The following is a 113253-nucleotide window of genomic DNA, read 5'->3' as shown; positions in this document are numbered from 1 at the left end:
AAATCCAGGCTGATACCCCAGAAATACCCCCAATCACCAGAAAAGCCAAAAACCCCATTGATACCCCCATTAATGCTGCCATCAAATCTATAATTGCCATTATGAAGTTGTTGACACTCGGCATCAATCATCACACAGCGCCGGTCGCCATTCGGGAAAAGGTCGCCTTTGACCCTGAATTTCTTCAAGAAGCGTTGCACGATCTTCGCCAACATTTAGTTGGCGCGAATCAGGCCGGGCTTCCCGAAGCTACGATTTTGTCAACCTGCAACCGCACCGAGGTCTACTGTGCTGCAAATGATGCCAGCGCCGCTGGTCTTTTACATGAAGCCACATTCGATTGGTTAGCAAAAACTCAGCAACTTGCCCCAAGCAGTCTTGAGCCACACATTTATTCACTGCCGCAATCAGATGCAGTGCGACACGCCTTCAGAGTTGCGTGTGGTTTAGATTCCATGGTGATTGGTGAGACGCAAATCTTAGGTCAAATGAAAGATGCGGTTCGCACCGCAAATGATGCTGGCGTATTAGGAACGTATCTCAATCAACTTTTCCAGAAAACATTTTCAGTTGCCAAAGAAGTACGCGGGTCTACTGAAATAGGCGCACACTCGATTTCGATGGCAGCAGCATCTGTTCGCCTCTCCGAGCGCATCTTTGAAAAAATTGCAGATCAAAAGATCTTATTTATTGGTGCTGGTGAAATGATCACCTTGTGCGCAACGCATTTTGTTGCGCGCAAACCAAAAACTGTAGCAATTGCTAACCGCACTATAGAGCGCGGTCAGGAGCTTGCAGATTCCATTTCTGCGCAAGATGTTGAGGCCGAATCCTTCAAGCTCTCAGAGTTACCAGGACGTCTACACGAGTTTGACATTATTGTTTCTAGCACCGCCTCATCCCTACCCATTATTGGACTTGGCATGGTGGAGAGCGCTCTGAAACAGCGTCGCCACAAGCCGATGGTAATGATTGATTTAGCAGTGCCGCGGGATTTTGAACCTGAAATCTCCAGGCTGGATGATATCTACCTCTACACCGTTGATGATTTAGGGGCGATGATTCAGACTGGCGCCAATTTGCGTCAAGCGGCAGTAAGCCAAGCTGAAGCGATCATCGAAGATCGTGTTGGTAACTTTATGCATTGGATGCAAGGTCGTAATGCAGTTCCACTGATTCAGGATATTCAGCAGCAAGGTGAACGTTTGCGTCAGCTTGAACTCGAGCGGGCAATGAAACGCTTGATGCGTGGCGATGATCCACAAGAAGTTCTCAATGCGATGGCACAAGGTCTAACTAATAAATTTCTGCATGGCTCACTCCATGCACTGCAACACTCTAATGGCGCTGAGCGTGACGCCTTGATTAAGTTGTTACCCAAACTATTCGCCTCGCATTCCAAGCCAGAAGACCATTAGATGAAGCCCAGCATGCGGGCTAAGCTAGACCACCTAGACACGCGCTTAGCCGAACTTAACTCCTTATTAACCTCCGAAGAAGCAACCAAAGACATGGATGCTTATCGGAAGCTCACGCGTGAACATTCCGATATCGCTACTGTAGTAGAGCAGTTTGGCCTCTACAAGCAAGCCGAGGCTGATGCCCAAGCGGCAGAGGAAATGCGCAAAGATCCTGAAATGAAGGACTTTGCCGATGATGAGCAGAAGCAGGCTTTGGCTACGATGGAAGCGCTTGCGGGCACATTACAAAAGCTCTTGCTTCCTAAAGATGAAAATGATGATCGCAACGTTTTCTTAGAGATTCGTGCGGGCACTGGCGGTGATGAGAGCGCACTCTTTGCCGGCGATCTACTGCGTATGTATACCCGCTTCGCTGAACGCCAAGACTGGAAAGTAGAAATGGTCAGCGCTGCTGAATCTGACTTAGGTGGATATAAAGAAGTTGTCCTTCGTCTCGTTGGACAGTCTGTTTACTCACGTCTCAAGTTTGAATCTGGTGGTCATCGCGTGCAACGTGTTCCACAAACAGAAACGCAGGGTCGTATTCATACATCAGCCTGCACGGTGGCAGTCATGCCAGAAGCAGATGAACTTGAGGCGGTCAAAATTAATCCCGCAGAATTGCGTATTGATACCTTCCGCGCTTCAGGTGCCGGTGGTCAGCATATTAATAAAACAGATTCTGCAGTCCGCATTACCCACCTGCCAACAGGTACCGTAGTGGAGTGCCAAGACGATCGCAGCCAACACCGCAACCGCGAACAAGCCATGAAGGTATTGGTTTCTCGCATCATGGATGCGCGTGAGCGAGAAAAACATCAGCTTGAGGCTCAAACCCGCAAATCCCTCGTAGGATCAGGCGATCGCAGTGACCGCATTCGTACCTACAACTTCCCACAAGGCCGCATTACTGACCATCGTATCAATCTCACGCTTTATAAAATTGATGCCATGATGGATGGGGATATCGATGATCTTTGTAATGCTCTTGCATCTGAACATCAAGCGGAGCTACTTGCTGCCCTTGGTGACAACTAAGCGATCACGCAAACCGTGAATCAGGATTTGTGTCTACGCTCCCTATTGAGCGATTCAGTACTCGCTCCTGCTGAGGCGAAAATTCTAATGGCTTACATCCTGGAAAAGCATTACCAACTTCCACGCTCTGCTCTGCTGTCGCGCGATGATTTAAAGCTCAGCGTCAAGGCGCTTGAAGAGTGGAAGACTCTTGAATCTAAGAGAATTCAAGGCGAGCCTATTGCCTACCTGATTGGCAAAAGAGGCTTTCACAATATTGAGCTTTATGTTGCTCCTGGAGTACTGATACCGCGTCCCGAAACTGAGCTCTTGGTGGAGATAGGCTTGCGTGAAATTAAACGCTTGAATGCTCCGACCAATATTCTGGATTTAGGGACAGGCTCGGGTGCCATTGCTTTAGCGATTGCGCATGATGCTCAAAATGCGCAACTTACCGCAACCGATCAATCCGAAGAAGCACTAGAAATCGCCAAAATAAATGCCAAGCTCTTGAATATGGAGTCTCGAGTGCAGTTTTTTCAGGGCAGTTGGTATGAGGCGATAGAAGCCAGCACTTCTTTTGACATCATTCTCAGCAATCCGCCATACATAACATCCCAAGATTCCCATCTAAGCCAGGGTGACCTACGCTTTGAGCCAATTTCCGCCCTGACCGATCATGGCAATGGACTCACCTGCTTAGAAAACATTATTTCAGGCGCCAAACACTATCTAAATCCCAATGGCCTACTTGCCGTTGAGCATGGCTTTGACCAATCAGAAGCAGTCGTAGTCCTCATGCAGCAGGCGGGTTTTCAGGATGTGCAAAGACGCCTGGATCTAGGCGGCCATTACCGTGTCGCATCGGGCAGAAAATAGGTTGAAATAACCTTTTTTCACATTAAGTCTTAAAATCAATAAAACCTTATTTTCAAACTATCTTTGCAATAAGACCGCCGCAGTAAAAACTGATTAGAAAGAATGTATGGACTCACAAGCTCAAATTAAAGAAATCGTTACTAGCCACCCAGTGGTATTGTTTATGAAGGGAACTGCGCAGTTTCCACAGTGCGGCTTTTCCGGAAACGCCATTAATATTTTGCGCGCTAGTGGTGTTGAAAACCTCCATACCGTGAACGTATTGGAAGACACTGGAATTCGTCAAGGCATTAAAGAGTTCGCAAATTGGCCAACGATTCCCCAGCTTTACATCAATGGTGAATTTATTGGTGGCTCTGACATCATGACCGAAATGTTCCAGTCCGGCGAACTCCAAAAACTCGTTAAAGCTTAATCAAGAATTTCGTTGAGACTTTGACGCTGTGACTTTTGATTTAAGCTCTCTTCTGTTATTTGGCCTGCCATTTGGAGTTTGTGCAGGCCTTTTAGTTTATGCGCTAAACCTACGCTCTACCCTTGCTCGCGTTGAGCTGCAAGCCCAGACAGAGCTCGCCCTAGGACTCAGCTTGCGTACAGAGCGTGACCAAGCGCTACAAAATGCGATTCGCCTAGAGGCAGAGTTGGATTCTGAACGCAAACAAGGTCTAGGCAGAATTGAATCACTCAATGAAGCTAAAGAGGCTTTGACAAATCAGTTCAAAAATTTAGCCAACGAGATTCTAGAGGACAAATCAAAGCGCTTTACAGAACAAAATGCAGCCAGCCTAGATGCTTTATTAAAACCCCTGCAAACCAAACTCACGGAGTTTAAAGAGCAAGTCAGCACCTCTTATGGCAATGAAGCTCGTGAGCGTCATGCTCTCAAAAGTGAAATCGAGCGTTTAGCTAATCTCAATCTGCGTATGTCAGATGAAACGCGCTCCTTAACTCAGGCATTAAAAGGCGATTCCAAGGTTCAAGGCAATTGGGGTGAGCTGGTATTAGAGTCCATCCTGGAATCCTCTGGCCTTCGCAAGGGTGAAGAGTATCTAGTACAAGACAGCCATACCCAAGTTGATGGCTCGCGCCTACAGCCTGACGTTGTGATTAAACTGCCTGAAGGTAGGAGTCTGGTTGTAGATAGTAAGGTGTCCATAACGGCCTATGCCCGCCATGCTGAAACTACTGACCCTGTAGTTGCTGAGCAAGAGTTGGCTGCGCATATTCAATCTTTGCGCCAACATATCCAAGGTTTATCTGGAAAGAACTATAGCTCGCTTTATGGGGTTGGCTCAGTCGACTTCGTGCTTATGTTTGTTCCCATTGAGCCAGCATTCTTACTCGCATTAAAGACTGCGCCAAACCTGTATCAAGAAGCTCTAGCAAAAAATATTGTGTTGGTATGCCCAAGCACTCTTATGGCCACGCTGCGAACAGTTGCCCACCTATGGCGACAGGATCATCAAAATCGCAATGCATTAGAAATCGCAAAACAGTGTGGCAATCTTTACGATAAGTTTGTAGGCTTTGTAGATGATTTAGAGAAACTTGGTCAACGATTAGATCAAGCGCAAACCAGCTATCACGATGCATTTAGTAAACTCAAAACTGGTAAGGGCAACCTCATACGCTCTGCTGAAAAAGTGCGTGAACTGGGCGTCAAACCCAGCAAGAATCTATCTCCGCCACTGATTGAGTCTTCCTCTGATTTCGAATAAATTTAGACAAACTAAAACCCCGCCTAGTTTTCACCAAGCGGGGTTTTTTAATGCCAACTACTTAATCAATACTCTAAGTCAGCAATCAATTAAGCTGATTTACGGCTACGTGATGCAGGTGTAGCAGCTTTCTTAACTTGAGCGATTTGACCTTGTACAGTTTCGATTGCTTGTTCAGCAGTTTTCTCTGCGGTAGCAAATGCTTCTTTGCTAGCAGCGCGGAACTGTTCAAAACCTTGCAATGCGCTACCGTATACAGTCTTAAATGAAGACAAGAAAGTTTCTGAACCAGCAGGTGCATTAGCAGCAACAGTGTTAATCCAGTCTTGGAAACCATCTTGCAAGTGATCGATGCTTGCATCAACTACGTTTACAAATTCTTTATTGCTATCACGCAATACTTTGCTAACTTTCTTTTGATAAGCAACAGCTTGGTTGCCAACAGATTGCAAAGTTTCAGCATTTAACATCTCAGTCACTTGCTTAGGATCTTTAGCTGTCAACACTTGTTGAATGCCGTCTTGAGCGTTTACCAAAACATCTTTTGAAGCAGCGTAGTTCAGTTCAGCCAATTTTTGAGCATTTTCCAAAGCGGCTTCGCTCAAAGAAAATGTAGCCTCAAGGCCTTTGCTGTTAATTTGGGACAATTTAGCGGTGATTTGATCTTGGTTCATGTATTTCTCCAGAAATTAAGTGGTACAACTAGTCAATTAAGCGCACGATTTAAGAGATGGGAAACTGTCGATACCTTAAATATTGCACTGCACCATGAAACTGTAACTGAAGGAATATGACAAATCAAGCAGTTTTTGCTGCTATGCAACAAATATATTCCAAAAATGAATTAAAATTAATATAATCAATAACTTAATGTCATATTTGCATTCTCACTCCTATCGAAAAGTAGCTGTTGCGGCCTGTTTTGGGACCTTTTTAGAGTGGTATGACTTCCTGACATTTGCGACCCTGGCGGTGGTTTTTGCCCCGCTCTTCTTTCCTTCAACAGACCCCAATACAGCCCTTTTAGCAAGCCTAGCGACTTTTGGCGTTGGAATGATAGTCAGGCCTATTGGAGCAGCCCTATTTGGCTCTATGGGCGATCGGATCGGCCGTAAACCCGTCTTCATGATCACCATTGCGTTAATGGGGCTCGCAACCGTGAGCGTGGGCTTTTTGCCCACTTACGCCCAGGTCGGAATCTGGGCGCCCATCCTACTGGTTGCCCTGAGACTACTTCAAGGACTCTCTGCCGGCGGTGAAATCGGTGGCAGTGCCGTCTACCTTACCGAACATGCTGGTGATGAGTACAGGGGATTTAAAACCAGCTTCCTGCAACTCATGGGCCCTCTTGGCATTCTGTTTTCGACTTTGCAAATTGCATTGCTCAGAAGCCAGCTGTCACCAGAAGAATTTCAATCTTGGGGTTGGCGTGTGCCATTTTGGATTTCGATTGCGCTATTGCTCATTGCATTCAAAGCACGCATGGCTTTAGAAGAAACGCCCGTGTTTTTAGAGCTAAGTAAATCCCATCAACAATCTGCTAGCCCCTTACTCAATAACTTCCGTGATCCACAAACACGCAAACGCATGTTTTTATTATTTTTCTGTATCTCGGCAGGTGGAGCGGTCCTATTCTTTTGCGTACAAGTCTATACAGCGATTTTTCTAAAAACTTCTGTGAAACTGGCGCCCGAGTTAGTTGACCAACTCACTATTTATGCGACTCTAGCCTTATTCCCGCTCACTATTTTTGCCGGATGGTTATCAGATAAGATTGGTCGTAAACCAGTGGTAGTTTGCGGACTCTTCTTAGGCGCCTCATTCATTCTGCCGGCATTTCATCTGCTCAAGAATATTGGCATGGAATATCTCAACAACCCAGCCGACACTTTGAATCTTATTTTGATAGGCTCACTGCTTATCGGCCTATCTCTGGCACTTGCTTTAGTAGTTGGACCTCAGACCGCCATGTTGGCGGAACTCTTTCCTGCCAAGACCAGAAACAGCGCAGCAACCCTGCCCCACAATTTAGCTGCCGGATGGATTGGTGGCTTGCTTCCTTTAATCGTGACCTGGTTAAATCAACGTTGGCAAAGTGACAGTGCTGGGCTATGGTATCCCACTGTATTTTTAGCAAGCGCTGCTATTGTGGCTCTTCTGTATTTACCAGAGACCAGAAAAATAGATCTACGTAAATAATTAAGGATAAATTTTGCCTAACAACAAACTATATGGCCTTGAAATCATCAGATTTTTGTCAGCATTAGCTATTTTAATTTTTCACTTCCAGCACTTCTCTTTTGTTGGTCAGGCTCCAAATAATTTTTCATTAATACAGCTACCTTTTTACGATTGGCTAAAACCTGTTTATCTCAATGGCGGGCTTGGGGTGCAAATATTTTGGGGAATCAGTGGATTTATATTTTTTTGGAAATATGCCAAAGTTATTGCGCAGAAAACACTTGATGCAAAGCATTTTTTTGTTCTTCGCTTCTCACGACTCTACCCCCTTCATCTACTAACCCTTTTGTTGGTTGCAGGATTACAAATCTTCTACCTACAATCCCACGAATCTAGTTTTGTCTATGGAAATACTGATTGGCGTCATTTTGTTCCGCAACTTTTTTTAGCAAGCAATTGGGGTGGTCAAGGCTTCAGCTTTAATGGGCCCATATGGTCAATATCGGTTGAAGTATTAATCTACTTATTTTTCTTCTTGGTCGCTCGTTATTTGGGGGCAAGTCTTTTTATCAGTATTGCAGTCCTATTAATATGCGCCTTCATTAAGTATTACAACCTAACCGAATCCTTTATTGTTGATTGCCTTCTGTATTTCTATGTGGGCGGGATGACTGCAGCTCTTTATAAGCGCCTTGAGAGATCGGCCTATCGAAAGATATCACTGCTTATTGCATTTATAGCAACCATAGTCGCGCCTTTTATCTTCAACTTGAGCAATACAAACTTTTCAAAAATTTTATTGTTTTGCTATGTGCCTTTTTTGATTTATGCAGGGACAATCAATATTGCCGCCTCTAAAAAATGTCATGGAGTAATTGCAGCGTTTGGCAATATGACCTATTCCAGCTATTTACTGCACTTCCCATTGCAACTGCTGCTGGTTCTCATTTTCGAGCTCTTCAGCATAACAATTCCCATTTATGACTCGCTCTTCTTTGGAGTATTCCTCCTAAGTATTCTTTTGCTGTCTTATCTTACCTATCGATTTTTTGAGCGGCCCATGCAAAATATCATCAGAAGGTAATGGGATTGGTTACTCGCAAAAGAAAAAGCTTCTAAGCGATTAACTTAGAAGCTTTCAAATTCTTGGTGCCCCTTGTCCGACTCGAACAGACCACCTACTGATTACAAATCAGTTGCTCTACCAGATGAGCTAAAGGGGCAACGATTGATATTTTATCCTATTTCACAATCTTCAAGGATGGTCTTGTAGTTTTGGGTTTTTCAGGGGCCTGATCTTCAGAATCGGCAACGTGAAGATCGCGGGCCTGAGCTGGGTCAAACGGGAAAGACATCCCTTGCCCATTTTCCCTGGCGTAGATTGCAAGTACATGGGTGACTGGGACCATGATCTTTCTTGGAATACCACCAAATCTCGCTTGGAAGCTTATCCAATCGTTTTCTATCGCCAGTTGATGACATGCCTCCAGGGAAAGATTTAGGACGATCTCATCGTTCTTCACAAACTCCATAGGCACCTCTACCCTAGCATCCACAAAAACTGCTATGAAGGGCGTAAAACCAAAATCCGTGCACCACTGATGTAGGGCACGGATTAAATATGGTTTATTGCTTGGAATGTCAGACATGCCGACGAGTCATGAACCGCTAGGAACGCTTAGCGGCGCATTACCTTCTCAGAAGGAGTCAAAGCCTCGATGTACGCAGGTCTGCTAAAGATACGCTCAGCGTATTTCAGCAAAGCTGCTGCATTGCGAGAGAGATCAATGCCATAGTGCTCAAGACGCCATAACAGTGGTGCAATCGCTACGTCCAGCATAGAGAACTCATCACCCAACATGTATTTGTTTTTAACAAAAATTGGTGCCAACTGAGTCAAACGATCACGAATCGCTAAACGCGCTTTTTCGTGAGTCTTTTCAGCCGCTTTACCTTTTTCATTTTCGAGAGCAGCTACGTGCACAAACAATTCTTTCTCAAAATTGAAAAGGAAGAGGCGTGCGCGTGCGCGTGCTACTGGATCAGGCGGCATTAATTGTGGGTGAGGAAAACGCTCATCAATATATTCATTGATGATGTTTGACTCGTACAAAATTAAATCACGCTCAACCAAGATAGGTACTTGGCCGTAAGGATTCATTACTGAAATATCTTCAGGCTTATTAAACAAGTCGACATCGCGGATTTCAAAATCCATGCCTTTTTCAAAAAGCACCAAACGGCAGCGTTGCGAGAATGGGCAGTTAGTACCCGAGTACAACACCATCATAAATTTATTTCCTTAAATTTCTACTTCAATACAACAAACGCACAACAGCGTTAAATCTTTTCACTAATGGGCCCTAGCTTCAGGACCCATCAAATTTAATTAGTGAATATCTTTCCAATAGGCTTTATTCAAGCGCCAAGCCAAGAGGGTGAAGATAGCCAAGAACAAGAGCACCATTACGCCAAGACGTTTACGCTCTAACTGCACCGGTTCAGCCATCCATGACATGAAAGCAACTAAGTCGGCGATATTGTCGTCATACTCTTGTGGCTTCATCGTGCCAGGAGTTAACTGCTCAAACCCAACAAAAACTTCCTCTGTTCTGCTTTCATCATGAGGATCTTTGCGCACGTCAAACTTGGCAGCACGCTCACCTTGCAACTGCCAGAGAACGTGTGGCATACCGACTTTAGGGTAGACCAAATTATTCCAACCGGTCTGAGTCGTATCATCTTTGTAAAAAGTACGGAAGTAGGTATAGAGCCAATCAGCTCCACGGGCACGAGCCTCAACCGATAAATCTGGTGGGTTCTTACCAAAGAAAGCTTTGCCTTCTTTTGGTGTCATGGAGATAGTCATCAAGTCACCCACTTTGGCATCAGTCAAAATGAGGTTGTCTTTGATTTGTTGATCGGTCAAGCCAATATCGCGCAAACGGTTGTAACGCATGCTCGCGGCTGCATGGCAGTTCAAGCAGTAGTTCACAAATATCTTTGCACCGTTTTGCAATGAGGCATTGTTACTAACGCGATTAGGGGCTTGATCTAAAGGGAAGCCACCTTCATTTGCATTGGCACTAACGCCAAAGCCCAGGGCCGCAACCAATACTGTTGCTTGGCAGACGCCCATCAAAGTTTGCAGAATTCGTTTCATACTAGTTCCTAGTTTCTCTTTGGTGTCTGAATTAATGGGACTTAAAAGTAACGCGTGATGGAACTGGCTTAAATTTACCAAGCGTGCTCCAGAACGGCATTCCTAAGAAGAAGCCCAGATAATAAATAGTACATACCTGAGAAATCTTTTCAAATACTGGTGATGGTGGCTGAATACCTAAGTAACCCAAGATCACAAAGCTCACCACAAACACGCCATAAATGTATTTATGGAAATGTGGGCGATAGCGAATGGACTTCACTGGTGAGTTATCAAGCCAAGGCAAGAAGAACATGATCACAACAGAACCGCCCATGATCACAACACCCCAGAACTTAGCATCAAATAAGTAGAAGCCAGCCGCCAACACGAGAGCGATTGCAGCACATGCGCCCTTCACCTTGAGGTTTTTACTCTTCAAGGCAAACATTCCAAGAATGACTGCTAAGAAGATCCATAAAGGTAACAAGAAGTTTGTTGTAGTTGCGCGCAACATTGAGTAGAACGGTGTGAAATACCAAACCGGAGCAATGTGCGGAGGCGTTTGCAATGGATTTGCAGGGATGAAGTTATTTGCTTCGAGGAAGTAACCGCCCATCTCTGGAGCAAAGAACACGATGCTTGCAAAAATAATCAGGAAGCCGCCCAAGTACATTACATCATGCACGCTGTAGTAAGGGTGGAATGGAATGCCATCCACTGGGTGGCCATTTGCATCCAAGTTTTCTTTAATTTCAACGCCATCCGGGTTGTTTGAACCCACTTCATGCAGAGCCAAAATATGGGCTGCAACCAAGCCAACCAATACCAATGGAATTGCAATCACATGGAATGCGAAGAAACGATTGAGGGTTGCATCACCCACAACATAATCACCACGCAACCATAAGGAAAGGTCTGGACCAATGAACGGAATTGCAGAGAACAAGTTCACAATCACTTGAGCTCCCCAGTAGGACATTTGACCCCATGGAAGCAAGTAACCAAAAAAAGCCTCGCCCATCAAGCACAAGAAAATTGCGCAACCGAAGATCCAAATGAGTTCACGCGGCTTGCGATAAGAACCGTAGATCAAACCACGGAACATGTGCATATAAACCACCACAAAGAACATAGAGGCGCCAGTGGAGTGCATATAGCGAATCATCCAACCCCATGGAACTTCGCGCATGATGTATTCAACTGACTCAAAAGCCTTTGCAGCATCAGGCTTGTAGTTCATGGTTAAGAAAATACCGGTAAGTATTTGGTTTACCAAAACTACGATAGCCAATGCACCAAAGATGTAGAAGAAATTTAAATTCTTCGGCGCGTAATACTCACTCATATGACGCTTAAATGCTTCTGTTACAGGTAGGCGTGAGTCAACCCAAGCCATGAGCTTTTGGGCTGCGGAGGCGTCTGCTGGAACTTCTTTTTCGTGGAATGCCATTTATCTCTCCTTAGGCCTTCTTATCGTCGCCGATCAGAATCTTGGTGTCGCTCAAATACATGTGTGGCGGCACTTCAAGGTTGTCTGGGGCTGGTTTGTTCTTAAATACGCGGCCTGCCATATCAAATGTGGAACCATGACATGGGCAAAGGAAGCCACCTGGCCAAGTGTTTGGCAATGATGGCTGGGCACCCGCTTCAAATTTCGGCGTTGGGGAGCAGCCCAAATGGGTGCAAATACCAACCACTACAAGGTACTCAGGCTTAATGGAGCGCCATTGATTCTGAGCATAAGGAGGCGTGAATTGAGATGGGTCACGCAATGAATTTGGGTCAGCTAATTCGTTATCAATCTTGGACAACTCAGCAACTTGCTCGGGTGTACGACGAACTACCCAAACCGGCTTACCGCGCCACTCCACCATTCTCATCTCATCTGGCTGCATCCCAGAGATATCAATTTCAACAGCAGCGCCAGCGGCTTTTGCACGCTCAGAAGGCTCAAAACTGTCTACAAAAGGGTAAAGGGCTGCGGCTGCACCTACGCCACCAACCGCCGATGTGGCGATCAACCAGTTACGGCGATCCTTGTCCATACAGGGCTTGTCACTCATTTACAAAATTCCTAGAAAGGGTATTTATGGGTGGAAATTGCTTAAAGGTAGGATTTTAAAGTAAAAAGTGGGGTAAGCAAGAAAGTTATGGGGTTAATCTCGGGTTAATCGGGATCTAAATTAAAAGGAGAGCATTTATGAGCGTTTTAAAGGAGTTTCGGGACTTTGCCGTAAAGGGCAATGTGATCGACTTGGCGGTGGGTGTCATCATTGGCGGCGCCTTTGGGAAAATCGTAGATTCCCTTGTAAATGACATCGTTATGCCTGTTATTTCCACCCTTTTGGGTGGTCATATTGACTTTACCAACCTATTTATCGTCTTAGGCCATGTGCCGGAGGGTGTACCTAGAACCTTTGATGCCCTCAAAAAAGCCGGGGTGCCCATCTTTGCCTATGGCAATTTCATCACCATTTCCATCAATTTTTTCCTTTTAGCTTTTGTCATCTTCCAGATGGTCAAAGTAGTAAACAAGGTTCGCCTCATGGATGCACCCCCTCCCCCACCGATTCCGGAAGACGTAGTGTTGCTTCGTGAAATTCGTGACAGTCTAAAAAAATAATTTGTCCAACCGTTCACAACAAGAAACGCGGGAGCAATCTCAACTCATTTTTCAAAATGGCTTGGTATTGCTCCAACAAGGAAAGCTAGAGGAAGCGGATAAACATTTTTTGCTCGCGCATCAACTGGATGAAAATAATGTTGATGCTCTCAATCTTTTGGGAATCCGCTCATATCAAAAACAACATTATTCAACTGCATTAGACTTTTTAAACCGAGCAAATCGGCTTGCTCCTGATTCTGCACAAACGCTCAGTAATTTAGGTTTAGTACATCACGCACTTCTTGAATATGCAGAAGCGCTGCAATTTTTTAATTTAGCAATTCAGTGCGACTCAAATATTCCAGAAACCCACAATAATCGCGGTAATGCATTAAAGGGTTTGGGCAAAAATGATGAGGCAAATAAGGCTTATGAGAGCGCCTTAGCCTTGCGGCCAAACTACGCTGAAGCCTTAAGCAACCAGGGCATTCTCTTACTTGAAATGGGTAAGACTGATAAAGCGATTGCTATATTAGAGAATGCAATTCAAGCCAATCCTCACTTTGCAATTGCCTACAACAATCTGGGAAATGCGTTCACTCAAATAGAACACTACGATGATGCCTTTCAATGCTTTGAACGAGCATTACAAATTAATCCACACTATCTTGATGCCTGTCTGAACTTTGGTAACAGCCTAAAAAAATATAAGCAATATGAAGCGGCTATTGACTGCTATCAACATGCACTAAAGATCAACTCCGGCAATGCGAAAACCTTTTACTTATTAGGCGAGATTTACTACGACATCGGCGATGGTGATTTGGCAAAAACCTACTATGCAAAGTCACTAGAGCTGGATACAGCTGATATAGAAACTCATATTGCTTTAACTATCGCGCAGATACCCAAGGTCGCAAAAAGCGAAAAGGAGTTGAGCCATTCCAGGGGCACATTTACTCAGCAACTAGAATTTGTAAGAACAATACCCCAGCAAAAAATCGACCCTTCACTCCTCCAGAAGTTGATTGCCCGTCACCCGTTTTATCTGGCTTATCAAGACGAGGACAACAAACCCCTTCTATCGCAATTTGGGGCAATTTGCGCCGGCTTAGCCCGCCCTTTGCAAGATCGATTGGATGCTAAGCAAAGCGTTTCCATCCAAGTTAACTCCAAAATCCAGGTTGGCATTATTAGTAGCTTTATTTGTAGCCACCCTGTTTGGCATGCCATTACCAAGGGATGGGTAAACCAACTCAACCCAGACCAATTTGAGCTGCATATCTTCAATACCAACGGCATAGAAGATGAAGAAACTCAGCTGGCTAAATCAAGGGCAGCCAGCTACAGCAACTGTGGCACCGATGTTCTTGCTGCCGCCCAGATCATTGCCAATCAAAACCTAGATGTCGTTCTGTATCCAGAGATTGGCATGGATACAGTAAGTAAAGCGCTAGCCTGCTTGCGATTGGCACCGCTGCAGGTAGTCAGCTGGGGCCACCCAGAAACTACTGGCATCCCTACGATCGACGCCTTTCTATCAGCCGAGCTGCTCGAGCCAGATGATGCCCATAGTCTTTACAGTGAAGAAATAATCAAGCTTCCAAACCTGGGCACTTATGTTGAGTATCAGAATGTTGTAGCGCAAAGTCCGAATCTAGAGAGTCTTGGTATTGATCCCTCCCTGCCTATACTGTTATGCGCTGGATCGCCCTCAAAATACATGCCAAGCCATGACTTTATATTTATTGAGATTGCAAAGAAGCTTGGTCAATGCCAATTTATCTTCTTTAACTTCGAAGCGAACCTCACTTCAATTCTGAAAGAGCGTTTACAGCTTGCTTTTGCAAATGCCCAGCTCGATGCTAATCAATTTCTGCGCTTTATTCCTTTTTTGAAGAAGGAAGAGTTTCATGGACTCATGCAAAAAGCAGACTTGTACTTAGACACCATCGGGTTTTCGGGATTTAATACAGCCTTGCAAGCAATTGCATGTGATCTGCCAGTAGTCACTATTGAGGGCGCCAGAATGCGCGGCCGGCTTGCTAGTGCGATCCTGCATCGCATTGGTCTTGAAGACATGGTTTGCAGATCAGTCGGCGACTATATTCATTTAGTAGTAGAGTTAATTCAGAATCCAGAACTGCTGAATTCGTATAGGGATAAGATTGCACAACCTAAAGTACTTTTATTGAATGACCTAGAGCCCATCACAGCATTAGAAGATTTTCTGATTCAACAGACCCGAAAATAAAATACCCCCCATGAATTCCTCTCTTCAAAAATATTGGCTCTTATTTGCTCAAGCTGTCACTGTGATGTTGGCGGCTTTATTTATTGTTGCCACCTTGAAGCCAGAGTGGCTTTCAGAGTCGAGGGTAGGATCTTTAGTGGACACCGTTTCACTAAAAGAAAGTAGCTATGACGGTCAACTCAGCCCCGGCTCGTATCACGAAGCTGTGAAGCGCTCCATGCCTGCGGTAGTAAATATCTTTACTAGTAAAACCCCGGCTAAGCCCAAGACCCGTAAAGGCGCCACTCCAAATTCTGGAGATCCGTTATTTAAATTCTTTTTTGGAGATCAACCCCCGGAAGAGGAGCCGAGCTCTAGCTTGGGATCTGGTGTTTTAGTAAGCCCAGAAGGCTATATCTTGACCAATCATCACGTCATTAGCGATGCAGATGACATTGATGTCGCCCTCTCCGATGGACGCAAGGTTAAAGCGCAAGTCATTGGTAGTGATCCAGAAACTGATATAGCTGTTTTAAAGATTGAAGCTAAACAATTGCCAACCCCAATCACCCTGGGCAAATTTGAATCCGTGCATGTTGGCGATGTCGTTCTCGCAATCGGCAATCCTTTTGGCGTTGGCCAAACAGTGACCTCCGGAATTGTTTCTGCTTTAGGGCGCGACCATCTAGGCATCAATACCTTTGAAAACTTTATTCAAACGGATGCGGCAATTAATCCTGGAAATTCAGGGGGCGCACTAATTGATACACGCGGCAATCTCATCGGAATTAACACGGCCATCTACTCCAATAATGGCGGCTCTATGGGTATCGGATTTGCCATCCCCATTAACCTAGCCAAGCAAATTATGGAATCCATCCTGGCTAATGGCAGCGTGACCAGGGGTTGGATCGGGGTTGAGCCACAAAACCTCACTAAAGAGCTCTCAGAGTCTCTGGGATTGCCTGGCAACACTCAGGGTGTTTTGCTATCAGGCGTTCTAGAGGGTGGTCCAGCGGCGCGTGGTGACGTGAAGCCTGGAGATGTGCTGATTGCGGTAAATGGCAATCCCATTAAAGATGTGCGCAGCCTATTGAATCAAATTGCTCAAATTAGTCCAGGCAATGATGCCAAGCTCACTATTCTGCGCAAAGGCAAAGAGATGGAATTAACGGCTCAAACCGGAAAGCGACCTAAGCCCAAGCAACAAGCCAATTAACTGATTAGTTAGCCAATATTTTTGATAGGAACTCTTTTGCTCTTGGCGAACGAGCTTCTGGGTGGTCAAAGAATTCAGCTTTGCTGCAGTCCTCAACAATGCGCCCTTGATCCATAAAAATTACCCGATGACTTACTTTTCTGGCAAAGCCCATCTCATGGGTGACGCAACACATAGTCATACCCTCATTGGCAAGCTTGACCATCACATCCAACACTTCGCCAACCATTTCTGGGTCTAAAGCAGAAGTAGGCTCGTCAAATAACATCACAATGGGATCCATACTTAAAGCTCTAGCAATAGCAACACGTTGCTGTTGACCTCCTGATAACTGGCCCGGAAATTTATCTTTTTGTGCCAGCAATCCCACTCGCTCTAGATACTTCAGTCCATGTTTATTGGCCTCATCAGTAGAACGCCCCAAGACCTTCATTTGTGCCAGAGTGAGGTTCTCAGTAACGCTCAAATGCGGGAAAAGCTCGAAGTGCTGAAATACCATGCCCACCCTAGCGCGCAATTGAGGTAGATTTGTTTTGGGGTCATGCAATGGCACTCCATCAACAATGATTTCACCTTGCTGAAAAGGCTCCAAAGCATTGATGGTTTTTATCAAGGTGGATTTGCCTGAACCAGATGGTCCACAGATGACAACGACCTCCCCTTTTTCAATAGACGTACTGCAATCCGTCAACACCTGAAAGGAGCCATACCACTTAGAAACATTGCGAAGTTCAATCATCTGGGTTTTATCAATTCACAATTAATAGTTAACGAATGATGGCGATTTTGGCGTGAATCTTGCGCACCACTTTAGAAAGCGAAAAGCAAATAATGAAATATGTAAATGCCGCCAAGATATAAGTCTCAATAGGGCGTCCATAATTTTTTCCGGCAATCTCAAACCCCTTGAGCAAGTCATAAGCGCCAATGGCATATACCAATGAAGTATCTTGAAACAAAATAATCGTTTGCGTCATAAAAACAGGAATCATGTTTCTGAATGCTTGCGGCAGAATAATCAAGCGCATGTTTTGCCCATAGGTCATGCCCAGCGCTTCTGCAGCGTAGGCTTGCCCCTTAGGTACCGACTGAATACCTGCGCGCACAATCTCTGAAAAGAAAGCCGCCTCGAACGCAATAAAAGTAATGGTCGCTGATAGATCGGCACCAATAGGGCGACCTATCAACATCGGAATTAATAAGAAGAACCATAAAATCACCATCACCAGCGGAATGGAGCGCATTGTGTTGACATAGAAGGTGGCTGGGTAAACCAGTGAAGGCTTGCCAGATAAGCGCATGAGGGCCAAGAAAGTACCAAAAACAATTCCACCTACTGTTGCAATCACCGTCAATTGCACGCTAAAGAGTAAGCCCTTCAGAATGTAATTGGTGAAAAGTTCCCAGTTGTAAAAGCTCAGATCAAGACTCAGCATTTAGTGCACCGCCGCATCATTGGAGGCTGCAATAAATCCTGGAATGCGCGTTCTTTTTTCAATAGCCGCCATCACACGATTCACCGCAAAGGCCGAGATGGCATACAAGAATGTCACTGCCAAATAAATTTCTACACCATGTGAGGTTTCTTCTTGAGCTTGCATTGCAAACAGCGTCAACTCGGGAACTGAAACCGCAAAGGCGACAGAAGAGTTCTTAATAAGATTCATGCTCTCTGAAGTCAGTGGTGGAATCACAATACGCAATGCCATCGGCAAGATCACATAACGATAGCTTTGTGATGTAGTAAGCCCTAAAGCAGTGGCTGCCATTCTCTGCCCACTAGGAAGCGCCTGAATACCCGCCCTCACCTGCTCTGCAATCCGCGCAGAAGTAAAAAAGCCTAAGGCAATACTGACCAACCAATAGGAGGGCAAGGCCTTCAAAGGCGACACAAACGCAGGGATGACGTGATACCAGAGAAAAACCTGAACCAGAATGGGAATATTTCTGAAAAGCTCTACCCAAGCTGTCGAGAGGCGAATAAGCCATTTACTCAATCTACCGCTATCTGGGAGCGTGCGCAGCGTGCCCATGACAGCGCCTAGAATCAAAGCAATTGTCAGACCCAAGCCAGCGACTGCTAAGGTCCAACCCCAAGCTTTTAGCAGCCAATCTAAATAACTAGGGTCTGTATTTTGACCCAAACCAAAGACTGCAGAAAAGCAGTGCTCAACTACCTCGCCATCTAAGGTGTTCTTACAAAAGACACCTAAATCTAATGCCATTATTTCTTCTGATAGTCTTCAGCAGGCTTGTCATTCGGATTAGCCCAAGCATTTTTGGTTGCAGGGGATAACTCAAGGCCCACCACAATATTCTTTGGCGGAATTGGCGACAAGAACCACTTATTCCAGAGCTTAGGCATATTGCCATTCTTCACAATCTTCGCAATGGCTTCATTTACTGCGGCTTTAAATTCTGGATCATTTTTAGGAACCATGATGGCAATCGGTTCAGTGCTTAATACCTCACCAACAATTTTGTAATCCTTTGGATTCTTGGAATTGGCAATATTGCCAGCCAAGATAGATCCATCCATCACGAATGCATCGGCACGGCCAGACTCCAGCAATAAGAAGCTATCAGCATGATCCTTACCAAATACCTCATCGAAATTAACGCCATTGGCTTTTTCATGTTTGCGCAATAGCTGAACAGAAGTGGTGCCGGTAGTGGTCGCCACTTTTTTACCGGCTAACTGCGAGATTGAATTAATTCCTGAATTCGCCTTGACTGCAATGCGTACTTCTTCAACATACAAAGTATTGGCAAAACCAACATCCTTAGCGCGCGCTACGTTATTGGTAGTGGTTCCGCATTCAATATCGATGGTGCCGTTTTGCATTAGCGGAACGCGATTCTGTGAAGTGACTGGTTGGTAGTTAATACGCAATGTACCGAGCTTTAGCTTGTCTTTAATATCGCTCAAAATCATGCGGCAGATCTCAACGTGGTAACCATCAAAGCGGCTATCACCAGTTGTATAAGACATCGGAATAGAAGACTCGCGCACACCCATGGTGATGGCGCCAGAGGACTTGATTTTGTCTAGAGTTGGGGAGGCTGCATAAAGAGTCTGCGCAGCAGTAAAACCAACAAATAACAAGGAAAAACGTAGTAAATGAGTTTTCATATAAAGGTCCTATATAACCAAGAATGTCACCCTATTCTACGATTAATCCAGCCTAAAAAGAAAAAACCCACTGTGTTTCCACAGTGGGTTAATTTGATACCTAACTAATTCTTAACTAGCTTACGCTAGCAAGCAATTAGAAAGTGTGACGCACGCCAATTGCGTAGTTATTAGCGTTTGCACTAACAGTACTTGTAGAAGTAGCAGCATTGCTAAAGTTCTGTTGGCCATAGATTGCATACAAGTTTGTACGCTTGCTCAACAGGTAGTTAGAACCAATCTGCCAGCCGTTGAAATTGGCTGTAGGCTGTTGAGTGCCATATGCTGTGTAGCGACCAGTACCTACTGAAGCCCAAGCCTCAACTACTGGAGTAATGAAGCTACGAACACCAATCTGTTCGGCTGAACGTTTTACATAGTAGCCAGAGTTAATTGTTGAACTTGCTTTTCTTGATACCCACTGTGCGTATGCCTTCAAAATACCGAAGTCATAAGTTGCACCAGCAAAAGATTGGTTATCTTGAATGTTAATCGCGCTACCTGCAATGCCTGAAGAAGGCTGAGCGCCTGTCCAAACGCCAGTTGCGCCAACTGTTGTTGTAGTTGAAGTAAATGCTCCAGGTGTTCCAACGTTAGTAGCTGTTGTCAACTGCTTGAGAGCCTGGTAAGCACCAGTGATGTAGAACTTATTGAAAGTGTAGTCTGCATTCAAACCCCAACCACTTGCGTTAGTGCTACCGCCAGCACCAGCTACAGTTGAAGTTGGAGTAACAGTTTCAGTAGAGTTACTGTTATTCAGTGTGTACATTGCGCCAGCAGAAAAGCCAGCAAATTTATCAGACTGAACACTCAAAGTGTTGGCTGTACGGCTTGTGAAACCAGCAGTTGTAGCACCGCCGCCGTTATTACCAGCAGTTGTTGAGCCAGCGTAAACTAAATCGCCCAACATGTTGTTGTATTGACCAGCACTTGTTGCTGCGCCTGCATTAAAGATTGGTGTGTATTGCAAACCAACTGCAGTTTGGCCGATACCGTTTTTCTTCAAACCAACAAAAGTTTGACGATTTAACAAGCCGCCTGATTGAGCGTTAGCATTGTTAGCGTCTTTGTTTGTGCTGTTACCAGACAATGTCTGGTCTTGTGGCTGGAGCTGGAATTCAGCTGTGAAGAAAGCTGAAGTGCCGTTACCCAAATCTTCAGTACCTTTGAAACCCATACGTGAAGTTTGCTCAGCAGACTGACCAAATTGACTAGTGGTAGTTTTTTTAACACCATCAGCTGTAGCTGATGTGCGTACATTAGAACCAATGTAACCAACGTCCAAGATACCGTAAACGGTTACGCTGGACTGAGCTTGAGCAGCAGATGCAAATGCACCGATAGCTGCAACTGCTAATAGCGATTTTTTCATTCTTTAAATCTCCAAAAATTAAAAGTAATGCCCAAATAAAACTGGGACCAATGAATTTTGCTTCTTTTGCCTCACTAGACTGGGGGTCAGGGTATTTAGGAGCTCTTTTTGCTTGTCAAAAGGTAGTTTTTTGGCTTTCTTCGTTGTATCTCGACAACAAGACCTTTGTTTTCTGTCTTTTATGGGCTCGAAATGCCAAAATTGTCATATGGCAAGTCGCGAATTCTTAAAAATCCTTAGTTCAGCCCGTTTGGGTGATGTTTCTGCGCAACAAAAGCTAGCCTCCGCATACCTTACCGGGGCTTTCAAAACTCCGATTCAACCTGCTAACGCTCTGATTTGGCTAGAAAAATCATATTTTTCTATTACAAATCAAGAGCTTGTAGATATAAGCTCAAGTAGCGCTCAAATTTCGCATCTTTTAAGTCAGGTTGCTGAAATCCCACTGGCGGAAACCTTTGGCTCCCCTGCTTTTGAGTTTGGATGGAACTCCTTTTGGCAGCTAGCCGATGCTGGAGGCTCAGCCGCTTCTAGTGGGGCAGCTAAATGGCAGCTTGCCAATTTATTAATTAATCCCACCAATCAAGAAGTGCAATCCCAGCTGCTTGATTGGGTAAAAAAGAATTCAGCGACGCTAGAAAAAATTTCTTCGCTAGATTTTGTTGGCATACAAAAGATTGCCAAACAATATTTGCAGGAGCTTGCGGATGGCGAATCTCTTTTTGCAAACAATGCAAAAGAATTGTTGATTAAGCTTCAGCCAAAAAATGAAGCACTGTCTTCTCTATGGGAAGTTTGGCTTGATGAACAAAATGAAGATGCCTTAACCCAGGCCGCAGAACTTGGATTAACCATTGCAAAACTCACTCTGGGTTTGCGTCTTGCGCAATTAGATGGAAGTGCCCACTCAGAGCAAAACAAATCAAATGCATCCCTGAAGAAAGCTGCTCACTGGTTAGAGCTTGCTGCCAAAGATGGTGATCGAGATGCTTGGTATGCGCTCGGTGAAATTTATCGTCGCCCGCAATTCTCTGGTTACAACGCCGCAGAGAGCGATCGCTGCATCGATCGTGCTGCTGATCTGGGTCATCCACAGGCACAACTTCGCAAAGGCGCCAACCTTTGGCGCAAGCGAGAGAAGAGCGAAGAAAAAGTCCGTGGGCTACAAGCATCCTATTGGGTATGGCAGGCCCATCAACAAGGTGTGCCTGAAGCAAAAGAATTGCTCAGTAAGATTTTGGAGAGCTGTCCCAATCCCAAATCCAATGAATGGTATGAATTAGCTCAATGCGCCGAAGAGGCGATTAATCACCATGCCGAACATAAGGTGGATGAAGACTGGCTACTGCTATGCCATCGCATCATCATTGCCAACCAATTTAATTTCAGTAAAGCAGAATTGTTATTAAGCGAGGTGGGCCAGCTACAGCACGAACATTGCGTAGTGGTGGATATTCGCTGGGAATTACCAAAAATCTTGCCTAGATTGATTCAGATTGAAACGATTCAACAGCGTCGCGCCCTTTTGGCGGCTGGCAAAGCCTTTGCTGGTTCGGAGATGGATCTGGAGGGTAATTTACGTCAAAGACGTTATCGCTTTGATCGAGTCACCAACTGGCTAACGACTACTTTTTCCAAGAATCAAGCCGATGCAGAAGTCGATTGATCAGTTGCAGCATCCTCATCGGAAGGCTTTGGTACATAAAAGCGCGCAACCAATAAACCCAACTCATAGAGCACGGTCATTGGCACAGCTAGTAATAATTGAGAAAGTACGTCAGGCGGTGTAACTACCGCCGAAATTACAAAAGCACCCACAATCACATAAGGGCGAATTTCTTTCAGTTTAGCCAAGGGCACCATACCCATGCGCACCAAGACAACCACCACAACAGGTACTTCAAAAGTAATACCAAATGCCAAGAAGGTTGTCATGGCAAAACTTAAGTAGTTATCAATGTCGGTCGACATCTCCGCGCCCAAGGGTGCGTTGTAACTTGCCATGAACTTAAATACTGTTGGAAACACCAAGAAGTAAGCAAATGCCATACCGGCAATGAACAAGGTATAGCTACTTACAACCAAAGGCAGAATGAGTTTTCTTTCGTGTAAATACAAACCAGGCGCAATAAAGGCCCAAAGTTGATACATCACCACTGGTAAAGCGATGATGAATGCGACCAGCATAGTGACCTTCATCGGTACAAAGAATGAACCTGTGACGTCCGTCACAATCATCTTGCCACCGGCAGGCAAAGCCTTTAATAAAGGCTGTGCAAACAAATGGAAAATATCCGGCGCCCAGTAGACTAGACATACGAAGACAACAATAATGGCGAGCGCTGCTTTAATTACGCGATCACGTAATTCAAATAAGTGGGAAAGAAAAGTTTCCTGTAATCCCGAATCTTCAGTTGAATTGTTTTCAGTCATGCGTAAGTGTTTTTATTCTTTTACTTTTTACAATTATTTTTATTTGCCGGCACTGTGATGAAAGCGCTTCATTCTGGCAGCGCCAGATTGCACCCGAGTACGAATGCCTGCGGAACGCTTGAACCAAAGGGGCCTTGCAGCACGGCGCACACCCCAGCTATTACGGCCTTGGCGCTTGGTTTTGCGCAGTACTTCTTTTTCATCTAATAGCGGCTTATCAAAGCTCGTTTCAAAAATATCCGCTTGATCGCTTAAGTTAGCGCTAGCCTCTTGAACTGTTGAGCCAATACTGTTTTCAACCTCTTTGAGAGTGGCAGCAGTTTCTTCTCGAAACTTTTTAAATTCTTCCACTTCCATTTGACGACTCACTTCAGACTTGACATCAGCCATATAGCGCTGAGCACGTCCAAACAAATTACCGGCCATGCGAGCTACTTTAGGCAGGCGCTCTGGTCCTACCACCACCAGAGCAACTACAGCAATCAGCGCAAGTTTTGAAACTCCGAGATCAATCATTTAACGCAGTTATTTAAATACAGCATGAGTTTCAATTGCGCTTCAGTTATTAGTTGGTTATTTGTTGACGTCTTTAGCGTGAACATCAACAGTCTTGTCTGCTGCTGCAGAACTTTGTTGAATTTGCTCTTTAGGCTCTTCAGCAGTTTTCATGCCATCTTTAAAGCCTTTTACAGCGCCGCCCAAATCTTGACCGATATTGCGCAATTTTTTGGTACCGAATACCAACATCACGATAACCAAAACAATCAACCAATGCCAAATGCTAAATGAACCCATTTTTAATCTCCTTGGATTATTTTTTCCAGGGGCGGGGACCGCCCATCACATGTAAGTGCAAGTGATAAACCTCCTGCCCACCATCCGCACCATTGTTAACCATTAACCTAAAGCCACCATCCTTACCGGGACGACAGCCCTGCTCTTTGGCAAGACGCGGTGCTAATTCCATCATTCTACCCAGCAAAGGCGCATCTATGCTTTCTGCTGACTCCAGCATAGGGATATGCTTTTTAGGAATCATCAAAAAATGGATTGGCGCTGCTGGGTTGATATCTTTAAAAGCATAGATTTCTTCATCCTCATAGACCTTCTGGGAGGGAATCAAACCTTGAGAAATCTTACAAAACAGGCAATTAGGATCGTGTGACATACTTTTTCTCGTATTTATCCGTACTTACTCTTTACCAGCCGCTTTTCTCGCAGCCTTCTCTTCGATGCCGGATGTTCCCAGACGACGATCAAGTTCGGCAATCACATCTTCCGGGCGCAGGTTAAATTGAGACAAAGCAATCAAGCAGTGAAACCACAAATCAGCCATTTCGCCCACTAAGAGCTTTTGCTGATCAGCCGCCAAGTTCGAGTTGCGCGCATCTTTTGCCGCCATCACAGCTTCAGTCGCTTCTTCACCAATCTTTTTCAAGATCCCGTCATCACCCTTTGAAAAGAGCAAAGCGGTATATGAAGTTTTGGGATCTGCTTGGCCCGCCTTAAATGCATCACGACGTTGATCCACCACATCCGCCAAATGGGCGAATGCAGAATCGAGATTAGAAGGTTTATTTGCAGAACTAGTCATCAGGTTATTTTATGTCTTTTAAGCAAAAAACTTTAGGTTCTCTATTTTTTAGAAACTGACTCATCTACCCAAGCAGTCTTTGTAGAGTCCAAACGCATAAAGAAGCAGCTATGCTCACCAGTATGGCAAGCAATGCCATCTTTTTGCTCCACCAAAAGCAAAATCGTATCGCCATCACAATCCAAGCGAATTTCTTTTACTTTCTGGGTGTGCCCAGATTCTTCACCTTTGTGCCACAGTTTTTGTCTGGAACGAGTCCAATAGACTGCTTCACCTAAACGTAAGGTTTCCAATAATGCGTCGCGATTCATCCAGGCCATCATCAAGATATCCTTGCTGCCAACTTCTTGGGCGATTACTGGAACCAATCCTTGGTCATTCCAAGTCACCGCTTCTAATAAGGCCTGGTCTTGTGAGTTTTTATTCGTATCTGACATTTATCCAATTTTGACAGAATTGTTAGGGGCCAAGTAAATAAGCGATTGCGCACGATTGAGGTAATGACCCAACCCACATCATGGACACTATCCTAATTTGTGTGTATGGTGTGTATAGAATTTATAATTCAAGGATGAATAGCAAAGAACTAATCAAGGCATTAGAAAAAGATGGCTGGGTTTTGCGGGGCTCAAAAGGCTCTCATCATGTTTTAACCATCCGCGTAAAGCTGGGCACATTACGGTTCCTCACCCCAAAAAAGATCTAGGAATTGGATTGGTTCAAAAGCTACTGAAACAAGCAGGAATTAAAAAGAAGGATGAATGATGAAATATCCAATTGCTATTGAACCGGGTGGAGATAAGTTAGCTTGGGGTGTGATTGTTCCCGATATGCAAGGCTGCTTTTCTGCCGCTGACAGTGGAATTGATGAGGCTATTGAGAATGCCAAAGAAGCGATTGAGCTTTGGATTGAGGCTGCATTAGACGCGGGCGAAGATATCCCAAGGCCCAGCTCTATTACCGATCTTCAAAAGAAGAAAGAGTTCAAAGGATATATCTGGGCAATTGCTGAGATTGACCCGGCATTACTATCGGACGACATCGAAAGAGTAAATATCTCTTTACCAAAAAGAGTGCTGGCAAGATTGGATGCTAAGGCCAAATCCGCTGGTGAAAACCGTTCAGCATTTATCGCGCATATGGCGATTAGCGCTTAAGAACAACAACTAAATCCGAACAGGAATTCCTTGGGCAGCCATATATTCTTTTGCCTGCCCAACGGTGTATTCACCATAATGAAAAATGCTAGCTGCCAATACTGCATCTGCATGGCCCTTAGTAATCCCATCCACTAAATGCTGCAAATTACCAACGCCGCCAGAGGCAATCACGGGAACAGAAACCGCGTCGCTTACTGCAGCAGTTAAAGCTAAATCAAAGCCATCCTTGCTGCCATCGCGGTTCATGCTAGTCAAAAGAATCTCACCTGCACCACGTTTAGCCACTTCAGTAGCCCATTTGACTACATCCATTCCAGTCGCAGTTCTACCGCCATGGGTAAACACTTCCCAATTACCCGCTTCAGTTTGCTTGGCATCAATCGCCACCACAATGCATTGAGAGCCGTAATAGGAAGCAGCATCAGACACTAAATCAGGATTGGCAACCGCAGAAGAATTCATACTCACTTTATCGGCGCCAGCATTGAGCAAGCGCCGCACATCAGCAACCGCGCGAACACCGCCACCAACAGTCAAGGGAATAAAAACCTGTGATGCCACATCTTCAATGATGTGCAAGATTAAATCGCGACCATCAGATGTTGCAGTAATGTCTAAGAATGTCAGCTCGTCGGCACCTTGGGTGTCATAACGTTTAGCGATTTCTACGGGATCACCTGCATCACGCAAGCCTACAAAGTTAACACCCTTAACAACGCGCCCTGCAGTGACATCCAAACAAGGAATAATTCGCTTCGTTAACACTAGATGATTTTCTTTGCGTACTTGATGGTTAACTCATCAGCATATTTTTGAGCGGCTGCAAGATCAAGGTCGCCAGCGTAGATTGAGCGTCCCGCAATCACTCCCATGACACCCTCTTCTTCAGCTTTACAAAGCGCTTCAATATCTTGATTACTAGAGAGTCCACCACTGGCAATTACCGGAATACGAATGGCTTGAGCCAGCTTGATCGTGGCTTCGATGTTGACGCCCTTAAGCATGCCATCCCGACCAATGTCGGTATAGATAATGGCCTCTACGCCCCAATCTTCAAACTTCTTAGCGAGGTCAATGACTTCATGACCGGTAATCTTGCTCCAACCATCAGTAGCCACCTTGCCATCGCGTGCATCAAGACCAACCATCACATGACCAGGAAATGCTGTGCAAGCATCTTGTACAAAGCCGGGATTCTTCACAGCTGCCGTACCAATAATGACAGTGCTAATACCGTCATCCAATAAGCGCTCAATGGTTTCAAGATCACGAATACCGCCACCGAGTTGCACGGGGATTTCGTTGCCAACCGCTTTGAGGATCGACTTAATCGCAGACTCATTTTTGAGCTTGCCAGCAAATGCGCCGTTGAGATCTACTAAATGTAAGCGTCGAGCACCTTTGCTAATCCAATGCGCCGCCATTGCGCCAGGGTCTTCTGAGAATACCGTAGCTTTATCCATATCACCTTGTTCGAGTCGAACACAGTGGCCGTCTTTAAGATCAATTGCGGGAATCAGCAGCATAGCGAATGGTTAGGAATATTAAGGTTGCCAAGAAACAAAATTTTTATAAAGCTTTAAACCGCATTCTGCACTTTTTTCTGGATGAAATTGAGTTGCAAAAATATTATCTCGCGCCACCGCAGAAGTAAACCAATCACCATATTCAGTGGAACCGACTGTATCTTCATTGCGCTGCGGCACAACATAGTAGCTGTGTACAAAATAGAAGCTCGTTAGATCAGGTATGCCATCCCAAAGGGGGTGCTTTCGATCTTGGCGGACTTGGTTCCAGCCCATATGAGGGACTTTATAAGAGGATCCATCTGGCTGCTTTTTACCAGCCAGCTCAAAACGACGCACTTCCCCAGGAATCAAACCCAAACAAGGTGTCCATTGCTCGGCAGCGCGTACCTCTGCACTTCTATCAAAGAGCATTTGCTCGCCTACGCAGACCCCTAAAAGTGGCTTACTTTTGGAAGCCTCCAGTAAGGCATCTAACAATCCGGATTCTTCCAAATGCTTCATGCAATCTGGCATAGCGCCTTGACCAGGCAAAACGACGCGATCTGCAGAATGAATCTCTTCCGGCTGATGAGCAATCAATACATTGTCATCGGGTGCAACATGATGAAATGCTTGATATACGGAACGGAGATTGCCCATTCCGTAGTCGACGATCGCAATGGTTTGCGCCAAAATTTACCTGTTGTCTTCTGTTGTCTTCTGAGCAACCGTGGGGAGTCTAGATTACAGACTTCCTTTAGTTGAAGGGATGGCGCCTGAAGCGCGTGGATCAAGCTCTAAGGCCATACGCAAAGCGCGCCCAAATGCCTTGAACACAGTTTCAATCTGATGATGCGCATTAATACCGCGCAAATTATCGATGTGCAAAGTGACTCCAGCATGGTTCACAAAACCACGGAAGAACTCAATGCTGAGATCCACATCAAAGTCGCCTACGCGTGCGCGGGTAAATGGAACATTAAATTCCAAACCTGGGCGACCAGAGAAATCAATCACTACGCGAGAAAGAGTCTCATCAAGAGGCACATAAGAGTGACCGTAACGAGTAATACCCGCTTTATCGCCCACCGCTTTGGCAAAGGCCTGACCTAGAGTGATTCCCACATCTTCAACGGTGTGGTGGTCATCAATATGGGTATCGCCATTAGCAACCACCTTGAGGTCAATCATGCCGTGACGGGCAATCTGATCAAGCATGTGGTCTAGAAAAGGGACTCCGGAGGCTAGCTCAGCCTTACCGGTTCCATCTAAATTGATGGAAATCTGAATTTTGGTTTCCGAAGTGTTTCGGGTGACGTCGGCTTGCCGCATGCTTCATTGCGCCGCGAGGCGAAGTGTTGATTGAAGCCTCATAATATCATTCCTAGAAGAGATTTAAATAGCGATATCGCTGCACTTTTATCCCGATTTTTGACCTGAGAACCCTCATGAGCCGTTTTTGGAGCCCCGTTGTTCAAACCCTAACCCCCTATGTTCCAGGGGAGCAACCGCAAATGCAGCGGCTGGTAAAACTCAATACCAATGAGAGCCCCTATGGCCCATCGCCAAAAGCGCTAGCTGCTATTGAAGGTCAAAATACTGCAGATTTACGCCTTTATCCCGATCCGGAAGGCGCAGCCCTAAAACAAGCCATCGCAAAATTACATGGCTTAGACGCGAATCAAGTCTTTGTCGGCAATGGCTCCGATGAAGTGTTGGCTCATGTCTTTGCTGGTTTACTCAAGCAAAGTAAGCCAGTGCATTTTCCAGACATTACCTACAGCTTCTATCCCGTCTACTGCAAACTTTTTGGAATTGAGTCCCACATAGTTCCTTTGGACGAAAATTTTGAGATAAAAACTGCTGACTACCAATATCCTAACGGCGGAATTATTTTCCCCAATCCCAATGCTCCAACTGGTAGATCGATTCCCCGCTCAGAAATTGAAGCGCTAGTCTTGCGCAACAAAGATTCAGTAGTTGTCATTGATGAGGCTTATGTCGATTACGGAACTGAATCTTGCATCCCACTATTGCGTGGTGCCAACTGTCCAGAAAATTTGTTAGTAGTGCACACGCTCTCTAAATCCCGTGCTCTAGCTGGTCTACGCGTCGGCTTTGCGGTTGGTCATCCAACCTTGATTGAGGGCTTGGAACGAGTCAAGAACAGTTTTAACTCCTACCCCTTGGGACGCCTTGCTCAAGCTGGTGCAATTGCAGCCATTGAGGATCAAGCGCATCTGGAAGCAACCTCAGCTAAGGTGATTCAAACCCGCACAAAGTTGATTGAGCAACTCGATGCATTGGGATTTGCAACTCTACCCTCAACCGCAAACTTTATTTTCACTCGCCATCCGAAGCATGCTGGAGCTAAGTTATATCAAGCCTTGCGGGATCGCGGGATCATCGTGCGTCATTTCAAATCACCACGCATAGAAGAGTTCTTGCGCATTACGATTGGCACAGATGAACAAAGCAGCGAACTCGTCGCGGCTTTAAAAGAAATCCTGAATTAATTTTTTTTAAGAAGCAAGCGCAGGTAGATTGCGCTCTTACCTCTTCAAGCGCATCTCAGCTGCACGTGCATGAGCTTGTAAGCCCTCACCGTGAGCTAGCGTGCTCGCTACTGCACCCAAGGTTTGAGCACCAGCCTCACTCACCTCAATCATGCTTGAGCGCTTGATGAAGTCATACACACCCAATGGTGACGAGAATCGCGCAGTACGCGCTGTCGGTAAAACGTGATTGGGACCGGCGCAATAATCACCCAATGATTCACTGGTGTAGTTACCCATAAAGATGGCGCCCGCATGACGAATTTGGTCAGCCCACTTACGTGGATCAGCAGCACAAATCTCCAAGTGCTCAGCAGCAATCGCATTAGCAATCTCACAGGCCTCAGACATATCTTTTACCTGAATCAACAAAGCGCGATTTGTGAGCGAAGTTTCAATCACCTTTGCTCTTGGCATTTCTGGGAGGAGCTTATTGATGCTTGCTTGCACTTGTTCAATATATGCGGCGTCCGGACACAGCAAGATCGATTGCGCCTGCTCATCATGTTCCGCCTGAGAGAACAGATCCATTGCAACCCAATCCGGATTACTTGAACCATCACAAAGCACCAAAATTTCAGATGGGCCAGCAATCATATCGATGCCCACAATGCCAAATACTCTGCGCTTGGCTGCAGCCACATAGGCATTACCAGGCCCAACAATCTTGTCAACCGATGGAATCGTTTTGGTACCGTAAGCCAAGGCGCCGACTGCCTGAGCGCCACCGATCGTAAAGACGCGATCTACACCAGCAAGATACGCTGCCGCCAAAACTAAAGGATTGCGCGCGCCATCAGGAGTGGGCACCACCATGATCACCTCGGCAACGCCCGCCACCTTTGCAGGAATGGCATTCATCAGCACGGATGATGGATAAGCTGCTTTTCCGCCCGGCACATAAATGCCAACACGATCCAGTGGAGTGACTTTTTGACCAAGACGTGTTCCATCCTTCTCTTCGTACTCCCAAGAGTGGCAACCTGCTTCAATCTTTTGCTTCTCGTGATAAGCGCGTACTCTTTGCGCAGCAATATCGAGGGCATTTTTTTGCTCAGCAGATAAAGATTGATAAGCCTGCTCTAAATCTTTGCGAGGAATCTCTAAATCAGAAACGCTAGCCACATTCAAGCGATCAAACTGCTTTGTAAACCCCAGAACCGCTTCATCACCCTTGTCTTTAACTGCTGCCAAAATCTTCACTACTGCAGCATCTATCGCCTCATCATCAGCAGTCGGCAAAGACAAACTCGACAACAGAATTTCTCTGAAACCAGTATCCCTGCTGTTAAGGCGCTTAACGTTAATTTGTGAAGACATTGATTGGACTTTTTCTCTAGCTGCCATTACTTCAGCAACTCAAAAATAGGCTGTAACTGAGCACGCTTACGCTTGTAGGAAGCTTGATTGACGACCAGACGCGCACTGATATCAGCGATCGGCTCAACTTCCACTAAGCCGTTTGCTTTGAGCGTATTGCCAGTAGACACCAAATCCACAATCGCATCTGCCAGGCCGACCAAGGGAGCGAGCTCCATCGAACCGTACAGTTGAATCGTGTCGATATGCACACCTTTATTGGCAAAGTGTTCACGCGCGCAATTAACGTACTTTGTTGCAACTTTTAAACGGGAGCCTTGTTTTACTGCAGCCGCGTAGTCAAATCCTTCGCGGACCGCCACAGACATACGGCACTTGGCAATATCCAAATCGTAAGGTACGTACAAACCATCGCTACCTTTTTCCATCAACACATCCAACCCAGCAACCCCAAAATCAGCGCCGCCAAATTGCACATAAGTAGGCACATCTGAGGCACGAACAATAATCAGGCGAACATCTGGATTAGAGGTCTCAATAATGAGTTTTCGTGACTTCTCGGGATCTTCCAGCGGCACAATACCGACCTTAGATAAGATCTCTGCGGTTTCTTCGAAGATGCGCCCTTTGGAAAGGGCTAAAGTCAATTTCATGGACTAATTATCCATCAGCCTTACTTCACGCGCTCAATATTGGCGCCCAAGAGGGTTAACTTCTGCTCCATGCGGTCATAGCCACGATCTAAGTGGTAAATCCGGTCGACCTGGGTTTCACCTTGGGCAGCCAATCCAGCAATCACCAAACTAGCTGAGGCTCGCAAATCGGTGGCCATCACAATCGCACCAGAGAGCTTTTCTACTCCCTGAGCAATCGCCGTATTACCTTCAATGGCAATATCTGCCCCCAGACGATTGAGCTCTTGTACGTGCATAAAGCGGTTTTCAAAAATTGTTTCTGTAATCGTTGAATTACCCAATGCGATTGCATTAACTGTCATCAGCTGTGCCTGCATATCTGTTGGGAAAGCGGGGTACTCAGAGGTGCGGAAGTTGACTGCTTTAGGACGACCCTGCATCGAAGCCTTAATCCAGTCTGGGCCAATCTCCATCTGCAGACCCGCTTCTTTCAACTTCACAATTACGGCATCTAAAGTATCGGGACGGCAATGCTTAACGGTGATCTCACCACCAGTAGCGGCAACCGCACACAAGAATGTGCCCGCCTCAATGCGATCCGGGATAACCGAATGCTCAGCACCGTGAAGTTTTTCTACCCCCTCAATTACTAGCCGATCACTACCAATGCCTGAAATCTTCGCACCCATCTTGACCAACAATTCAGCCAAGTCACCAACCTCAGGCTCGCGTGCAGCATTTTCTAAAATGGTTGTGCCAGATGCCAAAGTGGCAGCCATCAATAAATTCTCAGTACCGGTTACGGTAATCATGTCGGTCAAGATGGAGGCGCCCTTTAGGCGATCTGACTGTGGCTTAGTTTCAGCTTGAATATAGCCGCTCTTAATCTTGATGCTGGCGCCCATCGCCTTCAAACCTTTGATGTGCTGATCCACTGGTCGTGCACCAATAGCGCAACCACCAGGCAATGAAACCTTGGCGCTATGCATTCTGGCCAACAGTGGACCAAGCACCAAGATGGAAGCGCGCATGGTCTTCACCATCTCATAAGTAGCTTCTGAACTTTTAATAACCGCTGCGTTCAACACCATATGACTGTGATCGTCAGGGCTCGGGAAATCAACTGTTACGCCAATTTCTTGCAAAAGCTTGAGCATGGTACGCACGTCTTGTAAATCAGGCACATTGCGCAATACAACTGGTTGATCAGTCAAAAGACAAGCACACAGAATTGGCAATGCGGCATTTTTAGCGCCAGCAATGACTACCTCTCCATTAAGAGGAGCGCCGCCAACCATTCGTAATTTATCCATGAAACGATTCCAGTAAAAACTTATTTATTAATTTGTAATGAGTAATGATGTAATTTTTATGCTGCTGAATTTTGTGCAAATTCTTCAGGTGTAAATGCCTTAATTGATAAGGCGTGGACTTCTGCTTTCATACGATCGCCCATTACACCATATACCAATTGGTGGCGCTGCACCAAACGCTTGCCTTCAAACTCAGGGCTCACGATGGTTGCAAAAAAGTGCTGGCCATCGCCCTCAACTTGAATGTGGGTGCAGGTTATCCCTTGCTTGATGTAGTCTTCAATTTGTTCTGGGGTGGGTAGCATTTCTTTTCCTAATCAAACTCGGGTTTTCAACAATTAATAACGGAGCTTATAGCCCTTTTGCAACAGGCGTAAAGCAATGACTGACACCACTACAAAAAAGCAGAACACAATCACTAAGCTGCTCCAAGGGGAGTTATCTGAAACTCCAAAAAAGCCGTAACGGAAGCCATCAATCATGTAAAAAAACGGATTGAAATGTGACACTACTTGCCACGCTGGCGGTAAAGAGTGGATGGAGTAAAAAACGCCTGACAACATTGTTGCAGGCATGATGATGAAGTTCTGAAAAGCAGCTAACTGGTCATATTTATCAGCCCAAATACCTGCTATCAAACCAAGACTTCCCAAAATTGCTGCACCCAAGAAAGCAAACGTCAAAATCCACAATGGATACTCCAAGGTAGGCGTTGCGAACCAGATAGTAATTAACAGTACACCAAGCCCCACAACAATTCCCCGAAATACTGCGGCCAAAATATAAGCAGAGTAAAACTCAAAATGACTTAGTGGGGCCAACAAAACAAATACTAAGTTGCCAGTGACCTTAGATTGAATCAAAGAAGATGAGGTATTTGCAAAAGCATTTTGCAAGACACTCATCATCACCAGACCAGGAATTAAAAAGGCTGTATAACTTAAACGTCCGTAGACCTCTCTGCCCTCAAGAACATGGCCAAAAATCATGAGATAGAGCACTGCCGTAAGCACCGGCGCAGCGACCGTCTGGAAAGCCACTTTATAAAAGCGCTTCACTTCCTTAAACAATAGGGTAGGAAAACCGCTGCCGTACTCTAAGGCAGGTCGATTGAGGCCATGTTTCATTGCGCACTCCCCGACATGATGTTGACGAAGACTTCTTCTAAGTCCGTTTTACCTTCACCATCTTTTTTGACAGATCCGTAACGACTTAATAAATTAGCAGTGGTATCTAGAGCCACAATCCTGCCTTGTTTAAGCATTGCAATGCGTTGACACAAAGCTTCCGCCTCTTCCAGATAATGGGTAGTCAGAACAATCGTATGGCCATCTTGATTCAATCGACTAATAAATTGCCACAAGGATTGACGTAACTCAACATCCACGCCAGCAGTCGGTTCGTCCAAAATAATGACCGGCGGTCTATGAACTAAAGCCTGAGCAACAAGCACTCGACGCTTCATCCCACCAGACAAGGAACGCATATTGCTATCTGCTTTGGAGGTGAGATCAAGATTAGCCATAATCTCATCAATCCACGCATCGTTATTTTTAATCCCAAAATAACCAGATTGAAAACGCAAAGTTTCACGAACGGTAAAGAAGGGATCAAAGACCAGCTCTTGAGGAACCACTCCCAGCATCCGGCGTGCCTCACGAAACCCCTTCTGAACATCAGCGCCCATAATGGCTGCATGACCATGAGTGGGCCTAACCAGCCCAGCCAAGATAGAAATCAAAGTAGTTTTGCCGGCACCATTTGGACCTAACAAACCGAAAAATTCTCCTGGCTCAATGGTCAATGAAACATCATCTAAGGCCTGCAGTGCTCCATATTGCTTGGATATATTTTGAATAGATATTGCAGAATGCATCGCCATTACAAGCCTAGCAATGTAGCAACACCGTAAACACCGGCCAACACCTTCAGCTTAGCCGGTGCGCCATCTATCGAAATAGATTGGCCCTCAGCTACTAGTTTTTTCTGCCACGCCAACAAAACAGTTAATACTGTCGAATCAAAGTCTTTTAATTCAGAGCAATCAATCGAGTGCAAACTTGGGCTATTTAATAAGCCCTCTTTTTGCAGCTGCAAAGCATTTTCTTGCGTCACTTTTTTAGGCAAAAGAAAGGGCATGATGTCTGTACTTAACGATTAATTGGCTGGCTTAGCAGTAGCTAATTGTTTATTGCGGTCTTGCAAAAACTTCACCAGGCCTTCAACACCGTTTTGACTAATTTGGTTAGAGAACTGATTGCGATAAGCCTCAATCAACCAAACGCCCATGATGTTCATGTCATAGACCTTCCAACCATTAGCTGTTTTCTCAAGGCGGTAATCTAAAGGCACTGGATCACCACGACCAAGCACTACGGTTTTAACAACCACTTCTCTATCATCAGGCGCGGCACGTAAAGCCTTAAATTGCACAGTTTGATCACGTAGCTGACTCAAAGCACCAGAGTATGTGCGAATGAGCAGATTCTTAAACTCGGAAGTCAGTTGAGCCTGTTGCTCCGGCGTTGCCTTTTTCCAGTTAGGGCCCATCGCCATCTCTGTAGTGCGACGCATATCGGTATACGGAACAATCTTCTTCTCAACTAAATCAACAATCTTAGGGATATTGCCTTTTTGAATGTCCGGATCAGCCTTGACAGTTGCCATCACCTCAGTAACCACCATCTTTATCAAGACATCCGGGGGCGTTGATTGATCAGGGGTTTGTGCAAAAACAGTACCGGCTGCAAGCATCAAGCCTGTAAAAATGAAACTGGAGATTGTTTTAAAGCTTTTCATATTTCCACCCACTGTCTATATCTAAATGAAGACTGATTTTAGTCGTTTCATACTGCATTACTAAATTACTTACTGGTATGGATTCTCATAAACCGGCATCTGAGGCTCTTCATCATCTCGGCCCTCATTAATTTGATAAGCGCGCCTCTGAATATACGCATCACGCATAAAGCTGTACTTATCAATTGCAGCGCCATCCAATAAATCTCCGGCCTCGTAATAGGTATTACGTGCGTTCACTACACGCAAACCAGTAATACTGTTTCGCAGACCAATGTCCTTCACGAAGCTAAATAAATAGTCTGACTCCAAGTCAGCCACCGTACCAAAGGTATCGCGCACATTACTTGGACCAAAGAAAGGTAAGACCACATAAGGTCCAGAGGGCACACCCCAAACACCCAATGTTTGACCCCAATCTTCCTTATGCTTTTCCAGTCCACCGGGAGTTGCAAGATCGATAAGCCCACCGAGTCCCATAGTGGTATTGACTACCACCCGCATGAAGTCATTAAAGGCATAGTCTGGCTTACCTTGTAACAAGTTAAATAGGGCAGTGTAGATGTCGTTATAGTTACTAAAGAAGTTATAAACTCCATCGCGCACGAATTCAGGCAATACAAATCGATAACCCGCAACCACTGGCTTTAACAAATAAGCATCTAGACCTTCGTTAAATTCAAATACTGAACGGTTAAATGGCTCCCAAGGATCCTGGGGAGAGCGCTCTACGCCAGCAGGAATGGATGCGCAGCCAACCATGGTTGCGATCAAACTAAACAAGATTACTGTCTTGATTTTGCGCAACACAAACAACATCATTTTGCTGCGCCCTTTTCTTGACCGCTATCTGCTGCTTTGTTGTAAAGGAACTGGCTAATCAAATTTTCCAAAACAATGGCTGATTGTGTCTGCGCAATCTTTTCGCCATTGGTCAACATATCATCTGAGCCGCCTGCCTCAAGACCAATGTATTGCTCACCCAATAAGCCGGATGTCAAAATCTTTGCGGAAGAATCCTTCGGAAACTTATAGGAGTCTTCAATAGTCATCACCACAGTTGCTTGATAAGTTTTGTCATCGAAGGAAATATTGGCAATTCTGCCAACCACTACACCGGCACTTTTCACTGGTGCGCGAGGCTTGAGGCCGCCGATATTGTCAAAGCGTGCGGAAATTTTGTATGTTGGCGCGAATGACACCGCATTCATATTGCCAACCTTCAGCGCGAGAAATAGAGCCGCCAGTAAACCAATAGCAACAAAGATTCCTACCCAGACATCAATTGCACTTTTTCTCATAAGAGCCCCAGTTTATTCTTTCTAATTTGAGAACATCATTGCGGTTAGCAAGAAATCTAATGCTAAAACCGATAAAGATGAGATCACTACTGTACGAGTTGTGGCTTGCGAAACGCCTTCAGGTGTAGGCTTGGATTCATAGCCCTGGTAAAGGGCAATAAAAGTAACTGCTACACCAAACACCATGCTTTTAATTAAGCCGTTACCAATATCCGAAAACAGATCAACTCCGCCCTGCATCTGCGACCAGAAGGCTCCGGAGTCGACTCCAATCAAAGGCACACCAACAAGGTAGCCCCCAAGAATACCGACCGCTGTAAAAATAGTTGCCAAGATTGGCATGGAAATAATGCCGGCCCAAAGTCGTGGCGCAATCACACGGCCCAAGGGATCAACTGCCATCATTTCCATAGCAGTTAATTGTTCGCCAGCCTTCATCAGGCCAATCTCCGCAGTTAAGGAAGTGCCAGCTCTACCGGCAAACAATAAAGCGGTAATCACGGGGCCCAACTCACGAGTTAACGAGAGGGCAACCAATAGGCCAAGCGCTTGTTCTGAGCCATAACGATTTAAGGTGTAGTAACCCTGCAAACCCAAAACGAAGCCAACAAATAATCCTGAGACTGCAATGATCACAAAAGAATGATTGCCCACAAACAGAATTTGATCAATCACCAAACGCGGTCTTTTGAGCAAGAATCCTGAGCGCACGATCACTGCCGCAAACATGCGAGCAGCCAAACCAAGGCTGCTTAAATTGCGACGCACAAAGAATCCAAGATCGCCTAATAAATTCAGAAGCATGGTCATGAGATGCTCACTCCAAAATCTTCTTCTAAACTTTTTCCTGGGTAATGAAAGGGTACAGGGCCATCTGGCGCTGCATCTAAAAATTGTCTGACAAAAGGATCTGTTGAGCGACTCAATTCCTCAGGAGTTCCTTCTGCACCAATGCGGCCATTCGCTATGAAATACACATAATCAGCAATGGCAAAAGTTTCTTCAACATCGTGCGTAACCAATAAACTCGTGGCTCCCAGGGCGTTATTCAGATCGCGAATTAGGCGCGCTGTAATACCAAGAGAAATAGGGTCCAGGCCAGCAAATGGCTCGTCATACATGATGAGCGGTGGATCTAAAGCAATTGCTCTAGCGAGGGCAACCCGCCTTGCCATACCACCAGAAATTTGTGAAGGCATTAAGTCTCTCGCACCGCGCAAACCTACTGCATTCAACTTCATGAGCACTAAGGAGTGCAAGAGTTCTTCACTGAGATCTGTATGTTCGCGAAGTGGAAAAGCAACGTTTTCAAAAACACTCAGGTCGGTAAATAAAGCGCCAAACTGAAAAAGCATTCCCATGCGACGACGGGCAGCCATCAACTTGGCACCATTCATCTTGCCAATGTCTTGACCTTCAAATAGAACCTGACCTGATTGAGCATTAAATTGCCCACCGATCAAACGAAGGATTGTGGTCTTGCCACATCCGGAGCCGCCCATCACAGCCACTACCTGGCCGCGTCGAAACTCCATGTTGAGTCCAGACAGAATCTGCCGCTCACCTGGAGCATAGGAAAAGTTGACGTCTTTAATAGAGACGACAACTTCATCTGCAGCTTGCTTACTTACATCCAATGAGTTTGGCTGGCTACTGTTCATATCCCCGATATTATCGGGGTAAAACAGATGACCCCATTAAATACTGGTCTACTGCTTGGGCGCATTGACGACCCTCACGAATTGCCCAAACCACCAAAGATTGTCCCCGACGCATATCGCCAGCAGCAAATACCTTAGGAACGTTCGTTTGGTAGGCATTTTGACCATCTACAGTTGCTTTTGCATTACCGCGAGCATCTTTCTCAACGCCAAACGCGTTCAATACCTGCTGAACTGGGGATACAAAACCCATAGCCAAAAGTACTAAATCTGCCTTAATTTCGAATTCTGAGTTTGGCACTTCTGCCATCTTGCCGTCTTTCCACTCCAGACGAACACCAATCAGCTTCTCAACTTTGCCGTTTTTGCCTTCAAAACGCTTAGTACCAACAGACCAGTCGCGATCACAACCCTCTTCATGAGAGGAAGAAGTGCGTAATTTCGTTGGCCAATATGGCCACACCAAAGGCGTGTTCTCGACCTCTGGAGGTTGGGGGAGTAATTCAAACTGAGTAACCTTTGTTGCGCCATGACGATTTGATGTTCCAACGCAATCTGAACCTGTATCACCACCGCCAATAACAACTACATTCTTATCTGTTGCGCGAATTTCATTTTTGAAATCACCAGCATTTTCCTTGTTTTGTGGAATCAAGAATTCCAATGCATAGTGCACGCCAGCCAACTCACGACCTGGAACTGGCAAATCACGTGGCTGCTCTGCACCACCGGTGATCACTACCGCATCAAAGTCTTTCATCAACTGCTCAGGAGAAACTGTCTTATTAGAGTAGTTTTTTACTTCGGCACCAATCGCCTCTTTACCAACGAAAACACCGGTCTCAAATTTAACGCCTTCAGCCTGCATCTGCTCTACGCGGCGATCAATCAACCATTTTTCCATCTTGAAATCAGGAATTCCGTAACGCAGTAAGCCGCCAACACGATCATTCTTTTCAAATACAGTTACATCATGACCAACGCGAGCCAATTGTTGTGCAGCCGCCATACCCGCTGGGCCGCCACCAACTACTGCGATTTTTTTACCAGTCTTTGTTTTAGATGGTTGCGGTTTAACCCAACCATTTTCCCAGCCTTTATCAATAATGGCGTGCTCAATAGATTTGATACCAACCGCAGTGCTATTGATTCCTAAAGTACAAGCAGCCTCGCAAGGTGCAGGGCAAATGCGACCTGTGAATTCTGGGAAGTTATTGGTTGATTGCAAAACATCTAATGCGTTCTTCCAATCATTATGAAATACCAAGTCATTGAAGTCAGGAATAATGTTGTTGACTGGGCAGCCGTTATTACAGAACGGAATACCGCAATCCATACAACGCGCACCCTGAACCTTAGCTTCTTCATCAGTTAAAGCAGCAACAAACTCTTTGTAATGATGGAGGCGTTTAACCGGCGCTTCGTACGTCTCACCGACACGCTCAAACTCCATAAATCCAGTGACCTTACCCATATCGAATCCTTAGTATCTTTTCTTAATGTCTTTATTAATTAAGTGGCTTACGCCGCAACAGTTTTGCTCTGAGCTTTTTCCCACAATTCACCGAGAGCACGCTTGTACTCAGTTGGGAGAACCTTCACAAAGCGACCACGCGCATTTTCCCAATCAGCTAATAGTGCTTTAGCACGCTCAGAGCCAGTGTGACGGAAATGACGCTCAATCAAACCCTTCAAAATTTGCTCGTCCGTCAAACGCTCACCGCCATCTTTTACATCGATAGGAGCATGCCATTCCGACTTTGGCATCTTGGCGATCTGCTCAGCAGAAGGCAGCACTTTTTCTAGTGTTGCCATGCTGGTGTTGCAACGCTTATCGAACAACCCATCCTCGTCGTAAACGTAAGCAATACCACCGCTCATACCTGCAGCAAAGTTACGACCTGTCGCACCCAAAACAACCACTGTTCCACCAGTCATGTACTCACAACCATGGTCACCAGTGCCCTCAACAACCGTTGTAGCGCCAGAGTTACGAACTGCAAAACGCTCACCAGCTACGCCATTAAAGAAGGCTTCACCAGCAATTGCGCCATAAAGAACAGTATTGCCAACGATGATGTTCTTAGCGGTATCGCCACGGAACTCATGAGGCGCACGAACAATTACTCGTCCGCCTGATAAACCTTTGCCAACATAGTCATTGCCGTCGCCAACTAAGTCTAATGTGATGCCCTGTGACAAGAAGGCTGCAAAACTTTGACCAGCTGTGCCATTCAATTGAATGTGAATCGTGTCATCCGGCAAACCTGCGTGACCATAACGCTGCGCAACTTCTCCAGAGAGCATTGCGCCTACGGTACGGTTCACGTTCTTCACCGGAACAATGAAGGAAACTTTCTCGCCACGCTCTAATGCAGGCTCACTCTTCTCGATCAAGATGTTGTCAAGCGCACTAGCTAGGCCGTGATCTTGAGTTAACACTTGGTAACGCGGAACTTCAGCAGCAACTTGTGGTTCAGCAAATATCTTGCTGAAATCCAAGCCGTGCACTTTCCAGTTTTCAATGCCTTTACGGGTATCTAACAAATCAACGCGACCAATTAAGTCATCAAACTTGCGAATGCCGAGTTGCGCCATGATCTCGCGTGCTTCTTCAGCGATAAAGAAGAAGAAGTTCACCACATGCTCAGGCTTGCCTGAGAATTTCTTACGCAATTCTGGATCCTGAGTTGCAACGCCAACTGGACAGGTATTGAGATGACACTTACGCATCATGATGCAACCCTCAACCACCAACGGCGCTGTCGCAAAACCAAACTCATCTGCGCCTAACAAAGCGCCGATCACTACGTCACGACCCGTTTTCATCTGACCATCAGCCTGAACGCGAATACGGCTGCGCAAACCATTGAGAACCAATGTTTGCTGTGTTTCAGCTAAGCCGAGTTCCCATGGGGAGCCAGCGTGCTTGATTGAAGACAGTGGAGATGCGCCAGTACCGCCATCATGACCAGCGATCACAACGTGGTCTGCTTTAGCTTTTGCCACACCAGCGGCAATAGTTCCAACACCTACTTCAGATACCAACTTCACAGAAACGTCAGCCTTTGGATTAACGTTCTTCAAGTCATGAATCAATTGAGCAATATCTTCAATCGAATAAATGTCATGGTGCGGAGGAGGAGAAATCAAACCAACGCCAGGCACAGAGAAACGCAACTTACCGATGTAATCGGAAACCTTGCCGCCAGGCAATTGACCGCCTTCACCAGGCTTAGCGCCTTGGGCCATCTTGATCTGAATCTGATCGGCAGAACGTAAGTACTCTGTAGTCACGCCAAAACGACCAGAAGCAACCTGCTTAATTTTGGAGCGCAATGAGTCGCCATCCAATAATGGAATATTGGCTTCAACCACATCGCTACCCAAGATGCTAGCTAATGTCTCGCCCTTCTTGATTGGAATGCCCTTGAGCTCGTTCACATAACGATTTGGATCTTCACCGCCCTCACCTGTATTGGACTTGCCGCCGATACGGTTCATAGCAATGGCCAAAGTAGCATGGGCTTCTGTTGAGATCGAGCCCAAAGACATCGCGCCCGTTGCAAAACGTTTAACGATTTCTTTTGCAGACTCCACTTCATCCAATGGAATCGCTTTTGCTGGATCGAGCTTGAATTCAAACAATCCACGCAAAGTCATTTGACGCTTGGTTTGATCATTGATGATGTTGGCATACTCTTTATAAGTCTGATAGCCCTTCTCAGCACCAATTCGTGTGGAGTGTTGCAACTTAGCAATCGTATCTGGAGTCCACATATGGTTCTCGCCACGAATACGGAAAGCATATTCGCCACCAGCATCAAGCATGTTGGTCAAGACTGGGTCATTACCAAATGCGGCTGTATGCATACGCAATGCTTCTTCAGCCACTTCAAACACACCAATACCACCAACATTGGATGGGGTGCCCTTGAAGTATTGATCGATGATGTCGTGATTTAAACCAATCGCTTCAAAAATCTGTGAGCCGGTGTAAGACATATAAGTAGAGATGCCCATTTTGGACATAACTTTTTGCAGACCCTTACCGACCGCTTTTACAAAGTTCTTCACTGCTTTTTCAGCAGATAAGTCACCAGACAATCCCTTAGCCATTTCAGCCAAGGTTTCCATAGCAAGGTATGGATGAATAGCTTCTGCACCATAACCAGCCAAGAGCGCAAAGTGATGAGTCTCACGTGCGCTACCAGTTTCAACTACTAAACCAACGCTGGTACGTAAACCTTTTTGCACCAAATGCTGATGAATAGCAGAAGTTGCTAACAAAGCCGGAATTGCGACATGGTTCTCGTCAACCTGACGATCACTCACGATCAAAATGTTGTAGCCAGAACGTACGGCATCTGCAGCTTCTGCGCACAAAGAAGCTAAGCGAGCTTCAATGCCAGCTTTGCCCCATGAGGCTGGATAACAAATATCCAATTCGTAAGAACGGAACTTGCCGTTGGTGTAGTGGCCAATGTGGCGAATCTTGGTGATGTCATCAAAATCCAAAATTGGCTGACTAACTTCCAAGCGCATTGGAGGGTTGATGTTATTGGTGTCCAACAAATTAGGCTTAGGCCCAATGAAAGAAACCAAAGACATCACCATATTCTCGCGAATCGAGTCGATTGGAGGATTAGTTACCTGCGCAAATAATTGCTTGAAGTAGTTATAGAGAGGCTTGTCCTTGTTGGAAAGTACAGCCAATGGGCTGTCATTACCCATTGAACCAATAGCCTCTTCACCATTCATGGCCATTGGAGCCATCAAGAATTTGATATCTTCTTGCGTATAACCAAATGCCTGTTGACGGTCTAATAATTTAGCCGCTGGACGAATAGTCGTTTTCTCGTCAATCAAGTCTGCCTTGCTGGCATCAACTTCATCCAACTTCACACGAACTGCATCGATCCAACTCTTATATGGCTTCGCTTTAGAAACAGCATTTTTGAGCTCAACGTCATCAATGATGCGGCCTTGCTCCATGTCGATCATGAACATCTTGCCTGGTTGCAAACGCCATTTTTGAACGATCTTGCTTTCAGGAATCGGCAATACACCAGCTTCAGAACCCATGATGACCAAGTCATCGTCGGTTACGTAATAACGTGCTGGACGCAAACCATTGCGATCCAAGGTTGCGCCAATTTGGCGACCATCGGTAAATGCCATAGCAGCAGGGCCATCCCATGGCTCCATCATTGCTGCGTGATATTCGTAGAAGGCACGGCGATTGTCATCCATCAATGCATGCTGTTCCCATGCCTCAGGAATCATCATCATCATGGCTTGGGCTAATGGGTAGCCAGACATCACCAGCAATTCTAAGCAGTTATCAAAGCAAGCTGTGTCTGACTGACCTGGATAAATTAATGGCCAGAGTTTTTGTAAGTCATCGCCAAGTACTGGGGAGCTAATCGCGCCCTCACGTGCATTGACCCAATTGACGTTACCCTTAACAGTGTTGATCTCACCATTGTGCGCAATCATGCGATACGGATGCGCCAATTCCCAAGCAGGGAAAGTGTTGGTGGAGAAACGCTGATGCACCAAAGCAAGCGCAGATACAGTACGCTTATCTTGCAAGTCTTGGTAATAAGCGCCGACTTGATTCGCTAACAGCAAACCCTTATAAACAATAGTCCTAGCGGACATTGATGCAACGAAATATTCTTTGCCATGCTTCAAATGCAAATCTTGAATTGCATGACTTGCTGTTTTACGAATCACATACAACTTACGCTCGAGCGCATCGGTTGTCATGATGTCGCGGCCACGACCAATGAAAATTTGACGAATAAATGGCTCTGTCATTTGTACAGTTGGAGACATCGGCAATTTCACATCTACCGGAACATCTCTCCAACCTAAAACTACCTGACCCTCTAAACGTACTGTGCGCTCTAATTCTTGTTCGCATGCCAGACGTGAAGCGTGCTCTTTCGGCAAGAAAATCATGCCAACGCCATACTCACCTAATGGGGGCAAAGTCACACCCTGCTTAGCCATTTCTTCGCGATACAAAGTATCTGGGATCTGAATCAAGATACCGGCGCCATCGCCCATTAACGGATCAGCACCAACCGCTCCCCGGTGATCTAAATTCTCAAGAATCTGCAAACCCTGAGAAACGATCTCATGAGATTTCTTACCTTTGATATGTGCAACGAATCCTACGCCGCAAGCATCATGCTCATTACTGGGGTCATATAAACCGTGAGCGATAGGGCGAAGATATGTGTTTAATTTTGTAGTCATAGTATTTCCGAGGGGCGACAAAGGCCTAATTACTTTTGGAGGATCAAATATAGGTGAATACCCACACCGATGCAATAGAAATAAAATGAGTCTGTCCCATTTATTTAGATGTCGCACCAATATGAATTCTATATATGGGGACAGAGTCGAGATATTCAACACCCTATTTAAAGCACAGGGAAGCTATTATTTTTCTAAGCTATTGAATTTACTGAATTAATTTTTCTAGGGCGGCCACGATGGCGAATTAATGCAAGCTCCGGAGCATCTTTAAACAGCTTTTTCGCATAAATATCACTTACCCAAGGCTTGGAGCGCAATAAAGACTCCGTGATTTGATGGTCTTCCCAGTGGGGTGCGCCCTCTTTTACAAAGTTCGCCCAGCTCATCTGCCGCTCAAAAGGGGTATTACCCAACCTCCAAAAATGCTGATGGTCTACCAACCAAGGCTCTGCGTTACCCCCAATATGGGTTGCAAAACTCGTCCAGGTAGAACTTTGGGGATGAGATTCATATCCAGACCTCACCGGATTAAGCTCTATATAACGCTGGCAGCGTAAAAAATAATCGGGGTCAATCAAAGAGGAGCGATAGCGCCCCTCCCAAATGGTTCCAGAGCGATGGTGTTGTTGATTGAAATATTGTGCATAACGGCGGCCAAGAGACTGCATTGTTTTAGCAAGCGAATCTTCGCTTTGAGGGGTCATGAGTAAGTGCACATGGTTAGGCATTAAAGCAAACGCATGCACAGCACAACCAAACTGCCTGGCAGCTTCACGCAACCACTCTAAATAAGTGCGACGATCTTCATCGGAAAAAAAAATGGTTTCACGATTATTGCCGCGAACCAACACATGCATTGCTTGGCCTGGTATTACTGTGCGCGCTTGCCGTGCCATGTTGAAAACGAACTATTGCAGTTCGCGCACACCGCCATTGGTCGCGAAGTCCGGAATAAACCAGTCGCCATCCACTTGCGTTACACCACTTGGCACTTCGCGTGAAATCTGGGGACTATCTTTTAATGCAGTCGCCATATAAGAAATCCACATTGGTAACGCAAGTCCGCCACCAGTCTCTCGATCACCTAAACTCGCAGGCTTATCAAAACCAATCCATGCAATCGCAACCACTTTGGGGTTATATCCAGCAAACCAGGCATCATGTGAATCATTCGTTGTGCCAGTCTTACCTGCAATGTCGCTACGCCCCAACTTACCGCGCGCTGAGGCTGCGGTACCCGTCTTGGTAACTTCTTGCAGCATGCTATCCATTACAAATGCAGTGCGAGCATCCAATACACGAGGTGCATCTGCGCCTGCATGCGAAGGCTTTGCTTCGAACATGACGGTGCCTTTAGAGTCCACCATCTTGTCAATCAAGAATGGATCTACACGATAACCACCATTCGCAAATACGCTATAGGCAGAAGCCATCTGCAGCGGCGTTACAGAACCCGCGCCCAAAGCCATTGTTAAATAAGGGGGGTGTTTTTCTGGCTCAAAGCCGAAACGCTGAATATATTCTTGTGCATATGAAGGACCAATGGCGCGAATAATACGCACCGAAACTAAGTTCTTAGATTTTGCCAAGGCATTGCGCAAGCGCATCATGCCGTCGTATTTACCATCGTAGTTTTTTGGCTCCCAGACCTGACTACCGGTCTCCATGCTGCCAATCGATAGAGGTGCATCGTTGACCATCGTGCTTGGGGTAAAGCCTTTTTCAATAGCCGCAGCATAGATAAATGGTTTAAATGAGGATCCCGGCTGACGCAAAGCTTGTGTCACGTGGTTGAATTGGTTACGACGGAAATCAAAGCCACCCACTAAAGATAGAATCGCGCCAGTCTCTGCATTCATGGACACAAAGGCAGCCTCGACCTGTGGGAGTTGAGCTAACTTCCAAACTCCCCCATCAGACAGTAAACGCACTACAGCACCGGGGCGTAAGCGTTTTTTGGGTTGGGTGCTATCAGTAATAGAAGCAGCCGCCAACTTCATACCCTCACCTTTAATAGTGATGGTGTCACCAGTCGAAATCATCACCTGCATTTCTTTTGGCTTTACTTCAAGAACAACGCCGGACTGCAGGTCATCTAACTGTGGGTAAGCAAGTAAAGCTTCATCAATCGCGCGCTGGCGCTTCACAGAGTCTTCTGGAAGATCAATAAAGCCTTCTGGACCGCGATAAGCGTGACGCAAGTCGTATTCAAAAATTCCGCGGCGAACGGCTTTATAGGCCGCATCTTGATCTGCCTTCAGGATGGTCGTGTAGACATCGATCCCCTGTGAATAGATTGCCTCGCCATACTGTGTGAATAGTAATTGACGCACCATTTCAGCCGGGAAGTCAGCACGAACTGCAAACTCATTACCTAGACCCCGAATATGTAATTCTTCAATCATGGCCTTTTGATATTCTTCTGGCGTGATGTAACCCAGATCGCGCATGCGCTGAAGAATGTACTCTTGACGAATCTTGGCACGGCGGAAATTGCTCACAGGGTTATAGGCTGACGGCGCTTTTGGTAAGCCAGCTAACATTGCCGATTCTGCAATCGTGATGTCCTTGAGCTCTTTGCCAAAATAAATCTGGGCGGCACTCGAGAATCCAAACGCCCTTTGGCCCAAGAAAATCTGGTTCATGTAGATTTCTAAGATTTTGTCTTTGGTTAGTTGAGATTCAATCTCCCAGGCCAGGAGAACCTCATAAATTTTGCGGCTAAAGGTTTTCTCATTACTGAGGAAGAAATTCCGAGCCACCTGCATGGTAATAGTGGATGCGCCTTGCGAAAGATGTCCGCGCAAATTGGTTACCGTTGCTCGTAAAATGCCAACGTAGTCCACGCCACCATGAGAATAAAAACGATCATCCTCAATTGCTAAAACAGCGTTACGCATGCTCAACGGGATCTCATTCAAAGGAATGACCTTGCGACGCTCCTCGCCAAACTCACCAATCAACACTTTATCTGCCGTATAGATACGCAGAGGAGTCTTAGGGTTGTAATCAGTTAACGCGGAGATCTTGGGAAGATTGGGCTTTGCAATCAAGAATGCATAACCCATCAAAAGCGTGACTACCAAAGCAAAAACCACGCCAATGATTAGCAAAGCCTTTACAAGTGGATTACTGGAAGTCTTGCGCGGCAAGCCAGGCTCAACTCGTGAATTCCGAGGGCGTCTATCGGATGGACGAATGGGACGCTGATTCAGCGGCGGCTTGTCTTTTGGAGGTAAGGCCATATGTCCAAATTATAGGGTGCTTAGACAATTTCCTTAAAAGCTCTAAAACCCTTGTTCAGCCCATAGATAAGATCCAATTTCTGACGCTGGGTTCAAGCTAGGCTGATGGATTTTCGACACTCAAAACAGAAGAATAGGGGCATGCCCGCACGCCATATTTCTAGCCAATCTTTTGATGAAATTCTGAGCGATCTTGGCGATGATCCAGCCATCCCAGACCCCCATGGAATACGCAAACCTCCTCCCCAACAAAGCACCCCACCTAGAGCTCCAAACCAAAGCAGGGGCAATCCTTTTACAGAGTCCTTAAATCCCACTCAGATCAGAAATTCACTCCAAGGAATTGCACTACCAATCGCACTTATTGGCATTTTGCTGGCAGCGGCTATCGCATTTTTTGCAGCCTACACCTCACTCAATAAGCAATCCCAAGATGCCTTGGAGACATCTCAACAACAGATCTCTGAATTGAGAAAGGAGCTGGCCTTAATGCGTGATCAAATTCATCAGGACCAAGATGAGCTATATTTTGCAATAGATGAAATAGAAGTGAGTGTTCACTCTTTAAAGGAAAGGAAGATTGAAACAAGGGGCGTCAGCAAGCCTCAAGCACCTACCCATGAGTCCGAGCTACGCCGCTGGCGCTATCTCGGCACATCCCAGATGGGCAATATCCAGCAAGCCTATTTTCATACAGGGAAAAGCCATCTTGCTTATGAGAGGGGGGCGCAGGTTTTGGGGGAATGGCGCCTAAACAATATCGAAAAAGGGCTTGTTACCCTGACGCATCCTCAGGGCAAATCTGTGATTTTGAGGACCTCAAAAAGCGAATGAATATCAGCCTCAATGAGACCCAGAGCTACTTAAAATCGATCACCTCTTGCTTGGCTGTATTGCTGCTTTTATTAAGCAATCCAGCATGCGGTAATGCGCCCTCAAAAAATCATTTCCTAACCCCTATTAGCCTGCAATTTACCGATATCGAATTACCAGAGCTTTTAGAGACCATGGCCAAATTGGGTGATACCAATTTTTTATTAAGCGAATCCATTAAAGGGAAGATTTCTATAGATCTGAGAAATACCCCTTGGCAAACAGCCCTTCACTCCATTCTGGCCAGCCGCGGTTTACGACTAGTGCGCAACGGAGAAATCTACTGGATTGGGCCCCATGCAGAAATCCAAGCCTTTCAGAAATTTCGGCGTGAAGACGCCGCCCTTCCCTTTGGTGGAGACCACATTAATAGCCCGAGACAAATCCTCATAGAGGCACGAATAGTCGAGGCTGATGAACGCTTTGCCCGTGAGCTAGGGGTCAAGCTGGGATATCAAGCCAATGGTGTCGGGGACAACACAGATCAAAAATTGATTGGCAGCATGGATCTAGGTGGCGCTGGTTTGAGTGGATTTAATCCAGCAACCATAGCGGCAACCTTAGTCTCCAGAAATGCTAGTCGCATTGTTCAGGCAGAACTCTCTGCACTGGAATCCGAAGGCCAAGGGAAAATTCTTTCCAATCCTCGCATCATGACTGGCGACCAAGTAAAGGCAACCATTGAACAAGGTACAGAACTACCGTACCAAACCTCCAACCAAAATGGCAGCAAATTGCAATTTAGGAAGGCAAACCTGCGCCTAGAGGTTCTACCTAAAATCCATCCAGATGGGAAGATTTCAATGCTAGTGGGTATTAATAAAGACACTGTAGGCATGAAAACTGAGCAAGGATATGCGATTGATACTAAAAGCCTGAGTTCAGAGGTCACCGTTGAAAATGGCGGGACAGTCATCATTGGCGGCATTTTCCAAACCACCGAACGTGAGGATGAAGTCAAAATCCCTTTATTGGGAGATATACCCCTGATTGGTCATTTTTTTCGCCATAAATCCAAATTGCAAGACAAAACTGAGTTATTGGTCTTCCTAACCCCGACCGTTCTCGACAAACCCTAATAAAATCGAAGTGTGAACTCTTCGACAAACAATATCTTTCTGATCGGCCTCATGGGCGCGGGGAAGTCGACCGTCGGAAAAGTCTTGGCAAAAAAATTAGGGCGCCGCTTTCTGGATGCCGACCACGTCATTGAAGAGCGCTGTGGCGTAAAAATCCCCGTCATTTTTGAAATGGAGGGCGAAGAAGGATTTCGTAAAAGAGAGGTGCAAGCCATCCGTGAAATTACTGCCGAGCAAGATATTATTTTGGCGACCGGTGGAGGCGCTATTCTCTCGCCAGAAAATCGTCAGGCATTAAGTGAATACGGCACTGTGATTTATCTTCACGCAAACCCCGTTGAACTTTGGCATCGCACCAAAGGTGGCGAAGGTCGCCCCCTATTAAAAAATGGTGATGCCAAAAAGATTTTAGAAAACCTATATGCCATTCGTGATCCTCTGTATCGCGAAATCGCCGACTATGTTATTGAAACTGGAAAGCCCAGTGTCAATCAACTAGTCAACACCCTAGTTATGCAGCTTGAACTTTCCGCTTAAATACATTGGCACTATGATGAAAACACTTGAAGTTGATCTCGGTAATCGCAGTTACCCAATTTATATTGGTACAGATCTGATTAATCAAGCAAGCTTATTTAAGGCCTGTGAAAAAGCAACCTCTATTTACATTGTTAGCAACACTACGGTTGCCCCCCTTTATGCTGAGCGCCTGACTAAAACGCTGAGCACCTTTGGCAAGCCTGTTAGAACGATTGTTCTACCTGATGGCGAGTCATACAAAGACTGGAAAAATCTTCAGCTGATTTTTGATGACCTTTTAAAGTTTGGTGCCGATCGCCACACTATGTTAGTTGCTTTGGGTGGCGGCGTTATAGGCGATATGACTGGGTTTGCTGCAGCCAGCTTTATGCGTGGCATTCGCTTTATCCAAGTACCCACTACCCTGCTTGCACAGGTGGACTCTTCAGTTGGCGGCAAAACTGGCATCAATCATCCGCTAGGTAAAAATATGATTGGCGCTTTTCATCAGCCAGCCGCGGTGATTGCCGATCTCAATACTTTAAAGACTCTACCTCCAAGAGAGCTGTCTGCCGGCCTTGCTGAAGTTGTAAAGCATGGTGCTATTGCTGATGCCCAATTCTTAGATTGGATTGAGTCCAATGCAACTCCGCTGCTAGCCTGCGACACAGAAGCAATGGGTCATGCTGTCTTACGTTCCTGTGAAATTAAATCTGCAGTGGTTTCTGCAGATGAACGAGAGGGCGGTATTCGTGCAACCCTCAATTTTGGTCATACCTTTGGTCACGCAATTGAAGCAGGTATGGGCTATGGCGAATGGTTACATGGCGAAGCTGTCGGATGCGGCATGGTTATGGGAGCAGATCTATCACGTCGGCTCAATTACATTAGCGACGCAGAGGTCCAGCGCCTCACCAAAATCATCCAATCGATGAACTTGCCAATTACCCCGCCAAAGTTTGGGGCAGGGCGCTATATGGAACTCATGCAGGTTGATAAAAAAACTGAGGGTGGGCAAATCCGTTACGTCGTTTTAGAAAAAATTGGTAAAGCCCAGATTAAAAGCGTAGCGGATGCGCAAGTGATTGAAACTCTAAGCGCTACTGGCGCAGCTTAAATTAAGCCAATCTTGACTGCTTTACCAGCCTGAGCACTCGCAAACTCAGTCAAGTCGCTCAATAGCTCTTTTCCTGTTTTGGTATCAAGCCACAAGGGTTGTGCCAACGTGCCAGCCCAGCGGTAGTGATATCCACCAGATTTGGCAGCGACCCAAATCTCATGCAAAGGTGGTTGAGTATTGACCACAATGACGCTTTTATCCCTAAAACGAATATTGATCACATTCCCACCTTGGCGCTCAATATCCAGGTCAAGGTCTAATGCTTCGTCCGCAGCCTCCAATGCCACCTCTATGGAATGCAATAAATTGCTTCCTAACAGGTAAAACTGCTTGTCATCAATAGTTTCTACGCCTGGATTATTTGGATTCATACCGGAGTCCTGCATGCTATATTCAATCATTCGTTTTAGAGACATTCATGATAGCGATTCTTAATAGAACCCTCTGCCTTAGCCTTCTAATATCCCTTGTTGGGTGTGGGGTAAGAGGGCCGCTATATATGCCAAATGTGCCACCAGTTCCGCCACCTCCTACAGAGCCGGAACCTAAAGGCAAGCTATACCCACCTCAAACCCCTGCTAGCCCAAGCAATTCTTCATCGGCCAAGTAATGACAAGCAAAGCAATCCCCCTTCCTAAGTTATCTGGGTTCACTGAACGCGATGGCAACTGGTATGCCGAAGAAATTCCACTCGCAGATTTAGCAAAAGAATTTGGTACGCCGCTATATATCTATAGCAAAAAAGCATTGACTGAAGCCTATCAAGCCTATGACAAGGCATGCGTTGATAGCAATGGCAAGCGTCGTGCACGCGTGCACTATGCCATGAAAGCTAATAGCAATTTAGCGGTGATTGATTGCTTTAAAAAACTGGGTGCTGGATTTGATTTAGTGAGTGGCGGTGAGTTAGCTCGTGCATTAGCAATTGGCGCAGATCCAAAAAGCCTAGTATTTGCCGGTGTAGGTAAATCTGCCACTGAAATCACTATGGCCCTCAAGGCTGGCGTCAAATGCATCAACGTTGAATCAATTGCTGAGTTACATAAGATCAATAAGGTTGCTACTGAATTAGACTGCCGCGCCCCAATCTCTTTGCGCGTCAACCCCGATGTGGATGCGCAGACTCACCCCTATATCTCTACAGGCCTAAAGGGCAATAAATTTGGTATCGCTTATCACGAGGTTTTAAAAACCTATCGTGAAGCATCGCAACTTTCTCAAATAGATGTAGTCGGAATTGATTGTCATATTGGCTCTCAAATCACGACCACTGCCCCTTACTTAGATGCGTTAGATAAAGTGTTAGATCTTGTCGCGCAACTGAAAAAAGAGGGTATTGTGATTCACCATCTTGATCTAGGTGGTGGCCTTGGCATTTCTTATAGCGATGAAACTCCGCCAGACATTACTGAATTTACGAACACCTTATTGAATCGAGTGGCTGAGCGTGGTTTTGGTCACCTAGACGTTGTACTAGAGCCAGGCAGATCATTAGTAGGCAATGCTGGGGTGCTACTTACAACGGTAGAGTATTTAAAGCCTGGTGCTGAAAAGAACTTCTGTATTGTTGATGCTGCAATGACCGAACTGATGCGCCCCGCCCTATATGAAGCGCACCATGGAATAGTGCCTGCACAAAAGAAGGCGGCAACTGCCCTGACCTATGACATCGTTGGCCCTGTTTGCGAATCTGGCGACTGGCTGGGAAGAGATCGTCATCTTGCAGTGGAAGAAGGCGATCTACTGGCAATTCTGTCAGCAGGCGCCTATGGTTTTGTGATGGCTTCTAACTACAACACACGCCCTAAACCTGCAGAGATTATGGTTGACGGAAAAAATGCTTACCTTATTCGTGCTCGTGAAAAAACTACTGACTTATTTTCTTCCGAAACAGTTTTGCCAAATTAACAATTCGGAATCGGAATGCATTTAAAACTTTGTAAAAGTTTTAGGCAATAAAAACCCCGCTGAAGTAGCGGGGTTTTGTTTTAATGCTTTAGCTAATTAATGCAAACCTGCGATGTAATCAGCCACCGCTTTCATTTCTTTATCCGAAAGCTTAGAAGCAATCGTTGTCATTTGACTGCTATTGGTACGAACACCTTCGCGGAACGCTAGCAACTGTGCGTTGCTGTATTCGGCCCATTGACCGCCAAGGAGTGGGTACTGAGCAGGAATACCGGCCCCTGTTGGGCTATGGCAAGCAGCACAAGCTGGAACGCCTTTTGCTGCAATACCGCCGCGATAAATACTTTGGCCTAATGCGATTGTTGCTTTATCTTGAGCAACACCCTGGGAGATTGGCTGCTTAGCTAAAAAAGCTGAAATATTTTGCATATCTTGTTGAGTCAAAGTGGCCGCCATACCCATCATGATTGGATTTGCGCGAGTGCCTTCTTTAAAGTTTTTCAACTGCTTTGTGAGGTATGCAGCATGCTGAGCGGATAGCTTTGGCCATGTAGCAATAGCACTTTGACCTTTAGGACCGTGGCAAGTGATACAAGCGGTTACGCCACGAGTTGCATCGCCATTTGAATACAGTGCTTCACCAGCGGCTAGATCAATCTTAGGCTTACCTGGAACTTCTGCTTTAGCTTCTGGAGCGGCGGCCATAGGAGCAGCATCAGCAGCAAAAACTGTACCGGATACGCCGATCAGAGCGAAAATAGAGAGAACCGCAAAACCAGCCCTTAAGCTAGTTAATTTGGAGATTTGAGAGGTTTGACGCATTATGTTTACCTTGGCAAAAATTCCTAAAAGTGTTTGGGCCCTGCATTTACAACCTTTTACCCAACACCATGAGATATTTCATGATTTTGCGTGATTTTACAATAGCTTCTGGACATGTCTAAACTCTTTCAAGCCCGATTCGCCACCACAGTTAATGACACCCACTGTCTGCCTGCCACCCCGCTAAGAGAGGTGGCCTTCGCAGGCCGGTCAAATGCGGGCAAATCTAGCGCTCTTAATGTCCTTTGCAACCAAAAAAGGCTGGCTTTTGCTAGTAAAACGCCTGGACGCACCCAACATATCAACTATTTTGGTGTTTTTGCAAAAGATGATCTACTGGCTTATTTGGTCGACTTACCAGGCTATGGCTATGCAGCAGTGAATCACGAGACCAAATACCACTGGAATGCCCTTCTAAGCGACTATCTGCAAGAGCGGGAGCAGTTGGTAGGCATGATCCTGATCGTGGACTCTAGGCGAGGTATCACGGAGCTAGACGAGCAAATGATTCAGTGGTTTGTGCCCACCGGCAAGCCTATTCACGTTTTACTCAGCAAATGCGACAAACTAAACAAAAGTGAGTGCAAGCATGTGCTGGAGGCGGTACGCAAGCAATTACAACAATATGACCCAGCCCTGCCTGACGGCAATGGTGAGTCCAAGCAACTTACGGCACAATTATTTTCAAGCACCAAACGGATTGGCCTTGAAGAGGCAGATAATTTAATTATTAAATGGCTATTTGAAGCAGAAACTCATGAAAATGAAATCACCAGCTAACTCATTGCTTAATTTTCCAGGACACCGTCCTCGTCGCATGCGTCGTGATGATTGGTCGCGTCGCTTAATGCAAGAAAATAGTGTCACTGCAAATGATTTAATCTACCCAGTGTTTTTACTTGAAGGCCAGGGCAAATCTGAAGCGGTTGCATCAATGCCTGGCGTCAATCGCGTATCTTTGGATTTACTCTTTCCGGTTGCGCAAGAGTGTGTAGATTTAGGCATTCCAGTACTTGCGCTTTTTCCAGTAATCGATGCTGCACTAAAAACACCCGATGGTAAAGAAGCCTTTAATCCGAAGGGCCTCATTCCTGTGGCTGTTCGTGAGCTCAAAAAACGCTTCCCCAATTTGGGCATCATGACTGATGTAGCCCTTGATCCATATACAAGTCATGGTCAAGATGGCGTACTCGATGAGCAAGGTCGCATTCTGAATGATGAGACGACTGCGATCTTAGTGCAACAAGCGATCACTCAAGCAGAAGCTGGGGTCGATATCGTTGCACCATCAGACATGATGGACGGGCGTGTCGGAAAAATTCGTGAAGCTCTTGAACAAAAGAAACTCATTCACACTCGCATCATGGCGTACTCAGCTAAATATGCTTCTGCTTTTTATGGTCCATTTAGGGATGCAGTAGGTTCTGCAAAGAACTTGGGCAAAGCCGATAAAAAAGCATATCAGATGGATTGCGCCAATGGCGACGAGGCTTTGCGGGAAGTTGCTCTCGATATCAGCGAAGGTGCTGATATGGTCATGGTCAAGCCTGGCATGCCTTACTTAGATATCGTACGCCGCGTCCACGAAGAGTTTAATTACCCCACTTATGCATACCAAGTCAGTGGTGAATATGCGATGCTTAAAGCTGCCGCACAGAATGGCTGGCTAGATCATGATGCTGTCATGATGGAATCACTACTTGCATTTAAGCGTGCAGGTGCTGATGGGATTCTAACTTACTTTGCTCTCGAAGCAGCACGTTTACTTAAAACAAGCGCAGCAAACAAATAAAAAACGAATTTTATTTTCTATTGGGCGCTTGCTGATTTTTTTAAGCGCTCAATAAAACGCTGCGGTGGCATATAGCCAATCACACGTTGGTCTTTTAGCTCTTCTGAATTTTGATTGAAGATCAGAATTCCGGGGGGACCAAATAATCCAAAGCGCTTAAGTAATGCCTGGTTCTCAGGGCTATTTGCAGTAACGTCCGCTTGCAATAATACAAACTGTTTTAACTCTTTATTTACCTCTGGATTTGTAAAGGTATTTACTTCCATTTCTTTACAGCTAATACACCAGTCTGCATAAAAATCCAGGAGAACCAATCTCTTTTCTTCTCGAGCTTTGCTTAATTGCGCATCTAACTCTGCAGGGGAATGAATCACTACAAGAGATAAATCACCCACTTGATGAATGCGCTGACCATTGACTGTTTTTGTGGTTCCTGCAACATCATTCTTCTGGAGCAATGGCGAGGCAATCCATGCTGCCGTGGCGACCAGAAGAACTCCCAAGGTACGCTGTAAATAAACCATCCAAATACCCGTGGATGGAATCAGAATGCGGGCCTCAATCGCAATAAAGAATAGTGGTAGCCCCATTCCTAGGGCCATTACAAAAAGGAGTCCTGCGCCTAGACTCATAGAGCCGGTTTGCGCAATAAAGGCTAAAACGCCTGCCAGGGGCGCTGTAATACAGGGGCTGGCTACTAAAGTAGAAATACCCCCCAAAGCAAAAGCACCAAATACATTGCCGCCCTTTTGGCGCCCTGCCAACCGATCTACATGGTGATGCCATGATTGCGGCAACCGTAGGTCATACAAACCAAACAAACTGCCTGAAAGGGCCAAAAGTAGTAGGGCAAAAGCAGCTAATGCAAAGGGGCTCTGCAATGCACGCTGTACGCTCCCACCAAGGGCCGCCATAAGCACACCTGCCAAGGCGTATACCAACGCCATACCCAAGACATAGGCTAGCGCTAAGATACTGGCACGCCCCTTGGTTACAGCCTTACCGTCTTGAGTACCAAAGATAACGCTCGACAAAATAGGCAACATGGGAAGGACGCAGGGTGTAAAAGCGAGCGCAAGCCCCAATACAAAGAAAGCTAGAAATAAATAAGCAGTTGAAGTGCTTTCTAAAAAGCGACCAATAGCATTGACGTCATCACGCTCACGCCATAAATCGGCCAAGCCGAATTCGCCGCCAACGTGGGAGCTAGATAAAGGCATGCCATCTAAAGCATCTGGAATCGGAGCTACTTTAACCCCAGGACCGGCGAGTAAAAATTTCAGGGTCATAGGTGGATAGCAAATGCCTGCCTCGGCGCAACCTTGCAGTGTTACAGCTACATGGATCGGCTTGCCATCGGCAGGCTTTACATCTAAAAGTACTAGGAAGGGTTCTTTATAAACTTGCAGTTTTTTCTGAAAAGTTTCATCAAACTTCACCACGCCTGATGGCAATGAAGGCCCTATATTGCTTAGCTTCTCGGCCTGCGTGCCCGCTTGGAACTTTAAAGATTCTTGGTAGATGTAATAGCCTTTAGCAGGCAAAAATTCCAGCTCCACTTGATTGGAATTTTCTAACCAAGAAGCCTCCACTCGGAACGCTTTCTCTGGGGGCAAGAAATCCGGCGCAGCAAAAACTTGCGCGGACAGGAATAAAAATAGGGCAAAGATCCTTGCTACAAAGGAATACATTCTCATGACTTCGAATTTACCTCAGACTGTACCCACTTGCCGTATTGCTTTTCATATTGCTCAGGGGAAAAGGCCAATATTTCCGGCAGGTCATAAGGATGCTGTTCTTGAATAAAGCTGGAAATTTCCAGCCATTTACTTGCGATAGTTTTCGCAGAAAGCAATACTTCATGCTCCTCGCAAACTTTACCCTTCCAGCGATAAATTGATTGAATACCCTCCGTAAGCTGCACACAAGCGGCGAAATTTCTCTCCACCAAGGCTCTTGCCAAGGCTGTGGCAACCTCTAAATTAGGAAGGCTCGTAAGCACCACCAAAAGCTTGCTGGAATTGGCTAGGGAGTTTTCAGACATTCTGTATTTATAACCTGATAAATGAAAAAAGCCAGACCGAAGCCTGGCTTTTTACCGTAACACCGAGACTTAAGCCTCTTCAGTTACTGCTGTTTCTTCAACTTCTGGGCGATCTACTAACTCAACCAAGGCCATTGGCGCATTGTCGCCATGACGGAAGCCAAACTTCAAAATACGAAGATAGCCACCTGGACGTGTTGCGTAACGTGGACCCAGCTCTGTAAAGAGTTTGGCTACGATATCGCGATCACGTGTGCGATTGAATGCTAAGCGACGGTTTGCTAAGTTGTCTTTTTTACCTAAGGTAATCAAGGGCTCAACAACCATGCGCAATTCTTTTGCTTTTGGCAAAGTCGTTTTAATGACCTCGTGCTCCAAAAGTGAATTGGACATGTTGCGCAGCATCGCCAAGCGATGTGATGATGTTCTGTTTAGTTTGCGTAAGCCGTTTCCGTGACGCATGATGCTTCCTTTCTAATTATTTCTCGAGGTTAGCTGGAGGCCAGCTTTCGAGTTTCATGCCAAGACTTAAGCCACGAGCCGCCAAAACATCTTTAATTTCATTCAAAGATTTGCGACCTAGATTAGGCGTCTTCAACAATTCATTCTCTGTACGTTGAATCAAGTCACCGATGTAGTAAATGTTCTCAGCTTTCAAGCAGTTTGCAGAGCGAACTGTGAGCTCGAGATCATCAACCGGACGCATCAACATTGGATCAACCATTGATGAGCGGCTTGGTGCTAAATCACCAGAAACTTCGCTGCTCTCAAGAGCTGCGAATACTACTAATTGGTCAACCAAGATACTAGCTGCTTGACGGATAGCTTCTTCAGGAGACAACACACCATTTGTTTCGATAGTCATAACTAAACGATCGAGGTCGGTACGTTGTTCAACACGAGCAGACTCAACAGCATAGCTTACACGGCTTACTGGGCTGAATGAGGCATCCAACACAATACGACCAATGATCTTAGTAGCTTCGTCGCTGTACTGACGAACGTTACCAGGTACATAACCACGGCCTTTTTCAACCTTGATCTGCATGTCCAATTTGCCACCAGCTGACAAGTGAGCGATCACATGGTCAGGGTTCATGATTTCTACATCATGTGGCAAGTCGATATCTTTTGCTGTAACAACGCCTGGACCTTCTTTACGCAAATTGATAGTAACTTCATCACGTGACTGCAACTTAAATACGATACCTTTGAGGTTCAACAAGAGGTTTACTACGTCCTCTTGAACTCCATCCAATGTGGAGTACTCATGAACAACACCAGCAATAGCTACTTCAGTTGGCGCATAACCAACCATCGAGGACAACAGCACACGACGTAATGCATTTCCGAGTGTGTGACCATAGCCACGCTCGAATGGCTCCATAACAACCTTAGCTTGGTTGGCGGTAAGCGCTTCAACAGAAATAATCTTTGGCTTGAGCAAATTTGTTTGCATATTTTTTCCTTGAGAGTGCCTAATTAGCGTGAATACAATTCGACGATCAAACTTTCATTAATTTCACCGCTAATATCTTCACGGTCAGGCACTTGCTTAAATGTTCCCTCGAGCTTAGCTGCGTCAACTGAAACCCAAGTAACAGCTGCCATTTGTCCAACCAAATTGAGTGATTCTGTAATACGCGCTTGCTTCTTCGCTTTTTCACGAATAGCAACTACATCACCAGGTTTAACCTGAATTGATGGAATATTTACAGGGCTACCATTGAGCAAAATTGCACAGTGGGAAACCAACTGACGTGCTTCAGCACGAGTAGAGCCAAAACCCATACGATAAACAACGTTATCAAGGCGTGATTCCAACAACTGAAGCAATGTTGAACCAGTATTACCCTTGCGACGCTCAGCCTCTGCGAAGTAACGGCGGAACTGACGCTCCAAAATTCCGTACATACGCTTAACCTTTTGCTTTTCACGCAATTGATTACCGTAATCAGATGTTCTTGAGCCAGATGTACGGCCATGTTGACCAGGCTTAGTATCTAACTTGCACTTGTCTGACAGGGCGCGACGTGCGCTCTTTAAAAATAAGTCGGTACCTTCCCGACGTGCTAATTTGGCCTTAGGCCCTAAGTAACGTGCCACGATGCTTTCCTTTCTTTGCCGCAGCCTTTCGACCGACGGTGAGTTCACCCTTTAATTCAGATGAACGGTGGGCTTTAATAAAAAACTACTAAAACTGTTGTACTGCCAACTTCCAAGCTTAAATACGACGACGCTTAGGAGGACGGCAACCATTGTGTGGAACTGGAGTAACGTCTTGAATCTCAGTGATCTTGATGCCCAATGAGTTCAATGCGCGAACTGCTGATTCACGACCTGGGCCTGGGCCTTTGATCTGAACTTCCAAGTTCTTGATACCGCATTCAATGGCTGTCTTACCAGCAACTTCTGCAGCTACCTGAGCAGCAAAAGGTGTTGATTTACGTGAGCCTTTGAAGCCCTGGCCGCCAGATGTTGCCCATGAAAGCGCATTTCCTTGACGATCAGTGATCGTAATAATGGTGTTGTTAAAAGAAGCGTGAACGTGTGCAATACCGTCAGCAACGTTCTTTTTAACCTTCTTACGAGCGCGCTGTGAAGCGGCGGAAGCGGATTGTTGTTTTGCCATGTCAATAAACTTTCTTGATTATTTCTTCAGTTGCACGCCAGACTTACGTGGGCCCTTACGGGTACGCGCGTTAGTCTTAGTACGTTGACCACGTACAGGCAAGCCCTTACGATGACGCACACCGCGGTAGCAACCTAAGTCCATCAAACGCTTGATGCTCATAGTTACTTCACGACGAAGGTCACCTTCAGTAATGATTTTACCTACTTCATCACGCAACTTTTCCAAGTCACCGTCAGTAAGGTCTTTAACTTTTTTGTCGATTGCAACACCTGTGGTTTCACAAATTTTGCGTGCACGAGTTGTGCCAATGCCAAAAATTGCTGTTAAACCGATAACAGTATGTTGATGATTTGGGATATTTACCCCAGCGATACGTGCCATGAGATTTCCTCTTAATTAACCAGATCAGCCTTGACGCTGCTTATGACGTGCGTCTGAAGAACAGATCACGCGCACAACGCGTTTGCGCTTAATGATCTTGCAATTTCTGCAAATACACTTAACGGATGCTAAAACTTTCATAACTCACCTCTAAAAAAATAGGTACTTCTTAATCTTTACTTCGCGCGGAAAATGATTCTGGCGCGCGTTAGGTCGTAAGGAGTCATCTCCACCGTCACCTTATCTCCCGGCAAAATGCGGATATAGTGCATCCGCATCTTTCCGGAAATGTGCCCTAGAACCACATGTCCGTTTTCCAGCTTCACGCGAAACATTGCGTTCGGCAAATTTTCTACAACTTCTCCCGCCATCTGAATTACATCGTCTTTAGACATTCAGTTAAGCGCCCATCTTAAAGTTGGCTTTCTTCATCAAAGAGCCGTACTGCTGTTGCATTACGAATGACTGAACTTGAGCCATGAAATCCATTGCAACAACAACAATAATCAACAATGAAGTGCCGCCGAAATAAAAGGGCACGTTGTACTTCAACACCAAGAATTCTGGCAACAAACAAACCAGAACCATATAAATTGCACCAGCCAAAGTTAAACGCACCAAGATCTTATCGATGTAACGCCCTGTTTGGTCGCCTGGACGAATACCAGGAACAAATGCACCGCTCTTCTTCAAGTTCTCAGCAGTCTCACGGCTGTTAAATACTAATGCGGTATAGAAGAAACAGAAGAAAATAATCGCAGCTGCGTACAGAATGGTGTACACAGGTTGGCCTGGGGCCAGAGTCGCCGCTAAATCTTTAATAATTCTGCTGAACATATTGGTTGGCTCGCCTGATGTAAACCAGCCAGCAATCGTTGCAGGGAACAAAATAATCGATGAAGCAAAAATTGGTGGAATAACGCCTGCCATATTTAACTTCAATGGGAAGTAAGAAGATTGGCCACCATAAATCTTGTTGCCAACTTGACGTTTAGCGTAGTTCACCAAAATACGACGCTGACCGCGCTCCACAAACACCACAAAATAAGTCACCGCTACTACGATCACAACAATCAGCAGAGCAGAAATAATATTCATTGAGCCAGTGCGCACCAACTCTAACAAGCTAGCTAATGCATTAGGCAAGCCAGAAACAATACCGCCAAAAATAATGATTGAGATGCCGTTACCCAAGCCACGCTCAGTAATTTGCTCGCCAAGCCACATTAAGAACATTGTGCCAGTCACTAATGTAACTACAGTATTCAACTCAAACATCAAACCTGGATTGATAACCAAACCTGGTTGAGCTTGCAAAGCAACAGAGATACCTAATGCTTGGAATGTAGCCAAGAACACAGTGCCGTAGCGTGTGTACTGAGTAATCTTGCGTTGACCTGCTTGACCTTCTTTTTTTAATGACTCCAAAGAAGGAACAACGATCGTCATCAACTGCATGATGATCGATGCAGAAATATACGGCATGATGCCCAAGGCAAATACAGTAAAGCGAGATAAAGCGCCGCCTGAGAATAGATTGAACATTCCCAAGATGCCATCTTTTTGGCCGGAGAATAACTGTGCCAATTGGTCTGGATCAATTCCAGGAACTGGAATATGAGCACCCAAACGGAACACGAGCAAAGCCAACACCAGGAAGACTAAGCGTTGGCGTAATTCGCCAAACTTGCCGCCTGATGCTGCAGTACTTGCGTTATTGGTAGGTGCTAATGCCATATTTGCTAAAAGACCTATTAAACCAACTCAACCAATTTGCCGCCAGCCGCTTCGATAGCTGCTTTTGCGCCGGCAGTTGCTGTAATACCTTTGAGGGTTACAGCAATCTTGAGTTCGCCAGTCTTGATGACCTTAACCGCATTGATTTGCTCACCAGCGAAGCCATGAGCCTTCAATACCAATAAGTCTACTTCTGGTAAATTGATTTTTGCTAAATCATTCAATGTAATTTGACCAACGTGACGACGTGTCAAAGACACGAAACCGCGTTTTGGCAAACGACGATACATAGGCATCTGACCGCCTTCAAATCCAACCTTGTGGAAACCACCAGAACGGGATTTTTGACCTTTGTGACCACGGCCGGCAGTTTTACCAAGACCGGAACCGATGCCACGTCCAACGCGACGACGGTTTTTCTTAGAGCCTTCTGCAGGTTTAATTGTGTTGAGTTGCATATTCTTCGCCTATTTACTTGCTAGTTATTAGCCAACGACTTTAACTAGATAAGAAACTTTATTAATCATGCCGCGAACAGCTGGAGTGTCTTCCAATTCAGAAACTGAATTGATACGACGAAGGCCTAAGCCTCGTACAGTTGCACGGTGGCTTTCGCGTGTACCGATCAAACTGCGTACTAATTGCAGTTTGAGTTTGGAGTTAGTTGTTGTCATTTGTAGATTCCTAATCTTTTGGTCTTAGCCGAGAATCTCTTCAACTGACTTACCGCGCTTAGCAGCAATCTCAGCAGGAGTACTCATCTTGCTCAAACCATCAATGGTTGCACGAACCAAGTTGTATGGGTTTGTAGAGCCAAGTGACTTAGCAACCACGTTAGTTACGCCCATTACATCAAAAATTGCGCGCATTGGGCCGCCAGCAATAATTCCAGTACCGTCTTTAGCTGGAGAAATCAAAACGCGTGACGCGCCGTGTTGACCAGTAACAGTGTGTTGCAAAGTACCTTTACGCAAAGTTACTTTGATCATCTTACGACGAGCTTCGTCCATTGCTTTTTGAACGGCAACTGGAACTTCTTTTGATTTGCCTTTACCCATGCCGATGCGGCCATCGCCATCGCCAACTACAGTGAGTGCAGCGAAGCCGAGAATACGACCACCCTTAACCACTTTAGTTACACGATTAACAGCGATCATCTTCTCGCGAAGACCATCATCACGCTCTTCGTTTTGCATCTTAGTTTGCATTTTTGCCATGTTTTTTCCTAAACCCTATTAGAACTTCAGGCCGGCTTCACGCGCAGCTTCAGCTAAGGCCTTAATACGGCCGTGATAACGATGACCGGAACGATCAAATGCAACATCAACAATGCCTGCCTTAACAGCACGCTCAGCAACTAATTTGCCGATTTGTTTAGCCGCTTCAGCGTTGCCGCCGTTTTTGATCGCTTGGCGCAAATCTTTTTCCATTGTTGAAGCAGCTGCTACAACTTTGGTTCCGCATGGGCTATAAACCTGGGCAGAAATATGAGTATTGCTACGGATAACTGTTAAGCGATTTGCCAATGCTTCGGCAATGCGAATACGAGTCTGCCTAGCGCGTCTTTGTCTGGATTCGTCTTTATTCATTTTCTAATCTCGCTTACTTCTTCTTAGTTTCTTTCAGATGCACAACCTCATCCACGTAGCGAACGCCCTTGCCTTTGTATGGCTCTGGTGAACGGTATGCGCGAACTTCAGCTGCGACCTGGCCAACTTGCTGCTTGTTGGAACCTTTGATAATGATTTCAGTTTGAGTTGGAGTCTCAGCCTTCACACCCTTTGGCAGGTTGTAAATAATGTCGTGCGAGAAACCCAACTGCAATTTCAATGTTTCACCTTGAGCAGCAGCACGATAACCAACGCCTACCAAGCTGAGCTTGCGCTCAAAGCCAGCAGTTACGCCAACAACCATGTTGTTAACCAAAGCACGGGCTGTACCTGACTGTGCACCAGCTTCTGGTGAGTCGTTATTTAAAACAACTGTCAATACGCCATCTTCTTGTTTCAAACCAACAGAAGGATGCAAGTTGTGTGTCAAAGTGCCCAAGGGACCTTTAACTGTAACGTTTGCACCGTTGATGCTGATTTCAGCGCCTTTAGGAACTGTAATTGGTGATTTACCTACGCGGGACATATTTCGCTCCTTAAGCTACGTAGCAAATAACTTCGCCGCCCACGCCTGTTGCACGTGCTTTACGGTCTGTCATTACGCCTTGAGGGGTTGAAATAATTGCAATGCCCAAGCCATTCATTACTTCTGGAATGTCATGGCGACCTTTATAGATACGCAGACTTGGTGTTGATACACGGTCAATACGCTCAATAACAGGACGGCCTGCATAGTATTTGAGATCGATGTGGAGCACTGGCTTAGCTGCCTCACCTTTGATTTCAAAACTTTCGATATAGCCTTCATCTTGCAAAACTTTTGCGATGGCTACTTTTACTTTTGACGACGGCATCAAGACTACGGGTTTCTGCACTGCTTGCGCATTGCGGATCCTTGTCAACATGTCGGCGATTGGATCGCTGATACTCATGAGTTCTCCTAATTCTTTCGCCGCTTACCAGCTGGCCTTGGTTAAACCGGGGATTTCGCCACGGAAGGCGATTTCACGAATCTTGCTACGAGCCAAACCGAATTTACGGAATGTGCCACGTGGTCGACCGGTTAATGAACAACGATTTCTTTGACGAATCGGGCTTGCGTTACGTGGAAGTGCCTGTAGTTTCAAGCGAGCTTCATAGCGCTCTTCATCGCTGCGTGATTGATCAGCAATGATCGCTTTGAGTTCAGCACGCTTGGCAGCGTACTTCTCTACAGTTTTTGCGCGCTTATTCTCGCGCTCAATTAGGGATAGTTTTGCCACGTTAGCCTCTTAATTGCGGAAAGGGAATTTAAATGCTGCCAACAAAGCTTTTGCTTCTTCGTCGGTTTTAGCAGTCGTCGTAATACTAATATTGAGACCACGGAGGGCATCAATCTTGTCGTATTCGATTTCAGGGAAAATGATCTGTTCTTTAACGCCGATATTGTAGTTACCACGGCCATCAAATGCTTTACCAGAGATACCGCGGAAGTCGCGTACGCGTGGCAATGCAACAGTAACGAAACGATCCAAGAATTCGTACATGCGCTGACCGCGCAATGTCACCATGGCACCGATTGGGTAACCTTGACGAATTTTGAAACCTGCAATTGCTTTTTTAGCTTTAGTTACTACGGGCTTTTGGCCCGCAACTTTAGTTAAATCGCCAACTGCATTTTCGATAATCTTCTTGTCGTTCACTGCATCGCCTAAGCCCATGTTCAGGGTTACCTTAGTGATACGTGGAACTTCCATTACAGACTTGTAACCAAACTTGGCGATCAAATCTGCAACAACTTTAGCTTGATAGTGCTCTTGAAAACGTGTGCTCATAATTTCTCCGTGCCCCTTATGCGCTTAAAGTTGCGCCAGTGGTTTTGAGGAAACGCTGCTTTTTACCATCCACGAGTTTGATACCAACACGTGATGGTTTGCCGTTACCGTCAACCACAGCCACATTAGAAATGTGAACAGGCATCGTCTTGTCAATCATGCCGCCAGTAATACCGGCTGCTGGATTTGGCTTAACGCTCTTTTTATAAATGTTTACGCCTTCGATCACTAATTTGTTCTCGAGAACGGCTGTAACAGTTCCTTGCTTGCCCTTATCGCGGCCAGTCAACAGAACTACGGAATCACCTTTACGAATTTTTTTCATATCAGCCTCTTAAATAACTTCGGGGGCGAGAGAAACGATCTTCATGAACTTTTCAGTACGCAACTCGCGCGTCACTGGTCCAAAGATACGTGTGCCAATTGGCTCTAACTTAGCGTTGAGCAATACCGCAGCGTTGCCATCGAATTTAATCAATGAACCATCTGGACGGCGAACACCCTTAGCAGTTCTCACTACTACGGCGTTATAAATATCACCTTTTTTTACACGGCCACGTGGAGCAGCGGACTTTACAGTCACTTTGATGACATCACCGATACTGGCGTAACGACGCTTAGAGCCGCCCAATACCTTGATGCACAAAACTTCACTGGCGCCTGTGTTATCGGCAACCTGTAATCTACTTTCGGTTTGTATCATTTCTAATCCCCAACTTATTGGCCAAAGGCAAACAGTCTTGGTTCCGTCTATGGGCTTTAACGAAAGTTAAAACCCGGAATTAATGAAAAACACTGCTTCTCCAATAAAACCAGAGAAGCCTTCTATTCTACTACGAAAAAAGGGGTTTGGGAAGAAACTTCACCAAAATCCCCAATATTTCTTTAAATACCTTTTGAAGCCTCAACCAAACGGGTCACAACCCAAGATTTAGTGCGTGAAATTGGCTTAGATTCAGCAATTTCAACGGTATCACCCATCTTGTATGTGCCAGCTTCGTCATGAGCATGGTACTTTTTGGACTGGCCAACGTACTTACCAATCACGGGATGCTTCACTTGACGCTCAACCAACACCGTCACAGTTTTTTGCATTTTGTCACTAACAACACGGCCCACGAGGGTGCGGCGCAAGGGTTTAGATAATTCTGTCATATCCCTTTTTCCTTATTTCTGTGCAGTCTTTTGGGCGATAAAAGTCTTCACACGAGCGATGTCGCGCTTATTTTTACCCAATTGGCTGGTATTTGTGAGTTGCTGAGTGCCTTTTTGCATGCGGAGCTTGAAACCGGTCTTAAGCAACTCGGTTAACTCTGCATTTAAAGCTGTCAGATCTTTTGAAGCTAATTCTGTATTTTTCATAATCTCTATCCCGATCAACCTAAGTGGCGAATCACGAAAGTGGTCTGTAAAGGCAACTTAGCAGCAGCAAGCTTGAAAGCTTCGCGCGCCAATTGCTCATCAACACCGTCCATCTCGTAAAGCACTTTGCCTGGTTGAATTTCAGCTACGTAGTACTCTGGATTACCTTTACCGTTACCCATACGTACTTCAGCAGGTTTTTGTGAAATTGGCTTATCTGGGAAAATACGAATCCAAATACGGCCACCACGTTTAATGTGACGAGTCATTGCACGACGTGCAGACTCGATTTGGCGTGCAGTCAAACGACCACGACCAACGGCCTTCAATCCAAAGTCACCAAAGGCTACAGAACTACCGCGTGTTGCCACGCCAGTGTTACGGCCTTTTTGTTCCTTACGATACTTGCGACGCTTTGGTTGTAGCATGCTTACTCTCCTGACTTCTGCGTATCTGCGGCTGGTGTTTCAACCTTACGCACACGCTTTACTGCTGGTTTAGCAGCAACTAATGGCTTGTCTGTGCCAGCAGCTGGTTTACGAGCAGCTGTCTTGCTTGGCGCACGACGAGTTTTCTTTTCTTCGGCAGCTGGTTCAGCTGATGGAGCAGCTACTTGAGCTTCTGCACCACGACCCAATGTGTCGCCCTTGTATACCCAAACTTTTACACCGATGATGCCGTATGTTGTTTCAGCTTCTGATGTTGCGTAGTCGATATCAGCCTTCAATGTATGAAGTGGAACACGACCTTCACGGTACCATTCACGACGAGCAATCTCAGCACCATTCAAACGACCTGATGACATGATTTTGATGCCTTGTGCGCCAAGACGCATTGCGTTTTGCATTGCACGCTTCATTGCACGGCGGAACATGATGCGCTTCTCTAACTGTTGAGTAATAGAGTCAGCAATCAATTGCGCGTCAACTTCAGGCTTACGAATTTCTTCGATATTCACGTGAACTGGAACACCCATGCGCTTTTGCAATTCGCGGCGGAGCACTTCAATATCTTCGCCTTTTTTACCGATTACAACACCTGGACGTGAGCTATAGATAGTGATGCGGGCATTCTTTGCAGGACGCTCAATCACAACCTTACTTACAGATGCATTCTTCAACTTCTTCTTGAGATAGATGCGGACATCTACGTCCTCTTTCAACATCTTTGCGAAGTCAGTATTGTTTGCATACCAACGTGATGTCCAATTCTTCGTTACCGCGAGTCGGAATCCGGTTGGGTTTATCTTTTGTCCCATATCTTTCCTTAGTTACTCAAGGTCACGGTAATGTGACATGTTTGTTTTTCAATTTGATTACCACGACCCTTAGCGCGTGCTGTGAAGCGCTTCAAGGAAGTACCTTTATCAACAATAATTGTCGAAACCTTGAGCTCATCAATATCAGCACCTTTATTGTGTTCAGCGTTGGCCACTGCAGACTCAACTACTTTTTTCACAATGAAGGCAGCTTTCTTGGGGCTGAAATTCAAAATGTTTAATGCGCGAGCAATTGGCAAACCACGAATTTGGTCGGCGACCAAACGTGTCTTTTGCGCAGAAATGCGGGCACCCTTGTGAATAGCTTTAACTTCCATCATCATCCCCTTACTTCTTCGTTACTTTCTTGTCAGCAGCGTGACCTTTGAAAGTGCGGGTCAAGGCAAATTCGCCTAACTTATGACCCACCATGTTTTCTGATACATATACCGGAACGTGTTGACGACCGTTATGTACAGCAATCGTCAGACCAATAAAGTCTGGGAGGATTGTTGAACGGCGTGACCATGTTTTGATCGGTTTTTTGTCTTTGTTGGCTTGAGCGACTTCAACTTTATTTACTAAGCTGGCTTCGCAAAATGGGCCTTTTTTGGCTGAACGTGTCATATCTATTTATCCTTATCGCTTAACGTTTTTGACGACGTTGAACGATCATCGAAGTTGTACGCTTATTGCGACGTGTACGATAACCTTTGGTTGGCGTGCCCCATGGGGATACAGGTACACGGCCTTCGCCAGTTCTACCTTCACCACCACCGTGCGGGTGATCTACTGGGTTCATTGCCACACCGCGAACGGTTGGGCGAATACCACGCCAGCGATTTGCACCAGCTTTACCGATAACACGCAAGCTATGCTCTTCGTTGCCAACTTCGCCAATAGTGGCGCGGCAGTCAATCAGAACGCGGCGAACTTCACCAGAGCGCAAACGCACTTGAGCGTATACGCCTTCACGAGCTAGCAATACTGCAGAACCACCAGCTGAACGGGCAACTTGAGCACCCTTACCTGGCATGATTTCTACACAGTGAATTGTGCTACCAACTGGAATGTTGCGAATTGGCAAGTTGTTACCAGACTTGATTGGGGCTTCTGAGCCACTCATCAATGCCTGACCAACAGTCATGCCTTTTGCAGCAAGAATATAGCGACGCTCACCATCAGCAAACACGATCAATGCAATATTTGCACTGCGGTTTGGATCGTATTCCAAGCGTTCTACTTTTGCTGGAATGCCATCTTTGTCGTTGCGTTTGAAATCAACTACACGATAGTGATGCTTATGCCCACCACCTTTATGACGGGTAGTGATGTGACCATTATTGTTACGACCCGCTTTTTGGAATTGTGGCTCTACTAACGCTGCAAAGGGCTTACCTTTATGCAGGTCAGGATTGACCACCTTGACCATTGAACGACGACCTGGTGAGGTCGGTTTTGTCTTCATCAAAGGCATGATTAATTCGCCTCCGCTTCAAAGTTAATTTCTTGACCTGGCTTCAAGCTTACATAGGCCTTCTTAGTGTGGTCACGACGACCTTCAAAACGGCCATAGCGCTTTGGCTTACCCTTTTGATTCACGATTTGAACTGAGTCAACTTGCACTTTGAAGAGCAATTCAACTGCTTGTTTTACATCGAGCTTGTTTGCGTCGCGAGCTACTTGGAACACTACTTGTTCGTTTTTCTCTGCAACCATAGTGGCTTTTTCAGAGATAACCGGTCCAAGTAGGACTCTCATTAGGTTGTGATCGTTTTTACGGACTTGGCTCATTTCAGCAACTCCTCAATTTTTGCGATCGCAGCTTTGCTTACCAATACTTTTTTGTATTGAACCAAAGCTAATGGATCAGCGTGCTGTGGCTCACATACAGCAACTTTATGCAAGTTACGTGATGCCAAGTACAAATTCTCGCTAACCTGATCAACAATGATCAAGACTGAATCCAAGCCCATTGCTTTAACTTTGTCAGCTAAAACTTTAGTTTTTGGAGCGTCAAGAGAAAATTGATCAACAACATTCAAACGACCTTCGCGGGCCAACTGAGACAAAATAGATCTCATACCAGCGCGGTACATTTTCTTGTTTACTTTTTGGCTGAAATTTTCTTCAGGTGAATTCGGGAATATACGACCACCTCCACGCCACAGCGGGGAAGAGCTCATACCAGCACGTGCACGACCAGTACCTTTTTGACGCCAAGGCTTCTTAGTAGTGTGCTTAACTTGCTCACGGTCTTTTTGTGCACGGTTACCACTACGTGCATTTGCTTGGTAAGCCACTACAACTTGGTGTACCAATGCTTCGTTATATTCACGTTCGAATACTTCTGGTGAAGCTTGTACGCCTGCACCTAAAGTACCGTTGTCTTGGAGAAGCTTAAGTTCCATATTCGCTCTCCTTATTTCTTCTTCAACGGTGTTTTAACCGCTGGAGTAACAATAACTTTACCGCCTGGGGCACCTGGAATAGCGCCTTTAACCATGATGAGATTACGTTCTGCATCAATGCGTGCGATGACTAAATTTTGAACTGTACGTGTAACGTCACCCAAGTGACCGGTCATACGCTTACCAGGGAAAACACGTCCTGGATCTTGCGCCATACCGATAGAGCCTGGTACGTTATGTGAACGTGAGTTACCGTGGGATGCACGACCAGAAGCGAAGTGATAACGCTTGATGGTACCTGCGTAGCCCTTACCGATAGACACACCTTGTACGTCCACTTTTTGACCAGCAGTAAAAGCAGTATCAGCAGGAATAACTTGTCCTGGTGTCATTTCCGCGATTTTTGCTGCGTCTAATTGGAATTCGTTAAGACCGTTACCAGCCATTACACCTGCTTTGGCGAAGTGACCAGCCATTGCTTTGGTAACGCGAGTAGCTCTACGTGTGCCATGTGCCAACTGAATAGCATCATAGCCATCAGTTGCCTGGGTCTTGATTTGAGCGATTCTGTTGTCGCTCACGTCAATTACGGTTACAGGGATTGAATCCCCTTCGTCCGTAAATAGACGGGTCATGCCGACCTTGCGGCCGATTAAGCCTAAGCTCATATTCATGCTCCACGCCGACTTCGATTGGTCGGCAAAATTAATTTAAGTGATTTACAAGTAAAAGTACTTCTAAATCAATAAGTTACAACGTTTGCAATGCTTATAAAACTAAGGTTTTCGCTCAATTAATTGAGCGAAGCCTTAGATTCTATCCTGAAAACCCGATCTTGACAAGCGAAAAGACCGGAAATAACAAATTACTGCAACTTAATTTCGACGTCCACACCCGCTGGGAGGTCTAATTTCATCAAAGCATCTACAGTTTTCTCGGTAGGATCAACAATATCCATCAAACGGAGATGGGTACGGATCTCTAACTGATCACGTGATGTCTTGTTCACGTGTGGTGAACGCAAGATATCAAAACGCTCAATACGGGTTGGCAAAGGTACTGGACCCTTAACAACTGCACCAGTACGCTTAGCTGTATCTACGATTTCAGCTGCAGACTGGTCGATCAAACGATAATCAAATGCTTTAAGGCGAATACGAATTTTTTGGTTTTGCATATTAATTCCAAAGAGCGTTGTGGTGCTGCCACGTTATATTTCTAAAGAGCACGGTGACATCAGCAGCACTGATGTCACCGGTTAGCAAACCGCTAAATATTTTTACTACTTAAGCCAAAATCTTTGCAACCACGCCGGCGCCAACAGTACGGCCACCTTCACGGATCGCAAAACGTAAACCTTCTTCCATCGCGATAGGAGCGATGAGTTTTACGGTAATAGTCACGTTATCACCAGGCATAACCATTTCTTTATCTTTTGGCAACTCGATTGAACCAGTTACGTCCGTTGTACGGAAGTAAAACTGTGGACGATAGTTGTTAAAGAATGGAGTATGACGACCACCTTCATCTTTACCCAAGATGTAAACCTCGGCTGTAAAGTGAGTATGTGGGGTGATTGAACCTGGCTTAGCCAATACTTGGCCGCGCTCAACTTCTTCACGTTTTGTACCGCGTAACAAGATACCAACGTTATCGCCTGCTTGACCTTGGTCGAGCAATTTGCGGAACATTTCAACACCAGTACATGTAGTTTTGATTGTTGGCTTGATACCGATGATTTCGATCTCTTCGCCTACTTTAACGATACCGCGCTCGATACGGCCTGTTACAACAGTACCGCGACCGGAGATAGAGAACACGTCTTCTACTGGCATCAAGAACGCGCCGTCAACAGCACGCTCTGGAGTTGGGATATAGGTGTCTAATGCTTCAGCCAATTTCATGATGGCTTCTTTACCCAATGGGCCTTCGTCGCCTTCAAGAGCTAACTTAGCAGAACCTTGAATAATTGGGGTGTCATCGCCAGGGAAGTTGTACTTAGATAAAAGCTCACGAACTTCCATTTCAACTAACTCGAGCAATTCAGCGTCATCAACCATGTCGCACTTGTTCAAGAAAACGACAATGTAAGGAACACCAACTTGGCGTGCCAAGAGGATGTGCTCACGTGTTTGTGGCATTGGGCCGTCAGCAGCAGAGCAAACTAAAATTGCGCCGTCCATCTGAGCAGCACCAGTAATCATGTTCTTAACGTAGTCAGCATGTCCTGGGCAATCCACGTGTGCGTAGTGACGATTCGCTGTCTCATACTCAACGTGCGCAGTATTAATCGTAATACCACGTGCTTTTTCTTCTGGAGCAGCATCGATCTGATCGTATGCTTTAGCTTCGCCACCGAATGCTTTAGAAAGCACGGTTGCGATTGCTGCTGTCAATGTGGTTTTACCGTGGTCAACGTGACCGATGGTGCCTACGTTTACGTGCGGTTTTGTCCGCTCGAATTTTTCTTTTGCCATTTTTGTCTGCCTTCTTTAGCTAGTCAATATTCAAAATTAATGTGGATAAATTACTTCGCTTTAGCAGCCATAACTGCTTCAGCAACGTTCTTCGGTGCTTCGGAATAATGCTTAAATTCCATGGTGTAGGTAGCGCGACCTTGGGTCAACGAGCGCAAGCCAGTTGAGTAACCAAACATCTCTGCCAACGGCACTTCAGCACGAACGATCTTACCGCCGCCTGGAATGTCATCCATACCTTGCAAAATACCGCGACGGGATGAAAGATCACCCATTACGTTACCCATGAAATCTTCTGGTGTTTCTACTTCAACAGCCATCATCGGCTCAAGCAACACAGGGGATGCTTTACGCATACCGTCTTTGAAAGCCATAGAACCCGCCATCTTAAATGCGTTTTCATTGGAGTCAACGTCATGGTACGAACCGAAGAACAATGTTGCTTTGATATCTACAACTGGATAGCCAGCCAAAATACCGGAATTCAATGTTTCGCGAATTCCTTTTTCTACCGCAGGGATGTATTCACGCGGAACTACACCGCCTTTAATAGCGTCAATGAATTCAAAACCTTTGCCTGGCTCTTGTGGCTCAAGCTTCAATACTACGTGACCGTATTGACCGCGACCACCAGACTGCTTAACAAACTTACCTTCGATTTCTTCGCAAACTTTACGAATGGTTTCGCGATAGGCAACTTGTGGCTTACCAACAGTTGCTTCAACACCAAACTCACGACGCATACGGTCAACCAAAATTTCCAAGTGGAGCTCGCCCATTCCGGAAATAATAGTTTGGCCAGACTCTTCATCAGTTTTAACGCGGAATGATGGATCTTCTTGTGCCAAACGATTCAAAGCAAGACCCATTTTTTCTTGGTCTGGTTTTGTCTTAGGCTCAACAGCTTGAGAGATCACTGGCTCTGGGAATACCATGCGCTCCAAAATTACGATGCTATCTGGATCACACAATGTTTCGCCAGTAGTTGCGTCTTTTAGACCAACTGCAGCAGCGATATCGCCTGCATAAACTTCTTTAATTTCTTCACGTTGGTTTGCGTGCATCTGCAACAAACGTCCAACACGCTCTTTCTTGCCCTTGATTGGGTTGTAGATTGTGTCACCTGATTTCATTACGCCTGAGTAAACACGGAAGAAGATGAGCTGACCAACGAATGGGTCTGTCATGATCTTAAATGCCAGTGCAGAGAACTTCTCAGCATCATCAGCTTTACGTGTTGTAGGCGTGCCATCTTCCAATTCGCAAGGAACTGGAGGAACATCTAATGGGGAAGGCAGCAGCTCAACTACTGCATCCAACATCGCTTGAACGCCTTTGTTTTTGAAAGCAGTTCCGCACATCATTGGAATGATTTCATTAGCAATCGTACGTTGACGCAATGCTTTTTTGATTTCTTCTTCGGTCAACTCTTCGCCACCGAGATACTTCTCCATCAACTCTTCTGAACTTTCAGCGGCGGCTTCAACCATCTTTTCGCGCCACTCATCAGCAGACGCCTTTAATTCAGCAGGAATCTCTTCGTAGCTAAATTTAGTACCTTGTGAAGCCTCATCCCAATAGATGGCCTTCATTTTGACCAAGTCCACAACGCCTTTGAAATTCTCTTCAGCGCCAATAGGAATTTGGATCAAGATTGGGTTTGCTTTGAGACGTAACTTCATCTGGTCATAGACCTTAAAGAAGTTCGCACCAGTACGGTCCATCTTGTTAACGAATGCTAAACGTGGAACTTGATACTTGTTAGCTTGACGCCAAACAGTTTCAGATTGTGGCTGTACACCACCTACCGCACAGTAAACCATGCAAGCGCCATCCAACACGCGCATTGAACGCTCAACCTCAATCGTGAAGTCTACGTGTCCTGGGGTATCAATAATATTGATACGGTGCTCTGGAAAATTACCAGCCATGCCCTTCCAGAACGTTGTAGTAGCAGCAGAAGTAATCGTGATACCACGCTCTTGCTCTTGCTCCATCCAGTCCATGGTTGCAGCGCCATCATGCACTTCACCAATTTTGTGATTAACACCGGTGTAGAACAAAACGCGTTCTGTTGTTGTTGTCTTACCTGCGTCAATGTGCGCAGAAATACCGATATTGCGGTATTTGTCGATAGGGGTTTTACGTGCCACTGTTGGTACCTTTTCTTTGCTGTGCGATTAGAAGCGGAAATGTGAGAAAGCTTTGTTGGCTTCTGCCATACGGTGAACTTCTTCACGCTTCTTCATTGCTCCGCCGCGACCTTCTGCAGCTTCTAATAATTCGTTGGCCAAACGTTGAGCCATAGACTTTTCACCGCGCTTTTTAGCGGCTTCGCGCACCCAGCGCATTGCCAAAGCAGAACGGCGTGATGGGCGAACTTCAACAGGAACCTGGTAGTTAGCGCCACCAACACGACGGCTCTTTACCTCAACCATTGGCTTAACGTTGCCCATAGCTGTTGAGAAAATTTCGAGTGGTTCTTTATTTGCTTTTTTCTCGATGTGATCAAAGGCACCGTAAACGATACGCTCTGCAACCGATTTCTTGCCGTCCAACATGAGGACGTTCATGAATTTAGCTACTTCTACATTTCCGAATTTTGGATCCGGCAAAATTTCCCGCTTGGGAACTTCACGACGACGTGGCATAACTACTCCTTCAGTTCAGTTAGGGGCGACCCACATGGATCACCCGCACCGGTTGCCCTACTATCCAAGAAGATTCCCAGACGGAACAACCACTTACTTGTCTTTTAAGTCTGACAAACGAAGACTTACTACAAATACTTCAGCAAAAATCTATTGAAAGATTAAGCAGATTTCTTAGCGCGCTTGGCACCGTACTTGGAACGTGATTGCTTACGGTCTTTAACACCTTGTAAGTCAAGTGAGCCACGAACGATGTGGTAACGAACACCCGGCAAATCCTTTACACGACCGCCACGGATTAACACTACTGAGTGTTCCTGGAGGTTATGGCCTTCACCACCAATGTATGAAATGACTTCAAAACCATTGGTTAAGCGAACTTTGGCTACTTTACGAAGCGCAGAGTTAGGCTTTTTAGGAGTAGTGGTGTACACACGTGTACAAACACCACGGCGCTGCGGACTGTTTTCCAGTGCAGGGCTCTTGCTTTTCACGATCAGCCTGGATCTTGGCTTACGTATTAATTGATTAATTGTTGGCATAAAATAGCTCGGTTAGTACTTCTTTGTTGCTTTCTTCAAGAAAATCAATGACTTAGAGAATTTCTAGGTCAAAAAGACCCTCTTCTGAATCAGTAGAACTCAGCATTCTAGCTTGGCCAGCCTTTTCCGTCAACCTAATGGGGAAAAAACTGGCCATTTCTGGCCAGAATTACCAAATTAGCTCGGATCAGCCTCCCCAGCAGGAGCAACGACTTCAGCCTCTATTTCTACAGGCATATTGGCCATTACTTCCTCTTCGGCGGCAATCATTTGAGCGCGATCACGCTCGAATTGCTCCCTGACCTTGCGTGCACGGCGGTAAGACAAGCCGGTACCAGCAGGAATCAGACGACCAATAATGACGTTTTCCTTGAGGCCACGGAGTGTATCGGTCTTGCCCATAATGGCGGCTTCGGTCAATACACGGGTGGTTTCTTGGAAAGAAGCCGCTGAAATGAAGCTATCTGTCGACAAGGATGCTTTAGTAATACCCAACAGCACGTTTTCGAACTGAGCTGGGCGCTTACCTGCGGCAATCACCAAATCGTTAGCGTCATACAGTTTTGAACGCTCAACTTGTTCACCAGTGATGTAGGCAGTATCGCCACCATCAGTGATTTGTACACGACGCAACATTTGACGCACGATCACTTCAATGTGCTTGTCATTGATCTTCACGCCTTGCAAACGGTAAACGTCTTGAACTTCATCAACAATGTAGATCGCCAACTCTTCAATACCTCTGAGCGTCAAGATATCGTGTGGATCAGCAGGGCCTTCCACAATCATCTCGCCCTTGTTCACAACTTGACCGTCATGAACGAGAACTTGCTTCTCTTTAGGAATCAAGAATTCATTGGCTTCACCATCCATATCGGTAATAACCAAACGCTGCTTACCTTTGGTTTCCTTACCGAAGGAAACTGTTCCAGTTACTTTAGCCAATACAGCTGCATCTTTTGGTGAACGTGCTTCGAACAATTCTGCAACGCGTGGCAAACCACCGGTAATATCGCGAGTCTTCTGTGATTCGATTGGAATACGCGCCAATACTTCACCCACTTCAACTTTCTGACCATCTTTAACCGTAATCAAAGCGCCCACTTGGAGGCCAATGTTTACTGGATGATCAGTACCAGTGATCATGACTTCGTTACCCTTTTCATCAACTAAGTTGATCATTGGGCGAACGCCTTTGCTTGCTGCAGAACGACGCTTACCATCAATTACCACCAAGGTGGAAAGACCGGTAACTTCGTCAACCTGCTTAGCAACAGTTACGCCTTCTTCAACGTTGTCGAAGCGAGCGATACCAGCGTACTCAGAAATAATCGGACGTGTTAATGGGTCCCATGTCGCCAAGCTTGCGCCGGCTTTCACTGCTGCATCTTCTTTTAACAAGAGAGTTGCACCATAAGGCACTTTATGACGCTCACGCTCACGACCGTTCTCATCAACGATCAAGGCTTCGCCAGAACGTGAAATCACGATCTGCTCGCCCTTCGCGTTCTTCACAACACGCATCGTGCCGGAGAACTTCAATGCACCATTAGACTTGGCTTCAATATTGCTTGCAACCAATGCACGTGACGCTGCACCACCAATGTGGAAGGTACGCATTGTCAACTGTGTGCCTGGCTCGCCGATGGACTGAGCAGCGATAACACCAACCGCCTCGCCAACGTTTACCAAACCACCGCGACCTAAATCACGTCCGTAGCACTTAGCGCACAAGCCGAAGCGAGTTAAGCAAGACAATACTGTGCGAACCTTAACTTCGTCGATACCCAATGCAACGATTTGATCAACGTGATCTTCGTCGAGCAAGGTGTCGTTAGCAACGATGACTTCTTGCGTGTCAGGGTGAACGATGTCACCGATACATACACGACCCAAAATACGATCGCGCAATGCTTCGATAATTTCGCCGCCCTCTACGAGAGCCTTCATTGTTACGCCTGAAGTTGCACCGCAATCATCTTCGATCACAACGAGGTCTTGAGTTACGTCGCACAAACGACGTGTCAAGTAACCTGAGTTCGCTGTCTTCAACGCGGTATCAGCCAGACCTTTACGAGCACCGTGGGTTGAAATGAAGTACTGTAATACGTTCAAGCCTTCACGGAAGTTCGCAGTAATTGGGGTTTCAATGATGGAGCCATCAGGCTTAGCCATCAAACCACGCATACCAGCCAACTGACGAATCTGCGCTGCAGATCCACGCGCACCAGAATCCGCCATCATATAGATAGAGTTAAAGGATTCTTGACGAACAGTCTTGCCGTTACGGTCGAGTACATCAACGTGTGACAACTCGTCCATCATCGCCTTACCAACTTGGTCGCCTGCGGCACCCCAAATATCAACCACGTTGTTATAACGCTCTTGATTGGTTACGAGACCCGACATGAACTGCTTGTCATACTCTTTAACCTTGGCAGAAGCCTCAGTGATGATGCGCTCTTTCGAAGTTGGGATCAACATGTCGTCGATCGCAACTGAAATACCAGCATTGGTCGCCAAGCGGAAACCAGACTGCAAGAGGCGGTCAGCAAAAATAACCGTTTCACGCAAACCGCACTTACGGAATGATGTGTTGATCAAGCGTGAGATTTCTTTTTTCTTCAAAGGCTTGTTAATTTCCTCGAAAGACATGCCTTTAGGCAAAATCTCAGACAAGATTGCACGGCCAACTGAAGTTTGGTAGATCTTGGTTTTTTCAGCAAAACGGGCATCGCCCTCTGCATGCTTGTCCACAATCTCAAACTCGGTAATACGCACAGCAACGCGTGAAGCCAATTCAACTTGGCCTGCTTCGTATGCACGTACTACTTCAGTAATGTTAGCGAAAACCATGCCTTCGCCTTTACCGTTGATCTTGTCACGTGTAGCGTAGTACAGACCCAACACCACGTCCTGTGACGGAACGATTGATGGTTCGCCGTTAGCTGGGAACAATACGTTGTTCGAAGCCAACATCAATGTACGTGCTTCCATTTGCGCTTCGAGCGACAAAGGAACGTGAACCGCCATTTGGTCACCGTCAAAGTCCGCGTTAAATGCCGCGCAAACTAATGGGTGCAATTGGATTGCTTTACCTTCAATCAGCATTGGCTCGAAAGCCTGAATGCCAAGACGGTGCAATGTAGGCGCACGGTTCAACATAATTGGATGTTCACGAATTACTTCTTCGAGAATGTCCCAAACGATTGGAGTCTGGCTTTCAACCTCTTTCTTTGCAGCCTTAATAGTGGTTGCAATTCCTAAAGTCTCAAGCTTGTTGAAAATAAATGGCTTGAATAATTCCAAAGCCATCAATTTTGGTAAGCCGCACTGATGCAGTTTCAATGTAGGGCCAACCACGATGACTGAACGACCAGAGTAGTCAACACGTTTACCCAACAAGTTTTGACGGAAACGACCGCTCTTACCTTTAATCATCTCAGCCAAGGACTTCAACGGACGCTTGTTAGCGCCAGTCATAGCCTTACCGCGACGACCGTTATCGAGCAATGAGTCAACCGCTTCTTGCAACATACGTTTTTCGTTACGAACGATGATCTCTGGTGCACGCAACTCTAACAAACGCTTTAAACGGTTATTACGGTTGATTACTCGACGATATAGGTCGTTCAAATCGGAAGTAGCAAAGCGACCGCCATCCAATGGCACCAATGGGCGCAACTCTGGTGGCAATACTGGCAATACTTCCATGATCATCCAGTCAGGCTTAATGCCTGAAGTCTGGAACGCCTCAAGCACCTTTAAGCGCTTAGCGTATTTCTTGATCTTGGCATCGCTACCAGTTGCTTTTAAGTCAGCACGAATGGTCTCTACTTCACGGTCGATATCAATCGAACGCAAGAGATCGCGAATACCTTCCGCGCCCATGATGGCAGTAAATGCACCGTCACCATACTCTTCAGTCTTGGCAATGTATTCGTCTTCAGACATGATCTGACCGCGCTTCATCGCGCCTTCAGGAGTCATACCAGGATCAACAACTACATATGCTTCAAAGTAGAGAACGCGCTCGATATCACGCAATGTCATATCGAGAACCATGCCCAAACGGGATGGCAAGGACTTCAAGAACCAGATGTGCGCTACAGGGGCTGCCAACTCAATGTGGCCCATGCGCTCACGACGTACCTTAGCGAGAGTAACTTCAACGCCGCACTTCTCACAGATAACGCCACGGAACTTTAAGCGCTTGTACTTGCCGCATAAGCACTCGTAGTCTTTAGTTGGTCCAAAAATCTTGGCGCAGAACAAACCATCACGCTCGGGCTTAAAAGTCCGGTAGTTGATGGTTTCTGGTTTGCGTACTTCACCAAAAGACCATGAGCGAATTTTCTCAGGAGATGCGAGACCAATTTTGATTACATCAAACTGCTCTTCGCCCTGCGTTTGCTTAAATAAATCGAGCAATGCTTTCATATCAGTTGCGCTCCATGTCAATGTCAATACCCAACGAACGGATTTCTTTTACCAGCACGTTGAAGGATTCGGGCATGCCAGCATCAATCGTGTGCTCGCCCTTGACGATGTTTTCATAAACCTTGGTACGGCCTGCGACGTCATCGGACTTCACTGTCAGCATTTCCTGCAAGACATATGAAGCACCGTATGCTTCGAGGGCCCAGACTTCCATCTCACCAAAGCGCTGGCCACCGAACTGAGCTTTACCGCCCAATGGCTGTTGCGTTACTAAAGAGTAAGGTCCGGTTGAGCGTGCGTGCATCTTGTCATCGACCAAATGGTGAAGTTTCAAGACGTGCATTACGCCAACAGTTACTGGACGCTCAAATTGATCGCCAGTACGGCCGTCGCACAAAATCATTTGCTGACGTGAAGGGGTCATCTTCAAAGATTTAGCAACATCTTCTGGATACGCCAACTCGAGCATGCGTCCGATTTCAGCTTCTGTAGCACCGTCAAACACTGGAGTAGCAAATGGCAAGCCTTGGCGGAGATTCTCAGCCAAAACATTAATCTGCTCATCAGTGAAGTTGTCGATATCTTCAATACGGCCTGTTTCGTTGTAAAGCTGTTTGAAGAACTTGCGCAATTCAGTTTGTTTAGCGTGCTCACGAACCATCTCATCGATACGCTTACCAATACCTTGAGCTGCCCAACCTAAGTGGGTTTCCAAGATCTGACCAACGTTCATACGGGAAGGAACGCCCAATGGGTTCAAGACGATGTCTACAGGGCGTCCGTCAGCCATAAATGGCATGTCTTCTGCTGGAGCGATTTTAGAAACCACCCCTTTGTTACCGTGACGACCGGCCATCTTGTCACCAGGCTGTAAGCGACGCTTAACAGCTAAGTACACCTTAACCATCTTTGTTACGCCAGGCTGCAAATCATCACCCTGGGTAAGTTTGGTGCGCTTCTCTTCAAAAGCTTCGTCAAACTGTTTACGTTTCGCTTCGATAGAAGACTTGATTGCCTCAACTTGTGTGGCAACTTCGTCGTCTGCTGGACGAACATCGAACCAATGGTATTTATCTAAGCTGGCAAGGTATTCCTTGTCGATCTTAGTGCCTTTAGCTAATTTCTGAGGACCACCATTGGCAACCTTGCCAATCAACAGCTTTTCTAAACGCATGAAGGCATCGCCCTCAACAATACGCAACTGGTCGTTCAAGTCCAAACGATAGCGCTGTAATTCTTCTTGAATAATTGACTGTGCACGTGCATCGCGCTCAATACCTTCACGGGTGAAGACTTGAACATCGATAACGGTACCGATCATTCCTGAAGGAACGCGCAAAGAAGTATCTTTAACGTCAGATGCTTTTTCACCGAAGATCGCACGGAGGAGCTTCTCTTCAGGGGTGAGAGTAGTCTCACCCTTTGGAGTTACCTTACCAACCAATACGTCGCCAGCTTCAACTTCAGCACCGATGTAAACAATACCGCTTTCATCCAAACGGGAGAGTTGTGACTCAGCCAAGTTGGAAATATCGCGTGTAATTTCTTCTGAACCAAGTTTGGTATCACGCGCAACTACTGACAACTCTTCAATATGAATAGAGGTGTAGCGGTCGTCAGCAACAACCTTCTCAGAGATCAAGATTGAATCTTCAAAGTTGTAACCGTTCCATGGCATAAATGCCACAGTCATGTTTTGACCCAAAGCCAATTCACCTAAATCGGTAGATGCGCCGTCAGCAACTACGTCGCCGCGGACAACACGATCACCAGCCTGGACGATTGGGCGTTGGTTGATATTGGTATTTTGGTTTGAACGGGTGTACTTGATGAGGTTATAAATATCCACACCAACTTCACCAGCGGCTGTCTCGTCATCGTTTACACGAATCACGACACGGTTTGCGTCAACATAATCAACGATACCGCCACGGGAAGCCAAAATAACGGTGCCCGAGTCAACAGCAACAATACGCTCTAAACCTGTACCAACCAATGGCTTATCTGGACGCAAGCAAGGAACCGCTTGACGCTGCATGTTCGCACCCATCAACGCACGGTTCGCATCATCGTGCTCTAAGAATGGAACGAGTGAAGCAGCAGCAGAAACGATCTGGCTAGGAGCAACGTCGATAAAATCGATGCGCTCTGGGCTAACCATCATGGTCTCACCAGCTTGACGAGCAGAAACCAATTCGTCAGCCAACTTACCGCTCTTGTCGATCGTTGCATTTGCCTGAGCAATAACGTATTTCGCTTCTTCAATCGCAGAGAGGTAAACAACTTCGTCGCTTACCTTGCTATTGGAAACTTTACGGTATGGGGTTTCTAAGAAACCGTGCTCATTCAAGCGCGCAAATAACGCGAGTGAGTTGATCAAACCAATGTTTGGTCCTTCTGGAGTTTCGATTGGGCAAACACGACCGTAGTGGGTTGGATGCACGTCGCGCACTTCGAAGCCTGCGCGCTCGCGGGTCAAACCACCAGGTCCCAATGCAGAAATACGACGCTTGTGCGTAATCTCTGAAAGTGGGTTAGTTTGGTCCATAAACTGGGACAACTGTGAAGAACCGAAGAACTCACGAATAGCAGAAGAGATTGGCTTGCTGTTAATCAAGTCATGCGGCATGAGGTTTTCTGTTTCGGCTTGGCCGAGACGTTCTTTAACCGCACGCTCAACACGTGATAAACCAGCACGGAATTGGTTTTCAGCCAACTCGCCAACGCAACGTACACGACGATTACCTAAGTGGTCGATGTCGTCTACTTCGCCCTTACCGTTACGTAAGTCAACGAGAGACTTAATGGTGTCGAGAATATCTTCATCAGACAACACCATCAAACCTTCCATCTCTGAGCGACCGAGACGGCTGTTAACCTTCATACGGCCAACGCGTGACAAATCGTAGCTATCTTCGTTGTAGAACAAGCGCTGGAACAAGGCTTCAACAGCATCTTCTGTTGGAGGCTCACCAGGACGCATCATGCGGTAGATGGCGATACGAGCAGCCATTTGATCTGCAGTTTCATCGGTACGCAATGTCTGTGAAATATACGCGCCAGAATCCAAATCATTGGTGTAGATGGTTTCCAATTGCTTGATGCCAGCATCGCGCAATGTCGCCAACAACTCTTCAGTGATTTCATCATTAGCGTAAGCCAAGATTTCACCAGAATCTGGATCAACAATATTGCGTGCAACAACACGACCAATTAAATAGTCATCTGGTACAGCGATTGTTTTTGTTTTAGCAGCTTCGAGTTCGCGGATATGCTTTGCATTGATACGCTTGTCTTTTTGAATGACTACAACGCCATTCTTGTCGAGCACATCAAAACTAGCCAACTGACCACGCAAACGCTCTGGCACAAATTCCATAGAGCCGCCGTTAGCAGTCAATGAGAAATGGTCAAAGTTAAAGAAGTTAGCAAGAATCTGTTCGTTGTTTAAACCAATTGCTTTGAGCAAAATGGTAACAGGCATCTTACGGCGACGGTCAACGCGGAAATAGAGAATATCTTTTGGATCAAACTCGAAATCGAGCCATGAACCACGGTAAGGAATGATGCGTGCCGAGAACAGCAACTTGCCTGAGCTATGTGTCTTACCCTTATCGTGTTCAAAGAACACGCCTGGGGAACGGTGCAACTGAGAAACGATTACGCGCTCAGTTCCGTTAATTACAAAAGAGCCGTTTTCTGTCATGAGTGGAATTTCACCCATGTAGACTTCGCTCTCTTTTACCTCTTTAACCTTAGTAGGCGCTTCGCGATCATAAATAATCAAGCGAACTTTTGCGCGTAAGGCAGAGTGGTATGTGTAACCACGTTGCTGACATTCTTTAACGTCAAATGGTGGCTGTGATAACTGGTAAGACACGTATTCCATACGTGCATAGCCGTTGTTAGACACAATTGGGAACGCTGAGGTAAAGGCAGCTTGAAGTCCCTCTGTAAGACGAGACATTGCTGGCTTTTCAGCCTGTAAAAATTTAGCGTAGGATTCCAGCTGCGTTGCGATCAGGTACGGAACCTGGTGGTTGTTTACTCGCTTAGCAAAGCTTTTACGGACTCGCTTGCGTTCGGTGAAGCTATAGTTCATTTCATCTCCGAATTCAGCGACTGTACAAAGATTTGGCGATTGGCCACTACCAATCACTGGCGGACAACACTAAATCGAAAGATCTAGTGTCCGACCAAACTTGCATTCTGCAGTCGTATCAGAAGGCAAACCCGATTTCAATCAGAAATGAAATCGGGTTTGACCTCTAAAGATCAAACCCAACGTAACTAAAGACTCCTTTTGGGAGGCGTTAGAAAAGTTTGTATTACTTGATTTCTGACTTAGCGCCTGCTTCGTCAAGCTTCTTCTTGGCTTCTTCAGCTGTCTTCTTATCAACAGCTTCTTTGATTGGCTTCGGTGCACCATCAACCAAGTCCTTAGCTTCTTTCAAGCCAAGACCAGTAATTTCGCGAACTGCCTTAATTACTGAAACCTTGTTTGCGCCAGCTTCGAGCAAGTTAACAGTGAATTCTGTTTGCTCTTCAGCTGCAGCACCACCAGCAGCGCCAGCAGGACCAGCAACAGCCATCGCTGCAGCAGAAACGCCAAACTTCTCTTCGAACGCCTTAACCAAGTCGTTCAAATCCATAACGGACATGCTACCTACTGCATCAATGATTTCTTCTTTAGTAATCGCCATTTTTAGCTCCTAATACTTAAATAGTTAATCTGTCGCTTATTCAGCGGCAGGGGTTTCAGGTGTTTCTGTTCCAGCTTCTGGGGCTGCGGCTGCAGGCTCAGCACTTGCTTCTGGAGCGGCGGCTTCAGCAACTACTTCTGCTGGGGCTGCTGCTACTTCTGCTACCGGTGCTGCAACAGGAGCAGGTGCTCCTTCTGCCTTTTGTGCTGCTACTGCGCCCAATACGCGAGCCATCGCAGAAACAGGCGCCAACATCACACCCAACAACTGAGATAACAACTCTTCGCGGCTTGGAATAGACGCAAGGGATTTAACGCCCGCTACGTCCAACAACTTGCCGTTATATAAGCCAGCAGTAATGACCAGCTTGTCTTGAGTCTTAGCAAAGTTCTGCAATACTTTTGCCGAAGCAATCGGATCAGCAGAGATGCCGTAGATCAAGGGGCCAACCATCGAATCAGCAAGAGGTTCAAACTGTGTGCCTTGTGCAGCACGGCGTGCCAATGTGTTCTTCAAAACGCGAAGATATACACCTTGGTCACGTGCACTAGCACGTAGCTTTGTCAACTGCTCTACTGGAATACCACGGTATTCAGCGAGCACGACTGTTTGAGCTCCAGCCAATTGAGCGCCGACATCAGCAACAATCGCTTTTTTGTCTTGTACATTCAAAGGCACGGTTTAACTCCTAAAAAACCAACTGCTTCCAGTTGGGGTTACACACCAGCGTCTGATCATTTGTCACAAGAATCTTGTGAAATCTTTTCAGGGTCGCCATCTGCGCTGGCTATTACTTTCGTAACGATTAAGAATTAACTCTTTGCAAGCAACTAATTCACCAACGGTCTTTGATGTTCGACTCTCACTCAAAGAGCGGGAATCGACCCAAAGTTCTTTTTTGTTACAAGCTAATTAAGCTGCCGCCTGTAACGATGCTTGGTCTACGCGTACGCCTGCACCCATGGTGCTGCTTACGGCAACCTTCTTTAAATAGATACCCTTAGATGCGGGTGGCTTTGCTTTATTCAAAGCCTCGAGCAATGCGAGCAAGTTGGATTTCAATGCAGTTGGCTCGAATGAACGACGGCCAATGCTTGCGTGCACGATACCGGCTTTGTCCACGCGGAACTGAACTTGACCGGCTTTTGCATTTTTAACTGCAGTAGCAACGTCAGGAGTAACAGTACCCACTTTTGGATTCGGCATCAAACCACGTGGGCCCAATACTTGACCTAAAGTACCAACAATTTTCATTGTGTCTGGAGATGCGATCAAAATATCGAAATCGATTTTGCCGCCTTTAATTTGTTCAGCAAGCTCTTCCATGCCAACGATTTCTGCACCAGCAGCTTTGGCTTGTTCAGCCTTTTCGCCTTGTGCAAAAACAGCTACACGAACATGCTTACCTGTACCAGCTGGGAGCACTACTGCGCCACGCACAACTTGGTCAGATTTCTTAGCATCAATACCCAACTGAACAGCAACGTCGATAGACTCATCAAACTTAGCAGTTGCACACTCTTTAACGAGGTTCAATGCGTCGTCTAATGAATAAAACTTGTTGCGATCAACTTTAGATTGAATTGCTTTAACGCGTTTAGATAATTTAGTCATGATTAGAGACCTTCCACAGTGATGCCCATGGAACGGGCGCTACCAGCGATTGTTCTAACAGCTGCGTCCATATCGGCTGCTGTCAAATCTGGCATTTTTGCTTTAGCGATTTCTTCCGCTTGAGCACGAGTAATTGAACCCACTTTATCGGTATGAGGACGTGGTGATCCTTTTTCAATCTTCGCAGCCTTCTTAATCATGATGGTTGCTGGAGGAGTCTTCATGATGAATGTGAAGCTCTTATCAGCAAACGCTGTAATCACGACTGGAATTGGTAGGCCAGGCTCCATGCTCTGAGTTTGAGCATTAAACGCCTTACAGAATTCCATAATGTTAAGACCGCGTTGACCCAATGCTGGACCTACGGGTGGTGATGGATTTGCTTTACCTGCAGGGATCTGCAGCTTAATAAAGCCAATGATCTTCTTTGCCATGTGTTGCTCCTAAAAGCGCGCCTAACCTCATAAGGAAAGACCGCTGTTGAGTAAACGCTTCGCTAGTTTTTGGCTTTCTAGCTCCGCTCCTCGGTTATTGCTAACCACTTAAAACTACAAACTTTTGCACTGCAAAACAGGACTAAGTCCTTGTTTTCACATCTTTTCTACCTGGCCGAACTCCAGCTCAACTGGGGTGCCGCGGCCAAAAATTGTAACAGAAACGCGCAATCTTGACTTCTCATAATTGACTTCTTCGATATTTCCGTTGAAATCAACAAATGGACCCTCCTTAACTCGCACGATCTCGCCAACCTCAAATAGGGTCTTAGGCTTAGGTTTATCCACCCCAGCCTGCATTTGATCCATGATTTTGGCTACTTCAGCCGTAGAAATAGGACTTGGACGGTTACGAACGCCGCCTACAAAACCAGTCACTTTTGGAGTATTTTTCACCAAATGCCAGCTTTCATCTGTCATTTCCATCTCAATCAGGACGTATCCCGGGAAGAAACGACGCTCAGAAACTGACTTAGTGCCAGACTTGATCTCAACAACCTCTTCGGAGGGGACCAAAATACGACCAAATTTCTCAGGCATGCCAGAACGCGCAATGCGCTCTTCAAGGCCCTTTTTCACGCTCTTTTCCATTCCAGAATAGGCATGAATAACGTACCAGCGCATATTGCCGGTAGCTTGTGGATTTGCGGCTACTTCAGAATCAATCATTTTTTACTCACTTCCAGCCCAGAAAGACTGAAAAAACTAGCCATTCAATCAATTTGTCTGCAATCCACAAAAACAAGGACATGATCAGAACAAAGCCAAATACGACTAGAGTCATTTGGGTGGTCTCTTTACGAGTTGGCCAAACAACCTTTTTTACCTCATACCAAGAATCTTTTGCATAGGCGATAAAGCGACGCCCATCCGGTGAAATCGCCACAATCACAACCGCAGCCGCAATGCCACCAAATAAAACAGCTAAACGAACCAACATAGATTGGTCCGCCAACGTGTAGTAAAGAACTAACGCTGCAACAACGATTAAAGCAGCGAGTCCAGAGACCCAGCCGCTTTTTTCTTCAGTATGACTAGCTGTTTGATGAGACATTTTGCTTTCAGTTCAAATCGTGGCAGGGGCGGAGGGCATCGAACCCCCAACCTTTGGTTTTGGAGACCAACGCTCTGCCAATTGAGCTACACCCCTTTATAAAAAACTACTTAAGCCAAAATCTTTGCAACCACGCCGGCGCCAACAGTACGGCCACCTTCACGGATCGCAAAACGTAAACCTTCTTCCATCGCGATAGGAGCGATGAGTTTTACGGTAATAGTCACGTTATCACCAGGCATAACCATTTCTTTATCTTTTGGCAACTCGATTGAACCAGTTACGTCCGTTGTACGGAAGTAAAACTGTGGACGATAGTTGTTAAAGAATGGAGTATGACGACCACCTTCATCTTTACCCAAGATGTAAACCTCGGCTGTAAAGTGAGTATGTGGGGTGATTGAACCTGGCTTAGCCAATACTTGGCCGCGCTCAACTTCTTCACGTTTTGTACCGCGTAACAAGATACCAACGTTATCGCCTGCTTGACCTTGGTCGAGCAATTTGCGGAACATTTCAACACCAGTACATGTAGTTTTGATTGTTGGCTTGATACCGATGATTTCGATCTCTTCGCCTACTTTAACGATACCGCGCTCGATACGGCCTGTTACAACAGTACCGCGACCGGAGATAGAGAACACGTCTTCTACTGGCATCAAGAACGCGCCGTCAACAGCACGCTCTGGAGTTGGGATATAGGTGTCTAATGCTTCAGCCAATTTCATGATGGCTTCTTTACCCAATGGGCCTTCGTCGCCTTCAAGAGCTAACTTAGCAGAACCTTGAATAATTGGGGTGTCATCGCCAGGGAAGTTGTACTTAGATAAAAGCTCACGAACTTCCATTTCAACTAACTCGAGCAATTCAGCGTCATCAACCATGTCGCACTTGTTCAAGAAAACGACAATGTAAGGAACACCAACTTGGCGTGCCAAGAGGATGTGCTCACGTGTTTGTGGCATTGGGCCGTCAGCAGCAGAGCAAACTAAAATTGCGCCGTCCATCTGAGCAGCACCAGTAATCATGTTCTTAACGTAGTCAGCATGTCCTGGGCAATCCACGTGTGCGTAGTGACGATTCGCTGTCTCATACTCAACGTGCGCAGTATTAATCGTAATACCACGTGCTTTTTCTTCTGGAGCAGCATCGATCTGATCGTATGCTTTAGCTTCGCCACCGAATGCTTTAGAAAGCACGGTTGCGATTGCTGCTGTCAATGTGGTTTTACCGTGGTCAACGTGACCGATGGTGCCTACGTTTACGTGCGGTTTTGTCCGCTCGAATTTTTCTTTTGCCATTTTTATCTGCCTTTAGTTAACTCTTAAACCAAACACGAAATACACAATTAATAAAATCAAACATGGTGCCCATGGGCAGGATCGAACTGCCGACCTCTCCCTTACCAAGGGAGTGCTCTACCACTGAGCCACATGGGCGAAATCTAATGCAACAAATTCTGGAGCGGGATAAGAGAATCGAACTCTTGACCGAAGATTGGAAATCTGCTGTTTTACCATTAAACTAATCCCGCACATCTGGTGGAGGGGGTAGGATTCGAACCTACGTAGGCATAGCCAACAGATTTACAGTCTGCCTCCTTTAGCCGCTCGGACACCCCTCCGCGAACCCAATATTCTGACTCCAAATGGAGTATCTGTCAATCACTCTAAACGCTTTGCACAAGTAAAAACGCCCAGACCTAAGAGGGTCTGGGCGTCGCATTGGTGCCCGGCAGTTACCTACTTTCACACGGGTAATCCGCACTATCATCGGCGTAGAATCGTTTCACTGTCCTGTTCGGGATGGGAAGGAGTGGTTCCAATTCGCTATGGTCACCGGGCGTAGAGGGTTGAGTTGCTGATTAAATCAACAACTCTATTTGAGTAAGCATGTAATAAGGATGCAGATTAAATCTGGCAAACATCCAACACAATAGTGCTGGTTATAGGATCAAGCCTAACGGGCAATTAGTATCGGTTAGCTTAATGCATTACTGCACTTCCACACCCGACCTATCAACGTTGTGGTCTTCAACGACCCTTTATGTAGGTTAAACCTACGGGAGATCTCATCTTCAGGCAAGTTTCCCGCTTAGATGCTTTCAGCGGTTATCTCTTCCATTCATAGCTACCCTGCGATGCTTCTGGCGAAACAACAGGTACACCAGCGGAATGTCCACTCCGGTCCTCTCGTACTAGGAGCAGCCCCCGTCAAATCTCCAACGCCCATGGCAGATAGGGACCAAACTGTCTCACGACGTTTTAAACCCAGCTCACGTACCTCTTTAAATGGCGAACAGCCATACCCTTGGGACCGGCTACAGCCCCAGGATGAGATGAGCCGACATCGAGGTGCCAAACACCGCCGTCGATATGAACTCTTGGGCGGTATCAGCCTGTTATCCCCAGAGTACCTTTTATCCGTTGAGCGATGGCCCTTCCATACAGAACCACCGGATCACTATGACCTGCTTTCGCACCTGCTCGACTTGTCGGTCTCGCAGTTAAGCACGCTTTTGCCATTGCACTTTAGGTACGATGTCCGACCGTACCAAGCGTACCTTCGTACTCCTCCGTTACACTTTGGGAGGAGACCGCCCCAGTCAAACTGCCTACCATGCACTGTTCCCGACCCGGATAACGGGCCAAGGTTAGAACCTCAAATAAATCAGGGTGGTATTTCAAGGTTGGCTCCAACAGAACTAGCATCCTGTTATCAACGCCTCCCACCTATCCTACACAGACCGATTCAAAGTCCAATGCAAAGCTACAGTAAAGGTTCATGGGGTCTTTCCGTCTAGCCACGGGTAGATTGCATCATCACAAACATTTCAACTTCGCTGAGTCTCAGGAGGAGACAGTGTGGCCATCGTTACGCCATTCGTGCAGGTCGGAACTTACCCGACAAGGAATTTCGCTACCTTAGGACCGTTATAGTTACGGCCGCCGTTTACTGGGACTTCAATCAAGAGCTTGCACCCCATCATTTAATCTTCCAGCACCGGGCAGGCGTCACACCCTATACGTCCACTTTCGTGTTTGCAGAGTGCTGTGTTTTTATTAAACAGTCGCAGCCACCTTTTTATTGCAACCCTTTCGTCCTCCCCTTGTACAGGGTCAAACTACCAGGGCGTACCTTATCCCGAAGTTACGGTACAAATTTGCCGAGTTCCTTCTCCTGAGTTCTCTCAAGCGCCTTAGAATACTCATCTCGCCCACCTGTGTCGGTTTGCGGTACGGTCTTGTTAGACTGAAGCTTAGAGGCTTTTCTTGGAACCACTTCCAATTGCTTCGCGAATAAATTCGCTCGTCTCACGCCCTTGAATTACGCTACCGGATTTACCTAATAGCCATCTCCAACGTAAGAACCGGGACTTCCAACACCCGGACAACTTTCCGCGATCCGTCCCCCCATCGCATCTAACAATGGTCAAGGAATATTAACCTTGTTCCCATCAGCTACGCATCTCTGCCTCGCCTTAGGGGCCGACTCACCCTGTTCCGATGAACGTTGAACAGGAAACCTTGGGCTTACGGCGAGGGGGCTTTTCACCCCCTTTATCGCTACTCATGTCAGCATTCGCACTTCTGATACCTCCAGCATCCTTTACAAGACACCTTCACAGGCTTACAGAACGCTCTCCTACCATCACATTGCTGTGATCCGCAGCTTCGGTTATATGCTTAGCCCCGTTACATCTTCCGCGCAGGACGACTCGATCAGTGAGCTATTACGCTTTCTTTAAAGGATGGCTGCTTCTAAGCCAACCTCCTGACTGTTTTAGCCTTCCCACTTCGTTTCCCACTTAGCATATATTAGGGACCTTAGCTGGCGGTCTGGGTTGTTTCCCTCTTGACACCGGACGTTAGCACCCGATGTCTGTCTCCCGTGCTTGCACTTGTAGGTATTCGGAGTTTGCTATGGCGCAGTAATCCGCAATGGACCCCACTACCATGACAGTGCTCTACCCCCTACAGTGATACACGAGGCACTACCTAAATAGTTTTCGGAGAGAACCAGCTATTTCCAGTTTTGTTTAGCCTTTCACCCCTATCCACAGCTCATCCCCTAACTTTTCAACGTTAGTGGGTTCGGTCCTCCAGTACGTGTTACCGCACCTTCAACCTGGCCATGGATAGATCAACTGGTTTCGGGTCTACACCCAGCAACTAGCGCCCTATTCGGACTCGCTTTCGCTACGCCTTCCCTATTCGGTTAAGCTTGCTACTGAATGTAAGTCGCTGACCCATTATACAAAAGGTACGCAGTCACCCCTTACGAGGCTCCTACTGTTTGTATGCACACAATTTCAGGATCTATTTCACTCCCCTCCCGGGGTTCTTTTCGCCTTTCCCTCACGGTACTTGTTCACTATCGGTCGATTACGAGTATTTAGCCTTGGAGGATGGTCCCCCCATATTCAGACAGGATTTCACGTGTCCCGCCCTACTTGTCTCTAGCCTAGTACCACTCAATAATTTTCACATACGGGACTATCACCCTTTATTGTTGGACTTTCCATTCCATTCTGTTAATTACTGAGATATCACTAGAAGGCTGTTCCCATTTCGCTCGCCACTACTCTGGGAATCTCGGTTGATGTCTTTTCCTCTTGCTACTTAGATGTTTCAGTTCACAAGGTTCGCTTCTCATACCCTATGTATTCAGGTATGGATACCACAAAAGTGGTGGGTTTCCCCATTCAGAAATCCCCGGATCAAAGCTTATTTACCAGCTCCCCGGGGCTTATCGCAGGTTATAACGTCTTTCGTCGCCTGTAATCGCCAAGGCATCCATCATGTGCACTTATTCACTTGATCCTATAACGAGCACCATTGCTAGTAACCGTTATAGGTTTTACTTCTACTTCTGACATGTTTGCCGTAATCCAAACTGTAAGTACTTGTTAAAGAACTTGGTAAAACTCGTTTGTATTACTGATTGATGATTCAATCTTTACCCTTATTACATTGTCAAATGTCCTCTCAAAGAAACATTTGACACTTTGCTTACTCAAATTTTTAAAGAACAGCCATAAATGGCAAAACTAAACAATAACAAATTGCTTAGTTTTGACATTTAGATGATGGTGGAGGATGACGGGATCGAACCGACGACCCCCTGCTTGCAAAGCAGGTGCTCTCCCAGCTGAGCTAATCCCCCAACGTCCCACTAAGTCTTGTTTCTGGCTGGTGGTGGGTCTGGTAGGACTTGAACCTACGACCCCTGCGTTATCAACACAGTGCTCTAACCAGCTGAGCTACAGACCCGTGGCTTTTATTGTCAACCGATAAGTGTGGGCACTAGGATTCAGCATCTTTTCTCTAGAAAGGAGGTGATCCAGCCGCACCTTCCGATACGGCTACCTTGTTACGACTTTACCCCAGTCATGAACCCTGCCGTGGCAGTCGCCCTCCTTGCGGTTAGGCTAACGGCTTCTGGCAAAACCCACTCCCATGGTATGACGGGCGGTGTGTACAAGACCCGGGAACGTATTCACCGCGACATTCTGATCCGCGATTACTAGCGATTCCAGCTTCACGTAGTCGAGTTGCAGACTACGATCCGGACTACGATGCATTTTCTGAGATTAGCTCCCCCTCGCGGGTTGGCAACCCTCTGTATGCACCATTGTATGACGTGTGAAGCCCTACCCATAAGGGCCATGAGGACTTGACGTCATCCCCACCTTCCTCCGGTTTGTCACCGGCAGTCTCTTTAGAGTGCTCTTGCGTAGCAACTAAAGACAAGGGTTGCGCTCGTTGCGGGACTTAACCCAACATCTCACGACACGAGCTGACGACAGCCATGCAGCACCTGTGTTCACTTTCTCTTACGAGCACCTAATGTATCTCTACTTCGTTAGTGACATGTCAAGGGTAGGTAAGGTTTTTCGCGTTGCATCGAATTAATCCACATCATCCACCGCTTGTGCGGGTCCCCGTCAATTCCTTTGAGTTTTAATCTTGCGACCGTACTCCCCAGGCGGCTGACTTCACGCGTTAGCTACGTTACTCAGGATGTAAATCCCGAACAACTAGTCAGCATCGTTTAGGGCGTGGACTACCAGGGTATCTAATCCTGTTTGCTCCCCACGCTTTCGTGCATGAGCGTCAGTGTTATCCCAGGGGGCTGCCTTCGCCATTGGTATTCCTCCACATATCTACGCATTTCACTGCTACACGTGGAATTCTACCCCCCTCTGACACACTCTAGCTATACAGTCACAGGCGCCATTCCCAGGTTAAGCCCGGGGATTTCACGCCTGTCTTGTATAACCGCCTGCGCACGCTTTACGCCCAGTAATTCCGATTAACGCTTGCACCCTACGTATTACCGCGGCTGCTGGCACGTAGTTAGCCGGTGCTTATTCTTCAGGTACCGTCATTCCCGGACTGTGTTAGAGCCGGTGTTTCTTCCCTGACAAAAGAGCTTTACAACCCGAAGGCCTTCTTCACTCACGCGGCATTGCTGGATCAGGGTTTCCCCCATTGTCCAAAATTCCCCACTGCTGCCTCCCGTAGGAGTCTGGGCCGTGTCTCAGTCCCAGTGTGGCTGATCGTCCTCTCAGACCAGCTACTGATCGTCGCCTTGGTGGGCTTTTACCCCACCAACAAGCTAATCAGGCATCGGCCGCTCTAATCGCGCGAGGTCTTTCGATCCCCCGCTTTCCCCCTCAGGGCGTATGCGGTATTAGCACAGCTTTCGCTGCGTTATCCCCCACGATAAGGTACGTTCCGATGTATTACTCACCCGTTCGCCACTCGCCACCAGGTGCAAGCACCCGTGCTGCCGTTCGACTTGCATGTGTAAGGCATGCCGCCAGCGTTCAATCTGAGCCAGGATCAAACTCTTCAGTTCAATTCCTGTGATCCTTGCGGATCGTCGCACTCATTCAAGAAATTGACTTGGTAATAAAACCAAATCTTTTTACTGTCTATGAGTACTATTTATTTACATCTGTCCCGAAGGACTGGATGCTTTCACTTAGTACCCACAATTATCGGTTGACTAATTTTTAAAGAGGGCCGCTTCGTTTTTCGTATTTCGTAAAACGTTGCAGCAGAGAGATGAGACTATATCCGACATTTTTAGGGTCGTCAACACCTTTCGTACTCTTTTACTTAAAAAAAGCTAAGTTTTTTCTTACTTTTTAAATATTATCAATAAAAACAGTGGGTTAGGTTTTGAAAAAAATTTCAACTTTTTTTCAAAAATTCCTGTTTTTTAAGGTTTAGGCTGAGGCAAACCGAAAATTACGCTGTTTTTTCATGCTTATTTGGACTATTTCCAATAAACCTAGGGAAAACCCTGAAATTTTCCCCTACCCCTGCTAAAATATTGCTATGCACAATAAATTAGCGAACAGCCACTTACCCTTAAGCCCCTATACGGCTGGGCAGGCCGTGCCCGTTCGCAAACTTCACGCTGCATATAGACAGGAAATACTGAATCATTTATTGCTACTAAATGATGAAGATCGGCGCTTACGCTTTGGTACTCAGACGCCTGATGAGGTAATTCGTCATTATGTTGAAGGCCTGGATTTCACTCGAGATGTGATTTTTGGTGTATTTGATCTAGATTTAAGGCTCGTAGGTATGGCGCACCTGGCTTATATGCCAGAACACAACGGTCAGACAAAAGCTGCTGAATTTGGTGTTTCTGTATTGCCAGAAGGGCGCTCTCAGGGGCTAGGTACAGCATTGTTGCAACGCTCAGCTGTTCACTCACGCAATACCAGCATTGAAACCCTATACGTTCATTGCCTTGCCAATAACAAAGCCATGATGCATTTGGCGCAAAAGGCAGGTATGACAGTGGAATACGCCTATGGCGATGCTGATGCTTGCCTTAAGCTGCCCCCAGCAAATCCTGCAACCATTGTGGAAGAGGCTGCGAATGAACAGTGGGCCGGCATGGACTACGCCCTAAAAGAAAACCTCAAGCGCTCTAATGAAGCCTGGTGGTGGTTCCTGGGCAGGCCAGGTCTAGCGCGCTAATTCCCGGCTCTAGTTTTTCTAAGGCGCTCCACGCAAGATCCAACCGCTTAATGTAGAGAGATCTGCATTACTTAATTTGGAGTTGGCCGGCATAGGCACAACACCCCACGAACCAGATCCTCCTTTAGCAATTTTATTTTTTAAAAATGTTTGCGCATTGGGATCGTTCTTATATTTTTCAGCAACGGACTGAAAGCTGGGCCCAACAATTTTTTTATTGATTGCGTGACAGCCTAGGCAGGCATTTTGTTTTGCAATGGCAAATGCTTTTTCATCTTCAGCATTCGCATGTGCGACGGGCATGAAATAAGCGAGTGTTGCAAATAAAAAAACTACTTTTACATCCACTCGCTTTTTTAACATCGTCGACCCACAAAAAATTATTGGAATTTTGGAGGGCTACTAGATTGAGTTTGGTCTGCTTTGCCTTGCTTTTCTAGGCGAACTTTTTCTTCTTCAGAAATAATATCGAAGTAAACGTAAACATCTTTTACGCCATTCGTATTACTCGCAATTTTCTTAGCAAGGTCTGCCTCACTTTGCGTCAAGATCCCCATCAGATAGACGCTACTTCCTTCAGCCACAATAACCATAGAGTTTGACGGTAACTTGTCCGTAAAGACCATTTGTGTTTTGATCTTAGACTCGAGATAAGAATCGTTTGCGCGTGATGTATAGCTACTGTTTGGCCCAATAACCAATTCGTTAAAGACAGAGCGCGCATTCTTCATCGCCTTGACATAGGCACCTGCCTCGCCCTTAATATCAGCATCCTTCACTTCGCCAGTGAGCAATACTTTTTGATTGAACGAGGTCACGTTAATGTGCGCGTTATCACCAAATCGTTTCGCTAGGGCATTCCCAGCCTCTAACTCAATACCTTTATCAATGGCTTGCACGCCTGGCGTACGACGATCTGCAAGCACTGTTGCCCCTGCTGCAACGCCACCAACAGCCAATACCCCACACGCAGTTAACTGCGCGACTATGAGTAAAGCAATAAGCAACTTAAACGTGTGGAAAATTTTCATGAATGTGTTTTCTAATTTGAGCTATCAATAATTTTTAATCAAGCAAAACATGATCTACGCCATCGCATAAAGCATGGAGCAAAACTAAATGTGTTTCTTGAATGCGTGCAGTTCGTGTTGATGGTGCACACAAGTGGATGTCATCTTTATCCAATAACTGAGCAATCTTGCCGCCACCATTGCCAGTGAAAGCAATAATTTTCATACCTAGTTTTTTGGCAGCCTCAATCGCTTTAATCACATTCTTTGAATTTCCTGAGGTTGAAATCCCTAACAGAATGTCGCCTTTTTTCCCAAGCCCACGAACTTGCTTGCTAAAAATCTCATCATAGCTATAGTCATTTCCAATAGCCGTAAGAATTGAAGTATCTGTCGTCAAAGCGATCGCAGCCAACTCTTGGCGCTCTCTCTCAAATCGACCAACGAGCTCTGCTGCAAAGTGCTGCGCATCGGCGGCAGAACCGCCATTGCCACAAGCCATCACCTTACCGCCGGCACGCAAACAGCCCACCATTGCCAGTACGCCCTTGGCGACAGATTCGGGAAGCAGTTTTTCAGCCTCCTGCTTTACGGCAATGCTGTCCAGAAAATGCTGAGAGGCGCGCTGGCGCAAACGTTCATTGATATCTTTTTCCATAACAATATTATGCGCCAAAGATGCCCTAATTTCAGTAGCAATCAGCTTATCCCAAAAGCAACGTATTCTCTTACTAATTGTTTAACTTTTCGCAGGCAAGCCCCTCATGGAATTTAGCTCTTTCGATTTCTTAAAGCAGCAGGATTTGCCTTCTGGGGCCCTATACATGGTTGCAACACCCATCGGCAATTTGGGCGACATTACTTTGCGCGCCCTGCATGTTCTCAATGCAGTCGATGGAATTGCCTGTGAGGACACTAGACATAGCGCAGCATTACTCCAGCAGTTTGGTATTCATAAAAAATGTTTGGCATTGCACGAACACAATGAAATTGGTGGCGCTCAAACAGTCATCCAACACCTTTTAAACAATGAGCGTTGGGCTTATATTTCAGATGCTGGCACCCCAGGGGTTTCAGACCCTGGTGCAAGACTAGTAAATGAAGTTCAAAAGGCGGGGCTAAGGGTAATACCCATACCCGGTGCAAGCGCTGTATCAGGCGCCATCTCCGCAGCCGGTTCGGTGATGCATCACTCGGAAGGGCGCTTTCAGTTTCTAGGTTTTTGGCCCAACAAAACTAAAGAGCGTGATGCCCTGATACAGGATATTTCAAGCAGTAGAAAGGCAAGCATCTTTTTTGAGTCTCCGCACCACATAAAAGAAACCCTTGCATTGCTTGCAAAAAATTTAGAGCCCGATCGTCAACTTTTGGTCTGCCGTGAATTAACCAAAAAATTTGAACAGCTCGTACCACTTCAAGCGCAAGAAGTTGCTAACTGGCTAGAAGTGGCAGAGAGTCTTAAGGGTGAATTTGTCATTGTGGTCGCCGGGCGATCAGCCAATAGCGATGAGACTCCCGAGCACTCATCTCTCTTGTTGTGGGCTAATGCGCTCAGCCCTTACCTAGGAAGCAAAGAAATTGCCGCCGTTCTTTCGCAAACTTTAGGCCTCACCAAAAAAGAAGCCTACCAAATTGCCTTAGATGCAAAAAGTGAATAATTGAAAATAAAAAAGCTGGCACTAGGCCAGCTTTTAAATATGCGCCGAAGAATTATTTGGCGCTAGTAGCAGGAGCCGCAGGCTCGCTAGCATCTTTAAAATTGAGTTGCGCCACTGGCTTAATGATTTGATCGGCAGAAGCGGATGAATCTGCGCGCTTGCCATTGTTCACAAACACCATTAACAACAAAATGATGATGAGTGGCACGAAAAAGCTTGCAAACACCATGATGATGAGTTGTTTTGGGGACTTAATTAGACTTCCGTGCTCGTTGCTCATAAGAATTTATCGTTTAACGGGTTTTAGGGTTGCTTTGCCCAGATTATAACTAGAGAGTAGGGTTATAGACACTTACAATAGAAGGGTAACCAGTTTTTCCACTAGCGCCCGTAGCTCAGTGGATAGAGTATTGGCCTCCGAAGCCAAGGGTCGCAGGTTCGATTCCTGCCGGGCGCGCCAGTCTTTCGGGCACATAGTTCTTAAAAAACTGCATTGAAAGCTATTTTTTGCGGCTTTTAATGCTTTTGCTATCTCTTCATTTACAAATCAGGCCAATACTCAAATGGTCTTTTGTGCCCAAACCGCGCCCATTTTGTGCCTACTCTGTGCCCATCCTTTTTGATCTATGCTGATTTTGAGTATTAGCCTCAAATTGACACATTTCTTGTGCCAATAGTTAAATTTTCTATCCTATAGCTTAATGACCATTAATTTGAAGCATCAGGAATGTACTCAAATAGATCTTCAACTTTGCAATCAAAGAATTTGCACAGCTTACTAATTGCATCTAAATCAACCCTTGCAGCTGTTTCATCGTAAAGCAGGGTGATGGTATTTCGATGCAAGCCTGTTTCACGAGCGACATCTACCAATTTGAGTTTTCTTTCGCCCATAAGGGTCGATAAATGGCATTTTATCATTCTGAATAGCTTTTTTTAATATTGCATGTAAAAAGTGCTTGCTAAATGTCATTTACTCATGCATAATGTCATTCAGGATGGCAAAAGTTAATTAAGAATTACTTTTCGCCACTTTGATTGATTTTACTACATGGAGTTAACAATGGCGCAGACCTATCTAACCACCGAAGAGCTATCAGCTCGCATCAAATACGACCCCCGCACGATTCGGGATCAACTCAAAGATTCTGTCTTATTGGAGGGTCGCCACTATTTCCGCCCCTTTGGCGGAAGAAAGATTCTCTATATCTGGGAGGTTATCGAGGATGACATGACCAAGGCGATCTCTTCGACCTTAAGTCAAATCCCAATGGCAAGAGGAGGTGTTGCTCATGTCTAACATTCGCATCAGAAAAGAAACTGGGCGTCTCTTTCTGGATTTCCGGGTGTTTGGGATTCGCTGTAGGGAGCAAACGGAATTAGTTGACTCCAAGACTAACCGCAAATTACTGGCTAAGCTAGATGACAACATCAAAGTAGCTATAGCCAATGGCTCCTACCGCCATGAGCACTTCTTTCCAATGAGTAAACGCATTGCAGAAGTAGAAGAAGCAAGACTGGCCATGAGTGCCCCTGCTATTAATAAGGCTCCCGCCAACTTGGCTTTAGCTATTGCTGGAACGCCACCCGACCTCCCGCCGTCAACCCAGCGTCAAACCCCACTATTTTCTGACTTTGCAAATCAATGGTACTCAGAGATGGAAGTAGGGTGGAAGCGCTCCCATAGAACCACTACTAGAGGTGTCTTAGATAACTCTCTGATTCCTCATTTTGGCCTTAGGCCTGTAAACGAGATTAAAAAGGGTGACATTCTGGCTTTTCGCTCCTCTTTGGCAAAGAGGCCCGGAATTAAGAATAAGGAAAGCCTTTCCGCTTCACGTATTAACCACATCATGACCCCATTGCGGATGATATTGACAGAGGCTGCCGACCGATATGAATTTGCCCCGGCCTTTATCAATATCAAACCCCTAAGAGTAGGCAAGACTGACGTTCAGCCGTTCACGATGCAAGAAGTCCAAGACATTCTTCGCACGGTTCGGGCCGACTTTAAGAATTACTACATTGTTCGCTTCTTTACCGGCACTCGCACTGGTGAGATCGATGGCCTCAAATGGCAGTACGTCGATTTTGAGCGTCGCACGATTTCCATAAAAGAGACGATTGTGAATGACTATGAGGAAACTCCCAAAACGGGAGAATCCGAGCGCGACATCCAAATGTCCCAGATGGTCTTTGATGCACTCTTAGCTCAGCACAAAGTGACCGGGCAGGGCGTCTATGTTTTTGCAACCAGCGCGGGAACGCCCATTTCTCATCGCAATATTTCTAAGCGAGTTTGGTATCCGCTATTGAGATTATTGGGCCTGAAAAAGCGAGTGCCGTATCAAACTCGCCATACCTATGCCACCCTCATGTTGGCTTCTGGCGAGGCGCCCGAATGGATTGCCCGTCAGATGGGACACACCACTACTGAGATGCTCTTTCGGGTGTACTCACGGTTCATTCCAAACTTAACTCGGCAAGATGGAAGTGCCTTTGAAAGGCTAATAGCGGCGCAGATGCAAGACCAGCCACACCCCATTATTAACCCCCAATTAGTATATGAAGTAAGTGCACACTCATGTATAAATCCCAGCAATATTCGAGTTAATCATTTACCGAAAACTCAGAGCCGAGTAACTAAAGAAATTAAGCAAGAGCCACAATTGCCCGAGCCTCAGGCAATAAACCCGCCTGAACTACCCTCTTTTGCTCCTCCGAATTTGCCAAATCAGCTACCCGACACTCGGGTAAATCGAAGTGCCGATGCTGCGCTGGTCGCCAATCCTTGGTTAGAAATTGCCAAACATTCTGGTCTTTCTGTGCCCCCTAAAGCCGACCCAATCCCATCCTCTGATCACCCAAAGGGAGGCCTTTTATGAGGCTCGCCAAACTCCTTACTTCAACCCATCAATAACCCACTTGAGAAAACTATGACACCTAAATACAAGCTTTATGGCAATGCAACTGATGACTTTTTATTTGAATTAGTTTGCAATTACAACCCCTCAAACTTGAGCCACCTTCGAAACCTAGACTCAGTTTTGTATAACGAAATTAGGCAACGCAAAACCCTCAGAACGTGCTTAAGCGATGCACGAGGATGGCGCAGGGGAGTAGAGATTTGGAAATCCTATAAATTAGCCGACTGGCTAAATCTGTGCGAACAATTTACGTCTGCTGGAGAATTTCGCGATAGTTATGGTGCCGCTCAAAGTGCTGCACGTAACTTAGGTCTTTGGCCTGAAATAGAAAAATTAATGGTTGATTCTGGGAAATGGTCCAACCAACTTTATGGCATTGATGGTCGCAAATATGCCAGTCGCTCGGAACTCATTGTTGCCAATTGGCTTCATTACTCAAAAATTGAGTACATCAGCCATCCAAAGCTAAAACTTAAAGAAACAAGCAAACCATCTAGGGGTGATTTTCAATTGCCCATGGTGGCAAATATTGAAGTGTTTATGTGCTCTAAAGATGGGGTCAAGCTTCGAACCAGACTACCGGACTGGAGTGAGGGCTACCTCATAAAGCGCCAAAAAAAGGAGCTTTACTATAAAAAGGAGGGCTTACCACTCATAGCTATTGAAGCTGAAATTTATCGCCAACATGGCTATAAGAGGTATTTAAGTCATATCCAGCAAGAATTTATCAATCTTGGCCTTGAGTTATGCGATCCCGCAAATTTTCCAATTGAATATAGTCAGCATCAGCTCGGGCTTAAATGGGGCTTGGAAGATTTTATTGACTATGCCCAGGCCAATAACATCAATTCTCTATCGCAATTTTTAGATGTCGCGCAAGATCTATACAAACTGATCCACATTAAAGGGCTTGGCAAACAAGTACGAGTAAAGCTTGATCAACTAAATGACAGAAGATCAATTGCCTCCAGCAAGGAACTAAGGTCGATTGAAGATGTCAAGGCAGATTGCCTTCGACTGGGAATTATCGAAAGATCTCAATATGAACATGCACACCAAAAAGGTCTTTTCCCAATAGATACGCCTTATTCAATATTGCAAAGCTATGGCGTGCCTTGGTTTGAGTTTATTAATAACAGAAAAATTGATGATTTTTGGGCTTGGGAGACTGCAAAGCAATTTGTACGCTCTTATAACTTCCAATCAAAAACAGAATTTGAGAAGCATCCAAAGAAGGGTGGCGAGTGGGGTTTTATCAGAAAATCTCCAGCAGCCCCCAGTGGCGGATATCCTGAGTGGACTAATTGGGGCGATTTTCTAGGAAATGTTAGTCACGAAGAGCAACAAGCCAATAAAGATAAAGTTGAATCTAATAACAAGCTCATAGCCGAGGTTGGTTCGCTCGATACAGCAACTGCCGTAACCTATCTTAAGAAATTAGGACTAGAAAATGCGAGCAAATTAAAGGCAATAACAAGGCTTTACTCGCAATTAAGAAATCGCCCAGACTGGATTAAATTGCGCGATATGCTCGCAGCACGCATTCCAAAAGTTAAAACCATTTCAGAAGCTATAGAAATACTCCTATTTGAAAAATGCTTCTATTTTTCGGACTTTATAGCTAAGCGAGATTCAAACCCCAACTTACAGCGAATTCCTAAGCATCCGGACCGACTTGGTAAGGGGGTTTTTGAACTTGTCCGCAAGACCGTGGGGCTGCCTACACATGATGCCAAGACACGAAGTTCACTTCGCTAACCTTGGATAGGGGCCGGAAAGACTATTTAATAATTGGGGGGTAAATCTTTGAGTTCTTTTTGTGATTATTTGGTCAATATATTGACCAAATAATAGGTTTATAATTAAAATAATGATCAAATGACTACTTCTGAACTTAGCCCCATCCTAGAGCGCCAGTTGCTATTGCAACTGGGTGATCGCATTAAGCGCTTACGTAAGGCGCAGGGGCTTGGTACGGTCGAAGTATCTGCGCGTGCAAAACTTACTCGCAATACTCTACGGTCGATTGAAGCAGGCGATCCATCTCCTTCAATCGGCGCTTACCTACGAGTGATGTCCGTTCTTGGCGTTAGCGGAGAGTTAGCACTTTTGGCGGGCGATACGATGCAAGTCGCTCCCGCCGGATCAGCAGGAGCAAGGTCTAGGCGCATTGCCCCTAACGTACAAGTACGCGTTTTGCCAGATAACGCCGGGCACCGACTTCAAGATCTACAAAGCCTTGCTTTGCATGAACAAGCTGTTCAGTTAGTAAAGACTGATCCTGCATTGCTACTACAAGCTCAAGGCACCCTAGAGCGTTGGCTTGCTACTGGTGATTCTCGCTCAGCTGTCCTATGGCGTGAGTGGCAACTTATATTAAGTACAGGCTCTTGGCGCAAAGTGCTTGGTCGCACGAGACATGCCCAGCAACTCAGACAAACTTCACCACTGGTGACCATCCTTCCAGATGAAGTGCGTCTACGTATTTTGAAGGATGTGAGCGCGCTCAAAAAAGGGGTGGTGTTCGGCAGCTCTTTGACTGCCGCCCAGGGTGATGAAGACTTTAGGGATGCGCCATGACACGAGAAGAGCTAGAGCACATCATTCGCGCCAGTGCGGATGTCACCAATCAATATGAATTTGTGATCATCGGCAGCCAGTCAATGCTAGGCCAAGTACCCAATCCAGAAAAGGTCTTCACAGTCTCCATGGAGGCGGATATCTATCCACGACAGGCTCCTGATTTAGCAGATCAGATTGATGGCGCAATTGGTGAAGGTTCACAATTCCACGAGACTTATGGCTACTATGCTCAAGGCGTGGGACCAGATACCGCAATATTGCCAAAAGACTGGATGACGCGTGTCCATCGTGTGCAAAACAACAATACCAATGGTCGAGTGGGGTACTGCCTTGATGTACTTGATCTCTTTCTTGCAAAGGCTGCTGCAGGGCGAGACAAAGATCGAGAGTTTTGTATGGCGCTACTGGAGTACGCCTACCTTACGCCCGCACAAGCCTTAGAGTTGGTGCCGACTATGCCGCTCGATGATGGTGTGCAGCGAACACTACGCGCAACGATTGGACGCTGGGCCAAAGTATTAAGAGATGCGGGTAACGATATTTCGTAGGACTAAAGTGAATCATTACATCTATCACCGTTAAGAATATTGATCTAAATAGAGCATGCAATTAACTATCCTCTATCTATCGAGGCTTGATGGAATCGGGCTGGATTGATGAATCCCGCTAAAAGTGGGAAGATCAACGAAACACACGGGGCCTTATGAAACTATTATTTGATGTATTGATAGCCATCACCACCTTAATCTCTGGGTTCTATTGGTACAAAAGCTCCAAAGTGCTTGTAGGCCCAGGAACTGGCGGGGAAAGGGATGTAGAAATAATCTGCAATGGAGATGGAACAGAACCACCATGGGAAGTCGTTGGAACGATTCGCGATCAAACTAAATTAAATAAAATTGCCGCATTTTGGGCGGTGATTACAGCCATTCTTGTTGTGATTAATTTAATCATTCAAAATTTAACTACTCAGAACTGCTCCTAGGCTTAAGTATGAAATGTCCAGTTTGCTTGAATCTAAGCGCCAGCGAAGAAGAGATAGAAAATGCCCCGAGGCTAATTCTTAAAGTTAATTGTTTCAGGTGTGGAGAATATAAAGCAGACGCCTCGTTCCTACATTCTTCACCTGAAAATCCCACGCCCGAAGAAATTGCCAAGGCAAGTGGCTGGGTTTATAACAATCCTGGAATTATTTTGGACGAAGCCTGCTGGAGTCAAATTGCATCAAAAAATAATCCTAGCGTTGGCGAAAAGTCAGACTTGTTATTGCTATACCTTACAAAAAAATTCCCGAAACCAAATCAAGAGTTGGCTTTTCAGGCTTGTGGTCAAGAGCTCTCTTGTTGCTATGCAATTGACAAAGATGAAGCAAGCTATATTTTCAGTAGGTATTTAAAGGACTATAAACACTACATTTCCAACCCACAGCATGGTGGTCAACCGTTCGTTATCTCCCCAGCCGGCTGGGATCACATACATGAATTAAGTCGAATAAATTCGGATAGCAAAAAGGCTTTCTGCGCTATGTGGTTTGATGATTCAGTCAAGCCTCTCTGGGCTAAATCAATATCGCCAGCCATATCCGAACTTGGCTACGATCCCATTCGAATTGATGAGCGCCAACACAACAATAAAATCGATGATGAAATTATTACCGCAATCAAAAAGAGCAGATTTATACTTGCAGACTTTAGCGGCAATCGGGGCGGAGTTTATTTTGAAGCTGGCTATGCTCTTGGACTAAACATTCCAGTAATTTGGATGGTTAGAAAAAAAGATCTTAAAAAAATACATTTTGATAATCGTCAATACAACTTTCTTGTTTGGGAGCCAAACAATCTAGCGGATTTAAAACAAAAACTTAAAGCTCGAATTGAAGCAACAGTTGGTCTTCCAAAGTAATACTGTCGATACCATTCGGGAAATATTCGAAACCGCTGGGAGCCAATAGATTCGGTGCTTGTAGGGCGGTAGGTCACAACCAGCTAAGACCTAATATGCAGAACTGTTTTAGTCCTCTGCATATATTTTTAATTTCTTGAGCTATCGATGTCCTCTTAGCGGCCAATCTCGACCGGTCAGGCCTATCCACGTATTTGATCTTGAATGACTAAAATAGGGTTAACGGCTGCCTGAAAATATAACAACATCCCCAACAAAATCATCGTCTGCCTGAAAGCAAATGGCAAATCATCCGCCGCCTTTCCCTCACACCTCAATTCCAGGCTATTCTTACCAGTCGGTGCATATTTAATTTCCAAAGCATCAAGAAATCTCATATAAATTTGGTTGATTGGGTTTGAAATTACCGCACCCTTTCTTTTGTGTTGCCCCGTACCCAATTCTTTCTGAGTAAATTTAATCGTCTCGGCTCTAGCCCGAATCCGCTCTCTGGCGTAATCAAGTAATAAGAAGATATCGTCAGGATGCATTTCAAAATACGCAATTGCTTTTGTAAGCCATTGATCAGCCTTCTTGATCCCTCCTCGCATACGCGGCTTTTTGACAATAAAAGCCTTGGGCAAGGTATCGGGTAAATTTTCGTAAAGATACTTTCTATCTGATGAATATAGATCGGCTTTATTGGTGAACTGTGTGGCATTGCCAATCCACTGGCGAGCAAGCTCTTTCGGAATGTCAAGTAGCGCCGCCGTTTTAGCAAACTGCTTTTCTTGTGAGCCGAGAAGTCTCTCAAAACTATCGCAAGCCCATTCCATGCCTCGTCCAGCTTGAGGATTCAATATCTGCACAAGGTTTAAATGCTTTGAATCCTGCTTCTGAATCTTTGGCCCTGGACTCATCACCTCATTAAGTAACACCGGAACTTTATCTAGCCCAGCCTTTGGGTCATCAAATGGCGTTTTGCACCGCTTACGTCTGATGTCTAAATTACGTTTGGTGCCAGGATAGAGTGCATTTAGTAGCCCCGGGTTTAAGCGCAACAAACGTTCATGCAAAAAAGCGCCGGTCAATACATCAATCACGTGGATGTAGCTATATAGAGTAGTTGCAGGCGAAGAGTGCCCAAGCAAAGTAGATACGACATAAAGTTCAGATGGACTTGCCCGTGAATCATTGAGTAAAAAATAACGGGCATATCCCATGCGACGCTTGAGATTTCTAATCTGCAAAATGGGATTACTTCCATCGGCCATTCCAACAGCTGCATGATCCCTCGCAATGCGCGCCTGGATTTCCGTATTGCCATAAAGGTGATCAAGTATGAAGCGCTCAGAATTAGGCAATCGCGGCGCGCATAAAAGCATTAAGGTATTCATCGCCGCTGAGTGCCGCAGATGATGAAAGCGGATATAGCGATTTTTTGTGACCCGCCTCATCGACTCATGAATATAGTCAATGATTTTGTCGCGCTCGGTGTTGCTCGTTATTTCTAGGGAATGCTCCTCGCGCGCTTTAGCGCTCATTGGCACCGGGAATAAGAATTCCAACTCGTCTGCCGTATACAGCCCAGGTTCAGGTACCTTGGTTTGTCCACCTAAAGGGCTCGCTTTGTGTTCAGGCGCTTCAATTTTGATCAGCTCATCAACACATAAAGCGCCTTGCTCACGAGCAGCAGCCCACAACTTTAACCAGTTCAATTCTCTGGGATCAAGCAGAGCCTCGACAGGCAGTATGCGCACTGAAGAGGCTGTCTTTAAGCGGCGATGCTTCCACCACTGTACGGAAATTTCAGTGGGCCAGCCTGTTTTGATATGCACATGGCTAGTGGCAAGCTTAAGCACCTCAGATCTTCGTAAGCCCAAGCGATAGCCAAGCGTGAAAATGATCAGGCAGGCGTTCTTATATTCAGTCGGTAACTTACGACAAGCAACTGTGTAAAGGTCAATCTGAGTCCAGCGAAATTCAAGCTCCGTTAAATAACCAACATCAACTTGTGATTCAGGTCTTAAGCCTTTTTCTGCTTCGGTTAACTGACTTTTTCGCAAACTTTCCCAAGCTGCTTTAAAGATTTTTTGATCTTTTGGTGTTGTTAATTGAACGTAAAGCTCTACGAATTCCTCACCCCAATCTTCAGATGTAAATTCCTCTAAGCCTTCATCTAAATCCCAATCAGCCATGGCCAGCGGTAACATTAACTGGAGATAGCTCGTGAGCATTTCTGAGGTGAGGCCTTTAGATGCCCAGTCTTGCACAATTAAATGACGCACCCACTTCAATAAGCTGCGAGTCAATCTTTGCTCGGACAGTTGATAGCGCTTTTCTATTTCCTCAATCGCGCCCAAGCATCGCTCTTGGGTTGCCGGGACTTCGTAACTCAAGTGCGAGATAGCCTCAAGGATTTGCTCAATCCACTGCATTGCCACTGGAGAGGGCGCCTGGCTTTCGGCTTCGCCTTCCCGAACCTCGATCTCATCTTCACTATCAGACCAAGCATCATCAAGATTTTCTTTTGCGATTTTGGCTGTTGGCATCTTCGCATCTGACATGCCTAGTTGAAGCAAGTTTTCAATCTGCAGATCTTTGGTAGAAATTCTTCCCGCCAAATAGCGCGCAATAAATGTAGGCAAGGTATCTTCTTGCCAAGATTGCGTGGCATACATCAATGCCTTACGTGTGGAGAGTAAATCAATTGCTTCAAACAAAGCCTCTTCATCCATCCCCATTTCATTAGCTGTTTTTTGAATGCGCAACTCGCCTTTTACCGCTCCCATAAATGCCTTCAAGCACTCACTTGCAAACTTAGGTCCTCGATCAGTAAAGATCCAATTTTCCCGATAGTGAGAATGCAGGGCAGCGGTCAGTGGATCGGCAATCCAGCGTGAGAGATCGGGCCCATACTCTTTTGTATGTCTAGGTGCTTTGTTCTTACTTTCCTTGCGAGCCTTTTCAAGCGCGACATAGGCAGCATCCATTCGGAGCTTTTGATTGCGTGGCAACAGTAGACTGGAATAGGGCGCGTCTAACTCCTCCTTAGCCAGACTAAGATCTGCAATTTGCTTGAGCCTCCCCAAATCTTGCACCCCAGAAAAAACGATGGCGCTAAATAGATAACCACCAAACTGTGCTTTTGGCTGTAATGCCTCCCAATCAAATTTTCCAAAACGCTGATTGGTAAAGGCCGCAATGATGAGGCGAAGTGCCAACGCCTGCTGCGCTTCTTTCTCCAACCTTTCTTTTTTCACCCCGGCAGGTAAACCCTCCCCCGCTTTTTTGTAATCAAAGTGTCGATAAGGATTGGGCTCTGGCAAAACGACTTCAATAGTTCCCAGCCCAGGCCACTCGAGTTTTTGCTGGGCGCAGAGATCTGCATCAACCACATCAAATAACCATTTTTTCCAACTTAGAAAACCATCGGACAAACTAAACAGCGCTTTGAAAAGCGTCTGCACGCCCGGCATATAGTGGGCAGGATTTTCCAGGCGCAACGTGTCCACGTTACGCAACCGCTCATCTGGCAGGAAGTGGCCTTGTAACGCTTTTTGCAAAGAGGCGCCCAGAGCTTGCCGAGAAATGCCCAATAGAGCGCAACCAATCTGAGAGAGCTCGCCCCTAGCCAAGTATTCTTTTTCAATACATTCTCGAATCTTGGAACAAATCATTGCGCCAATCTGCTCAGGAGAAGTGTTTAGGATTTGATTGGCATCTTGGTGGGGACGAGCAATCTGCGTAATGATTGCAAGTAAATGCGGGTTGGTTGGTAACGCGCGCAGATGGGCCCTTAATTGGGCGCACATCACCTCATGCGCCTTTTGCACTTCTTTGGCGGTAGTTGGCTTGGCGCTCACTTACTTTTGTTCCTTTGGCCAAGCTGGCATGGCCAACGTGACAAGCTCAAAACCCAAACCCTTGATAGTTTTTTGAATGGGGTTTTCGATCCGCTCGATGTACTCTAAATAGCTATGAGAACTAAACTGATGAAAGGGCGCTGTACCCGTTTGCCAATGACCAAGCCAAGTGCTGATATCCGTCTGACTCATCCCCCAATTTTTTAATAAGGCGGGCATGAGCTTACGGTGAAAATTGGGCTGAGCAACAATCGAGCTTTCAATATAGCCTCTAAAGTGCCGCCGCATTTTGGTCTTACTCCATTTCTCAATGGCCAATGGCAATGCGGCCATGCTAAGGGCATCCCCTTTTTTATTGCTCTTTTGTTTTTTTGAGACGGGCACCTCCTCAAGCCAGATTAGCTCCCCATACAAAGCATGCTGCGTGACATCGGGGAGCAATTTTTTAAGCAACTTGCGACGCAGTTGTTCATATACCCACATTTGCTTTTGCAATAACGGGCTTAACCAAATGACTCGTAGCCGATCACCGGCGCGATTGGTTTTATCGCCGATACGAGTAAGACCCAAGAATGGATCGACTGAGGCAATGTCTACATAAGGAAGATGGTGCGGACGCTGTGAAGTTTCACATGCAAACCAAACCGCGCAATAAAGGGTGAGTTGATTAAAGGCATCACAAAATTGCTTGTAGTCTTGAGCCCTTCCGTTTGCCAAGCGCGGAATATCAATCTGCTTTTTTAATTCTTGTATCTGCTCAATCAAGGCTTTTGGATTCTCATTCTCATCAATTGCAACCAATCCCGTTGCGCCCACCACGCTCGGCCTCATACCCCTAAAGGGTGCTTTTGCAACATCGCCGCCGAGTAGCTTCGTTCTTTGTGAGAAGAGGTCAGAAATACTTGTTTTGCTTGCTTGCGAAGCTGCTGCCCCATGAATATCACCCACATCCATGCTGGCCTCTAAGTACTTATCAATAGAACCTAGTTGCCTTGTTTCTTTAAAATAATTATGGGTGTAGTAATGTGAATCCGACCTAAAAGCCCTTGGAGTATGGGGATCTAAAACATCTAGAAGTTTTGGATCGTATTTCTGCGCAACCATTTGGTGCTTGCTCCACTCCCTGATCTTCAGCAAGGTCAACGGGCGCTTGGCCTTATATAAATCCATCTCGCGATTAAATTGAG

At 45.9% G+C, this 113253-nt stretch carries 119 protein-coding genes, 8 tRNA genes, 3 rRNA genes and 3 pseudogenes (2 of these 133 running past the window's edge); 32 read left to right on the top strand and 101 right to left on the bottom strand.

Annotated elements, in window-relative coordinates:
* Nucleotides 1–100, bottom strand: partial view of a hypothetical protein gene (locus ICN39_RS00935; protein ID WP_255532233.1) — the beginning only. The gene continues 197 nt to the left of window position 1, outside the view; only the first 100 of its 297 coding nucleotides appear in the window; it begins with the start codon at nucleotides 98–100; the stop codon falls past the left edge of the window.
* Between the two features lies 1 nt (nucleotide 101).
* Here ICN39_RS00935 and hemA point away from each other — a divergent pair, with 1 nt between their 5' ends.
* From hemA to ICN39_RS00910, 5 genes are all read left to right on the top strand, one after another.
* A complete protein-coding gene (gene hemA, locus ICN39_RS00930; RefSeq protein WP_216232262.1) occupies nucleotides 102–1418 on the top strand; it encodes a glutamyl-tRNA reductase in 1317 nt (438 codons plus the stop codon).
* Nucleotides 1419–2498: a peptide chain release factor 1 gene (prfA, locus tag ICN39_RS00925; protein ID WP_216232261.1), complete on the top strand. Its 1080-nt coding sequence runs from the start codon at nucleotides 1419–1421 to the stop codon at nucleotides 2496–2498.
* A 45-nt stretch (nucleotides 2499–2543) separates the two neighbouring features.
* Nucleotides 2544–3356: a peptide chain release factor N(5)-glutamine methyltransferase gene (gene prmC, locus ICN39_RS00920; RefSeq protein WP_255532232.1), complete on the top strand. Its 813-nt coding sequence runs from the start codon at nucleotides 2544–2546 to the stop codon at nucleotides 3354–3356.
* A gap of 106 nt (nucleotides 3357–3462) precedes the next feature.
* On the top strand, nucleotides 3463–3771 hold the full coding sequence (gene grxD, locus ICN39_RS00915) for a Grx4 family monothiol glutaredoxin (protein WP_216232259.1): 309 nt from the start codon (nucleotides 3463–3465) through the stop codon (nucleotides 3769–3771).
* A gap of 28 nt (nucleotides 3772–3799) precedes the next feature.
* Nucleotides 3800–5074, top strand: a complete 1275-nt coding sequence (locus ICN39_RS00910; protein ID WP_216232258.1) for a DNA recombination protein RmuC — start codon at nucleotides 3800–3802, stop codon at nucleotides 5072–5074.
* An 89-nt stretch (nucleotides 5075–5163) separates the two neighbouring features.
* On the opposite strand, the gene ICN39_RS00905 is transcribed toward ICN39_RS00910, so the two are convergent.
* On the bottom strand, nucleotides 5164–5748 hold the full coding sequence (locus ICN39_RS00905; RefSeq protein WP_216232257.1) for a phasin family protein: 585 nt from the start codon (nucleotides 5746–5748) through the stop codon (nucleotides 5164–5166).
* A gap of 196 nt (nucleotides 5749–5944) precedes the next feature.
* Between ICN39_RS00905 and ICN39_RS00900 the strand changes: the two genes are divergently transcribed.
* A complete protein-coding gene (locus ICN39_RS00900; RefSeq protein ID WP_216860901.1) occupies nucleotides 5945–7273 on the top strand; it encodes an MFS transporter in 1329 nt (442 codons plus the stop codon).
* A gap of 13 nt (nucleotides 7274–7286) precedes the next feature.
* Nucleotides 7287–8339 (top strand): acyltransferase, encoded by a 1053-nt coding sequence (locus ICN39_RS00895; protein WP_216232256.1) that lies wholly within the window; start codon nucleotides 7287–7289, stop codon nucleotides 8337–8339.
* Nucleotides 8340–8402: 63 nt separating this feature from the next.
* Here ICN39_RS00895 and ICN39_RS00890 read toward each other — a convergent pair.
* The 6 genes from ICN39_RS00890 to petA all read right to left on the bottom strand — a co-directional run bounded on the left by ICN39_RS00890 (nucleotide 8403) and on the right by petA (nucleotide 12463).
* Nucleotides 8403–8478, bottom strand: a tRNA-Thr gene (locus tag ICN39_RS00890).
* 18 nt (nucleotides 8479–8496) lie between these two features.
* The gene (locus ICN39_RS00885; RefSeq protein ID WP_216232255.1) at nucleotides 8497–8904 is read right to left on the bottom strand and encodes a ClpXP protease specificity-enhancing factor; all 408 of its coding nucleotides are present in this window, start codon (nucleotides 8902–8904) and stop codon (nucleotides 8497–8499) included.
* 29 nt (nucleotides 8905–8933) lie between these two features.
* Nucleotides 8934–9545, bottom strand: a complete 612-nt coding sequence (locus tag ICN39_RS00880) for a glutathione S-transferase N-terminal domain-containing protein (protein WP_028819209.1) — start codon at nucleotides 9543–9545, stop codon at nucleotides 8934–8936.
* Nucleotides 9546–9644: 99 nt separating this feature from the next.
* Nucleotides 9645–10418 (bottom strand): cytochrome c1, encoded by a 774-nt coding sequence (locus tag ICN39_RS00875; protein WP_370623650.1) that lies wholly within the window; start codon nucleotides 10416–10418, stop codon nucleotides 9645–9647.
* Nucleotides 10419–10449: 31 nt separating this feature from the next.
* On the bottom strand, nucleotides 10450–11850 hold the full coding sequence (locus ICN39_RS00870; protein WP_216232254.1) for a cytochrome bc complex cytochrome b subunit: 1401 nt from the start codon (nucleotides 11848–11850) through the stop codon (nucleotides 10450–10452).
* A 10-nt stretch (nucleotides 11851–11860) separates the two neighbouring features.
* A complete protein-coding gene (gene petA, locus ICN39_RS00865) occupies nucleotides 11861–12463 on the bottom strand; it encodes a ubiquinol-cytochrome c reductase iron-sulfur subunit (protein ID WP_216232253.1) in 603 nt (200 codons plus the stop codon).
* Nucleotides 12464–12600: 137 nt separating this feature from the next.
* Between petA and mscL the strand changes: the two genes are divergently transcribed.
* Genes mscL through ICN39_RS00850 form a run of 3 tightly spaced genes read left to right on the top strand, consistent with a single transcriptional unit; the run spans nucleotide 12601 to nucleotide 16457 of the window.
* On the top strand, nucleotides 12601–13023 hold the full coding sequence (mscL, locus tag ICN39_RS00860) for a large conductance mechanosensitive channel protein MscL (RefSeq protein WP_216232252.1): 423 nt from the start codon (nucleotides 12601–12603) through the stop codon (nucleotides 13021–13023).
* Between the two features lies 1 nt (nucleotide 13024).
* A complete protein-coding gene (locus ICN39_RS00855) occupies nucleotides 13025–15259 on the top strand; it encodes a glycosyltransferase family 41 protein (RefSeq protein ID WP_216232251.1) in 2235 nt (744 codons plus the stop codon).
* A gap of 10 nt (nucleotides 15260–15269) precedes the next feature.
* Nucleotides 15270–16457, top strand: a complete 1188-nt coding sequence (locus tag ICN39_RS00850; RefSeq protein WP_216232250.1) for a Do family serine endopeptidase — start codon at nucleotides 15270–15272, stop codon at nucleotides 16455–16457.
* 4 nt (nucleotides 16458–16461) lie between these two features.
* Here ICN39_RS00850 and ICN39_RS00845 read toward each other — a convergent pair whose 3' ends face one another.
* The 5 genes from ICN39_RS00845 to ICN39_RS00825 form a co-directional block, all read right to left on the bottom strand.
* Nucleotides 16462–17196: an amino acid ABC transporter ATP-binding protein gene (locus ICN39_RS00845; protein ID WP_216232249.1), complete on the bottom strand. Its 735-nt coding sequence runs from the start codon at nucleotides 17194–17196 to the stop codon at nucleotides 16462–16464.
* 28 nt (nucleotides 17197–17224) lie between these two features.
* Nucleotides 17225–17893, bottom strand: coding sequence for an amino acid ABC transporter permease (locus ICN39_RS00840; RefSeq protein WP_216232248.1), 669 nt, complete (start codon nucleotides 17891–17893; stop codon nucleotides 17225–17227).
* Nucleotides 17894–18682, bottom strand: a complete 789-nt coding sequence (locus ICN39_RS00835) for an amino acid ABC transporter permease (RefSeq protein ID WP_216232247.1) — start codon at nucleotides 18680–18682, stop codon at nucleotides 17894–17896.
* Nucleotides 18682–19590, bottom strand: a complete 909-nt coding sequence (locus tag ICN39_RS00830) for an amino acid ABC transporter substrate-binding protein (protein ID WP_216232246.1) — start codon at nucleotides 19588–19590, stop codon at nucleotides 18682–18684. Before ICN39_RS00830 ends, ICN39_RS00835 begins: the two co-directional genes overlap by 1 nt.
* Before the next feature lie 136 nt (nucleotides 19591–19726).
* Nucleotides 19727–21001 carry a porin gene (locus ICN39_RS00825; protein ID WP_216232245.1) on the bottom strand — a complete coding sequence of 425 codons (1275 nt, stop codon included), beginning with the start codon at nucleotides 20999–21001 and terminating at the stop codon, nucleotides 19727–19729.
* Between the two features lie 208 nt (nucleotides 21002–21209).
* Between ICN39_RS00825 and ICN39_RS00820 the strand changes: the two genes are divergently transcribed.
* Nucleotides 21210–22667: a tetratricopeptide repeat protein gene (locus tag ICN39_RS00820; protein ID WP_216232244.1), complete on the top strand. Its 1458-nt coding sequence runs from the start codon at nucleotides 21210–21212 to the stop codon at nucleotides 22665–22667.
* On the opposite strand, the gene tatC is transcribed toward ICN39_RS00820, so the two are convergent.
* The 6 genes from tatC to hisI are packed head-to-tail and all read right to left on the bottom strand — an operon-like array spanning nucleotide 22643 to nucleotide 25465.
* Nucleotides 22643–23434, bottom strand: coding sequence for a twin-arginine translocase subunit TatC (tatC, locus tag ICN39_RS00815; protein ID WP_216232243.1), 792 nt, complete (start codon nucleotides 23432–23434; stop codon nucleotides 22643–22645). The genes ICN39_RS00820 and tatC overlap by 25 nt on opposite strands.
* Nucleotides 23435–23473: 39 nt before the next feature.
* The gene (tatB, locus tag ICN39_RS00810) at nucleotides 23474–23950 is read right to left on the bottom strand and encodes a Sec-independent protein translocase protein TatB (RefSeq protein WP_216232242.1); all 477 of its coding nucleotides are present in this window, start codon (nucleotides 23948–23950) and stop codon (nucleotides 23474–23476) included.
* A 57-nt stretch (nucleotides 23951–24007) separates the two neighbouring features.
* Nucleotides 24008–24229, bottom strand: a complete 222-nt coding sequence (gene tatA / locus ICN39_RS00805; RefSeq protein WP_216232241.1) for a Sec-independent protein translocase subunit TatA — start codon at nucleotides 24227–24229, stop codon at nucleotides 24008–24010.
* A 16-nt stretch (nucleotides 24230–24245) separates the two neighbouring features.
* Nucleotides 24246–24602, bottom strand: a complete 357-nt coding sequence (locus tag ICN39_RS00800; RefSeq protein ID WP_216232240.1) for a histidine triad nucleotide-binding protein — start codon at nucleotides 24600–24602, stop codon at nucleotides 24246–24248.
* 24 nt (nucleotides 24603–24626) lie between these two features.
* Nucleotides 24627–25028, bottom strand: a complete 402-nt coding sequence (locus ICN39_RS00795; RefSeq protein WP_215362482.1) for a phosphoribosyl-ATP diphosphatase — start codon at nucleotides 25026–25028, stop codon at nucleotides 24627–24629.
* A gap of 41 nt (nucleotides 25029–25069) precedes the next feature.
* Entirely contained in the window at nucleotides 25070–25465 is a 396-nt protein-coding gene (gene hisI, locus ICN39_RS00790; protein WP_216232239.1) for a phosphoribosyl-AMP cyclohydrolase, read from the bottom strand.
* 134 nt (nucleotides 25466–25599) lie between these two features.
* Between hisI and ICN39_RS00785 the strand changes: the two are divergent.
* Together ICN39_RS00785 and ICN39_RS00780 are read left to right on the top strand one after the other, a co-directional pair.
* Nucleotides 25600–25793: pseudogene (locus ICN39_RS00785) on the top strand (type II toxin-antitoxin system HicA family toxin).
* Entirely contained in the window at nucleotides 25793–26185 is a 393-nt protein-coding gene (locus tag ICN39_RS00780) for a type II toxin-antitoxin system HicB family antitoxin (RefSeq protein WP_216232404.1), read from the top strand. The pseudogene ICN39_RS00785 and the gene ICN39_RS00780 overlap by 1 nt, the downstream one beginning before the upstream one ends.
* Before the next feature lie 9 nt (nucleotides 26186–26194).
* Here ICN39_RS00780 and hisF read toward each other — a convergent pair whose 3' ends face one another.
* The 4 genes from hisF to hisB are packed head-to-tail and all read right to left on the bottom strand — an operon-like array spanning nucleotide 26195 to nucleotide 29028.
* Nucleotides 26195–26953 carry an imidazole glycerol phosphate synthase subunit HisF gene (hisF, locus tag ICN39_RS00775; RefSeq protein ID WP_216232238.1) on the bottom strand — a complete coding sequence of 253 codons (759 nt, stop codon included), beginning with the start codon at nucleotides 26951–26953 and terminating at the stop codon, nucleotides 26195–26197.
* Nucleotides 26953–27714 carry a 1-(5-phosphoribosyl)-5-[(5-phosphoribosylamino)methylideneamino]imidazole-4-carboxamide isomerase gene (gene hisA, locus ICN39_RS00770; RefSeq protein WP_216232237.1) on the bottom strand — a complete coding sequence of 254 codons (762 nt, stop codon included), beginning with the start codon at nucleotides 27712–27714 and terminating at the stop codon, nucleotides 26953–26955. The genes hisF and hisA overlap by 1 nt, the downstream gene beginning before the upstream one ends.
* An 18-nt stretch (nucleotides 27715–27732) precedes the next feature.
* Nucleotides 27733–28389, bottom strand: a complete 657-nt coding sequence (hisH, locus tag ICN39_RS00765) for an imidazole glycerol phosphate synthase subunit HisH (protein ID WP_216232236.1) — start codon at nucleotides 28387–28389, stop codon at nucleotides 27733–27735.
* Nucleotides 28390–28440: 51 nt separating this feature from the next.
* Nucleotides 28441–29028: an imidazoleglycerol-phosphate dehydratase HisB gene (gene hisB, locus ICN39_RS00760; protein WP_072582099.1), complete on the bottom strand. Its 588-nt coding sequence runs from the start codon at nucleotides 29026–29028 to the stop codon at nucleotides 28441–28443.
* A 116-nt stretch (nucleotides 29029–29144) separates the two neighbouring features.
* Between hisB and hisC the strand changes: the two genes are divergently transcribed.
* Nucleotides 29145–30212, top strand: a complete 1068-nt coding sequence (gene hisC, locus ICN39_RS00755; RefSeq protein WP_216232235.1) for a histidinol-phosphate transaminase — start codon at nucleotides 29145–29147, stop codon at nucleotides 30210–30212.
* Between the two features lie 36 nt (nucleotides 30213–30248).
* On the opposite strand, the gene hisD is transcribed toward hisC, so the two are convergent.
* From hisD to ICN39_RS00675, 16 genes and pseudogenes are all read right to left on the bottom strand, one after another.
* Nucleotides 30249–31571 (bottom strand): histidinol dehydrogenase, encoded by a 1323-nt coding sequence (hisD, locus tag ICN39_RS00750; protein WP_216232234.1) that lies wholly within the window; start codon nucleotides 31569–31571, stop codon nucleotides 30249–30251.
* 26 nt (nucleotides 31572–31597) lie between these two features.
* Nucleotides 31598–32224 (bottom strand): ATP phosphoribosyltransferase, encoded by a 627-nt coding sequence (gene hisG, locus ICN39_RS00745; RefSeq protein ID WP_072582096.1) that lies wholly within the window; start codon nucleotides 32222–32224, stop codon nucleotides 31598–31600.
* A 20-nt stretch (nucleotides 32225–32244) separates the two neighbouring features.
* Nucleotides 32245–33519 carry a UDP-N-acetylglucosamine 1-carboxyvinyltransferase gene (gene murA / locus ICN39_RS00740; RefSeq protein WP_216232233.1) on the bottom strand — a complete coding sequence of 425 codons (1275 nt, stop codon included), beginning with the start codon at nucleotides 33517–33519 and terminating at the stop codon, nucleotides 32245–32247.
* A 56-nt stretch (nucleotides 33520–33575) separates the two neighbouring features.
* Nucleotides 33576–33824 carry a BolA family protein gene (locus tag ICN39_RS00735; protein ID WP_216232232.1) on the bottom strand — a complete coding sequence of 83 codons (249 nt, stop codon included), beginning with the start codon at nucleotides 33822–33824 and terminating at the stop codon, nucleotides 33576–33578.
* A gap of 33 nt (nucleotides 33825–33857) precedes the next feature.
* The gene (locus tag ICN39_RS00730; RefSeq protein WP_215321299.1) at nucleotides 33858–34646 is read right to left on the bottom strand and encodes an ABC transporter permease; all 789 of its coding nucleotides are present in this window, start codon (nucleotides 34644–34646) and stop codon (nucleotides 33858–33860) included.
* 65 nt (nucleotides 34647–34711) lie between these two features.
* Nucleotides 34712–35395, bottom strand: a pseudogene (locus ICN39_RS00725) (ABC transporter ATP-binding protein); the annotation flags it as partial.
* Between the two features lie 5 nt (nucleotides 35396–35400).
* Nucleotides 35401–35658 (bottom strand): lipid asymmetry maintenance protein MlaB, encoded by a 258-nt coding sequence (locus ICN39_RS00720; protein WP_216232231.1) that lies wholly within the window; start codon nucleotides 35656–35658, stop codon nucleotides 35401–35403.
* 18 nt (nucleotides 35659–35676) lie between these two features.
* Complete coding sequence (locus tag ICN39_RS00715; protein WP_216232230.1) at nucleotides 35677–36318, bottom strand: phospholipid-binding protein MlaC; 642 nt, start codon at nucleotides 36316–36318, stop codon at nucleotides 35677–35679.
* A 69-nt stretch (nucleotides 36319–36387) separates the two neighbouring features.
* Nucleotides 36388–37140 carry a VacJ family lipoprotein gene (locus ICN39_RS00710; RefSeq protein WP_255532231.1) on the bottom strand — a complete coding sequence of 251 codons (753 nt, stop codon included), beginning with the start codon at nucleotides 37138–37140 and terminating at the stop codon, nucleotides 36388–36390.
* A complete protein-coding gene (gene mlaD, locus ICN39_RS00705; protein WP_215321296.1) occupies nucleotides 37137–37619 on the bottom strand; it encodes an outer membrane lipid asymmetry maintenance protein MlaD in 483 nt (160 codons plus the stop codon). Before mlaD ends, ICN39_RS00710 begins: the two co-directional genes overlap by 4 nt.
* A 21-nt stretch (nucleotides 37620–37640) precedes the next feature.
* Nucleotides 37641–38423 (bottom strand): lipid asymmetry maintenance ABC transporter permease subunit MlaE, encoded by a 783-nt coding sequence (gene mlaE / locus ICN39_RS00700; protein ID WP_216232401.1) that lies wholly within the window; start codon nucleotides 38421–38423, stop codon nucleotides 37641–37643.
* A 2-nt stretch (nucleotides 38424–38425) separates the two neighbouring features.
* Nucleotides 38426–39280: an ABC transporter ATP-binding protein gene (locus ICN39_RS00695; protein WP_216232229.1), complete on the bottom strand. Its 855-nt coding sequence runs from the start codon at nucleotides 39278–39280 to the stop codon at nucleotides 38426–38428.
* 10 nt (nucleotides 39281–39290) lie between these two features.
* Complete coding sequence (locus ICN39_RS00690) at nucleotides 39291–40754, bottom strand: glutamate synthase subunit beta (protein ID WP_216232228.1); 1464 nt, start codon at nucleotides 40752–40754, stop codon at nucleotides 39291–39293.
* Nucleotides 40755–40801: 47 nt separating this feature from the next.
* The gene (locus tag ICN39_RS00685) at nucleotides 40802–45547 is read right to left on the bottom strand and encodes a glutamate synthase-related protein (protein WP_216232227.1); all 4746 of its coding nucleotides are present in this window, start codon (nucleotides 45545–45547) and stop codon (nucleotides 40802–40804) included.
* Nucleotides 45548–45741: 194 nt separating this feature from the next.
* Nucleotides 45742–46446 carry a transposase gene (locus tag ICN39_RS00680; protein WP_216232226.1) on the bottom strand — a complete coding sequence of 235 codons (705 nt, stop codon included), beginning with the start codon at nucleotides 46444–46446 and terminating at the stop codon, nucleotides 45742–45744.
* 12 nt (nucleotides 46447–46458) lie between these two features.
* Nucleotides 46459–48795, bottom strand: a complete 2337-nt coding sequence (locus tag ICN39_RS00675; RefSeq protein WP_216232225.1) for a penicillin-binding protein 1A — start codon at nucleotides 48793–48795, stop codon at nucleotides 46459–46461.
* A 141-nt stretch (nucleotides 48796–48936) separates the two neighbouring features.
* On the opposite strand from ICN39_RS00675, the gene ICN39_RS00670 reads away from it, so the two are divergent.
* The 4 genes from ICN39_RS00670 to aroB are packed head-to-tail and all read left to right on the top strand — an operon-like array spanning nucleotide 48937 to nucleotide 52383.
* A complete protein-coding gene (locus tag ICN39_RS00670; RefSeq protein WP_216232224.1) occupies nucleotides 48937–49629 on the top strand; it encodes a hypothetical protein in 693 nt (230 codons plus the stop codon).
* The gene (locus tag ICN39_RS00665) at nucleotides 49626–50747 is read left to right on the top strand and encodes a secretin and TonB N-terminal domain-containing protein (RefSeq protein ID WP_216232223.1); all 1122 of its coding nucleotides are present in this window, start codon (nucleotides 49626–49628) and stop codon (nucleotides 50745–50747) included. Before ICN39_RS00670 ends, ICN39_RS00665 begins: the two co-directional genes overlap by 4 nt.
* A 12-nt stretch (nucleotides 50748–50759) precedes the next feature.
* Nucleotides 50760–51284, top strand: coding sequence for a shikimate kinase (locus tag ICN39_RS00660; protein ID WP_216232222.1), 525 nt, complete (start codon nucleotides 50760–50762; stop codon nucleotides 51282–51284).
* Between the two features lie 16 nt (nucleotides 51285–51300).
* Nucleotides 51301–52383 (top strand): 3-dehydroquinate synthase, encoded by a 1083-nt coding sequence (aroB, locus tag ICN39_RS00655; protein ID WP_255532242.1) that lies wholly within the window; start codon nucleotides 51301–51303, stop codon nucleotides 52381–52383.
* On the opposite strand, the gene cyaY is transcribed toward aroB, so the two are convergent.
* Nucleotides 52380–52802 carry an iron donor protein CyaY gene (gene cyaY, locus ICN39_RS00650; RefSeq protein WP_255532230.1) on the bottom strand — a complete coding sequence of 141 codons (423 nt, stop codon included), beginning with the start codon at nucleotides 52800–52802 and terminating at the stop codon, nucleotides 52380–52382. The genes aroB and cyaY overlap by 4 nt on opposite strands.
* A gap of 2 nt (nucleotides 52803–52804) precedes the next feature.
* On the opposite strand from cyaY, the gene ICN39_RS11250 reads away from it, so the two are divergent.
* Together ICN39_RS11250 and lysA are read left to right on the top strand one after the other, a co-directional pair.
* Complete coding sequence (locus tag ICN39_RS11250) at nucleotides 52805–52996, top strand: lipoprotein (protein WP_216232220.1); 192 nt, start codon at nucleotides 52805–52807, stop codon at nucleotides 52994–52996.
* Nucleotides 52996–54294 (top strand): diaminopimelate decarboxylase, encoded by a 1299-nt coding sequence (gene lysA, locus ICN39_RS00640; RefSeq protein ID WP_216232219.1) that lies wholly within the window; start codon nucleotides 52996–52998, stop codon nucleotides 54292–54294. Before ICN39_RS11250 ends, lysA begins: the two co-directional genes overlap by 1 nt.
* Before the next feature lie 96 nt (nucleotides 54295–54390).
* On the opposite strand, the gene ICN39_RS00635 is transcribed toward lysA, so the two are convergent.
* Entirely contained in the window at nucleotides 54391–55116 is a 726-nt protein-coding gene (locus tag ICN39_RS00635) for a cytochrome c (RefSeq protein ID WP_216232218.1), read from the bottom strand.
* 114 nt (nucleotides 55117–55230) lie between these two features.
* Here ICN39_RS00635 and yihA point away from each other — a divergent pair, with 114 nt between their 5' ends.
* Entirely contained in the window at nucleotides 55231–55896 is a 666-nt protein-coding gene (gene yihA / locus ICN39_RS00630; RefSeq protein ID WP_216232217.1) for a ribosome biogenesis GTP-binding protein YihA/YsxC, read from the top strand.
* A complete protein-coding gene (gene hemB, locus ICN39_RS00625; RefSeq protein WP_370623647.1) occupies nucleotides 55874–56908 on the top strand; it encodes a porphobilinogen synthase in 1035 nt (344 codons plus the stop codon). The genes yihA and hemB overlap by 23 nt, the downstream gene beginning before the upstream one ends.
* A 17-nt stretch (nucleotides 56909–56925) precedes the next feature.
* On the opposite strand, the gene dsbD is transcribed toward hemB, so the two are convergent.
* From dsbD to ICN39_RS00360, 53 genes and pseudogenes are all read right to left on the bottom strand, one after another.
* Entirely contained in the window at nucleotides 56926–58605 is a 1680-nt protein-coding gene (gene dsbD, locus ICN39_RS00620; RefSeq protein WP_216232216.1) for a protein-disulfide reductase DsbD, read from the bottom strand.
* Nucleotides 58602–58952 carry a divalent-cation tolerance protein CutA gene (gene cutA / locus ICN39_RS00615; RefSeq protein ID WP_215321282.1) on the bottom strand — a complete coding sequence of 117 codons (351 nt, stop codon included), beginning with the start codon at nucleotides 58950–58952 and terminating at the stop codon, nucleotides 58602–58604. Before cutA ends, dsbD begins: the two co-directional genes overlap by 4 nt.
* Nucleotides 58953–59021: 69 nt before the next feature.
* The gene (rplQ, locus tag ICN39_RS00610; protein ID WP_072582073.1) at nucleotides 59022–59414 is read right to left on the bottom strand and encodes a 50S ribosomal protein L17; all 393 of its coding nucleotides are present in this window, start codon (nucleotides 59412–59414) and stop codon (nucleotides 59022–59024) included.
* A 16-nt stretch (nucleotides 59415–59430) separates the two neighbouring features.
* Nucleotides 59431–60411 (bottom strand): DNA-directed RNA polymerase subunit alpha, encoded by a 981-nt coding sequence (rpoA, locus tag ICN39_RS00605; protein WP_215321281.1) that lies wholly within the window; start codon nucleotides 60409–60411, stop codon nucleotides 59431–59433.
* Nucleotides 60412–60434: 23 nt separating this feature from the next.
* Complete coding sequence (gene rpsD, locus ICN39_RS00600) at nucleotides 60435–61058, bottom strand: 30S ribosomal protein S4 (protein ID WP_072582071.1); 624 nt, start codon at nucleotides 61056–61058, stop codon at nucleotides 60435–60437.
* A gap of 118 nt (nucleotides 61059–61176) precedes the next feature.
* Nucleotides 61177–61584, bottom strand: a complete 408-nt coding sequence (gene rpsK / locus ICN39_RS00595; protein WP_015420254.1) for a 30S ribosomal protein S11 — start codon at nucleotides 61582–61584, stop codon at nucleotides 61177–61179.
* Nucleotides 61585–61602: 18 nt separating this feature from the next.
* Nucleotides 61603–61968, bottom strand: a complete 366-nt coding sequence (rpsM, locus tag ICN39_RS00590) for a 30S ribosomal protein S13 (RefSeq protein WP_216232215.1) — start codon at nucleotides 61966–61968, stop codon at nucleotides 61603–61605.
* Between the two features lie 24 nt (nucleotides 61969–61992).
* Nucleotides 61993–62109 (bottom strand): 50S ribosomal protein L36, encoded by a 117-nt coding sequence (rpmJ, locus tag ICN39_RS00585; protein ID WP_012357167.1) that lies wholly within the window; start codon nucleotides 62107–62109, stop codon nucleotides 61993–61995.
* 35 nt (nucleotides 62110–62144) lie between these two features.
* On the bottom strand, nucleotides 62145–62363 hold the full coding sequence (infA, locus tag ICN39_RS00580) for a translation initiation factor IF-1 (RefSeq protein ID WP_068320132.1): 219 nt from the start codon (nucleotides 62361–62363) through the stop codon (nucleotides 62145–62147).
* A gap of 4 nt (nucleotides 62364–62367) precedes the next feature.
* The gene (gene secY, locus ICN39_RS00575; protein ID WP_216232214.1) at nucleotides 62368–63705 is read right to left on the bottom strand and encodes a preprotein translocase subunit SecY; all 1338 of its coding nucleotides are present in this window, start codon (nucleotides 63703–63705) and stop codon (nucleotides 62368–62370) included.
* A 17-nt stretch (nucleotides 63706–63722) separates the two neighbouring features.
* The gene (rplO, locus tag ICN39_RS00570; protein ID WP_071464448.1) at nucleotides 63723–64163 is read right to left on the bottom strand and encodes a 50S ribosomal protein L15; all 441 of its coding nucleotides are present in this window, start codon (nucleotides 64161–64163) and stop codon (nucleotides 63723–63725) included.
* 27 nt (nucleotides 64164–64190) lie between these two features.
* On the bottom strand, nucleotides 64191–64379 hold the full coding sequence (gene rpmD, locus ICN39_RS00565; protein WP_216232213.1) for a 50S ribosomal protein L30: 189 nt from the start codon (nucleotides 64377–64379) through the stop codon (nucleotides 64191–64193).
* Nucleotides 64380–64403: 24 nt separating this feature from the next.
* Nucleotides 64404–64922 carry a 30S ribosomal protein S5 gene (rpsE, locus tag ICN39_RS00560; protein ID WP_011901917.1) on the bottom strand — a complete coding sequence of 173 codons (519 nt, stop codon included), beginning with the start codon at nucleotides 64920–64922 and terminating at the stop codon, nucleotides 64404–64406.
* Between the two features lie 18 nt (nucleotides 64923–64940).
* Nucleotides 64941–65294, bottom strand: a complete 354-nt coding sequence (gene rplR, locus ICN39_RS00555) for a 50S ribosomal protein L18 (protein WP_046329386.1) — start codon at nucleotides 65292–65294, stop codon at nucleotides 64941–64943.
* 13 nt (nucleotides 65295–65307) lie between these two features.
* A complete protein-coding gene (rplF, locus tag ICN39_RS00550) occupies nucleotides 65308–65841 on the bottom strand; it encodes a 50S ribosomal protein L6 (protein ID WP_071464447.1) in 534 nt (177 codons plus the stop codon).
* A 10-nt stretch (nucleotides 65842–65851) separates the two neighbouring features.
* A complete protein-coding gene (gene rpsH / locus ICN39_RS00545; protein ID WP_011901914.1) occupies nucleotides 65852–66247 on the bottom strand; it encodes a 30S ribosomal protein S8 in 396 nt (131 codons plus the stop codon).
* A gap of 24 nt (nucleotides 66248–66271) precedes the next feature.
* Nucleotides 66272–66577, bottom strand: coding sequence for a 30S ribosomal protein S14 (rpsN, locus tag ICN39_RS00540; protein ID WP_071464445.1), 306 nt, complete (start codon nucleotides 66575–66577; stop codon nucleotides 66272–66274).
* 9 nt (nucleotides 66578–66586) lie between these two features.
* Complete coding sequence (gene rplE, locus ICN39_RS00535) at nucleotides 66587–67129, bottom strand: 50S ribosomal protein L5 (RefSeq protein ID WP_015420243.1); 543 nt, start codon at nucleotides 67127–67129, stop codon at nucleotides 66587–66589.
* Between the two features lie 16 nt (nucleotides 67130–67145).
* A complete protein-coding gene (rplX, locus tag ICN39_RS00530) occupies nucleotides 67146–67454 on the bottom strand; it encodes a 50S ribosomal protein L24 (protein ID WP_114692179.1) in 309 nt (102 codons plus the stop codon).
* Nucleotides 67455–67463: 9 nt separating this feature from the next.
* Nucleotides 67464–67832, bottom strand: a complete 369-nt coding sequence (gene rplN / locus ICN39_RS00525) for a 50S ribosomal protein L14 (RefSeq protein ID WP_015420241.1) — start codon at nucleotides 67830–67832, stop codon at nucleotides 67464–67466.
* Between the two features lie 182 nt (nucleotides 67833–68014).
* A complete protein-coding gene (gene rpsQ / locus ICN39_RS00520) occupies nucleotides 68015–68284 on the bottom strand; it encodes a 30S ribosomal protein S17 (RefSeq protein ID WP_011901909.1) in 270 nt (89 codons plus the stop codon).
* A 12-nt stretch (nucleotides 68285–68296) separates the two neighbouring features.
* Nucleotides 68297–68491, bottom strand: coding sequence for a 50S ribosomal protein L29 (gene rpmC, locus ICN39_RS00515; protein ID WP_215362451.1), 195 nt, complete (start codon nucleotides 68489–68491; stop codon nucleotides 68297–68299).
* Between the two features lie 14 nt (nucleotides 68492–68505).
* On the bottom strand, nucleotides 68506–68919 hold the full coding sequence (rplP, locus tag ICN39_RS00510) for a 50S ribosomal protein L16 (RefSeq protein WP_011901907.1): 414 nt from the start codon (nucleotides 68917–68919) through the stop codon (nucleotides 68506–68508).
* A 2-nt stretch (nucleotides 68920–68921) separates the two neighbouring features.
* Entirely contained in the window at nucleotides 68922–69749 is an 828-nt protein-coding gene (gene rpsC, locus ICN39_RS00505) for a 30S ribosomal protein S3 (protein WP_072582068.1), read from the bottom strand.
* An 8-nt stretch (nucleotides 69750–69757) separates the two neighbouring features.
* Nucleotides 69758–70090: a 50S ribosomal protein L22 gene (gene rplV / locus ICN39_RS00500; protein WP_215392687.1), complete on the bottom strand. Its 333-nt coding sequence runs from the start codon at nucleotides 70088–70090 to the stop codon at nucleotides 69758–69760.
* Nucleotides 70091–70097: 7 nt separating this feature from the next.
* Nucleotides 70098–70376, bottom strand: a complete 279-nt coding sequence (gene rpsS, locus ICN39_RS00495) for a 30S ribosomal protein S19 (protein WP_046329379.1) — start codon at nucleotides 70374–70376, stop codon at nucleotides 70098–70100.
* A 19-nt stretch (nucleotides 70377–70395) separates the two neighbouring features.
* Entirely contained in the window at nucleotides 70396–71226 is an 831-nt protein-coding gene (gene rplB, locus ICN39_RS00490; protein WP_215362450.1) for a 50S ribosomal protein L2, read from the bottom strand.
* A 2-nt stretch (nucleotides 71227–71228) separates the two neighbouring features.
* A complete protein-coding gene (rplW, locus tag ICN39_RS00485; RefSeq protein WP_072582065.1) occupies nucleotides 71229–71543 on the bottom strand; it encodes a 50S ribosomal protein L23 in 315 nt (104 codons plus the stop codon).
* Nucleotides 71540–72160, bottom strand: coding sequence for a 50S ribosomal protein L4 (gene rplD, locus ICN39_RS00480; RefSeq protein WP_011901901.1), 621 nt, complete (start codon nucleotides 72158–72160; stop codon nucleotides 71540–71542). Before rplD ends, rplW begins: the two co-directional genes overlap by 4 nt.
* An 11-nt stretch (nucleotides 72161–72171) precedes the next feature.
* On the bottom strand, nucleotides 72172–72828 hold the full coding sequence (gene rplC / locus ICN39_RS00475) for a 50S ribosomal protein L3 (RefSeq protein ID WP_011901900.1): 657 nt from the start codon (nucleotides 72826–72828) through the stop codon (nucleotides 72172–72174).
* 197 nt (nucleotides 72829–73025) lie between these two features.
* Entirely contained in the window at nucleotides 73026–73337 is a 312-nt protein-coding gene (rpsJ, locus tag ICN39_RS00470) for a 30S ribosomal protein S10 (RefSeq protein WP_011901899.1), read from the bottom strand.
* 109 nt (nucleotides 73338–73446) lie between these two features.
* Nucleotides 73447–74637, bottom strand: a complete 1191-nt coding sequence (tuf, locus tag ICN39_RS00465; RefSeq protein ID WP_216232206.1) for an elongation factor Tu — start codon at nucleotides 74635–74637, stop codon at nucleotides 73447–73449.
* A gap of 50 nt (nucleotides 74638–74687) precedes the next feature.
* Nucleotides 74688–76790, bottom strand: a complete 2103-nt coding sequence (fusA, locus tag ICN39_RS00460) for an elongation factor G (RefSeq protein ID WP_216232212.1) — start codon at nucleotides 76788–76790, stop codon at nucleotides 74688–74690.
* Nucleotides 76791–76817: 27 nt separating this feature from the next.
* Nucleotides 76818–77288, bottom strand: a complete 471-nt coding sequence (gene rpsG / locus ICN39_RS00455) for a 30S ribosomal protein S7 (RefSeq protein ID WP_011901897.1) — start codon at nucleotides 77286–77288, stop codon at nucleotides 76818–76820.
* Nucleotides 77289–77449: 161 nt separating this feature from the next.
* Nucleotides 77450–77830 (bottom strand): 30S ribosomal protein S12, encoded by a 381-nt coding sequence (gene rpsL, locus ICN39_RS00450; RefSeq protein WP_072582063.1) that lies wholly within the window; start codon nucleotides 77828–77830, stop codon nucleotides 77450–77452.
* Nucleotides 77831–78007: 177 nt separating this feature from the next.
* Complete coding sequence (gene rpoC, locus ICN39_RS00445; RefSeq protein ID WP_216232211.1) at nucleotides 78008–82270, bottom strand: DNA-directed RNA polymerase subunit beta'; 4263 nt, start codon at nucleotides 82268–82270, stop codon at nucleotides 78008–78010.
* Nucleotide 82271: 1 nt separating this feature from the next.
* Nucleotides 82272–86372, bottom strand: a complete 4101-nt coding sequence (gene rpoB / locus ICN39_RS00440; protein ID WP_216232210.1) for a DNA-directed RNA polymerase subunit beta — start codon at nucleotides 86370–86372, stop codon at nucleotides 82272–82274.
* A gap of 226 nt (nucleotides 86373–86598) precedes the next feature.
* Entirely contained in the window at nucleotides 86599–86973 is a 375-nt protein-coding gene (rplL, locus tag ICN39_RS00435) for a 50S ribosomal protein L7/L12 (protein WP_173941805.1), read from the bottom strand.
* A 159-nt stretch (nucleotides 86974–87132) separates the two neighbouring features.
* Nucleotides 87133–87651, bottom strand: a pseudogene (gene rplJ, locus ICN39_RS00430) (50S ribosomal protein L10); the annotation flags it as partial.
* A gap of 234 nt (nucleotides 87652–87885) precedes the next feature.
* Complete coding sequence (rplA, locus tag ICN39_RS00425) at nucleotides 87886–88587, bottom strand: 50S ribosomal protein L1 (protein WP_071464433.1); 702 nt, start codon at nucleotides 88585–88587, stop codon at nucleotides 87886–87888.
* Nucleotides 88588–88589: 2 nt separating this feature from the next.
* Nucleotides 88590–89021: a 50S ribosomal protein L11 gene (rplK, locus tag ICN39_RS00420; protein ID WP_068320088.1), complete on the bottom strand. Its 432-nt coding sequence runs from the start codon at nucleotides 89019–89021 to the stop codon at nucleotides 88590–88592.
* A 156-nt stretch (nucleotides 89022–89177) separates the two neighbouring features.
* Nucleotides 89178–89750 (bottom strand): transcription termination/antitermination protein NusG, encoded by a 573-nt coding sequence (gene nusG, locus ICN39_RS00415; RefSeq protein ID WP_216232208.1) that lies wholly within the window; start codon nucleotides 89748–89750, stop codon nucleotides 89178–89180.
* Nucleotides 89751–89757: 7 nt separating this feature from the next.
* Nucleotides 89758–90135 carry a preprotein translocase subunit SecE gene (gene secE / locus ICN39_RS00410; protein WP_216232207.1) on the bottom strand — a complete coding sequence of 126 codons (378 nt, stop codon included), beginning with the start codon at nucleotides 90133–90135 and terminating at the stop codon, nucleotides 89758–89760.
* A 20-nt stretch (nucleotides 90136–90155) separates the two neighbouring features.
* A tRNA-Trp gene (locus ICN39_RS00405) sits at nucleotides 90156–90231 on the bottom strand.
* A gap of 14 nt (nucleotides 90232–90245) precedes the next feature.
* Nucleotides 90246–91436, bottom strand: a complete 1191-nt coding sequence (gene tuf, locus ICN39_RS00400) for an elongation factor Tu (RefSeq protein ID WP_216232206.1) — start codon at nucleotides 91434–91436, stop codon at nucleotides 90246–90248.
* Between the two features lie 63 nt (nucleotides 91437–91499).
* Nucleotides 91500–91574, bottom strand: a tRNA-Thr gene (locus ICN39_RS00395).
* Nucleotides 91575–91595: 21 nt separating this feature from the next.
* Nucleotides 91596–91669 (bottom strand) — tRNA-Gly (locus ICN39_RS00390).
* 5 nt (nucleotides 91670–91674) lie between these two features.
* A tRNA-Tyr gene (locus ICN39_RS00385) sits at nucleotides 91675–91759 on the bottom strand.
* Nucleotides 91760–91864: 105 nt separating this feature from the next.
* Nucleotides 91865–91978, bottom strand: a 5S ribosomal RNA gene (gene rrf, locus ICN39_RS00380).
* Nucleotides 91979–92084: 106 nt separating this feature from the next.
* A 23S ribosomal RNA gene (locus ICN39_RS00375) occupies nucleotides 92085–94958 on the bottom strand.
* Between the two features lie 267 nt (nucleotides 94959–95225).
* Nucleotides 95226–95301, bottom strand: a tRNA-Ala gene (locus ICN39_RS00370).
* Nucleotides 95302–95331: 30 nt separating this feature from the next.
* Nucleotides 95332–95408 (bottom strand) — tRNA-Ile (locus tag ICN39_RS00365).
* Between the two features lie 58 nt (nucleotides 95409–95466).
* A 16S ribosomal RNA gene (locus tag ICN39_RS00360) occupies nucleotides 95467–96999 on the bottom strand.
* Together the 16S, 23S and 5S rRNA genes with 5 tRNA genes alongside form the textbook arrangement of a ribosomal RNA operon.
* Before the next feature lie 485 nt (nucleotides 97000–97484).
* On the opposite strand from ICN39_RS00360, the gene ICN39_RS00355 reads away from it, so the two are divergent.
* Nucleotides 97485–98141 carry a GNAT family N-acetyltransferase gene (locus ICN39_RS00355; protein ID WP_216232205.1) on the top strand — a complete coding sequence of 219 codons (657 nt, stop codon included), beginning with the start codon at nucleotides 97485–97487 and terminating at the stop codon, nucleotides 98139–98141.
* 18 nt (nucleotides 98142–98159) lie between these two features.
* Here the strand turns inward: ICN39_RS00355 and ICN39_RS00350 are convergent, their stop codons facing one another.
* From ICN39_RS00350 to ICN39_RS00340, 3 genes are read right to left on the bottom strand one after another with little or no spacing between them, the layout of a single operon-like run.
* Nucleotides 98160–98504, bottom strand: a complete 345-nt coding sequence (locus ICN39_RS00350) for a c-type cytochrome (RefSeq protein WP_255532229.1) — start codon at nucleotides 98502–98504, stop codon at nucleotides 98160–98162.
* Between the two features lie 17 nt (nucleotides 98505–98521).
* Nucleotides 98522–99172 carry a BON domain-containing protein gene (locus ICN39_RS00345; protein WP_216232204.1) on the bottom strand — a complete coding sequence of 217 codons (651 nt, stop codon included), beginning with the start codon at nucleotides 99170–99172 and terminating at the stop codon, nucleotides 98522–98524.
* Between the two features lie 34 nt (nucleotides 99173–99206).
* Nucleotides 99207–99809 (bottom strand): phosphoheptose isomerase, encoded by a 603-nt coding sequence (locus ICN39_RS00340; protein WP_216232203.1) that lies wholly within the window; start codon nucleotides 99807–99809, stop codon nucleotides 99207–99209.
* A 106-nt stretch (nucleotides 99810–99915) separates the two neighbouring features.
* On the opposite strand from ICN39_RS00340, the gene rsmI reads away from it, so the two are divergent.
* Nucleotides 99916–100809, top strand: coding sequence for a 16S rRNA (cytidine(1402)-2'-O)-methyltransferase (rsmI, locus tag ICN39_RS00335; RefSeq protein WP_216232202.1), 894 nt, complete (start codon nucleotides 99916–99918; stop codon nucleotides 100807–100809).
* A 52-nt stretch (nucleotides 100810–100861) separates the two neighbouring features.
* On the opposite strand, the gene ICN39_RS00330 is transcribed toward rsmI, so the two are convergent.
* Entirely contained in the window at nucleotides 100862–101089 is a 228-nt protein-coding gene (locus ICN39_RS00330; RefSeq protein ID WP_255532228.1) for a hypothetical protein, read from the bottom strand.
* Between the two features lie 104 nt (nucleotides 101090–101193).
* On the opposite strand from ICN39_RS00330, the gene ICN39_RS00325 reads away from it, so the two are divergent.
* Nucleotides 101194–101269: transfer RNA gene (locus ICN39_RS00325), tRNA-Arg, on the top strand.
* A 248-nt stretch (nucleotides 101270–101517) separates the two neighbouring features.
* Here the strand turns inward: ICN39_RS00325 and ICN39_RS00320 are convergent.
* Nucleotides 101518–101730 (bottom strand): helix-turn-helix transcriptional regulator, encoded by a 213-nt coding sequence (locus ICN39_RS00320; RefSeq protein ID WP_215341784.1) that lies wholly within the window; start codon nucleotides 101728–101730, stop codon nucleotides 101518–101520.
* 142 nt (nucleotides 101731–101872) lie between these two features.
* Between ICN39_RS00320 and ICN39_RS00315 the strand changes: the two genes are divergently transcribed.
* The 7 genes from ICN39_RS00315 (at nucleotide 101873) to ICN39_RS00285 (ending at nucleotide 108221) form a co-directional block, all read left to right on the top strand.
* Nucleotides 101873–102109, top strand: coding sequence for a hypothetical protein (locus tag ICN39_RS00315; RefSeq protein ID WP_216232201.1), 237 nt, complete (start codon nucleotides 101873–101875; stop codon nucleotides 102107–102109).
* On the top strand, nucleotides 102102–103694 hold the full coding sequence (locus ICN39_RS00310; protein ID WP_216232200.1) for a tyrosine-type recombinase/integrase: 1593 nt from the start codon (nucleotides 102102–102104) through the stop codon (nucleotides 103692–103694). The genes ICN39_RS00315 and ICN39_RS00310 overlap by 8 nt, the downstream gene beginning before the upstream one ends.
* Before the next feature lie 378 nt (nucleotides 103695–104072).
* Entirely contained in the window at nucleotides 104073–105494 is a 1422-nt protein-coding gene (locus ICN39_RS00305) for a hypothetical protein (RefSeq protein WP_216232199.1), read from the top strand.
* 120 nt (nucleotides 105495–105614) lie between these two features.
* Nucleotides 105615–106316, top strand: a complete 702-nt coding sequence (locus tag ICN39_RS00300; RefSeq protein WP_216232198.1) for a helix-turn-helix transcriptional regulator — start codon at nucleotides 105615–105617, stop codon at nucleotides 106314–106316.
* The gene (locus ICN39_RS00295) at nucleotides 106313–106867 is read left to right on the top strand and encodes a DUF6036 family nucleotidyltransferase (protein ID WP_216232197.1); all 555 of its coding nucleotides are present in this window, start codon (nucleotides 106313–106315) and stop codon (nucleotides 106865–106867) included. Before ICN39_RS00300 ends, ICN39_RS00295 begins: the two co-directional genes overlap by 4 nt.
* Nucleotides 106868–107022: 155 nt before the next feature.
* Entirely contained in the window at nucleotides 107023–107304 is a 282-nt protein-coding gene (locus ICN39_RS00290) for a hypothetical protein (RefSeq protein ID WP_216232196.1), read from the top strand.
* 8 nt (nucleotides 107305–107312) lie between these two features.
* Nucleotides 107313–108221 carry a hypothetical protein gene (locus ICN39_RS00285; protein ID WP_216232195.1) on the top strand — a complete coding sequence of 303 codons (909 nt, stop codon included), beginning with the start codon at nucleotides 107313–107315 and terminating at the stop codon, nucleotides 108219–108221.
* Between the two features lie 182 nt (nucleotides 108222–108403).
* On the opposite strand, the gene ICN39_RS00280 is transcribed toward ICN39_RS00285, so the two are convergent.
* Together ICN39_RS00280 and ICN39_RS00275 are read right to left on the bottom strand one after the other, a co-directional pair.
* Nucleotides 108404–112066, bottom strand: coding sequence for a hypothetical protein (locus ICN39_RS00280; protein WP_216232194.1), 3663 nt, complete (start codon nucleotides 112064–112066; stop codon nucleotides 108404–108406).
* Nucleotides 112067–113253, bottom strand: partial view of a hypothetical protein gene (locus tag ICN39_RS00275; RefSeq protein ID WP_216232193.1) — the final stretch only. Its footprint extends 1855 nt past the window's final position; the window shows 1187 of its 3042 coding nt (coding positions 1856–3042); its start codon lies beyond the right edge, outside the window — the gene reads right to left on this strand; the stop codon is at nucleotides 112067–112069.

It is taken from the genome of Polynucleobacter sp. AP-Reno-20A-A9, from assembly GCF_018882085.1.
Lineage (GTDB): Bacteria > Pseudomonadota > Gammaproteobacteria > Burkholderiales > Burkholderiaceae > Polynucleobacter.
Note: the sequence above shows the minus strand (reverse complement) of the source record. Positions and strands in the feature narration are given on the sequence as shown.

What these genes read in the sequence shown, in the direction of transcription:
- ICN39_RS00690 (WP_216232228.1), bottom strand. Translation starts at nt 40,754, where the DNA reads ATGGGTAAGGTCACTGGATTTATGGAGTTTGAGCGTGTCGGTGAGACG.
- ICN39_RS00285 (WP_216232195.1), top strand. Translation starts at nt 107,313, where the DNA reads ATGAAATGTCCAGTTTGCTTGAATCTAAGCGCCAGCGAAGAAGAGATA.
- ICN39_RS00735 (WP_216232232.1), bottom strand. Translation starts at nt 33,824, where the DNA reads ATGCTACCCACCCCAGAACAAATTGAAGACTACATCAAGCAAGGGATA.
- hemA (WP_216232262.1), top strand. Translation starts at nt 102, where the DNA reads ATGAAGTTGTTGACACTCGGCATCAATCATCACACAGCGCCGGTCGCC.
- ICN39_RS00795 (WP_215362482.1), bottom strand. Translation starts at nt 25,028, where the DNA reads ATGACTAGTTCTGCAAATAAACCTTCTAATCTCGATTCTGCATTCGCC.
- rpsE (WP_011901917.1), bottom strand. Translation starts at nt 64,922, where the DNA reads ATGGCAAAAATGCAAACTAAGATGCAAAACGAAGAGCGTGATGATGGT.
- rplP (WP_011901907.1), bottom strand. Translation starts at nt 68,919, where the DNA reads ATGCTACAACCAAAGCGTCGCAAGTATCGTAAGGAACAAAAAGGCCGT.
- rpmC (WP_215362451.1), bottom strand. Translation starts at nt 68,491, where the DNA reads ATGAAAAATACAGAATTAGCTTCAAAAGATCTGACAGCTTTAAATGCA.
- rpsH (WP_011901914.1), bottom strand. Translation starts at nt 66,247, where the DNA reads ATGAGTATCAGCGATCCAATCGCCGACATGTTGACAAGGATCCGCAAT.
- ICN39_RS00295 (WP_216232197.1), top strand. Translation starts at nt 106,313, where the DNA reads ATGACACGAGAAGAGCTAGAGCACATCATTCGCGCCAGTGCGGATGTC.
- ICN39_RS00340 (WP_216232203.1), bottom strand. Translation starts at nt 99,809, where the DNA reads ATGGAAAAAGATATCAATGAACGTTTGCGCCAGCGCGCCTCTCAGCAT.
- ICN39_RS00905 (WP_216232257.1), bottom strand. Translation starts at nt 5,748, where the DNA reads ATGAACCAAGATCAAATCACCGCTAAATTGTCCCAAATTAACAGCAAA.
- rpsS (WP_046329379.1), bottom strand. Translation starts at nt 70,376, where the DNA reads ATGACACGTTCAGCCAAAAAAGGCCCATTTTGCGAAGCCAGCTTAGTA.
- ICN39_RS00695 (WP_216232229.1), bottom strand. Translation starts at nt 39,280, where the DNA reads ATGAACAGTAGCCAGCCAAACTCATTGGATGTAAGTAAGCAAGCTGCA.
- ICN39_RS00720 (WP_216232231.1), bottom strand. Translation starts at nt 35,658, where the DNA reads ATGCCCTTTCTTTTGCCTAAAAAAGTGACGCAAGAAAATGCTTTGCAG.
- tuf (WP_216232206.1), bottom strand. Translation starts at nt 91,436, where the DNA reads ATGGCAAAAGAAAAATTCGAGCGGACAAAACCGCACGTAAACGTAGGC.
- rplF (WP_071464447.1), bottom strand. Translation starts at nt 65,841, where the DNA reads ATGTCCCGCGTAGGTAAATCACCAATTACAGTTCCTAAAGGCGCTGAA.
- murA (WP_216232233.1), bottom strand. Translation starts at nt 33,519, where the DNA reads ATGGATAAATTACGAATGGTTGGCGGCGCTCCTCTTAATGGAGAGGTA.
- prfA (WP_216232261.1), top strand. Translation starts at nt 1,419, where the DNA reads ATGAAGCCCAGCATGCGGGCTAAGCTAGACCACCTAGACACGCGCTTA.
- rpoC (WP_216232211.1), bottom strand. Translation starts at nt 82,270, where the DNA reads ATGAAAGCATTGCTCGATTTATTTAAGCAAACGCAGGGCGAAGAGCAG.
- hisG (WP_072582096.1), bottom strand. Translation starts at nt 32,224, where the DNA reads ATGAAATTGACTTTAGCCCTTTCCAAAGGGCGCATCTTCGAAGAAACC.
- ICN39_RS00870 (WP_216232254.1), bottom strand. Translation starts at nt 11,850, where the DNA reads ATGGCATTCCACGAAAAAGAAGTTCCAGCAGACGCCTCCGCAGCCCAA.
- ICN39_RS00710 (WP_255532231.1), bottom strand. Translation starts at nt 37,140, where the DNA reads ATGATGTTGTTTGTGTTGCGCAAAATCAAGACAGTAATCTTGTTTAGT.
- nusG (WP_216232208.1), bottom strand. Translation starts at nt 89,750, where the DNA reads ATGATTGATTCTGAAGTAGCCGCAAATCCACAAGCTACCGGCAATATG.
- tatA (WP_216232241.1), bottom strand. Translation starts at nt 24,229, where the DNA reads ATGGGTTCATTTAGCATTTGGCATTGGTTGATTGTTTTGGTTATCGTG.
- ICN39_RS00835 (WP_216232247.1), bottom strand. Translation starts at nt 18,682, where the DNA reads ATGGCATTAGATTTAGGTGTCTTTTGTAAGAACACCTTAGATGGCGAG.
- rplN (WP_015420241.1), bottom strand. Translation starts at nt 67,832, where the DNA reads ATGATACAAACCGAAAGTAGATTACAGGTTGCCGATAACACAGGCGCC.
- rpsG (WP_011901897.1), bottom strand. Translation starts at nt 77,288, where the DNA reads ATGCCACGTCGTCGTGAAGTTCCCAAGCGGGAAATTTTGCCGGATCCA.
- ICN39_RS00670 (WP_216232224.1), top strand. Translation starts at nt 48,937, where the DNA reads ATGCCCGCACGCCATATTTCTAGCCAATCTTTTGATGAAATTCTGAGC.
- ICN39_RS11250 (WP_216232220.1), top strand. Translation starts at nt 52,805, where the DNA reads ATGATAGCGATTCTTAATAGAACCCTCTGCCTTAGCCTTCTAATATCC.
- mlaD (WP_215321296.1), bottom strand. Translation starts at nt 37,619, where the DNA reads ATGAGAAAAAGTGCAATTGATGTCTGGGTAGGAATCTTTGTTGCTATT.
- ICN39_RS00675 (WP_216232225.1), bottom strand. Translation starts at nt 48,795, where the DNA reads ATGGCCTTACCTCCAAAAGACAAGCCGCCGCTGAATCAGCGTCCCATT.
- rpsK (WP_015420254.1), bottom strand. Translation starts at nt 61,584, where the DNA reads ATGGCAAAACAACAATCCGCTTCCGCCGCTTCACAGCGCGCTCGTAAG.
- rplW (WP_072582065.1), bottom strand. Translation starts at nt 71,543, where the DNA reads ATGAGCCAAGTCCGTAAAAACGATCACAACCTAATGAGAGTCCTACTT.
- ICN39_RS00840 (WP_216232248.1), bottom strand. Translation starts at nt 17,893, where the DNA reads ATGCTGAGTCTTGATCTGAGCTTTTACAACTGGGAACTTTTCACCAAT.
- hisI (WP_216232239.1), bottom strand. Translation starts at nt 25,465, where the DNA reads ATGTCAGATACGAATAAAAACTCACAAGACCAGGCCTTATTAGAAGCG.
- tatC (WP_216232243.1), bottom strand. Translation starts at nt 23,434, where the DNA reads ATGACTGAAAACAATTCAACTGAAGATTCGGGATTACAGGAAACTTTT.
- ICN39_RS00845 (WP_216232249.1), bottom strand. Translation starts at nt 17,196, where the DNA reads ATGATTGAACTTCGCAATGTTTCTAAGTGGTATGGCTCCTTTCAGGTG.
- lysA (WP_216232219.1), top strand. Translation starts at nt 52,996, where the DNA reads ATGACAAGCAAAGCAATCCCCCTTCCTAAGTTATCTGGGTTCACTGAA.
- ICN39_RS00300 (WP_216232198.1), top strand. Translation starts at nt 105,615, where the DNA reads ATGACTACTTCTGAACTTAGCCCCATCCTAGAGCGCCAGTTGCTATTG.
- secY (WP_216232214.1), bottom strand. Translation starts at nt 63,705, where the DNA reads ATGGCATTAGCACCTACCAATAACGCAAGTACTGCAGCATCAGGCGGC.
- rplA (WP_071464433.1), bottom strand. Translation starts at nt 88,587, where the DNA reads ATGACTAAATTATCTAAACGCGTTAAAGCAATTCAATCTAAAGTTGAT.
- mscL (WP_216232252.1), top strand. Translation starts at nt 12,601, where the DNA reads ATGAGCGTTTTAAAGGAGTTTCGGGACTTTGCCGTAAAGGGCAATGTG.
- dsbD (WP_216232216.1), bottom strand. Translation starts at nt 58,605, where the DNA reads ATGAGAATGTATTCCTTTGTAGCAAGGATCTTTGCCCTATTTTTATTC.
- rpoA (WP_215321281.1), bottom strand. Translation starts at nt 60,411, where the DNA reads ATGCAAACAAATTTGCTCAAGCCAAAGATTATTTCTGTTGAAGCGCTT.
- rplB (WP_215362450.1), bottom strand. Translation starts at nt 71,226, where the DNA reads ATGCCTTTGATGAAGACAAAACCGACCTCACCAGGTCGTCGTTCAATG.
- ICN39_RS00830 (WP_216232246.1), bottom strand. Translation starts at nt 19,590, where the DNA reads ATGAAAACTCATTTACTACGTTTTTCCTTGTTATTTGTTGGTTTTACT.
- rplV (WP_215392687.1), bottom strand. Translation starts at nt 70,090, where the DNA reads ATGATGGAAGTTAAAGCTATTCACAAGGGTGCCCGCATTTCTGCGCAA.
- petA (WP_216232253.1), bottom strand. Translation starts at nt 12,463, where the DNA reads ATGAGTGACAAGCCCTGTATGGACAAGGATCGCCGTAACTGGTTGATC.
- ICN39_RS00680 (WP_216232226.1), bottom strand. Translation starts at nt 46,446, where the DNA reads ATGGCACGGCAAGCGCGCACAGTAATACCAGGCCAAGCAATGCATGTG.
- rplC (WP_011901900.1), bottom strand. Translation starts at nt 72,828, where the DNA reads ATGAGCTTAGGCTTAATCGGCCGCAAGGTCGGCATGACCCGTCTATTT.
- tuf (WP_216232206.1), bottom strand. Translation starts at nt 74,637, where the DNA reads ATGGCAAAAGAAAAATTCGAGCGGACAAAACCGCACGTAAACGTAGGC.
- hisD (WP_216232234.1), bottom strand. Translation starts at nt 31,571, where the DNA reads ATGTCTTCACAAATTAACGTTAAGCGCCTTAACAGCAGGGATACTGGT.
- hisA (WP_216232237.1), bottom strand. Translation starts at nt 27,714, where the DNA reads ATGCTGCTGATTCCCGCAATTGATCTTAAAGACGGCCACTGTGTTCGA.
- secE (WP_216232207.1), bottom strand. Translation starts at nt 90,135, where the DNA reads ATGTCTCATCAAACAGCTAGTCATACTGAAGAAAAAAGCGGCTGGGTC.
- rplE (WP_015420243.1), bottom strand. Translation starts at nt 67,129, where the DNA reads ATGAGCACACGTTTTCAAGAGCACTATCAAGCTAAAGTTGTTGCAGAT.
- rpoB (WP_216232210.1), bottom strand. Translation starts at nt 86,372, where the DNA reads ATGAACTATAGCTTCACCGAACGCAAGCGAGTCCGTAAAAGCTTTGCT.
- tatB (WP_216232242.1), bottom strand. Translation starts at nt 23,950, where the DNA reads ATGATTGATCTCGGAGTTTCAAAACTTGCGCTGATTGCTGTAGTTGCT.
- rsmI (WP_216232202.1), top strand. Translation starts at nt 99,916, where the DNA reads ATGGAATTTAGCTCTTTCGATTTCTTAAAGCAGCAGGATTTGCCTTCT.
- ICN39_RS00685 (WP_216232227.1), bottom strand. Translation starts at nt 45,547, where the DNA reads ATGACTACAAAATTAAACACATATCTTCGCCCTATCGCTCACGGTTTA.
- rpmJ (WP_012357167.1), bottom strand. Translation starts at nt 62,109, where the DNA reads ATGAAAGTTTTAGCATCCGTTAAGTGTATTTGCAGAAATTGCAAGATC.
- rpsL (WP_072582063.1), bottom strand. Translation starts at nt 77,830, where the DNA reads ATGCCAACAATTAATCAATTAATACGTAAGCCAAGATCCAGGCTGATC.
- rplR (WP_046329386.1), bottom strand. Translation starts at nt 65,294, where the DNA reads ATGAATAAAGACGAATCCAGACAAAGACGCGCTAGGCAGACTCGTATT.
- ICN39_RS00320 (WP_215341784.1), bottom strand. Translation starts at nt 101,730, where the DNA reads ATGATAAAATGCCATTTATCGACCCTTATGGGCGAAAGAAAACTCAAA.
- ICN39_RS00635 (WP_216232218.1), bottom strand. Translation starts at nt 55,116, where the DNA reads ATGCGTCAAACCTCTCAAATCTCCAAATTAACTAGCTTAAGGGCTGGT.
- rplK (WP_068320088.1), bottom strand. Translation starts at nt 89,021, where the DNA reads ATGGCAAAGAAGATCATTGGCTTTATTAAGCTGCAGATCCCTGCAGGT.
- cutA (WP_215321282.1), bottom strand. Translation starts at nt 58,952, where the DNA reads ATGTCTGAAAACTCCCTAGCCAATTCCAGCAAGCTTTTGGTGGTGCTT.
- ICN39_RS00875 (WP_370623650.1), bottom strand. Translation starts at nt 10,418, where the DNA reads ATGAAACGAATTCTGCAAACTTTGATGGGCGTCTGCCAAGCAACAGTA.
- rpsJ (WP_011901899.1), bottom strand. Translation starts at nt 73,337, where the DNA reads ATGCAAAACCAAAAAATTCGTATTCGCCTTAAAGCATTTGATTATCGT.
- ICN39_RS00780 (WP_216232404.1), top strand. Translation starts at nt 25,793, where the DNA reads ATGAAATATCCAATTGCTATTGAACCGGGTGGAGATAAGTTAGCTTGG.
- rplL (WP_173941805.1), bottom strand. Translation starts at nt 86,973, where the DNA reads ATGGCGATTACTAAAGAAGAAATCATTGATGCAGTAGGTAGCATGTCC.
- rplX (WP_114692179.1), bottom strand. Translation starts at nt 67,454, where the DNA reads ATGAAAAAAATTCGTAAAGGTGATTCCGTAGTTCTGTTGACTGGCCGC.
- ICN39_RS00900 (WP_216860901.1), top strand. Translation starts at nt 5,945, where the DNA reads ATGTCATATTTGCATTCTCACTCCTATCGAAAAGTAGCTGTTGCGGCC.
- ICN39_RS00315 (WP_216232201.1), top strand. Translation starts at nt 101,873, where the DNA reads ATGGCGCAGACCTATCTAACCACCGAAGAGCTATCAGCTCGCATCAAA.
- hemB (WP_370623647.1), top strand. Translation starts at nt 55,874, where the DNA reads ATGAAAATGAAATCACCAGCTAACTCATTGCTTAATTTTCCAGGACAC.
- rpsM (WP_216232215.1), bottom strand. Translation starts at nt 61,968, where the DNA reads ATGGCACGTATCGCTGGGGTAAATATCCCAAATCATCAACATACTGTT.
- hisC (WP_216232235.1), top strand. Translation starts at nt 29,145, where the DNA reads ATGAGCCGTTTTTGGAGCCCCGTTGTTCAAACCCTAACCCCCTATGTT.
- rplO (WP_071464448.1), bottom strand. Translation starts at nt 64,163, where the DNA reads ATGCAACTCAACACAATTAAACCTGCAGAAGGCTCTAAGAAAAACCGT.
- ICN39_RS00885 (WP_216232255.1), bottom strand. Translation starts at nt 8,904, where the DNA reads ATGTCTGACATTCCAAGCAATAAACCATATTTAATCCGTGCCCTACAT.
- aroB (WP_255532242.1), top strand. Translation starts at nt 51,301, where the DNA reads ATGAAAACACTTGAAGTTGATCTCGGTAATCGCAGTTACCCAATTTAT.
- rplQ (WP_072582073.1), bottom strand. Translation starts at nt 59,414, where the DNA reads ATGCGTCACGGAAACGGCTTACGCAAACTAAACAGAACATCATCACAT.
- grxD (WP_216232259.1), top strand. Translation starts at nt 3,463, where the DNA reads ATGGACTCACAAGCTCAAATTAAAGAAATCGTTACTAGCCACCCAGTG.
- rpsC (WP_072582068.1), bottom strand. Translation starts at nt 69,749, where the DNA reads ATGGGACAAAAGATAAACCCAACCGGATTCCGACTCGCGGTAACGAAG.
- ICN39_RS00330 (WP_255532228.1), bottom strand. Translation starts at nt 101,089, where the DNA reads ATGAGCAACGAGCACGGAAGTCTAATTAAGTCCCCAAAACAACTCATC.
- ICN39_RS00800 (WP_216232240.1), bottom strand. Translation starts at nt 24,602, where the DNA reads ATGTCACACGATCCTAATTGCCTGTTTTGTAAGATTTCTCAAGGTTTG.
- ICN39_RS00310 (WP_216232200.1), top strand. Translation starts at nt 102,102, where the DNA reads ATGTCTAACATTCGCATCAGAAAAGAAACTGGGCGTCTCTTTCTGGAT.
- mlaE (WP_216232401.1), bottom strand. Translation starts at nt 38,423, where the DNA reads ATGCTTCTGAATTTATTAGGCGATCTTGGATTCTTTGTGCGTCGCAAT.
- ICN39_RS00820 (WP_216232244.1), top strand. Translation starts at nt 21,210, where the DNA reads ATGGCAAGTCGCGAATTCTTAAAAATCCTTAGTTCAGCCCGTTTGGGT.
- rpsQ (WP_011901909.1), bottom strand. Translation starts at nt 68,284, where the DNA reads ATGACAGAATTATCTAAACCCTTGCGCCGCACCCTCGTGGGCCGTGTT.
- hisB (WP_072582099.1), bottom strand. Translation starts at nt 29,028, where the DNA reads ATGCGGCAAGCCGACGTCACCCGAAACACTTCGGAAACCAAAATTCAG.
- yihA (WP_216232217.1), top strand. Translation starts at nt 55,231, where the DNA reads ATGTCTAAACTCTTTCAAGCCCGATTCGCCACCACAGTTAATGACACC.
- ICN39_RS00350 (WP_255532229.1), bottom strand. Translation starts at nt 98,504, where the DNA reads ATGTTAAAAAAGCGAGTGGATGTAAAAGTAGTTTTTTTATTTGCAACA.
- ICN39_RS00730 (WP_215321299.1), bottom strand. Translation starts at nt 34,646, where the DNA reads ATGAAACATGGCCTCAATCGACCTGCCTTAGAGTACGGCAGCGGTTTT.
- ICN39_RS00825 (WP_216232245.1), bottom strand. Translation starts at nt 21,001, where the DNA reads ATGAAAAAATCGCTATTAGCAGTTGCAGCTATCGGTGCATTTGCATCT.
- infA (WP_068320132.1), bottom strand. Translation starts at nt 62,363, where the DNA reads ATGTCTAAAGACGATGTAATTCAGATGGCGGGAGAAGTTGTAGAAAAT.
- ICN39_RS00715 (WP_216232230.1), bottom strand. Translation starts at nt 36,318, where the DNA reads ATGAAAAGCTTTAAAACAATCTCCAGTTTCATTTTTACAGGCTTGATG.
- rplD (WP_011901901.1), bottom strand. Translation starts at nt 72,160, where the DNA reads ATGGAACTTAAGCTTCTCCAAGACAACGGTACTTTAGGTGCAGGCGTA.
- ICN39_RS00850 (WP_216232250.1), top strand. Translation starts at nt 15,270, where the DNA reads ATGAATTCCTCTCTTCAAAAATATTGGCTCTTATTTGCTCAAGCTGTC.
- ICN39_RS00355 (WP_216232205.1), top strand. Translation starts at nt 97,485, where the DNA reads ATGCACAATAAATTAGCGAACAGCCACTTACCCTTAAGCCCCTATACG.
- rpmD (WP_216232213.1), bottom strand. Translation starts at nt 64,379, where the DNA reads ATGACAACAACTAACTCCAAACTCAAACTGCAATTAGTACGCAGTTTG.
- ICN39_RS00305 (WP_216232199.1), top strand. Translation starts at nt 104,073, where the DNA reads ATGGTTGATTCTGGGAAATGGTCCAACCAACTTTATGGCATTGATGGT.
- ICN39_RS00665 (WP_216232223.1), top strand. Translation starts at nt 49,626, where the DNA reads ATGAATATCAGCCTCAATGAGACCCAGAGCTACTTAAAATCGATCACC.
- ICN39_RS00345 (WP_216232204.1), bottom strand. Translation starts at nt 99,172, where the DNA reads ATGAAAATTTTCCACACGTTTAAGTTGCTTATTGCTTTACTCATAGTC.
- ICN39_RS00880 (WP_028819209.1), bottom strand. Translation starts at nt 9,545, where the DNA reads ATGATGGTGTTGTACTCGGGTACTAACTGCCCATTCTCGCAACGCTGC.
- cyaY (WP_255532230.1), bottom strand. Translation starts at nt 52,802, where the DNA reads ATGTCTCTAAAACGAATGATTGAATATAGCATGCAGGACTCCGGTATG.
- ICN39_RS00290 (WP_216232196.1), top strand. Translation starts at nt 107,023, where the DNA reads ATGAAACTATTATTTGATGTATTGATAGCCATCACCACCTTAATCTCT.